This is a genomic window from Nocardia higoensis, assembly GCF_015477835.1.
In the GTDB taxonomy this organism is placed as follows: Bacteria; Actinomycetota; Actinomycetes; order Mycobacteriales; family Mycobacteriaceae; genus Nocardia; species Nocardia higoensis_A.
In genome coordinates, this window is sequence record NZ_JADLQN010000005.1 from 55975 (window position 1) to 169819 (window position 113845).

General features: G+C 68.6%; 111 protein-coding genes, 4 pseudogenes and 1 riboswitch (2 of these 116 running past the window's edge). Of the genes and pseudogenes, 62 read left to right on the top strand and 53 right to left on the bottom strand.

Going from position 1 to position 113845, the window contains the following annotated elements; translation table 11 throughout:
- Positions 1-363, bottom strand: the start of a protein-coding gene (gene thiD / locus IU449_RS22860) for a bifunctional hydroxymethylpyrimidine kinase/phosphomethylpyrimidine kinase (RefSeq protein WP_195004202.1). 483 nt of this gene lie to the left of the window's left edge; 363 of the gene's 846 nt are visible here — the first part of the coding sequence; its start codon is at positions 361-363; its stop codon lies off the left edge, out of view.
- 90 nt (positions 364-453) lie between these two features.
- On the opposite strand from thiD, the gene IU449_RS22865 reads away from it, so the two are divergent.
- The 4 genes from IU449_RS22865 (at position 454) to IU449_RS22880 (ending at position 4178) form a co-directional block, all read left to right on the top strand.
- Complete coding sequence (locus tag IU449_RS22865) at positions 454-1602, top strand: GTP-binding protein (RefSeq protein ID WP_195004203.1); 1149 nt, start codon at positions 454-456, stop codon at positions 1600-1602.
- A 62-nt stretch (positions 1603-1664) separates the two neighbouring features.
- The gene (locus IU449_RS22870) at positions 1665-2876 is read left to right on the top strand and encodes a cytochrome P450 (protein ID WP_195004204.1); all 1212 of its coding nucleotides are present in this window, start codon (positions 1665-1667) and stop codon (positions 2874-2876) included.
- Positions 2873-3463, top strand: a complete 591-nt coding sequence (locus tag IU449_RS22875; RefSeq protein WP_195004205.1) for a TetR/AcrR family transcriptional regulator — start codon at positions 2873-2875, stop codon at positions 3461-3463. Before IU449_RS22870 ends, IU449_RS22875 begins: the two co-directional genes overlap by 4 nt.
- Before the next feature lie 214 nt (positions 3464-3677).
- The gene (locus tag IU449_RS22880) at positions 3678-4178 is read left to right on the top strand and encodes a cupin domain-containing protein (RefSeq protein ID WP_195004206.1); all 501 of its coding nucleotides are present in this window, start codon (positions 3678-3680) and stop codon (positions 4176-4178) included.
- A gap of 134 nt (positions 4179-4312) precedes the next feature.
- Here IU449_RS22880 and IU449_RS22885 read toward each other — a convergent pair whose 3' ends face one another.
- Both IU449_RS22885 and IU449_RS22890 read right to left on the bottom strand, forming a co-directional pair.
- Positions 4313-5116 (bottom strand): thioesterase family protein, encoded by an 804-nt coding sequence (locus IU449_RS22885; RefSeq protein WP_195004207.1) that lies wholly within the window; start codon positions 5114-5116, stop codon positions 4313-4315.
- A gap of 143 nt (positions 5117-5259) precedes the next feature.
- Positions 5260-6507 (bottom strand): KasA/KasB family beta-ketoacyl-ACP synthase, encoded by a 1248-nt coding sequence (locus IU449_RS22890; protein ID WP_324188393.1) that lies wholly within the window; start codon positions 6505-6507, stop codon positions 5260-5262.
- Between the two features lie 39 nt (positions 6508-6546).
- Between IU449_RS22890 and IU449_RS22895 the strand changes: the two genes are divergently transcribed.
- Entirely contained in the window at positions 6547-7104 is a 558-nt protein-coding gene (locus IU449_RS22895; RefSeq protein WP_195004208.1) for a TetR/AcrR family transcriptional regulator, read from the top strand.
- A gap of 12 nt (positions 7105-7116) precedes the next feature.
- Here IU449_RS22895 and IU449_RS22900 read toward each other — a convergent pair whose 3' ends face one another.
- A complete protein-coding gene (locus IU449_RS22900) occupies positions 7117-7548 on the bottom strand; it encodes a MarR family winged helix-turn-helix transcriptional regulator (RefSeq protein ID WP_228805570.1) in 432 nt (143 codons plus the stop codon).
- A 54-nt stretch (positions 7549-7602) separates the two neighbouring features.
- On the opposite strand from IU449_RS22900, the gene IU449_RS22905 reads away from it, so the two are divergent.
- Positions 7603-7992, top strand: a complete 390-nt coding sequence (locus IU449_RS22905) for a PPOX class F420-dependent oxidoreductase (protein WP_195004209.1) — start codon at positions 7603-7605, stop codon at positions 7990-7992.
- 63 nt (positions 7993-8055) lie between these two features.
- On the opposite strand, the gene thiC is transcribed toward IU449_RS22905, so the two are convergent.
- Both thiC and IU449_RS22915 read right to left on the bottom strand, forming a co-directional pair.
- The gene (gene thiC / locus IU449_RS22910; RefSeq protein ID WP_195004210.1) at positions 8056-9699 is read right to left on the bottom strand and encodes a phosphomethylpyrimidine synthase ThiC; all 1644 of its coding nucleotides are present in this window, start codon (positions 9697-9699) and stop codon (positions 8056-8058) included.
- Positions 9692-9819: riboswitch (TPP riboswitch) on the bottom strand. (Overlaps the previous gene by 8 nt.)
- A 100-nt stretch (positions 9820-9919) precedes the next feature.
- Positions 9920-10390: a VOC family protein gene (locus IU449_RS22915; RefSeq protein ID WP_195004211.1), complete on the bottom strand. Its 471-nt coding sequence runs from the start codon at positions 10388-10390 to the stop codon at positions 9920-9922.
- Between the two features lie 98 nt (positions 10391-10488).
- Here IU449_RS22915 and IU449_RS22920 point away from each other — a divergent pair, with 98 nt between their 5' ends.
- Positions 10489-11235: a TetR/AcrR family transcriptional regulator gene (locus IU449_RS22920; RefSeq protein WP_195004212.1), complete on the top strand. Its 747-nt coding sequence runs from the start codon at positions 10489-10491 to the stop codon at positions 11233-11235.
- A gap of 276 nt (positions 11236-11511) precedes the next feature.
- Here IU449_RS22920 and IU449_RS22925 read toward each other — a convergent pair whose 3' ends face one another.
- The 11 genes from IU449_RS22925 to IU449_RS22975 form a co-directional block, all read right to left on the bottom strand.
- On the bottom strand, positions 11512-13770 hold the full coding sequence (locus IU449_RS22925) for an MMPL family transporter (RefSeq protein WP_195004213.1): 2259 nt from the start codon (positions 13768-13770) through the stop codon (positions 11512-11514).
- A gap of 138 nt (positions 13771-13908) precedes the next feature.
- The gene (locus IU449_RS22930) at positions 13909-14439 is read right to left on the bottom strand and encodes an OsmC family protein (protein ID WP_195004214.1); all 531 of its coding nucleotides are present in this window, start codon (positions 14437-14439) and stop codon (positions 13909-13911) included.
- A 187-nt stretch (positions 14440-14626) separates the two neighbouring features.
- Entirely contained in the window at positions 14627-15901 is a 1275-nt protein-coding gene (locus IU449_RS22935; protein ID WP_324188394.1) for a cytochrome P450, read from the bottom strand.
- Positions 15902-17173, bottom strand: a complete 1272-nt coding sequence (locus IU449_RS22940) for a cytochrome P450 (RefSeq protein WP_195004215.1) — start codon at positions 17171-17173, stop codon at positions 15902-15904.
- A complete protein-coding gene (locus IU449_RS22945; protein ID WP_416382234.1) occupies positions 17170-17715 on the bottom strand; it encodes a GTP-binding protein in 546 nt (181 codons plus the stop codon). Before IU449_RS22945 ends, IU449_RS22940 begins: the two co-directional genes overlap by 4 nt.
- Positions 17716-17782: 67 nt before the next feature.
- Complete coding sequence (locus IU449_RS22950) at positions 17783-18148, bottom strand: DUF742 domain-containing protein (RefSeq protein ID WP_067852123.1); 366 nt, start codon at positions 18146-18148, stop codon at positions 17783-17785.
- Positions 18145-18594: a roadblock/LC7 domain-containing protein gene (locus IU449_RS22955; protein WP_195004217.1), complete on the bottom strand. Its 450-nt coding sequence runs from the start codon at positions 18592-18594 to the stop codon at positions 18145-18147. The genes IU449_RS22950 and IU449_RS22955 overlap by 4 nt, the downstream gene beginning before the upstream one ends.
- Positions 18591-20009, bottom strand: coding sequence for an ATP-binding protein (locus tag IU449_RS22960; protein ID WP_324188395.1), 1419 nt, complete (start codon positions 20007-20009; stop codon positions 18591-18593). The genes IU449_RS22955 and IU449_RS22960 overlap by 4 nt, the downstream gene beginning before the upstream one ends.
- Positions 20010-20215: 206 nt before the next feature.
- Positions 20216-21067 carry an exodeoxyribonuclease III gene (locus IU449_RS22965; RefSeq protein ID WP_195004218.1) on the bottom strand — a complete coding sequence of 284 codons (852 nt, stop codon included), beginning with the start codon at positions 21065-21067 and terminating at the stop codon, positions 20216-20218.
- Positions 21068-21099: 32 nt separating this feature from the next.
- The gene (locus tag IU449_RS22970; protein WP_195004219.1) at positions 21100-22074 is read right to left on the bottom strand and encodes a GNAT family N-acetyltransferase; all 975 of its coding nucleotides are present in this window, start codon (positions 22072-22074) and stop codon (positions 21100-21102) included.
- Positions 22064-22654 (bottom strand): peptide deformylase, encoded by a 591-nt coding sequence (locus IU449_RS22975; RefSeq protein WP_195004220.1) that lies wholly within the window; start codon positions 22652-22654, stop codon positions 22064-22066. The genes IU449_RS22970 and IU449_RS22975 overlap by 11 nt, the downstream gene beginning before the upstream one ends.
- 187 nt (positions 22655-22841) lie before the next feature.
- Here IU449_RS22975 and IU449_RS22980 point away from each other — a divergent pair, with 187 nt between their 5' ends.
- The 5 genes from IU449_RS22980 to IU449_RS23000 all read left to right on the top strand — a co-directional run bounded on the left by IU449_RS22980 (position 22842) and on the right by IU449_RS23000 (position 27289).
- Positions 22842-23177 carry a DUF3263 domain-containing protein gene (locus tag IU449_RS22980; protein ID WP_195004221.1) on the top strand — a complete coding sequence of 112 codons (336 nt, stop codon included), beginning with the start codon at positions 22842-22844 and terminating at the stop codon, positions 23175-23177.
- An 88-nt stretch (positions 23178-23265) separates the two neighbouring features.
- Complete coding sequence (locus IU449_RS22985; RefSeq protein WP_195004222.1) at positions 23266-23853, top strand: LytR C-terminal domain-containing protein; 588 nt, start codon at positions 23266-23268, stop codon at positions 23851-23853.
- Positions 23854-23990: 137 nt separating this feature from the next.
- On the top strand, positions 23991-24680 hold the full coding sequence (gene sodC, locus IU449_RS22990) for a superoxide dismutase[Cu-Zn] (protein ID WP_195004223.1): 690 nt from the start codon (positions 23991-23993) through the stop codon (positions 24678-24680).
- A 16-nt stretch (positions 24681-24696) separates the two neighbouring features.
- Positions 24697-25842 carry a glutamate--cysteine ligase gene (locus IU449_RS22995; protein WP_195004224.1) on the top strand — a complete coding sequence of 382 codons (1146 nt, stop codon included), beginning with the start codon at positions 24697-24699 and terminating at the stop codon, positions 25840-25842.
- A 166-nt stretch (positions 25843-26008) separates the two neighbouring features.
- Positions 26009-27289 (top strand): phosphatase PAP2 family protein, encoded by a 1281-nt coding sequence (locus IU449_RS23000; protein ID WP_195004398.1) that lies wholly within the window; start codon positions 26009-26011, stop codon positions 27287-27289.
- A gap of 12 nt (positions 27290-27301) precedes the next feature.
- On the opposite strand, the gene mnhG is transcribed toward IU449_RS23000, so the two are convergent.
- The 9 genes from mnhG to IU449_RS23045 form a co-directional block, all read right to left on the bottom strand.
- Positions 27302-27652, bottom strand: a complete 351-nt coding sequence (gene mnhG / locus IU449_RS23005; protein WP_195004225.1) for a monovalent cation/H(+) antiporter subunit G — start codon at positions 27650-27652, stop codon at positions 27302-27304.
- The gene (locus IU449_RS23010; RefSeq protein ID WP_195004226.1) at positions 27649-27909 is read right to left on the bottom strand and encodes a monovalent cation/H+ antiporter complex subunit F; all 261 of its coding nucleotides are present in this window, start codon (positions 27907-27909) and stop codon (positions 27649-27651) included. Before IU449_RS23010 ends, mnhG begins: the two co-directional genes overlap by 4 nt.
- Before the next feature lie 10 nt (positions 27910-27919).
- Positions 27920-28501: a Na+/H+ antiporter subunit E gene (locus IU449_RS23015; protein WP_195004227.1), complete on the bottom strand. Its 582-nt coding sequence runs from the start codon at positions 28499-28501 to the stop codon at positions 27920-27922.
- Positions 28498-30099 carry a Na+/H+ antiporter subunit D gene (locus tag IU449_RS23020; RefSeq protein ID WP_195004228.1) on the bottom strand — a complete coding sequence of 534 codons (1602 nt, stop codon included), beginning with the start codon at positions 30097-30099 and terminating at the stop codon, positions 28498-28500. The genes IU449_RS23015 and IU449_RS23020 overlap by 4 nt, the downstream gene beginning before the upstream one ends.
- Positions 30096-30476, bottom strand: a complete 381-nt coding sequence (locus IU449_RS23025; RefSeq protein WP_195004229.1) for a Na(+)/H(+) antiporter subunit C — start codon at positions 30474-30476, stop codon at positions 30096-30098. The genes IU449_RS23020 and IU449_RS23025 overlap by 4 nt, the downstream gene beginning before the upstream one ends.
- Positions 30473-33523, bottom strand: coding sequence for a Na+/H+ antiporter subunit A (locus IU449_RS23030; RefSeq protein WP_195004230.1), 3051 nt, complete (start codon positions 33521-33523; stop codon positions 30473-30475). The genes IU449_RS23025 and IU449_RS23030 overlap by 4 nt, the downstream gene beginning before the upstream one ends.
- Before the next feature lie 212 nt (positions 33524-33735).
- Positions 33736-36009 carry an AAA family ATPase gene (locus IU449_RS23035; protein WP_195004231.1) on the bottom strand — a complete coding sequence of 758 codons (2274 nt, stop codon included), beginning with the start codon at positions 36007-36009 and terminating at the stop codon, positions 33736-33738.
- A gap of 119 nt (positions 36010-36128) precedes the next feature.
- A complete protein-coding gene (locus tag IU449_RS23040) occupies positions 36129-36443 on the bottom strand; it encodes a hypothetical protein (protein ID WP_195004232.1) in 315 nt (104 codons plus the stop codon).
- A gap of 97 nt (positions 36444-36540) precedes the next feature.
- Entirely contained in the window at positions 36541-36801 is a 261-nt protein-coding gene (locus tag IU449_RS23045; protein WP_195004233.1) for a hypothetical protein, read from the bottom strand.
- A gap of 198 nt (positions 36802-36999) precedes the next feature.
- Here IU449_RS23045 and IU449_RS23050 point away from each other — a divergent pair, with 198 nt between their 5' ends.
- A complete protein-coding gene (locus IU449_RS23050; protein WP_195004234.1) occupies positions 37000-37452 on the top strand; it encodes an SRPBCC family protein in 453 nt (150 codons plus the stop codon).
- A gap of 36 nt (positions 37453-37488) precedes the next feature.
- Here IU449_RS23050 and IU449_RS23055 read toward each other — a convergent pair whose 3' ends face one another.
- Positions 37489-38526: a beta-ketoacyl-ACP synthase III gene (locus IU449_RS23055; protein WP_195004235.1), complete on the bottom strand. Its 1038-nt coding sequence runs from the start codon at positions 38524-38526 to the stop codon at positions 37489-37491.
- Between the two features lie 236 nt (positions 38527-38762).
- On the opposite strand from IU449_RS23055, the gene IU449_RS23060 reads away from it, so the two are divergent.
- The 6 genes and pseudogenes from IU449_RS23060 (at position 38763) to IU449_RS23085 (ending at position 44038) form a co-directional block, all read left to right on the top strand.
- On the top strand, positions 38763-39476 hold the full coding sequence (locus IU449_RS23060; protein ID WP_195004236.1) for a phosphatidylserine decarboxylase: 714 nt from the start codon (positions 38763-38765) through the stop codon (positions 39474-39476).
- Between the two features lie 13 nt (positions 39477-39489).
- Complete coding sequence (locus IU449_RS23065) at positions 39490-40380, top strand: CDP-alcohol phosphatidyltransferase family protein (RefSeq protein WP_195004237.1); 891 nt, start codon at positions 39490-39492, stop codon at positions 40378-40380.
- 50 nt (positions 40381-40430) lie between these two features.
- A complete protein-coding gene (locus IU449_RS23070; RefSeq protein WP_195004238.1) occupies positions 40431-41315 on the top strand; it encodes an RNA polymerase sigma-70 factor in 885 nt (294 codons plus the stop codon).
- Positions 41316-41396: 81 nt separating this feature from the next.
- Positions 41397-41909: a nitroreductase/quinone reductase family protein gene (locus tag IU449_RS23075; protein WP_195004239.1), complete on the top strand. Its 513-nt coding sequence runs from the start codon at positions 41397-41399 to the stop codon at positions 41907-41909.
- A 227-nt stretch (positions 41910-42136) separates the two neighbouring features.
- Positions 42137-43249 (top strand): annotated as a pseudogene (locus tag IU449_RS23080) (NAD(P)/FAD-dependent oxidoreductase); the annotation flags it as partial.
- A 54-nt stretch (positions 43250-43303) separates the two neighbouring features.
- Complete coding sequence (locus tag IU449_RS23085) at positions 43304-44038, top strand: Clp protease N-terminal domain-containing protein (protein WP_195004241.1); 735 nt, start codon at positions 43304-43306, stop codon at positions 44036-44038.
- Positions 44039-44083: 45 nt separating this feature from the next.
- Here IU449_RS23085 and IU449_RS23090 read toward each other — a convergent pair whose 3' ends face one another.
- Positions 44084-44758 carry a suppressor of fused domain protein gene (locus tag IU449_RS23090; RefSeq protein ID WP_195004242.1) on the bottom strand — a complete coding sequence of 225 codons (675 nt, stop codon included), beginning with the start codon at positions 44756-44758 and terminating at the stop codon, positions 44084-44086.
- A 56-nt stretch (positions 44759-44814) separates the two neighbouring features.
- On the opposite strand from IU449_RS23090, the gene IU449_RS23095 reads away from it, so the two are divergent.
- From IU449_RS23095 to IU449_RS23105, 3 genes are all read left to right on the top strand, one after another.
- Positions 44815-45114 (top strand): hypothetical protein, encoded by a 300-nt coding sequence (locus IU449_RS23095; RefSeq protein ID WP_195004243.1) that lies wholly within the window; start codon positions 44815-44817, stop codon positions 45112-45114.
- Positions 45115-45331: 217 nt separating this feature from the next.
- The gene (gene groL, locus IU449_RS23100; RefSeq protein WP_195004244.1) at positions 45332-46957 is read left to right on the top strand and encodes a chaperonin GroEL; all 1626 of its coding nucleotides are present in this window, start codon (positions 45332-45334) and stop codon (positions 46955-46957) included.
- A gap of 218 nt (positions 46958-47175) precedes the next feature.
- Entirely contained in the window at positions 47176-47718 is a 543-nt protein-coding gene (locus IU449_RS23105) for a DUF5134 domain-containing protein (protein WP_195004245.1), read from the top strand.
- An 80-nt stretch (positions 47719-47798) separates the two neighbouring features.
- Here the strand turns inward: IU449_RS23105 and IU449_RS23110 are convergent, their stop codons facing one another.
- Genes IU449_RS23110 through IU449_RS23120 form a run of 3 tightly spaced genes read right to left on the bottom strand, consistent with a single transcriptional unit; the run spans position 47799 to position 50091 of the window.
- On the bottom strand, positions 47799-48137 hold the full coding sequence (locus tag IU449_RS23110; protein ID WP_195004246.1) for a hypothetical protein: 339 nt from the start codon (positions 48135-48137) through the stop codon (positions 47799-47801).
- Positions 48134-48706 (bottom strand): class IV adenylate cyclase, encoded by a 573-nt coding sequence (gene cyaB, locus IU449_RS23115; RefSeq protein WP_228805571.1) that lies wholly within the window; start codon positions 48704-48706, stop codon positions 48134-48136. Before cyaB ends, IU449_RS23110 begins: the two co-directional genes overlap by 4 nt.
- A gap of 8 nt (positions 48707-48714) precedes the next feature.
- On the bottom strand, positions 48715-50091 hold the full coding sequence (locus IU449_RS23120) for a class I SAM-dependent methyltransferase (RefSeq protein WP_195004248.1): 1377 nt from the start codon (positions 50089-50091) through the stop codon (positions 48715-48717).
- A 409-nt stretch (positions 50092-50500) separates the two neighbouring features.
- Here IU449_RS23120 and IU449_RS23125 point away from each other — a divergent pair, with 409 nt between their 5' ends.
- The 6 genes from IU449_RS23125 (at position 50501) to IU449_RS23150 (ending at position 59763) form a co-directional block, all read left to right on the top strand.
- Positions 50501-51778 (top strand): helix-turn-helix domain-containing protein, encoded by a 1278-nt coding sequence (locus IU449_RS23125; RefSeq protein WP_195004249.1) that lies wholly within the window; start codon positions 50501-50503, stop codon positions 51776-51778.
- A gap of 13 nt (positions 51779-51791) precedes the next feature.
- Positions 51792-52262, top strand: coding sequence for an SAM-dependent methyltransferase (locus IU449_RS23130; protein WP_195004250.1), 471 nt, complete (start codon positions 51792-51794; stop codon positions 52260-52262).
- A gap of 41 nt (positions 52263-52303) precedes the next feature.
- Positions 52304-55867, top strand: a complete 3564-nt coding sequence (locus IU449_RS23135) for a DEAD/DEAH box helicase family protein (protein ID WP_195004251.1) — start codon at positions 52304-52306, stop codon at positions 55865-55867.
- A 104-nt stretch (positions 55868-55971) separates the two neighbouring features.
- Complete coding sequence (locus IU449_RS23140; RefSeq protein ID WP_195004252.1) at positions 55972-57234, top strand: restriction endonuclease subunit S; 1263 nt, start codon at positions 55972-55974, stop codon at positions 57232-57234.
- Positions 57235-57348: 114 nt separating this feature from the next.
- Positions 57349-58863 carry a type I restriction-modification system subunit M gene (locus IU449_RS23145; protein WP_195004253.1) on the top strand — a complete coding sequence of 505 codons (1515 nt, stop codon included), beginning with the start codon at positions 57349-57351 and terminating at the stop codon, positions 58861-58863.
- A 378-nt stretch (positions 58864-59241) separates the two neighbouring features.
- Entirely contained in the window at positions 59242-59763 is a 522-nt protein-coding gene (locus IU449_RS23150; protein WP_195004254.1) for a 3'-5' exonuclease, read from the top strand.
- 207 nt (positions 59764-59970) lie between these two features.
- Here the strand turns inward: IU449_RS23150 and IU449_RS23155 are convergent, their stop codons facing one another.
- The gene (locus IU449_RS23155) at positions 59971-60771 is read right to left on the bottom strand and encodes a hypothetical protein (RefSeq protein WP_195004255.1); all 801 of its coding nucleotides are present in this window, start codon (positions 60769-60771) and stop codon (positions 59971-59973) included.
- Positions 60772-60776: 5 nt separating this feature from the next.
- Positions 60777-61703, bottom strand: a complete 927-nt coding sequence (locus IU449_RS23160) for a sigma-70 family RNA polymerase sigma factor (protein WP_195004256.1) — start codon at positions 61701-61703, stop codon at positions 60777-60779.
- A gap of 496 nt (positions 61704-62199) precedes the next feature.
- On the opposite strand from IU449_RS23160, the gene IU449_RS23165 reads away from it, so the two are divergent.
- From IU449_RS23165 to IU449_RS23180, 4 genes are read left to right on the top strand one after another with little or no spacing between them, the layout of a single operon-like run.
- Positions 62200-63333, top strand: a complete 1134-nt coding sequence (locus IU449_RS23165; protein WP_228805572.1) for a cytochrome P450 — start codon at positions 62200-62202, stop codon at positions 63331-63333.
- A gap of 17 nt (positions 63334-63350) precedes the next feature.
- Complete coding sequence (locus tag IU449_RS23170; RefSeq protein WP_195004257.1) at positions 63351-64625, top strand: cytochrome P450 family protein; 1275 nt, start codon at positions 63351-63353, stop codon at positions 64623-64625.
- Positions 64615-64908, top strand: a complete 294-nt coding sequence (locus IU449_RS23175; RefSeq protein WP_195004258.1) for a hypothetical protein — start codon at positions 64615-64617, stop codon at positions 64906-64908. Before IU449_RS23170 ends, IU449_RS23175 begins: the two co-directional genes overlap by 11 nt.
- The gene (locus IU449_RS23180) at positions 64881-65189 is read left to right on the top strand and encodes a hypothetical protein (protein WP_195004259.1); all 309 of its coding nucleotides are present in this window, start codon (positions 64881-64883) and stop codon (positions 65187-65189) included. The genes IU449_RS23175 and IU449_RS23180 overlap by 28 nt, the downstream gene beginning before the upstream one ends.
- Before the next feature lie 88 nt (positions 65190-65277).
- Here the strand turns inward: IU449_RS23180 and IU449_RS23185 are convergent, their stop codons facing one another.
- Positions 65278-66087: a DUF6585 family protein gene (locus IU449_RS23185; RefSeq protein ID WP_228805573.1), complete on the bottom strand. Its 810-nt coding sequence runs from the start codon at positions 66085-66087 to the stop codon at positions 65278-65280.
- Between the two features lie 95 nt (positions 66088-66182).
- The gene (locus IU449_RS23190) at positions 66183-66872 is read right to left on the bottom strand and encodes a ZIP family metal transporter (RefSeq protein WP_195004261.1); all 690 of its coding nucleotides are present in this window, start codon (positions 66870-66872) and stop codon (positions 66183-66185) included.
- A gap of 388 nt (positions 66873-67260) precedes the next feature.
- Between IU449_RS23190 and IU449_RS23195 the strand changes: the two genes are divergently transcribed.
- The gene (locus IU449_RS23195) at positions 67261-67893 is read left to right on the top strand and encodes a TetR/AcrR family transcriptional regulator (RefSeq protein ID WP_228805574.1); all 633 of its coding nucleotides are present in this window, start codon (positions 67261-67263) and stop codon (positions 67891-67893) included.
- Between the two features lie 46 nt (positions 67894-67939).
- The gene (locus IU449_RS23200; RefSeq protein WP_195004262.1) at positions 67940-68800 is read left to right on the top strand and encodes an alpha/beta fold hydrolase; all 861 of its coding nucleotides are present in this window, start codon (positions 67940-67942) and stop codon (positions 68798-68800) included.
- 19 nt (positions 68801-68819) lie between these two features.
- On the opposite strand, the gene IU449_RS23205 is transcribed toward IU449_RS23200, so the two are convergent.
- Positions 68820-70865, bottom strand: coding sequence for a prolyl oligopeptidase family serine peptidase (locus tag IU449_RS23205; protein WP_195004263.1), 2046 nt, complete (start codon positions 70863-70865; stop codon positions 68820-68822).
- 162 nt (positions 70866-71027) lie between these two features.
- On the opposite strand from IU449_RS23205, the gene IU449_RS23210 reads away from it, so the two are divergent.
- From IU449_RS23210 to IU449_RS23235, 6 genes are all read left to right on the top strand, one after another.
- Positions 71028-72032, top strand: coding sequence for a dipeptidase (locus IU449_RS23210; protein ID WP_195004264.1), 1005 nt, complete (start codon positions 71028-71030; stop codon positions 72030-72032).
- Between the two features lie 134 nt (positions 72033-72166).
- On the top strand, positions 72167-73570 hold the full coding sequence (lpdA, locus tag IU449_RS23215) for a dihydrolipoyl dehydrogenase (protein WP_195004265.1): 1404 nt from the start codon (positions 72167-72169) through the stop codon (positions 73568-73570).
- Between the two features lie 328 nt (positions 73571-73898).
- The gene (locus tag IU449_RS23220) at positions 73899-74207 is read left to right on the top strand and encodes a hypothetical protein (RefSeq protein ID WP_195004266.1); all 309 of its coding nucleotides are present in this window, start codon (positions 73899-73901) and stop codon (positions 74205-74207) included.
- Positions 74208-74234: 27 nt separating this feature from the next.
- A complete protein-coding gene (locus IU449_RS23225) occupies positions 74235-76550 on the top strand; it encodes an N-6 DNA methylase (RefSeq protein ID WP_195004267.1) in 2316 nt (771 codons plus the stop codon).
- A 61-nt stretch (positions 76551-76611) separates the two neighbouring features.
- The gene (locus IU449_RS23230) at positions 76612-77316 is read left to right on the top strand and encodes a polysaccharide deacetylase family protein (protein ID WP_195004268.1); all 705 of its coding nucleotides are present in this window, start codon (positions 76612-76614) and stop codon (positions 77314-77316) included.
- 205 nt (positions 77317-77521) lie between these two features.
- Positions 77522-77734, top strand: a complete 213-nt coding sequence (locus tag IU449_RS23235) for a hypothetical protein (RefSeq protein WP_195004269.1) — start codon at positions 77522-77524, stop codon at positions 77732-77734.
- A 94-nt stretch (positions 77735-77828) separates the two neighbouring features.
- Here the strand turns inward: IU449_RS23235 and IU449_RS23240 are convergent, their stop codons facing one another.
- The 5 genes from IU449_RS23240 to IU449_RS23260 form a co-directional block, all read right to left on the bottom strand.
- Positions 77829-78173 (bottom strand): hypothetical protein, encoded by a 345-nt coding sequence (locus IU449_RS23240; RefSeq protein WP_195004270.1) that lies wholly within the window; start codon positions 78171-78173, stop codon positions 77829-77831.
- Positions 78145-78363: a hypothetical protein gene (locus IU449_RS23245; protein WP_195004271.1), complete on the bottom strand. Its 219-nt coding sequence runs from the start codon at positions 78361-78363 to the stop codon at positions 78145-78147. Before IU449_RS23245 ends, IU449_RS23240 begins: the two co-directional genes overlap by 29 nt.
- A 10-nt stretch (positions 78364-78373) precedes the next feature.
- Positions 78374-78706 carry a hypothetical protein gene (locus IU449_RS23250; RefSeq protein ID WP_195004272.1) on the bottom strand — a complete coding sequence of 111 codons (333 nt, stop codon included), beginning with the start codon at positions 78704-78706 and terminating at the stop codon, positions 78374-78376.
- Between the two features lie 394 nt (positions 78707-79100).
- A complete protein-coding gene (locus IU449_RS23255) occupies positions 79101-79475 on the bottom strand; it encodes a VOC family protein (RefSeq protein ID WP_195004273.1) in 375 nt (124 codons plus the stop codon).
- A gap of 101 nt (positions 79476-79576) precedes the next feature.
- Positions 79577-80140: a carboxymuconolactone decarboxylase family protein gene (locus tag IU449_RS23260; RefSeq protein ID WP_195004274.1), complete on the bottom strand. Its 564-nt coding sequence runs from the start codon at positions 80138-80140 to the stop codon at positions 79577-79579.
- 192 nt (positions 80141-80332) lie between these two features.
- Here IU449_RS23260 and IU449_RS23265 point away from each other — a divergent pair, with 192 nt between their 5' ends.
- The 5 genes from IU449_RS23265 (at position 80333) to IU449_RS23285 (ending at position 84479) form a co-directional block, all read left to right on the top strand.
- A complete protein-coding gene (locus IU449_RS23265; protein WP_195004422.1) occupies positions 80333-82078 on the top strand; it encodes an NERD domain-containing protein in 1746 nt (581 codons plus the stop codon).
- Between the two features lie 163 nt (positions 82079-82241).
- Positions 82242-83321, top strand: a complete 1080-nt coding sequence (locus IU449_RS23270) for a TetR/AcrR family transcriptional regulator (RefSeq protein WP_195004275.1) — start codon at positions 82242-82244, stop codon at positions 83319-83321.
- A 5-nt stretch (positions 83322-83326) separates the two neighbouring features.
- Positions 83327-83569, top strand: a complete 243-nt coding sequence (locus IU449_RS23275) for a hypothetical protein (protein WP_195004276.1) — start codon at positions 83327-83329, stop codon at positions 83567-83569.
- An 83-nt stretch (positions 83570-83652) separates the two neighbouring features.
- Entirely contained in the window at positions 83653-84129 is a 477-nt protein-coding gene (locus tag IU449_RS23280) for a hypothetical protein (RefSeq protein ID WP_195004277.1), read from the top strand.
- Entirely contained in the window at positions 84126-84479 is a 354-nt protein-coding gene (locus IU449_RS23285) for a hypothetical protein (RefSeq protein WP_195004278.1), read from the top strand. Before IU449_RS23280 ends, IU449_RS23285 begins: the two co-directional genes overlap by 4 nt.
- 57 nt (positions 84480-84536) lie before the next feature.
- On the opposite strand, the gene IU449_RS23290 is transcribed toward IU449_RS23285, so the two are convergent.
- Entirely contained in the window at positions 84537-84827 is a 291-nt protein-coding gene (locus tag IU449_RS23290; protein ID WP_195004279.1) for an antibiotic biosynthesis monooxygenase family protein, read from the bottom strand.
- A gap of 68 nt (positions 84828-84895) precedes the next feature.
- On the opposite strand from IU449_RS23290, the gene IU449_RS23295 reads away from it, so the two are divergent.
- The gene (locus IU449_RS23295) at positions 84896-85804 is read left to right on the top strand and encodes a DUF1353 domain-containing protein (RefSeq protein ID WP_195004280.1); all 909 of its coding nucleotides are present in this window, start codon (positions 84896-84898) and stop codon (positions 85802-85804) included.
- A 67-nt stretch (positions 85805-85871) separates the two neighbouring features.
- Here the strand turns inward: IU449_RS23295 and IU449_RS23300 are convergent, their stop codons facing one another.
- From IU449_RS23300 to ramB, 7 genes and pseudogenes are all read right to left on the bottom strand, one after another.
- Entirely contained in the window at positions 85872-86582 is a 711-nt protein-coding gene (locus IU449_RS23300) for a GntR family transcriptional regulator (RefSeq protein ID WP_195004281.1), read from the bottom strand.
- Positions 86583-86589: 7 nt separating this feature from the next.
- Positions 86590-87282: an urea ABC transporter ATP-binding subunit UrtE gene (gene urtE, locus IU449_RS23305; RefSeq protein WP_195004282.1), complete on the bottom strand. Its 693-nt coding sequence runs from the start codon at positions 87280-87282 to the stop codon at positions 86590-86592.
- Between the two features lie 94 nt (positions 87283-87376).
- Positions 87377-88195: pseudogene (gene urtD / locus IU449_RS23310) on the bottom strand (urea ABC transporter ATP-binding protein UrtD); the annotation flags it as partial.
- A 241-nt stretch (positions 88196-88436) separates the two neighbouring features.
- Positions 88437-89442, bottom strand: a pseudogene (gene urtC / locus IU449_RS23315) (urea ABC transporter permease subunit UrtC); the annotation flags it as partial.
- Positions 89443-89471: 29 nt separating this feature from the next.
- Positions 89472-90356 carry an urea ABC transporter permease subunit UrtB gene (urtB, locus tag IU449_RS23320; RefSeq protein ID WP_195004283.1) on the bottom strand — a complete coding sequence of 295 codons (885 nt, stop codon included), beginning with the start codon at positions 90354-90356 and terminating at the stop codon, positions 89472-89474.
- 20 nt (positions 90357-90376) lie between these two features.
- Positions 90377-91651, bottom strand: coding sequence for an urea ABC transporter substrate-binding protein (urtA, locus tag IU449_RS23325; RefSeq protein WP_195004284.1), 1275 nt, complete (start codon positions 91649-91651; stop codon positions 90377-90379).
- Positions 91652-91823: 172 nt separating this feature from the next.
- Positions 91824-93230 (bottom strand): acetate metabolism transcriptional regulator RamB, encoded by a 1407-nt coding sequence (ramB, locus tag IU449_RS23330; protein ID WP_195004285.1) that lies wholly within the window; start codon positions 93228-93230, stop codon positions 91824-91826.
- A gap of 94 nt (positions 93231-93324) precedes the next feature.
- On the opposite strand from ramB, the gene IU449_RS23335 reads away from it, so the two are divergent.
- The 4 genes from IU449_RS23335 to IU449_RS23350 all read left to right on the top strand — a co-directional run bounded on the left by IU449_RS23335 (position 93325) and on the right by IU449_RS23350 (position 97206).
- Entirely contained in the window at positions 93325-95016 is a 1692-nt protein-coding gene (locus tag IU449_RS23335; protein WP_195004286.1) for an ATP-dependent DNA ligase, read from the top strand.
- A 139-nt stretch (positions 95017-95155) separates the two neighbouring features.
- On the top strand, positions 95156-96430 hold the full coding sequence (locus tag IU449_RS23340; protein ID WP_195004287.1) for an inorganic phosphate transporter: 1275 nt from the start codon (positions 95156-95158) through the stop codon (positions 96428-96430).
- A gap of 13 nt (positions 96431-96443) precedes the next feature.
- A complete protein-coding gene (locus tag IU449_RS23345) occupies positions 96444-96722 on the top strand; it encodes a hypothetical protein (RefSeq protein WP_195004288.1) in 279 nt (92 codons plus the stop codon).
- Between the two features lie 13 nt (positions 96723-96735).
- A complete protein-coding gene (locus tag IU449_RS23350; RefSeq protein ID WP_228805578.1) occupies positions 96736-97206 on the top strand; it encodes a DUF3349 domain-containing protein in 471 nt (156 codons plus the stop codon).
- Here the strand turns inward: IU449_RS23350 and IU449_RS23355 are convergent.
- The 3 genes from IU449_RS23355 to IU449_RS23365 form a co-directional block, all read right to left on the bottom strand.
- Positions 97203-98135 carry a hexose kinase gene (locus tag IU449_RS23355; protein WP_324188396.1) on the bottom strand — a complete coding sequence of 311 codons (933 nt, stop codon included), beginning with the start codon at positions 98133-98135 and terminating at the stop codon, positions 97203-97205. The two genes, IU449_RS23350 and IU449_RS23355, sit on opposite strands and share 4 nt — an antisense overlap.
- Positions 98136-98220: 85 nt before the next feature.
- The gene (locus tag IU449_RS23360; protein WP_195004289.1) at positions 98221-99261 is read right to left on the bottom strand and encodes an XdhC family protein; all 1041 of its coding nucleotides are present in this window, start codon (positions 99259-99261) and stop codon (positions 98221-98223) included.
- Between the two features lie 6 nt (positions 99262-99267).
- Entirely contained in the window at positions 99268-99846 is a 579-nt protein-coding gene (locus IU449_RS23365) for a nucleotidyltransferase family protein (protein WP_195004290.1), read from the bottom strand.
- A 145-nt stretch (positions 99847-99991) separates the two neighbouring features.
- On the opposite strand from IU449_RS23365, the pseudogene uraD reads away from it, so the two are divergent.
- The 4 genes and pseudogenes from uraD to IU449_RS23380 form a co-directional block, all read left to right on the top strand.
- Positions 99992-100525, top strand: a pseudogene (gene uraD / locus IU449_RS29215) (2-oxo-4-hydroxy-4-carboxy-5-ureidoimidazoline decarboxylase); the annotation flags it as partial.
- 12 nt (positions 100526-100537) lie between these two features.
- Complete coding sequence (uraH, locus tag IU449_RS29220) at positions 100538-100876, top strand: hydroxyisourate hydrolase (protein ID WP_267468390.1); 339 nt, start codon at positions 100538-100540, stop codon at positions 100874-100876.
- A 6-nt stretch (positions 100877-100882) separates the two neighbouring features.
- Positions 100883-101776, top strand: coding sequence for a factor-independent urate hydroxylase (gene pucL / locus IU449_RS23375; RefSeq protein WP_195004292.1), 894 nt, complete (start codon positions 100883-100885; stop codon positions 101774-101776).
- Entirely contained in the window at positions 101764-103125 is a 1362-nt protein-coding gene (locus IU449_RS23380; RefSeq protein WP_195004293.1) for an 8-oxoguanine deaminase, read from the top strand. The genes pucL and IU449_RS23380 overlap by 13 nt, the downstream gene beginning before the upstream one ends.
- A gap of 124 nt (positions 103126-103249) precedes the next feature.
- Here the strand turns inward: IU449_RS23380 and IU449_RS23385 are convergent, their stop codons facing one another.
- Positions 103250-103606 carry a hypothetical protein gene (locus IU449_RS23385; RefSeq protein ID WP_195004294.1) on the bottom strand — a complete coding sequence of 119 codons (357 nt, stop codon included), beginning with the start codon at positions 103604-103606 and terminating at the stop codon, positions 103250-103252.
- 117 nt (positions 103607-103723) lie between these two features.
- Here IU449_RS23385 and IU449_RS23390 point away from each other — a divergent pair, with 117 nt between their 5' ends.
- From IU449_RS23390 to IU449_RS23425, 8 genes are all read left to right on the top strand, one after another.
- The gene (locus IU449_RS23390) at positions 103724-105166 is read left to right on the top strand and encodes an MFS transporter (RefSeq protein ID WP_195004295.1); all 1443 of its coding nucleotides are present in this window, start codon (positions 103724-103726) and stop codon (positions 105164-105166) included.
- 13 nt (positions 105167-105179) lie between these two features.
- Entirely contained in the window at positions 105180-106052 is an 873-nt protein-coding gene (locus tag IU449_RS23395) for a DUF2236 domain-containing protein (protein ID WP_195004296.1), read from the top strand.
- Positions 106053-106299: 247 nt separating this feature from the next.
- Positions 106300-106893 carry an NADPH-dependent FMN reductase gene (locus tag IU449_RS23400; RefSeq protein ID WP_195004297.1) on the top strand — a complete coding sequence of 198 codons (594 nt, stop codon included), beginning with the start codon at positions 106300-106302 and terminating at the stop codon, positions 106891-106893.
- A gap of 5 nt (positions 106894-106898) precedes the next feature.
- Positions 106899-108356, top strand: coding sequence for a DHA2 family efflux MFS transporter permease subunit (locus IU449_RS23405; RefSeq protein ID WP_195004298.1), 1458 nt, complete (start codon positions 106899-106901; stop codon positions 108354-108356).
- A gap of 353 nt (positions 108357-108709) precedes the next feature.
- Entirely contained in the window at positions 108710-109567 is an 858-nt protein-coding gene (locus IU449_RS23410) for an FAD binding domain-containing protein (RefSeq protein WP_195004299.1), read from the top strand.
- Complete coding sequence (locus IU449_RS23415; protein ID WP_195004300.1) at positions 109564-112596, top strand: molybdopterin cofactor-binding domain-containing protein; 3033 nt, start codon at positions 109564-109566, stop codon at positions 112594-112596. Before IU449_RS23410 ends, IU449_RS23415 begins: the two co-directional genes overlap by 4 nt.
- Positions 112593-113828 (top strand): DUF6986 family protein, encoded by a 1236-nt coding sequence (locus IU449_RS23420; RefSeq protein WP_195004301.1) that lies wholly within the window; start codon positions 112593-112595, stop codon positions 113826-113828. The genes IU449_RS23415 and IU449_RS23420 overlap by 4 nt, the downstream gene beginning before the upstream one ends.
- A 9-nt stretch (positions 113829-113837) precedes the next feature.
- Positions 113838-113845, top strand: the beginning of a protein-coding gene (locus tag IU449_RS23425; RefSeq protein WP_195004302.1) for an AAA family ATPase. The gene runs 604 nt beyond the window's last position; only the first 8 of its 612 coding nucleotides appear in the window; it begins with the start codon at positions 113838-113840; its stop codon lies beyond the right edge, outside the window.

The window sequence follows — 113845 nt, forward strand, 5'->3', positions numbered from 1 at the left end:
CGGATCGACCACCAGCGGGGTCGGACCGTCGCCGCCGATGCCGACCTCCTGGCACACCTCGGCGACCGCCTCGATGATCGACGAGGACGCGAGCATCCCGGTTTTGGCGGCCTGGACGCCGATGTCCCCGGCCACCGAACGCACCTGGTCGGCCACCACGTGAGGCGGGATCTCGTGGAAACCGCTGACGCCCACCGAGTTCTGCACGGTCACGGCGGCCACCGCGACGAGCGCGTGCACGCCGCACAGCGCCATGGTCCTGGAATCGGCCTGGATGCCTGCACCACCGCCGGAGTCGGTGCCTGCGATGGTGAGGACGCGGACCGGGGTCTGTCCTTCGGCGGGGAGGGGCAGCAGTTTCACAACACGCACACTACGGTCTCGCCGACGGCTCGGGGGCAGCCGGTCGGACCCGAGATGCGGCCGTAAATGAAAACGATTATCGTTTATGTCATGACCGAATCCGCGAGTCTCGCGCCGCTCCCCGTCACCGTTCTCTCCGGCTTCCTCGGAGCGGGCAAGACCACGCTGCTCAATCACATCCTGGCCAATCGGGAAGGCCGCCGCGTCGCGGTGATCGTCAACGACATGAGCGAGGTGAACATCGACGCCGCCCTGGTCGCGGGCCAAGGCCACCTCGATCGCACCGAGGAGAAGCTGGTGGAGCTGACCAACGGCTGCATCTGCTGCACCTTGCGCGAGGATCTCGTCGAATCGGTCGGCAGGCTGGCGCGCGAGGGGCGCTTCGATCAACTCGTCATCGAGTCGACCGGCATCTCCGAGCCGATGCCGGTGGCGGCGAGCTTCGAGTGGGAGTTCGAGGACGGGTTCCGGCTCGGCGATATCGCCCGGCTGGACACGATGGTCACCGTGGTGGACGCCTCCACCTTCCTGGCCGAGGTGGTGCGCGGTCAGGCGTTGGCAGAGCGTGACCTGCAGGCGGGCGAGGGCGACGAGCGCACTATCGCCGATCTGCTCGTCGATCAGGTGGAGTTCGCCGATGTGCTGTTGATCAACAAGACCGACCTGGTGAGCGAGTCCGCGGCGGGGACCGTGGAGGCGACCGTGCGCCGAATGAATCCGCGCGCCCGGGTGCTGCGCACCGAACGCGGCCTGGTCGAACTGTCCGAGGTGCTGGGCACCGGCCGCTACAGTCCGCTGCTCGCGGCCGAAAGCGAAGGGTGGGACGAGGAATTGGCGGGCGGTCACGTTCCCGAGACCGAGGAATACGGAATCCGCAGCGTCACCTACACCGCCGCGCGCCCCTTCCATCCGGCGCGGCTCGCCGAAGCGCTGGAGCAGATGCGGGGGATGTTGCGCAGCAAGGGATTCTGCTGGATCGCCAGTCGCGGTGAGTTCGCGGCAGTGTGGTCGCAGGCCGGGCCGAACCTCACCTTCGAACCGGCCGCCTGGTGGTCGCAACTGGATGGGGCGCCGGGGCAGGAGATCGTCTTCATCGGGGTGCGGCTCGACGGGGAACGGGTGCGCGCACTCTTGGACGCCGCATTGCTCGGCGACGACGAGTTCGCGGCGGGGCCTGCCGAATGGGCGGACTACGAGGATCCGTTTCCGGCCTGGGGTGAGTTGCACGAGCACGCGTGAGGGGGCACCGACTCGAGGGGCCGATGCTAGACAGATCGTGATATCTGTCTTACCGTCGAAACATGTTGCCTCAGCAGTCTCGCACCTTTCGGTTGTGCACCAGCGCCACCTGGGCCGCCCCGTGGTCCATGTACGCGGCCTTGCGTGAGCACGACCCGGTGCACCACGTGGTTCCCGAGGACAGACCCGAGAACGACTACTGGGTGCTCACCCGGCACGCGCACGTCGTCGCCGCGGCCCGCGACACCGCGACGTTCTCCTCCCGCGACGGCCTCACCGTCGAATACGGCGAACTGGAGCAGATCGGGCTCACCGCGAATCCGCCGCTGGTCATGCAGGACCCGCCACAACACACCGAGTTCCGCACGCTGGTGGCGCGCGGGTTCACGCCGCGCCGGGTGGAGACGCTCGAGCCGATGGTGCGCGCTTTCGTCCGCGAGCGGCTGGACCTGCTCGCCGACGGCGGCGACATCGTCGAGACCCTGTTCAAACCACTGCCGAGCATGGTCGTCGCGCACTATCTCGGTGTGCCGGAGGAGGATCGGGCCAGGTTCGACGGGTGGACCGACGCCGTGGTCGCGGGCGGCGTCGACAGGACGAACGAGCACGCCAGAGCGGCGTCGATGGAGATGGTCGGCTACTTCGCCGAGTTGATCCGGCGCAGGCGCACCGAGCCCGGCGACGATACCGTCTCGCTTCTCGTCCGAGCGGGTCTGGGCGCCACCGACGAGGACGTGAACGGCTTGGTCCAATTGCTCGCCTACACCTGGACCATGGTCGCCGGCGGCAACGACACCACCACCGGCCTGCTCGGCGGGGCGGTCCAGCTGCTGCACGCGAATTCGCGCCAACGTGACGCGCTGACCGCCGACCCCGGCCTGATCCGCCCCGCGATCGAGGAGTTCGCCCGGCTCACCTCTCCGGTGCAGGGGCTGGCGCGCACCACCACGCGCGAGGTGGAGATCGAGGGCGTCACGATCCCCACGGGCCGTAAGGTGCTGCTGGTGTACGGCTCCGCGAACCGCGACGAACGGGTGTTCGGCCCCGATGCCGCCGACCTCGACCTCACTCGCAATCCGCAGCACATCCTCACCTTCGGTCACGGCCCGCACCACTGCCTCGGCGCGGCCGCCGCCCGGATGCAGGCTCGGGTCGCGATGGAAGAACTGCTCGCCCGCTACCCCCGCTTCACCGTGGACGTCGACGCCGTCGAATACGCCGACGGCCCCTACGTGCGCCGACCCACCCGAGTGCCGTTCCGGAGCGCGGCATGAGCGGCGACTGGCTCGCCGGTCAGCGCACCGAACTCGCCGCCGACCGCATTCTCGACGCGGTGCGCGGGCTGTTCCTGGAACGTGGCGTCGAGGGGGTGACCGGGATCGGCATGGCCGAGGTGGCGGCCGCCGCCGGGTGCTCCCGTGCCACGCTCTACCGGTACTTCCCGAACCGGCAGGAGCTCTTCGTCGCCTTCGCCGGGCGGGAGGCGCGGCGCGTCGTCGCCCGGGTGTGGCGGGATCGCGCCACGGCGACCGACCCTGCCACCGCCCTGCTCGACACCCTCACCGCGATCCTGGCCGAAGTGCGCGACACCCCGCATCTGGCTGTCTGGTTCCGGCCGGTGAACGCCGGTGTCGTCGCCCAGTTGGCCGACTCGTCGACCGTCGTCGAGGAACTGGCCCGCGACTTCGTCGCCGCGCTGCGGCCCGATCTCGACGCGCCCGCCGCGCGCAGGCTCGGCCGATGGACCGTGCGGGCGGTGGTCTCGCTGCTCACCATGCCCGCACCGGACGCCGATGAAGAGCGGGAGATGCTGCGCGCCTTCGTTGTTCCGTTTCTGGTGGACGAACACATCGCTGTGTGAGCGTGGCTGACGCGAGAACGGTGAGTCGCGCTGTGCGTTGGCGCGGCGGGCAGGAGGACGACTACCGTCCGTCCCTCGTCGCACGAGCGGATTCGACTTCCGAACGGTGGGGCCTGCGACCGCGCCTGTCTGTCACACCTGGAGTGCATGCGTCGTCATCTCGGCGACCCACCATGATCCGGCGCGAACGGCGCTCTGAAAACAGGAGTCACCGATGACCAGCACCACGCAGCACCCGGCCCCCGTTCTCGTCCGGTCCGAGAACGCGGCGACGCTTCAGGACGGCGCGCTCAGCCTCATCACGCTGCTCGCCGACGCAGGGCAGACCGGCGGAGCGCTCACCGCCAACAAGGCGACATTGGCGAAGGGCTCGCCCGGAGCGCCCGCGCACTTCCACACCAAGGCCACCGAGATGTTCCTGGTGCTCGAGGGTTCCGCGCGGTTCCTGCTCGGAGACGAGGTGATCCGGCTCGGCCGGGGCGACTTCCTGACCGTGCCGCCCTCCGTGGCACACGCCTTCGCTCCGGCGCCCGACGCCGAAGCCGAACTGCTCGTGGTCTTCACCCCCGGCATACACCGCTTCGACTACTACCGGTTGTTGGAGCGGGTCTACCGCGGCGAGGCGACGGTGCAGGAGATCCGCGACAGCTCGGAGCTGTACGACAACCATTACGTGGACAGTCCGCTGTGGCGGGACGAACTCGCGGACAGGTGATCTCGCGCGCGTCGATCGTCCGCGGCTCAGCGCCGAGGACGTACTTTCCGTGCGCGCCGGAACTACCGGAGTTCGCCTGGCGGTGGACGCCGGGGGCGTGCGCCGGCGACCGGCCTGCGTGCTGAATTCCCCGGTCAGCGCGGGCCGAGGAAGAGGGTTTGGGTGCTGCGGCCGAGTGGTCCGTGTTCGTCGAAAAGCGCCGACTCGGCCAAGCCGATCCCACCGGGCTGCGGGTGGGTAACCGCGTCGAGGCAGACCCATTCGCCGACCGGCTGGCGGTGCAGAGTCACCGTGAGGTCGGTGTTGATGAACAGGTACTTCGACCAGTCGAGCACGGCGCTGACGCCGTTGCCCGAGTCGGCGGCGGCGAGGGTGCGTTCCAGCGGGCTGGGGGTGGTGCCCGCGACGATCGGGTACTTCAGCCTGACCCAGCACACCGCGGGGCCCGGTTCGGCGAAAGATCCTCGGTGGAAACGGTATTCGATGCCGGTGTGGAATCCGATCGCTTGCAGGGAGGGGAATGGGGTCGGCGGCGGCGTGGTCTCGGGCCGGGGACGGCTGCCGGTGGGCCGGAACTCCTCGGGCACGTCGAGGTCGGGATCGGCCCGACGGAAACGCCACGCGTTGGCCTTCATCACCGGGCCACGATCGGCGGACAGCCTCGCCTCGAGCAGTTCCACGCTGCGGCCAGGCCTGGTGACCCTGGTCTCGACGGTGAGCGGAGCCAGCGGCACCGGGCCGAGGATCTCCACCGCGACCCGGCCGATCCGGAAGTCCTCGCGGGGTTGGCAGCGCTCGAGCGCGTGGCCGATCAGGGCCGACGGCGGGCCCGCGTGCTGGGCGTCGGGGGACCACGGCCCCCGGGTGAGCTCGGTGGACAGGAAACGTCCCGGCTGGTCGGGGTCGGGCAGGTAGAAGGCCTCGGGTGTCTCGCTCATGGTCGTTTCCGTCCATCGGGCCGACGGAGACCGCCGGTCACGGATAGTTCGTTCGGCAAACGATTCTGCCACCACCCATCCGGACCGGCTGGTGGCAGCGCCCGTGTGCTCGACGGCTCGATGATATGGCCGGGATGAGGTGGTCAGCCGCGGCCGAAGACCAAGGCGACGTTGTGGCCGCCGAATCCGAAAGAGTTGTTGACGGCGTAGTCGATCCGTTGCTCGCGTGGCTTGTCGGCGACGATGTCGAGATCGATCGCCGGGTCCGGGTGATCGAAGTTGAGAGTAGGCGGGACGATCTGTTCGCGCAGTGTGAGGACGGTGAGGGCGGATTCGAGGGCGCCTGCCGCGCCGATGGAGTGGCCGAGCGCGGATTTCGGGGCGTAGACCGAGGCATGCGGGAGGACGGCGGTCAGAGCCGCGGCTTCGGAGGCGTCGCCGAGAGGGGTGGAGGTGGCGTGGGCGTTCGCGTGGGTGATGTCGGCGGGGGTCAGGCCTGACGCGCGGATGGCCTGGCGCATGGCGCGCGCCGCGCCGTCGCCGGTCGGATCGGAGGCCACGATGTGGTGGGCATCGGAGGTGATGCCCACGCCGAGGAGCCTGGCGTGGATCTTCGCTCCGCGGGACCGCGCGTGTGCTTCCGATTCGAGGAGGAGCAGGGCGCCTGCCTCGCCGAAGACGAAACCGTCGCGATCGGCGTCGAAGGGGCGCGATGCCCGTTCGGGTTCGTCGTTGCGGGTGCTGAGTGCGCGCATCATGGCGAAACTCGCGATCGGGACGGGATGCAGGTGGCCCTCGACACCGCCGGCGACCACCAGGTCGGCCGCGCCGTCGCGGATCAGCCGCCAGCCCTGCGCTATCGCCTCCGAGCCCGAGGAGCACGCCGACACGGGGGCGAAAACACCCGCTTTCGCGCCTGTCGCGAGACCGACGGTCGCGGCGGGACCGTTGGGCATGATCATCGGCACCGCCAGCGGCGAGACCTTCCGGTAGCCACCCGCCCGCATGGCGTCCACGGCGTCGACGAGCGCGTCGCCGCCACCGAGGCCGGTGCCGATCGCCACCGCGAGGCGCTCGCCGTCGACCTGCGGTGCGCCGGCGGCCGCCCAGACGCGCCTGCTCAATACCAGTGCCAGTTGTTCGACATAGGAGAGCCTGCGCTGTTCCAGCCGGGTGAGTCCCTCAGTGGGCCGCCGCGCGAGCCGGCCGCCGATCCGCACCGGCATGTCGTGTCCGGCGGTGAAATCGGCGTCCAACGGCCCGATGCCGCTGCGGCTTTCGAGCAGCGCCGACCAGGTCGCGTCCATGTCGTCGGCCAGGGCGGTGGTGGCCGCGTAGCCGGTGACGACGACGGATGCGCCGGGAGTTTGTGAAGCGATCGCTACAGTCACGATCACATGAATACCTGTAGCGATCGGTACAGTCAATGCATGGCTCGTCCTCTCGACCACGTGCGTCGTGCTGAACTGCTCGCAGGCGTCGTCGGCTATATCGCCGAACACGGACTCGCCGAACTGTCGCTGCGTCCGCTCGCCGCGCGACTCGGGACCAGTTCGCGCATGTTGATCCACTACTTCGGCACGAAGGAGGAATTGCTGGTGCAGGCGCTGGCCACCCAGCGGCCGGATCTGTCCGCAGTCTTCGCCGACGTCGCCGACGCGGCGGACTTGCGCGATCGGCTGTGGAAATTCTGGCGGTCCAATGCCGATGGTGCGGAATCCACGAGCGTTCGGGTGATGCTGCAGGTGCTCGGCGCGGCCTGCGCCACCGACGGGCCGTTCCGCGACTATGCCACCGAGGCCATCGCGGCGTTCATCGGAGCCCTCGCGGCGGCATTGTGTCGGATCGAGTCCGTGGACGATCCGGAAGTCGTTGCCACGCTGCTTGTTTCCGGCTTGCGGGGTGTTCTGCAGGATCGCTTCGTCACCGGGGAGGTGGAGCGCACCGATCGTGCTGCTCTCCGGCTGATCGAGACCGTTCTCGGCTGACTCGCGGTTGGTTCAGTCGACGTCGCCTCGGACGGCGGTCGCGAATCGGGCCAGCAGTTCGCGTAGGGTCTCGCGTTCGGCGGCGGTGAACGCGTCGGCGATGCGGCGTTCGATCGCGGCCGCTCGGCGGTCCGCGGCGTCGAAAGCCGCGCGCCCGGCTTCGGTCAGGCGGGTTTCGAGGACGCCGCGGTGCCAGGGGTGCGGGGTGCGTTCGACGAAGCCGCGGTCTCGGAGGTTGCGCAGGACCACGGTCATGGCCTGAGGGGTGACCAGGCAGGCGCGCGCGAGAGCCGCCGCGGAGATGCCGGGGTTGTCGGCGAGGGCGAACAGCGCGGCGTACTGCGGGACGGTGAGCGGTTTGACCGCCTCGTGCTTGGCGGCCATCAGTTCCTGCTCGGCTCGCTTGAGGTCGAGGCCGAGTCGTTCGTGCGCGGGCATGCCCATGACAGTCAAGAGTAGGGCTGATATAAAAGCTTTGATGGTTATCAAGGCTTGGAGATGTGCATGATTCCCGACAGTCACGCCGATCTGTTGACCCGCCCGCTGTTCGCGCACATGGGCACGCTCAACCCCGACGGCACGCCGCAGGTCACGCCGGTCTGGCAGGTATGGGACGGTGAGTTCCTGCGGTTGACCACGACCACCGACCGCGCCAAACACCGCAATGTCGACCGGAATCCGGTGGTCGCGCTCAGCATCAACGACCCCGAGCAGCCCTACCGGTACCTGGAGGTGCGCGGTGTGGTGGAACGGGTCGAGCCCGACCCGGAGGGTGAGTTCTTCGATGTGCTCGCCCGCCGCTACGGGCTCGACTACGACAAGCCGGTCGGCGATCACCCGCGGCGGGTGGTCATCGTCGTCCGGCCGGTACACACCACATACCAGTAGATCCGGCCGGGATGCGCGGCCCGGGCTCGGTGCGATGGCCGAAACCCGAGGCCGCGCAGTCGATTACGATACGACCGGGAGGTAGACCTGCCCGCCCGCGTCGGCGAACTCCGCGGACTTCTCGGCCATGCCCGCTTCGATCGCCGCCACGTCGGTGAGGTTATGGGTCTCGGCGTATTCACGGACGTCGGCGGAGATGCGCATCGAGCAGAACTTCGGGCCGCACATGGAGCAGAAGTGCGCGGTCTTGGCGGGCTCGGCGGGCATCGTCTCGTCGTGGTACTCCCGGGCGGTGTCGGGGTCCAGCGACAGGGCGAACTGGTCGCGCCAGCGGAACTCGAAGCGCGCCTTGGACAGTGCGTCGTCGCGTTGCTGGGCGTGTGGGTGGCCCTTGGCGAGGTCGGCGGCGTGGGCGGCGATCTTGTAGGTGATGACGCCGGTCTTCACATCGTCGCGGTTGGGCAGGCCCAGGTGCTCCTTGGGGGTGACGTAACAGAGCATCGCGGTGCCCGCCTGGGCGATGATGGCCGCGCCGATGGCCGAGGTGATGTGGTCGTAGGCGGGCGCGATGTCGGTGGCCAGCGGGCCGAGGGTGTAGAAGGGGGCCTCCTCGCAGAGTTCTTCCTCGAGGCGGACGTTCTCCACGATCTTGTGCATGGGCACATGGCCCGGACCCTCGATCATCACCTGCACGCCATGGGATTTCGCGATCTTCGTGAGCTCGCCGAGGGTGCGCAGCTCGGCGAACTGGGCCTCGTCGTTGGCGTCGGCGATGGAGCCGGGGCGCAGACCGTCGCCGAGGGAGAAGGTCACGTCGTAGCGGGCCAGGATCTCGCAGAGTTCCTCGAAGTGGGTGTAGAGGAACGATTCCTGATGATGGGCCAGGCACCAGGCGGCCATGATGGAGCCGCCGCGCGAGACGATGCCGGTGACGCGCTTGGCGGTCAGCGGCACGTAGCGCAGCAGCACGCCCGCGTGCACGGTCATGTAGTCGACGCCCTGCTCGGCCTGCTCGATGACCGTGTCGCGGTAGATCTCCCAGGTGAGAGCGGCCGGATCACCGTTGACCTTCTCCAGCGCCTGGTAGATCGGCACCGTGCCGACCGGGACCGGGGAGTTGCGCAGGATCCATTCGCGGGTCTCGTGGATGTTCTTGCCGGTGGACAGGTCCATGATGGTGTCAGCGCCCCAGCGGGTGGCCCACACCATCTTCTCGACTTCCTCGGCGATCGAGGAGGAGACCGCCGAGTTGCCGATATTGGCGTTGATCTTCACCAGGAACTTCTTGCCGATGATGGTCGGCTCGAGTTCGGGGTGGTTGTGGTTGGCGGGGATGACCGCGCGGCCCGCGGCGACCTCCTCGCGCACGAGCTCCGGCGTGACACCCTCGCGGGCGGCGATGTACCGCATCTCATCGGTGACGATGCCCGCGCGGGCCCAGGCCAGCTGGGTCCGGGGTCCCTCGACGGACGGCTTGGCCCAGCCGTCGCGCAACTTCGGGAGTCCGGCCTCCAGGTCGATGACGGCGTCGTCGTCGGTGTACGGGCCGGAGGTGTCGTAGACGTCGAAGGTCTCGCCGTTGCTGAGGTTGACGCGGCGCACCGGGATCCGGAGATCGTCGACCTCGAGGTAGTGCTTGACGCTGCCCTCGATCGGGCCGGTGGTGACGGTGTCGACGGGCGCGTTCGTGCGATCGGCCGATGCCATGGTTGTTCCTCCCTACGCCGGCATTACCCGGTCAGGTTCATACGGTCGACGGCCCTGACCGCCCGCGATCGGGCTAGCCGTCCTCTCAGCCCGCTGGTGCGAGCCCCCGTTGGTGATGAAATTGTGGTGACGAGTTCGTCCGGGCACGACCATACCCGTCGTCGTGCCCGGCCTGCCCGGCGAACCGGCAAATTCGCCGGAAGGAACAACCGATGTGTGATCAGCCGTTATAGGCTTCCTGGAGGGTCTTCAGGTCGATCTTCTTCATGGCGAGCATGGCCTTGGTGGCGCGGTCGACGGCGGCCGGATCGCCGGTCATCAGGGCGTCGGCCGCGGCGGGCCAGATCTGCCAGTGCACCCCGTAGCGGTCGGTGAGCCAACCGCACTGGATCTCCTTGCCGCCGTCGGCGAGCAGTGCCTCCCACAGGTGGTCCACCTCCTGCTGGTCGGCGCAGTTGATCAGCAGGGACATGGCGTGGGTGTACTGGAATTCGCCGCCGCCGTTGATGGCGGTGAAGCGCTGGCCGTCGAGTTCGAAATCCACCGTCATCACCGCACCCGGTTCGCCCATGCCGGATTCGCTGTAGCGGGTGATGCCGGTGATGCGGGAGTTGGGGAGGAGCGAACAATAGAAGTTCGCGGCCTCTTCGGCGTTGCCGTCGTACCAGAGGTTCGTGACGATCTTCTGCATGCGGGGAACTCCTGTCCGTGTTGAGAGGGCCTTTCCAGTACCGACGAGTCGCGGCGACGGAATTCATCGTCTCGGCGCCGACGCTATTGTTGATCTTCGTGTCCTGCGACGATTCCGCCGCGCGGCCCGGCGGCCCGGCGGCAGACGACCTGCGTCGAGCGCTGCTCGACGCCGCCCTGGAAGTGCTCGCCGAACAGGGATTCTCGCGGACCACGCGGGAGCAGGTCTGTGCGCAGGCGGGGCTGGCGCCATCGGATTTCGACGCCAGGTTCGACGGGGTGACCCAGTGCTACGAGGCGCTGCTCGACGAGTTCGCGGTGCGGGTCAGGGGCCGGGTGAGCACGACGGCCCTGCGGCAGGCCGACCGGCCGTTCGGCGAGCGCGGACCGGCGATCGTGGCGGCGTTCGTGCATACGCTCGCCGAGGATCCCCGCCTGGCGCGGGTGGCGTTCGGGGAGGTCGCCGAGGTGCCCTCGTCGGTGCGGCGGCAGCGGCGGACGCATCGGCGCTGGGCGGCGGCGTTCCTGGACACGCAGTGGCCTGCCGAACCCGAGGCGGGCGAACGCGCGAGCCGCCGCAGGTTCGCGGTCGCGATGGCGACCATCGGCGGGATGTTCGAACTGGTCGCCGACTGGTCGCGGCATCAGGCGGAAGAGAATTTCGGTCCGGCCGCCGACTGGCCTGTCGAACTGGGCGGTGGCGCCGGGACGGCGCTCTCCCACGGAGGACGAGGCGACGAGCGCGGCGGAGGCGGCGGAAACAGCTGGGCCGCGCAGGCATTGATCGATGACCTGACCGAGTTCGTCGGCGTGGTCTATGCGGGGCGGGTCGCGGCCCGGAGGTGAACCCGAGCGCTCGCCCACGGCCTGCGGCCATACCCGGGGCGCGTCGGTCGAGGATCAGTACCAGGTAGTCCGCGCGCTCGGTGCGTCCGGGTCAGCGAGCGCGCACCGTGCCGCCGGACAGGCACCGCCTTGCGCTCCGGTGCGCGAGCTTCCGCCGCGCACCGGCCTCGGCGGTCCGGCCGCGGGTGCGGTCTCACCGGCCGCGTCCGGCGAGCGTGTCGCTGGGGCCGCGGCAGGGGTCACCTCGGCGAGCGTGTCGCCGACGCCGCGGCGGGGTCACTTGCTCAGCGAGACGGCTTCCGGCTCGGTCACCTCGTTCGGGGCAGGAGGCTCCTCGGCTTCGTGCAGGCCGAAACGGGCGTGCAAGGCGGCCAGCGGCTTCGGCGCCCACCAATTGGCGGTGCCGAGCAGACGCATGAGGGCGGGCGCGAGCAGGCCGCGGATCACCGTGGCGTCGCTGAGCACGGCCAGTGCGCAGCCGATGCCGAACAACTTCATGGCTGTCACGCCGGAGGTGGCGACCGCGAAGAAGACGATGCTCATGAGCAGGGCGGCGGCGGTGAAGATGCGGCCGGTGCGGGCCACGCCCATGGCGACGGCGTGGGTGTTGCCCTCGGCGGTCTTCGGCCCGGCCAGCCATTCCTCCCTGATGCGGGAGAGCAGGAACACCTCGTAGTCCATCGAGGCGCCGAAGGCGATGCTGAACATCAGGATCGGCATGGACAGGTCGAGGTTGCCGGTCGGGGTGAAGTCGAGCAGACCGGACAGGTGGCCTTCCTGGAAGACCCACACCATCGCGCCGAAGGTGGCGGCCAGCGACAGCATGTTCAGGGCCAGCGCCTTGATCGGCAGCAGGAGGCTGCCGGTGAACAGGAACAGCAGCACCAGCGTGGTGAGGGCGATCAGGACGGCGGCCAGCGGCAGGCGTTCGCCGATGGCGGTGAGGGAGTCCTGGTTCAGGGCGCCGGGGCCGCCGAAGAGGGTCTGGCCGGGAGCGGGGATCTCGCGCAACTGGGCGAGTTGGTCCTTGCCCGCGCCGGAGTAGGGGTCGATGCGGGTGCCGACGGAGACGAACGCGCCGTCGCCGGAGATCATGCCGGGCAGGGGCGCGGCCACTTTCATGCCGTTGAGGTACACGCCCGCGCCGGAGAGCACGGCGGGCACGTCCGGGACCTTGGACAGAGCCGCGGCGTAGTCGCCGATCTCCGCTACCTCGCCCGCGAACCCCGGCAGCGCGATGAGGACGCTGGTGGCCATGTCGGCCTGGAAGTTCGCGCGCAGTTCGTCGCCGACCTCCCGGCTCGGCGCGGCGGACAGCGCGCGATCGTCCGGATAGCCGAACTGCGCGCCGAGGAACGGGGAGCCGACCAACAGCAGCAGCACGGTGGTCAGCAACGCGATGGGGATCGCGCGGCGCATCACCGCGATCACCCAGCGGTACCAGAAGCTGCGGTCGGCGGGGACTGGAACGGGTTCTTCCCTGCCGAGCAGTCTGCGGACGCCCGCGCGCAGATCCCAGGCGTTGACCCGGTCGCCGAGCAGTACCAGCATGGCGGGCAGCACGATCACCGCCGCGGCGGCGGCCGCGCAGACCACGGCGACACCCGCGTAAGCGAAGGACTTGAAGAAGTACTGCGGGAACACCGCCAGCGCCGCCAGCGAGAGCGCCACGACCAGGGCGGAGTAGACGACCGTGCGCCCGGCGGTCTGCACCGAACGCACCACGGCGGCAGCCGGATCCAGGCCGCGGGCCAGTTCCTCGCGGTAGCGGCTCACGATGAACAGGCTGTAGTCGATGGCCAGGGCGAGACCGAGCGCGGTGGTCATGTTCAGCGCGTAGATCGAGACGTCGGTGACCACTGTCAGCGTGCGCAGGATGCCGAGTGCGGCGACGACCGCGAACAGGCCGATGGCCACCGGCATGGCGGCCGCGACGACACTGCCGAACACCAGTACCAGCAGCAGCGCGGTCAGCGGGACGGCGATGGCCTCGGCGACGATCAGGTCCTTGCTGATCTGGGTGTTCATGTCGGCGAAGGCCGCGCCGAGGCCGCCCGCGCGGACGGTGACGCCGTTCTCGCTGGTCTGCACCTGCTCGCTGATGCGGTCGGCGCGTTCGGTGAGTTCGGAGTCGTCGCCCGCGATATAGGCGATCACCAGGGCGCTCTTGCCGTCCTTGCTGCGCAGGGCGGGGGCCAGGTCGGCGCGCGTCGTCCAGTACGACTGCACGCCGCTGACCTCGTCGAACTGCGCGAGCCGGGCGACGGCCTGCTCACCCGCGACTCTGGCAGCGGGGGAGTCGGCGCCGTCGGGAGCGGTGACCAGCAGGATGTAATTGGTTGCGCCACCGGGGAAGTGGTCGCTGAGGAAATCGCCCGCGCGGACCGACTCCAGCTCTGCGGTGACGAATCCGCCCGCCTTCATGTGGCTCGCCGCGCTCGCGCCGAAGGCACCGCAGGCCAGCATCACCAACAGCGCGGCCGCGAGTACGACGCGCGGTCGCGTGGTGGCGAACCGAGCGAGAGTGGTCAGCATCGACGCGAACTCCCCATCCGAAGAAACGTTTCCTCGCACGGTAAACCGTACGGTCGTCCGAGCAGAATCCGGTTACTCCGTGATGCTGACCACGTTGCTCACCGAGGGTGAGATCGGTCACCTGTCGACCGATGGTGTTCAGACCCCGACGGTGACCAGGGTCGTAACCACAGGGGTCACATTGCGGGTGAGATCGAGCACGGGGCAGTGCGCGTCCACAGCCTGCTGGAGTTCGAGGTATCGCTCCCGCGACTCCGGGCCGGTGATCTCGACCCGCACCCGCACCGCACCGAAGCCGGGGCGCACCGCGTCGTCGAAACCGAAGAAGCCGCGCACGTCCAGATCCCCCTCGGCGGTCGCGCGGATATCCTCGACCGCGATGCCGAGCTTGTCCGCCCACACTCGCCAGGTGACCACCTGGCAGGACAGCAGCGAGGCCAGGTAGTACTCGACCGGGTTGGCCGCGGTGTCGGCGCCGCCGAGCGCAGGCGGCTCGTCCACCTCGATCTGGAAGCGGCGCGCGGTCACGGTGCTGGCCACGGCGTCGTGCGCGGTGGCGGATGCCTTGAAGACGACGGCGGCCTGGGACGCGTCGGCGGTCACCGCGTCGTGGTTGGCGGCGGTCACCGCGCCGAGCGCGGAGGTGGACGTGCTGGTGGAGGCGGTCATGCGCGAACTCCCTCGAAGACGCGGGGACCGGTGCGAGGCACCGGGACTGACGCGTCGACAGTAGGTTCGCACCCGCCGCCCGCTGGGCGCGCGGAGCCGCGGGAGAGCCGCTGACCTGCGCGGAGGGGTTGTGTTCCGGCTGAGCGAAACGTCATCGTCCGCCCGGCCGGAAACGAACCGCGGTGGGTCAGGCGCTCAGGTGCACCGGGAACTGAGCGAGATCGTTCTGGGTGAGCACCGGCATGTTCACGATCTGCTCCACCGGCACCGCCAGGCGCAGGCCGGGGAACCGCTCGAACAGCGCGGGCAGCGCGATACCGGCTTCCAGCCTGGCCAGGGCCGCGCCGGGGCAGATATGCGGGCCGTGGCCGAAGGAGATGTGCCTGGTGGCGGTGGCGCGGGTGATGTCGAAGGCGTCCGCGTCCTCGCCGTGCACCTCGGTGTCGCGGCCGATCGCGCGGTAGGAGATGACCACGCCGGAGCCCTGCGGGATCACCGCGTCGCCGAGGTCGATGTCCTCGGTGGCGAAGCGCATGAGCAGGTGGATGACCGGGCCGTCGAAGCGCAGCGTCTCCTCGATGGCGGTCTCCCAGGACATCTCGCCCGAGCGCACGAGCGCCAGCTGATCCGGGTGGGTGAGCAGCGCGCGCACCGCGGCCAGGATCAGGTTGACGGTGGTCTCGTGACCGGCGGCGACCAGCGCCTTGAGGTTGCCGATCACCTCCTCCTCGGTGAGCGGGGTCTCCTCGTCGGTGGAGTAGATCAGCGCGGAGGTGAGATCGTCGCCCGGCTCGGCGGTCTTGCGGCGCACCATCGCGGTGAAGTACTCGTCCATCAGGTCGATCACCTTCAGGCGCTCGTCCTGCGGGGTCATGATCGAGAAGAACGCCTTGTACCAGTCGAGCAGCATCTTCTGGTCGGCGCCCGGAACGCCCATCAGCTCGCCGATCACCCGCATGGGCAGCGGGTAGGCGAAGATCTCCTTCAGGTCGACGGCCTCGCCCTCGGCGGCGGCGCGCTCGAGGTCGTCGAGCAGTTCGGCGACGTACTGCTCGATGCGGGGCTTCAGCGCGTCGAGGCGACGGCGGGTCAGCGCCTGGGTGGTCTTGATCCGCAGCCTGCGGTGCTCGGCGCCGTCCACGGTGAACATGGAGCGGTCCACGTCGATCATGCCGATCAGCGGCCACTGCCTGGTGACCGCGCCGGAGGTCCACAGCGACCAGGAGTTGATGTCCTTGACGAGCCTGGGATCGGTGAGCAGTTGCCGGGCCAACGTGTGCCGGGTGACGGTGTAGGCGGGCACGCCGAGCAGGTCGATCTTCGCCAGCGGGCCCGACTCGCGCAGCAAGCTGGTCTCGCCCGCCAGATTCGAGATCATCGGATCGATGACGATGGTGTCCGTGTCGTGCGGGCCGCCGGAGCTGTCACCGGCGTGATCTGGGTCTGTGTGCGGGCAACTCACTTAGAAACCTCCGACAACGGGAACCGGTGTGTAGCGGACGGGCACACTGCTCAGACCGCGCAGCCACGGGTTGGGCTTGCGGACGAGCTCGTGCTCGGGGACGGCGAGATCGATGTCGGGCAGGCGGTCGAGCAGCACTTCGATGCCGGTCCGCGAGATGACCTCGGCGATCTGCTGCGCGGGGAACGGGCAGCGGAATTCCCCGTGGCTGAAGGCGAAGTGCGCGCTGTTGCCCGCCTGCGCCGGTTCGGGCCCGTCGCCGAGCTGCTGGCGCACGTGCGGATCGGAGTTCGCGGCCCCGAGTCCGAGCAGCAGCATGTCGCCCGCCCGGATCACCTGGTTGCCGAGCCTGGTGTCGCGGGTGGCCCAGCGGCCGGCCAGGATCTGGGTCGGCGCTTCCTCCCACAGCACTTCGTTCATGGCCTGGCCGATGCTGTGCCTGCCGCCGCCGAGCGCCGCGGCGAACCGGTCGTCGACGAGCATCAGCCGCACCGAGTTCACCAGCCAGTCGGAGGTGGGCAGGTAGCCCGCCGCCGTGATGGCCATCAGGTTGTGGATGTACTCCTCGTCGGTGAACGGCGCGGGGTAGTTCAGCATGCGGGTGACGATGTCGTCACCGCCGCGGGTCTTGGCCTGTGCGAGCAGCCGCGCCATCAGCTCGTAGAACCGCACGTGCGCGGCCTGGGCGTCCGCCCCGCCCATGGACAGCGCGCGCATGGTCCACGCCAGCAGCGAGCCGTCCTCGGCGGCGAAGCCGAGCGTCGAGGCCAGCGCGAGCAGCGGCAGGGGCTCGGCGTACTCGGCGACGAGGTCGGCCCGGCCGCGTCCGCAGAACGAGTCGATCAAGCGGTCGGCGATGTCCTCGACGGTGCGACGCAGGGCGAACGGATCCACCCCGTCCAACGCGGCTTCCACCATCTCGGAATGGCGGCGGTGCTCGGCGCCGACGGTGTAGTAGATCGAGGGCACCGGCATGCCGACCATCGGGCGCAGCGGCCAGTCCTCGGGGACGTTCGGCCACTGGTTCCAGCTGTCGGACTTGCGGTTGAACAGCTCGGAATCGCTGGTCACCTGGTGCAATTCGCGGTAGCCGATCACCAGCCAGGCCGGGAAACCGCCGTAGAGCTCCACCGGAACCACCGGGCCGCACTCGCGACGGACGCGGGCGTAGAGACCGTAGGGGTCGGAGAGGAACTCGGGGCCGTCCAACGGCACCGCACCGGGATGAGCGGGGCAGCCTGACCAGGCGGTGGCCTGTTCGGCGGAATTCACGATCGAACTCCGTTCGCCTGCGCCCGGGTGTAGAGCTGCTCGACCAGCGTCACCAGCACCTGCTTGGACGACTCGCGCGAGCGGGCATCGCAGTCCAGCAACGGCACGTCCGGATCCAGATCGAGCGCGTCGCGCACGTCGTCGAGTTGGTGGGGGCCGCCGCCGAAGTTGTTGCAGGCCACCACGAAGGCGGTGCCCTGGCTCTCCAGCCGGTCGATGGCATACCAGGAGTCGGAGATCCGGCGGCGATCCACCAGCACGATCGCGCCGAGCGCGCCGCTGAACAGCCGGTCCCACAGGAACCAGAAGCGCTGCTGGCCCGGCGCGCCGAACAGGTAGAGCACGTTCTCGGAGTCGATGGTGATGCGGCCGAAGTCGAAGGCGACGGTGGTCGTCGATTTGCCGGGCGCGCCGGTGAGATCGTCGATGCCCACGCCCGCGTCGGTCATGGTCGCCTCGGTGTCCAGCGGGCGGATCTCGCTGACCGAACGGACCATGGTGGTCTTGCCCACGCCGAACCCGCCGACGATGACGATCTTCAGGCCCTGGCTCGCGGTGCCGAGCAGTGGTGCGTCGGAACGCAGGGGCGCGGCCGTCGCGATCGATGTGTTAGAGACTGCGGAGTCCAACAAGCACCTTCTCGAGGGTGGTGGAGTCGAGAACCAGGTGGTCGCCGAAGCGCCCGGCTCGTGGATGACGCACGGTGATCTTGCCCGCCGCCAGCAGGTCGGAGAGCAGCACCGTGGTGATGCCGACCGGCAGCCGCAGCTCGGCCGCGATCTCCACCACCGAGGTGGGGGATCGGCAGATGCGCAGGATCGCCGCGTGCTCGGAGGGCATACCCGGCGCGGGCTCGGATTCGCTGACCACCAGGGTCACCAGATCGAAAGCGTCCGTGTCGGGTTGGCTGCGGCCACCGGTGAGCGTGTACAGCCGGTCGGGGCTGTCGTCGCGTCCCGGTCTGGGTCTGCTCACGACCGCGACGCCCCGGCCGCCCGCGGTGCGGCCACTCGTGGGGCGGCCACTCGCGGGGCGGCGGTGAGCTGATCACCGAGCTGCTCGACGAGTTCGCGCATGTTGTGCCCGATCAGGCCCGCGTCGGCGTCCTCGTCGGCGAGCACGGCCAGATGCGCGCCGAGACCGGCTTCGACGATGAACAGGATGCCGCCGTAGAACTCGGTCATCGACTGGCGCACACCGCTTCTGCCGTCGCCGAACTCGGCCGAGGCGCCGTGCGCGAGTGACTGGATGCCCGCGGCGATGGCGGCCAGCTGATCGGCCTTGTCGATGGTCAGTTCCGGGGTGTGGCAGATCTTCAGGCCGTCACCGGACAGCAGCAGCGCGTGCCGGGTCTGCGGGGTCCGCTGTAGCAACTGCTCGAGCAGCCATCCGAGCTCGGCGGGGGTGGTCGAAGAGGTCATCGATCGTTCTCCAGGGCGACGGGCGGGGACGGGGGGACGTGGTCCTGGGCGTCACGCCCGGTGAACGCCCGTTGGAAGGCTCCCAGTGCGGCGGGCCGCGTGGGTGGCGACGTCGGCTCCTGGGCGGCCCGCAGGGTGGCCGAACCCGGGGAGCGTTTCTCGACGAGCCCCTCGGGATGGGCCGCGGCCAAGGTCTGACCGCGTTTGCGCTTGGGCAGCGGCGCGTCGTCGCCGATCAGCCGCACGGTCGTGGACTCCTGGCGGGTGTCCGGCGCGGGCGCGACGGCGATGGGCGGGGCGACCGGAGCCCGCACCACGGCGGGGGTGTGGGCGCTGTCGAGCTGGGCGATGAGTTCGCGCGGGACCACCACGACCACCGCGGTGCCGCCGATGGCCGAGGGGCGGTAGGAGACGGTGAGGCCGTGCTTGCGGGCGAGGTGACCGACGACGGCCAGGCCGAGGCGGGTGCCGGTGAGGGCGGCGAGGTCGGCTTCGGCCTGGGTGTTGCCGTCGCGACCGCTCGACACCGCGAGTTCGGCCCGGCGCAGCGCGGATTCGCCCATCACCAGGCCGCTGTCCTCGATGGTGACGATCACGCCCGCGGGCACCTCGGCGGCGTAGACGTGCACCTCGGTGGTGGGCGGGGAGAAGTTGCAGGCGTTGTCGAGCAGCTCGGCCAGCGTGTGCATCACGCCCTCGGCGGCGTGCCCGGCGACCGCGATCTCGGCGATCGCCCGCAGCCGCACCCGCTGGTAGCCGGCGACCCGGCCCATCGCGCCGCGCAGGATCGACTCCATGCTGATCGGCTTGGCCCAGCGCCTGCCCGAGCGCGCGCCGCTGAGCACCGCGATGGAGTCGGCGAGGCGCCCGGCCTGCGCGGTGCGGTGGTCGAGCAGCAACAGGTCGGCCAGCACCTTGGGGTCGTCGTGGCGATGTTCCATCTCGCGCAGTTCGGCCAGCATGCTCGTGGTCATCGCCTGGATACGGCCCGCGGCGCCCGCGAAGGCGGCCAGCGCGGCGGTCCTGCGATTCTCGTCGCGGCGGGCCACGTCGATCGCCCGGGAGGTGGCGGCGCGCTCGTCGGCCACCATGGACTCCATTGCGGCGCAACGGTTCTCGGCATCGTTGCGCCGGTGCTCGGCCTCGGCGGCCCTGGCCTCGGCCGCGGTGACGGCGCGCGCGTTCACGGCGGCCTTGCGGCGGAACCACAGGGCGGCGAACACCGCGATCGTCAGCAGCGCGCCGACGACGGCGATGCCGATGGTGAGCGGTAGGCGCGCCGACCCCCCGGTGAGCAGGTAGGCCGCGACGGCCGATCCGGCGGTGACGGCGATACCCAGTACCGGAACCACTGCGAGGGCCGCTCGCCCGGGAACCGTCTGTTCGTCTGCCGACGGATTCGATGAATCTGACACGCCCTGCACTTTCACGCTCACGGGGATCCGACCACCCGGCCGCAGCTCCCCTTCTGCGTCGCCGAGTCGATCGAAATACGCGCCCCGACAAGCATCAATCGGGCAAGAGCATAGCCAGCCGCATGGGCGTTGGCTACCCGGAGACAAACGCCCTGGCAGGCGGTGCACGGGTTCGGCGGCAGGCGATCTCGGTGTGCGCGCCCCGATCAGGGGGCGGTATCGCCCGTGCTGTCGGTATCGCCCGGGATGTCGAACTCGGCGAATACCGGCGCGTGGTCGCTGGCGCCCTTGCCCTTCCTGGCTTCGCGGTCGACACCGGCGTCGACGACCGTCGCGGCCAGCGTGGGTGAGGCCAGCAGGAAATCGATGCGCATGCCCTCCTTACGAGGGAAGCGCAGCTGGGTGTAATCCCAGTAGGTGTAGACGCCGGGCCCGGGTGCGAACGGGCGCATCACGTCGGTGAATCCGGTGTCCAGGATGGCGGTGAAGGCCTCGCGCTCGGGACCGGAGGTGTGCGTCTTGCCCTCGAAGAACTCCGGCGACCACACGTCGTCGTCGGTGGGCGCGATGTTCCAGTCGCCGACCAGCGCGATCCTGGCCTGCGGATGCTCGGTCAGCCAGCGCTGCGCGTTGTCGCGCAGCACCGACAGCCACTCCAGCTTGTAGGTGTAGTGCGGATCGCCGAGGGCGCGGCCGTTGGGTACGTACAGGCTCCACACCCGGACCCCGCCGCAGGTGGCCGCCAGCGCGCGCGACTCCACCACCGGGCTGGGCAGCAAGGAGTTCCCGGCTTCCTTGTCGAAACCGGGCTGTCCGGGGAAGGCGGTCGCCACGTCGTCGAGGCCGACGCGGGACGCGATGGCCACGCCGTTCCACTGGTTGACACCGAGATGGGCGACCTCGTAACCGAGCGCCTCGAAGCGCTCGAACGGGAACTGATCGTCGCGGCACTTGGTTTCCTGCATGGCCAGCACGTCGATGTCGTGCTCGTCGAGCCAGGCGGTCACCCGGTCCACGCGGGAACGGATCGAGTTGACGTTCCAGGTCGCCAGTCGCACGAGATGGGCCTTCCTCACCGCCGGAGCCGGGGTCACGACGCCGGAGCGGCGTAGCGGTAGTAGTGGTGGTCGACGAAACCGAGGTCGCGGTAGAGCGCGAGCGCTCCCGCGTTGTTCGCGGCGACCTGGACGTAGGCGTGGGTCGCGCCGCGGTCGCGGCCCCAGCGGATCAGTTCCGCGTTCACCAGGACGGCCAGGCCATGCCTTCGATGCTCGGCGGCGACCGACACACAGGTCAGTCCGACCCAGCGCCGGCCGTCGGGGGCGGTGGTCAGCGCGCCGCGGGCGATCGCGATGGGGCGGGGCAGCCCCAGCGAGGCGAAGCCGAGCGTGCCCTCGCGGACCGCGGTGAGCACATCGCGATCCGGCGGGGCGACCGGCTGCTCGGACGGCGCCTCCCCGCGCAGCGCGTGCATCTGCAGCCAGGCCTCGTCGGGTTCGGGTGCGGTGCGCACCATCGACGGGCCCTGCGGCAGCACGAAATTGTCGATGTCCAGGCCGAGCACCAGGGTCTCACCCCAGGTGTGCCAGCCCGGCGGCGCGGGAGCCAGCCGGTCGGGCAGCACCAGGCGCGGCGGCAGCTCGCGGGCGGCGAACCATTCGCTCAGCCGGTGCAGCACATCTCGGCCCAGCCGCGCGGGCTGGCCGGGAAGGCCCAGCGGCACAGCCGAATTCGCGCGATCGGTGTAGCCGTGACCGGCGCGCGCCAGCCAGCCGTCGATCATCTCGCATTCCAGGCCCGGCCAGGCGTCGGCTGCCGCGGCTTCCAGCGCCCGGATCTCGCCGGTGCGCACGGGGCGGGGGCCCACCACGCGGACCGCGACGATCTGGTCGGCGGTGACAGTGACGGTGCCGCCCGCGCTGTCGCGCACGGTCAGCGGATCCAGCGTGACCACCTCACCGATCACGTCGGTCAGCGGCGGTGAACTGCCCGCGGGCAGCCGGTAGCGCAGCACCACCCGGCGGCCGGGTGCTATCGCGGGCGAGGGCGCCGGGTCAGTCGTCATGGCCGAACGGATCGGGCACCTCGCCGGGCACCCAGCTCAACCCGGGCGTGCCCCAGCCGTTGCGTTTGATGGTCTTCTTCGCCGAGCGGGCGTGGCGGCCGATCAGCTTGTCCACGTACAGGTAGCCGTCGAGGTGGCCGACCTCGTGCTGGAGCATCCTGGCGAAGAAGCCCTCGCCGCTGATGTCGACCGGTTCGCCGTTCTCGTCGGTGCCGGTGACCCTGGCCCAGTTCGCCCGTCCGGTCGGGAACTGCTCGCCCGGTACCGACAGGCAGCCTTCCACGTCGTCGTCCGGGTCGGGCATGGTCTCGGGAATCTCCGAGGTCTCCAGGACCGGGTTGATCACCGCGCCGCGTCTGCGCACCGGTTCGCCGTCCGCGCCGACATCGGGGCAGTCGTAGACGAACAGGCGCAGCGACACTCCCACCTGATTGGCGGCCAGACCCACGCCGTTGGCGACGTCCATCGTCTCGTACATGTCCGCGACCAGCTCCGCCAACTCCGCCGGGGACTGGGTGACCGGTTGGGTCGGATTGTGCAGCACCGGGTCGCCGACGATCACGATGGGGAGAATTGCCATGACCGGAAAGCCTACCCGGCGCGCCGGGTTGACCAGCGCCGGACCGCAAGCCCCGGAGCGGGGGCTACCGGCCGTTAGGCAACACGCCGACGTTCGGCCCCGGAGCGTCCCCGGCCACCGTGGTTCAATGAACCGCGACGGACGAGCACCCATTTTTCGTCTGGAGATCACTCGGCGAGGGAGCGAGATGGACGGCGCAGCGGCTCGGAATCCTTCCGCGATCGGCAACGACCTACCCACCGGCGACAGTGGTGCGGAAGGCGACGACCCCAGTGGTCTGTCCCGCCGCGAACTCGACATCCTGGCCTTCGAGCGGCAGTGGTGGAAGTACGCCGGGGCCAAGGAAGAGGCCATCCGCGAACTGTTCGGCATGTCCCCGACCCGCTACTACCAGGTGCTCAACGCCGTGGTGGACCGGCCGGAGGCACTGGTCGCCGACCCGATGCTGGTGAAGCGGTTGCGCAGGCTGCGCGCCAGCAGGCAGAAGGCGCGGGCGGCGCGCCGTCTCGGTTTCCAGGTATGAGCTCGGCGGGTATGAGCTCGGCGGCGCTCGTGCGTTTCGCGGGCCCGATGCGGGCGCGTCCTGGCTTCGAGCGACTAGGGTCGGCACGGTGAGCTACCCCAATCCCACCTCCGGCGGGCCGCCGTTGCGCGCGCTGGCGATGGTGTTGATCGCGTTGGCCATCGTGTTCGCCGGCCTGGGCGCGATGTCGATGTCGAGTTCGGATTCCGACGGCGAGGAATCCGCTGCACCGGCGACCTCCGCAGAGTCCTCGGCGCCGGCCACCGCGGCGCCGAGGACGACCGCGGCGCCGGCCACCGAGGGCACGAGCCCGACGGCCACCACTGTGGTGAGCAGCACCACCGCGGTGCCCGAGACCCCGCTGGCCGCGCCGCCCGCGTCTCCCGCGCCGTCGATCGACCGCTCGGTGCCGGTGCAGGTGCTCAACAACAGCTTGGTCGTGGGACTGGCAGGCCGCACGGCGGAGCAGTTGACGGCCGCCGGCTGGACCAACGTCAGGGCGGACAACTACGCGGCCGACACCATCGCGGAAACCACTGTGTACTACGGGAATTCGCCGGGCGAGAAGGCGGCGGCCGAAGCCGTCGCCGCCGAGCTCGGCGCCGCGGTCGCGCCGAAGCCCCCGGGTCTCGGCAACGGTGCGGCCGGCGTGGTCGTCATTCTGACGGGCAGCTGATCCGGCGGACGACCGAGCGGGCGGGCGTGCGGCCCCGCAACCGGACGGCCTGGCGGGCGTGGCATCATCGTGATCGGTAACGACATGTGTCCACCCAGCTTTACTCGTAAACTCGGTACTCGTAAAGGAGTTCCCCGATGGCCTCGTCCACAACTCGTCGCCCGTCCTGGCGGACTGTGACCCCGGTGCTTGCGGTCGCGGTCTTCGGCCTCGCCGCCTGCTCCAACAGCCAGGAGTCCAGCGACGTCAAGGGAACGACGCCGCCGGTGTGGACCGGTGCTCCTGGGCCCGCGGGCACGGGTGCCGATCACGGCCAGGGCGCGGACGCCGGTGCGCACGAGTCCGGCGCGACCGCCGAGCTGAAGGACGCCTCCGGCTCGGCGGTGGGCACCGCGACCTTCACCGAGGAGGGCGGCCACCTCGTGGTCACCGTCGAGGCCCGCGGCCTGACGCCCGGCTTCCACGGCATGCACCTGCACCAGGTCGGCAAGTGCGAGGCCAATTCGGTGGCCCCGACCGGCGGACCGGCGGGAGACTTCCTCTCCGCGGGCGGGCATCTGCAGGTCGGCGGCAACAACGCGCACCCGGCCAGTGGCGACCTGACCTCGCTGCAGGTCCGCGCCGACGGCTCGGCCGAGCTCGTCACCACCACCAGCTCGGTGACCCTGGACGAGATCAAGGACAAGGCCCTGATCATCCACTCCGGCGCCGACAACTTCGGTAATATCCCTGATCGATACCAGCGTGAAGGGGGCGCCGGTCCGGATGCCACCACGCTGGCCACCGGCGACGCGGGCGGAAGGGTCGCCTGCGGCGTCGTCCAATAACCGGACGGGGATCGAGATGGCCGGGTCGACAGTCCAGAACATCGAGTTCGGGGGTTCGCCCCGGCCGACCATCGGGATCGAGTGGGAAATCGCCCTGGTCGACAAGGTCACCAGGGATCTGTCCAACACCGCGTCGGCGGTCTTCGACGCGGTTGGTGACCTGCGGGCCTGGGACGGCACGCCACAGATCACCAAGGAACTGCTGCGCAACACCGTCGAGCTGGTCACCGGCGTGCACGAGACGGTGGGCGGCGCGGTCGAGGATCTCAGCGCGACGATGAACAAGGTCCGTCGCGCCGCCGACGGGCTCGGCGTCGACCTGTTCTGCGCGGGCACCCACCCCTTCGCCCAATGGTCCACCCAGCAGCTCACCCGCTCGCCGCACTACGACGAGCTGATCGAGCGCACCCAGTGGTGGGGCAGGCAGATGATGATCTGGGGCGTGCACGTGCACGTCGGGGTCTCGCATCGGGAAAAGGTGTTCCCGATCCTGAACGCGCTGCTGACCTCCTACCCGCATCTGCTGGCGCTGTCGGCGTCCTCGCCGATGTGGGCGGGAGCCGACACCGGCTACGCCAGCAATCGCACCCTCATGTTCCAGCAGCTGCCCACGGCCGGTCTGCCCTTCCAGTTCGAGAACTGGGGGCAGTTCGAGCATTTCGTGCACGACGCGACGAAGACCGGAGTCTTCGACCACCTCGGCGGGCTGCACTGGGACATCCGGCCCGCCCCGAAGTGGGGCACCATCGAGATCCGCATCTGCGACGGCATCCCCTCGCGCGCCGAACTGGCCGCGCTGGCGGCGCTCATCCACTGCCTGGTGGTCGATCTGGACGCACGGGTGGACAACGGTGAGCAGTTGATCAACCTGCCGCCGTGGCATGTCCAGGAGAACAAATGGCGGGCCGCGCGTTACGGGCTGGACGCCATCGTGATCACCGACGCCGACAGCAACGAGCGGCTGGTGACCGACGATCTGATGGATCTGCTGAACCGGCTGGAGCCGACCGCCGAGAAGCTCGGCTGCGCCGACGAATTGGCCGCGGTGGCCGAGATCCCGAAACGCGGTGCGTCCTATCAACGTCAGCGCAAGGTCGCCGCGGCCGCGCAGGGTGATCTGGTGGCGGTCGTGGACGCGCTGGTGAAGGAACTCGATCGGTGACAGATCCATGACCGGCCGCTGATCAGCGCACCCGTCGGTGGCCGGTTGTTCAGTCGCCCATCGGTACGCCGTTCACCGCCCGTTTACTATGGGCGACGTGTTACTCGAGAACCCCAAGGCCACGGACGAACACGCGGTGCGGAAAGTACTGCCGCCTCGTCTCGGGATGTGGATCGTTCTCGGCGGTGTGCCACTGCTGTTGACCGCTTTGCAGGTCGTCGCGATGCGCGGCGGTTTCGAGGGGCCGCTGGAGAGCCTGTGGAAGGACTACGCGGGCACCCCGAAGTCGATGTCGGTGCCGTGGGCCGGGCTGCTGCTGGCGCTGGTCGGAATCTCCATGCGGCGCAGGCTGATCGCGGTGGGCGCGGCGGTCGCCATCGACCTGGTGGCGGCGGGGGCGCGACTGGCGGTCGGTGAGCCGCCCACGATCGGCAACGGCCCGGTCCTCGTGCTCACCGCTCTCGCGCTGATCGCCTGGCTGCGCTGGAGCGGCATCGAACGGCGCAATGCCTTGCACGCGGCCGCGCTCGGCGCGCTGCTCATCCTGGCGACCAAGGTCGGTGACGTGTGGTTGAGCCTCACGATCGCGGCCTCGCCCGAGGTCCTCGACGAATACGTGGTGCTGGCCGACCACGCGCTCGGCGACCCCTCCTGGGTGATGGGCCGCGTGCTCGACACCCTCGGGCCGGTGGTCTACGCGGTGCTGCACTGGGTCTACATCGAACTGCCGGTGGCCGCGATCGTGGTGGCGGCGTGGCAGTTGCGACGGGTGGTCGATTCGGGTCGCTGGCCTACCCACTATCTGGTCCGGACCTTCCTGGTGCTCGGTCTGGTCGGCCCGTTGATCTACATGCTCTTCCCGGTCGTCGGGCCGATGTTCGCCTTCGGCGCGGACGGGCAGGGATTCCAGGTCGGCAACTACTGGCCGGACATGGTGCCGCCGATCGATCGCAGTCCGGAGGCCATGCCCTTCGACGAGGCGACCCCGCGCAACTGCGTGCCGTCGATGCACACGGCCTGGGCGCTGGCGGTGTTCCTGCACAGCCGTCGAGACGCCGACGGCTCGCCGGCACCGCGCGTGCTGCGCTGGGGCGGCACGTTCTGGCTGGTGGCCACGCTGGCCGCGACTCTGGGCTTCGGCTACCACTACGGCGTCGACCTGGTGGCGGGCGCGGTGCTGTGCCTGACCGTGGATTCGGCATTGCGCGATCCCGAGCGCGGCTGGGGATCGTTCCGGGTGCGGCTGGTCGCGGGCGGGGCCGCGCTACTCGTCGCGCAACTGCTGGCCTACCGCTACCTGGCGGTGCAGATGGCCGACCATCCGGTCCTGGCGGGCGGCATCGTGCTGGCGCTGCTGGCGGGGATGATCGCGGCATACCACGCCACCTGGTTCGCCAAGGCACAGCGCGGGGACGTTCACGCCGAATCGATCACGGCCGCGCGCTGAGCCGGGGTTCGTTCAGGGGAGTTCGGGGCCGTCGAGGGCGTTGCCGAGTTCGTTGACGCGCAGCAGGCCGTCACGGTGACGTTGCTCGCGATAGGCGGTGCGGCCGAGCAGATGGGCGATGACCGGGGCGGTCAGCAGCGTGAACATGCCGACGAGGGCGAGCAGCCAGATGTTGCCGCGGCCATAGAGGTTGATCGCCGCGCCGAAGAGCACCATGACCAGGCCGACGATCTGCGGTTTGGTGGCCGCGTGCATCCGGGTCAACGAGTCGGGGAAACGGGCGATGGCGATGGCGGCGGTGAAGGACAGACCGGAACCGCCGAGGATCAGCAGGCCCGCCAGCGCGTCGCGGACGATGCTCATCGGTCGTCTCTCACTCGGAATCGGGTGACGGCGGCCGAGCCGAGGAAGCCGACCAGCGCCAGCGCTATGGCCGCCGGCAGCACCGTGGTCGTTCCGGTGTAGGCGGCCCACACCGCCAGGCCGGAGGCGAAGATCGCGGTCAGCGAGTCCATGCCGACCATCCGGTCCAGTGTGCTGGGCCCGGCGAGTATGCGGTAACTGGTGATCACGGCGGCGGCCGACAGCAGCACGGCCGCGATGGTCATGACGACGGTCATGCTCACCTCCTCATCGTTTGCGTAGGGGCGGTTTCGGGACCGACCGCTCGAAGGCGGTGATCAGCAACCGCTCGAGGGTGCGGGTCTGCCGGTAGAACTTCTCCACGGCCTTCTCGCTGCCCACGTCGAGCACGTGCACGTAGACCAGGCAACGGGCCCGGTCGATCTCGAGCACCATGGTGCCCGGGATCAGGTTGAGCAGATCGGTGGCGAGGACGAGCACCAGGTCCGAGCGGGTGCTCAGGCCGACCCGCAGCACACCGGAGACCGGCGGCGGCCCGGGCCGCAGCGCGAACCAGGCGATCTGCAGGCTCGATTCGATGGCGTAATAGGTGCCGATGACGATCGCCTGCGCGATCGCGACCGGACGGAAGCGGCCGGTGACCGGCATCCTCGGCAGCGGCAACGCGATCATGACGATCGTGCCGACGGCGAGTCCGGCCAGCACGTTGGCCACGCTCAGATCGCCCCACAGGGCGGTGTAGACCATGGCCAGCCACAGCAACACGCCGACGCGGACCAGCCGCTCCCGGGTAGGCTGCCACCACGGTCCGGAGGACTGGTCGGTGCTCGTGGCTTCGACTTCGGTCATCGGTACTCCTGCGGGTCGCCCAGCACGGCGCCGGTGTACACACCCGGATCACGTAGTTCGATGGCGGCTCGATCGGCGATGCCGAGGATGGGGCCCGCCAGCACCGTCATGGCGACACCGACGGCGATCAGTCCGGCGGTGGACAGCAGCATCAGCGCGGGCATCCGGCCGGGGTCGACGCGCTCGTCGTAGAGCACGTCGGTGGAGTCCTCCACCAGCGTGGGCGGTCGCGCCGCCGTGAGGTGGCCCTCGGGGGCCTCGGCGCGCGGACGCCAGAACGCCTTCGCCCACAGCAGCGCCACCACGTAGAGGGTGAGCAGGCTGGTAACGACCGAGCCGGCGACCAGTACCCAGGCCAACACGCTGCCGTCGTCCGTACCCGCCTGCAACAGCGCCACCTTGCCGATGAATCCGGAGAACGGTGGGATGCCGCCCAGATTCAGCGCGGGCACCAGATACAGCATGCCGAGCAACGGACTCGCCGCCGCCAGGCCGCCGAGCCTGCGCAGCGAGGTGGACCCGGCCTGGCGCTCGATGAGACCGGCGACCAGGAACAGCGCGGTCTGCACGAGGATGTGGTGAGCGACGTAGTACACCGCGCCCGCCATACCCGCGGTGCTCGACAGCGCGACGCCGAAGATCATGTAGCCGATGTGGCTGACGAGGGTGAACGACAGCACACGGCGGATGTCGCTCTGCGCGATCGCGCCGAGGATGCCGACCAGCATGGTCAGCAGACCGCAGACCATCAGGATGTCGTCGAAGGCGCCGTCGGGGAAGAACAGGCTGTTGGTGCGGATGATCGCGTAGACGCCGACTTTGGTGAGCAAACCGGCGAACACGGCGGTCACCGGGGCGGGCGCGCTCGGATAGGAGTCCGGCAGCCAGTTCGACAGCGGGAACATGGCGGCTTTGATGCCGAAGGCCACCAGCAGCACCGCGTACGACGCGGTCCGCACGCCCTCGGGGATCGCGTCGAGCCGCACCGCCAGCTGGGCCAGGTTGATCGTGCCGGTGGCGGCGTAGACCAGGGCGATGCCGATCAGGAAGATCATCGACGAGAGCATCGAGACCATCACGTAGGCGATGCCCGCGCGGATACGTTCGGTGGTCGCGCCCACGGTGAGCAGTACGAACGAGGCGGCCAGCAGGATTTCGAACCCGACGAACAGGTTGAACAGGTCACCGGCGAGGAAGGCGACCGCGATGCCCGCGGTCAGCACGAGATAGCTCGGGCGGTAGATGGAGGTGGGCTGGCGGTCGTCGCCGTCGCGGATGTTCTGGCCCGCACCGTAGATCGCCACGGCGAGCAGGACGATGGCCGAGACCAGCAGCATGCCCGCGGAGAGCCGGTCGACCACCAGGGTGATGCCGATCGGGGTGTCCCAGTTGCCCACCTGCAGGGCGGTCGTGCCGTCGCGGTCGGCCAGGTACAGCAGCAGGCCGGAGATGACCACGATCGCGGTGAGGGCGACGATCATGACCGTGCCCTGGACACGTGGGCTGCGGCCGAAGATCAGGCACAGCGCGGCCGCCAGCATCGGAACCAGGACCGGTAGCGGCGCGAGGACGGTGATGAGGTCGGCGGAGAGGGTCACTGGTCGGGCTCCTCGCCGTCGCGGCGCGCGGCGATCTCCGCGTCGTCCTGGTCGGTCTGCACGTCGTCGGTGGTGGTCAGCCGGTAGGAGCGATAGGCCAGCGCCAGCACGAACGCGGCCAGGCCCATCGTGATGACGATGGCGGTGAGCACCATCGCCTGCGCCAACGGGTCGGCCATCTCCTCGGTGTCGGCCCCGGAGCCGAGGAACGGCGCGGCGCCGCTCGGGCCGCCGACGGTGAGGATGAGCAGATTGACGGCGTTGCCGAACAGCAGCATCCCCAGCAGCATGCGCGAGGCCGCCCGTTCCAGGATGAGATATACGCCGCACGCGGTGAGCACGCCGATGATGATCAGAATCGTCAGGTTGGCACTCATCTGTGGGCGCCCTTCGTGTCGCTGCCGGTGCCTGCGATGCCGTTGTTCGCGCGACCGTTCGCGGCGGTGCCGTTGCCCGCTGTGTCGTTGCCCGCGGTGCCGTTCTCCGTCGTGCTGTTGCCTGGCGTGCTGACGTCTGGCGTGCTGTCGTCCGCTGTGCCGAGGTCCGATGTGGCGGGACCGGTCGTGCCGTTCGCGGCTGTCCCGGTGGCGCCGACGGAACGACGACTCGCGGGAACGGCCGCGGCGTTGGACAGCATGTCCGGCAGCTCGAGGTCCAGGCGGGCACCGAGGCTGCGCAGCACGTCCAGGACCAGGCCGACCACGATGAGATACACGCCGAGATCGAAGAACAGCGCGGTGACCAGCTTGATGTGGCCGAGGACCGGCAGGGTCACCTCGATGATCGCCGAGGACAGCGGCGGGGCGCCGAGCAACATCGAACTCACCGCCGTGCCCGCGGCCAAGGTCAGGCCGGCGCCGAGCACGTGCCCGGCGTCGACCGGCAGCGCCTCGCCGAGTTCGTATCGGCCACCGGCGAGATAGCGCAGAGTCAGCGCCAAGCCCGCGGTGAGACCGCCCGCGAAGCCGCCACCGGGGGCGTTGTGCCCGGCGAAGAAGAAGTAGATCGACAACACCATGATGGTCGGGAAGACCAACCGGGTGGTGATCTGCAGAACCATCGAGCGATCGCGGCGGTCGACCAACCGTCCGGCGGGCAGCCAGCTCACCGCGTCGGGATCGTAGTGCGGGGAGTCGGCCGCGCGGGGCGCGCTGCCGAACCTCCTGGTACGGAACACCAGCGAGGCCACGCCGGTCGCGGCGACGATCAGCACCGTGATCTCGCCGAGGGTGTCCCACGCCCTGATGTCCACCAGCAGCACGTTCACCGCGTTCTTGCCGCCGCCGAATTCGTAGGCGGCCTCGGGAATCAGCTTCCAGATCGGCTCGGCCGAGCGGGCGGCGACCGCGAATCCGGTCAGCACCGCCACCGTCACGCCGACCAGCACGGCCAGGATCGCGCGGCGTGCTTTGAAGGCGACCTCGCGACCTGCCTCGATCTCGGCCGGGAAGCCGCGCAGCACCAGCACGAAGATCACCAGCGTGATGGTCTCCACCAGGAACTGGGTGAGCGCCAGATCGGGCGCGCCGTGCAGGGCGAAGATCACGCCGCAGCCGTAGCCGGTGGCGCCGACGACGATGACCGCCGCCAGCCTGTTGCGCAGCACCGTCGCCGCCAGCGCCATCATCACCATGATCGCGCCGATGACCACCTGCAGCGGGTTGTCCCACAACCGCAGCTCGACGCCCGCGCGGGTGCCGAAGGCGAGCAGGATCGCGGGCAGCAGCACCAGCGTGACCAGGATGGTCGCCTGACTCAGCGGCAGCGAACCGCGCTGCACGGCGCCGGTCATCCGCAACGACAGGGTGGTCATGCCGCGCAATGTCGCGTCGTAGGCGCGGTCGGCGTTGCCGAGGATGTGGTGCTCGGTGTCGACGATGCGCCCACGCGCCAGGAACAGCGCGGCACCGGCGGCCACCACGATCACCGTGAGCCCGAGCGCGAGCGTGACACCGTGCCACAGCGCCAGATGGTCGTGCAGCTCGCCGGGCAGGGTGCGGGCGTAGGGCGAGAGCAGTTCGTCCATCCAGGGGGCGGCGAGACCGGCGGCTAGGCTCGCGACCGCCAGCAGGGCGGGCGGAACCACCATCGACAGACCGGGGCGATGCCAGTCCGCCACGTCCGGCACCTCCGCCTTGCGGGCGAACGCGCCCCACACGAAGCGGGCGCTGTACCCGACGGTCAGCGCGGAACCGGCCACCAGCGCGGCCGTCAGCGCGATCCGCGCCGGGTCGCTGAGAATGCCCGCCTCGGCGGCGGCGGTGAGCGCGGCTTCTTTACCGACGAAGCCGAACATCGGCGGGATGCCCGCCATGCTCGACGCGGCCAGCACGGAGATCCACAGCAGCCGGGGTTCGCGTCCCCCGAGTCCGGTCAGTTGGCGCAGGTCACGGGTGCCCGCGCCGTGGTCGATGATGCCGACCACCATGAACAGGGCGGCTTTGAACAGCGCGTGCGCGACGATCATGGCGACGCCGGCCAGCGCGGCCGCGGGCGTGCCGATGCCGACCAACACGACGATGAAGCCCAGCTGGGAGACGGTGCCGAAGGCGAGCACCAGTTTCAGGTCGGTCACCTGCAGCGCGCGCCACCCGGCCAGGATCATCGTCGCCGCGCCGAGGGTGAGCACGATCGGATGCCACAGCGGGTAGTCCGCGAACGCGGGCGCCAGTCGGGCGATCAGGTACACGCCTGCTTTGACCATCGCCGCCGCGTGCAGGTAGGCGCTGACCGGGGTGGGCGCGGCCATCGCGCCGGGCAGCCAGAAGTGCAGTGGCACGATCGCGGACTTGCTCAGCGCGCCGACCAACAGCAGCACCACCGCCACCGTGACCGCCGTCCCGCTGGGCGGTTCCGGCATGGCGATGATCTCCGAGAGCCGGTAGGTGCCCGCGGTCTGGCCGAGGATGATGATGCCGACCAGCATCGCCAGGCCACCGGAGCCGGTGACCAGCAGCGCCTGCAGTGCCGCGCGCCTGCTCGGCCGGGCGGTGTTGTGCCCGACCAGCAGGAACGACAGCACCGTGGTGATCTCCCAGAAGACGAACAGCAGCAGCATGTTGTCGCTGGTGACCAGGCCGAACATGGCGCCCGCGAAGGCGACCAGATAGGCGGCGAACTGCCCGAGCGCGGGTTCGTCGTCCTCGAAGTAGCGCGTGCAGTACAGCAGTACCAGCGCGCCGATACCGAGCACGAGTCCGGCCATCACCGCGGCGAGCGAATCGAATCGGAGGTCGAAGTTCATCGAGATGCTGGGCGCCCACTCCAGCTGGACCTCGCTGGTAGTACCCCATTCGGCAACCACCCAGCCGAGTGACAGGAACGGCACGAGAGCGAGCACAGCGAAGGCTCGGCGACCCCACATCCGCACGCAGACGGGCGCGACAAGCGCGGCACAGGCGTGTGCGAGCAGAATTATGAGCAAAACTGCACTCCGTCGGGTAGTAGCGGCGGGGTGTTTGTGTACTCATCCTATGTGTCGCGGCCGGTGGGAATACTGCCGGGTCGAAATTTCCCGGTGTATCGGCTGGTCAATCGGGGTACTCGAACCGCCGCCGTCGCACCGCCCGCACCCCTGGTTCGGTACGCCCGTGCTGGACTCCGCGGGCCGCCGTCACGCGACCCGGAGCAGTTCGCTCAGCCGCGTGCGTCGGCGTAGCGACGCAGCGACTCCACCTGAGCCGGATCCAGGGACGGATTGACGGCTCGGCGGGCCGTTTCGACGTCGGCGGCGGTCACGTCGGCGGCGTTCACATCGCGGCGCATGGCGGCCAACGCGGCCTCTCGCAACAATGCAGCACAGTCCGCTGCGGAGTAGCCGGTGAGGTCCTCGGCCAGTTCGGCGAGATCCACATCGGCGGCCAGCGGCACCGACTTGCCCGCGGTGCGCAGGATCGCCAGCCGGGCCTGCGCGTCCGGCGGCGGCACGAACACCAGCCGTTCCAGGCGACCCGGCCGCAGCAGCGCGGGGTCGATGAGTTCGGGGCGGTTGGTCGCGCCGAGCACGACCACGTCGCGCAAGGGCTCCACACCGTCGAGTTCGGTGAGCAGGGCGGCCACCACCCGATCGCCGACGCCGGAGTCGCCGGTCTGGCCGCGTCGTGGCGCGAGCGCGTCGACTTCGTCGAGGAAGATCAGCGACGGCGCGGAGTCACGGGCCCGCTGGAACAGTTCGCGCACCGCGCGCTCGGAGGAACCGACCCACTTGTCCATGAGTTCGGCGCCCTTGACCGAATGCACGCTGAGCTGCCCGGAGCCGGCGAGCGCACGCACCAGGAAGGTCTTGCCGCAGCCGGGCGGACCGTAGAGCAGCACGCCGCGCGGCGGCTCCACACCGAGGCGGGCGAAGGAGTCGGGGTGGCGCAGCGGCCACAGCACCGTCTCGGTCAGCGACTGCTTGGTCTCCACCATGTCACCCACGTCGTCGAGGCCGAGGCTGCCGACCGCCAGTTCCTCGGTCCCCGAGCGCGACAGCGGCCGGATCACCTCGAGCGCGCCGAGCAGGTCCTCCTGGATCAGCTTGGGTGGGCTGCCCTCCCTGCTGGCCCGTGAGGCCGCCCGCAGACCGGCCTCACGGGCCAGTGCGGCCAGGTCGGCGACCACGAAACCGGGCGTGCGCGCCGCGACCGCGTCCAGCGCGAGCTCACCGGTGGGCACCTTGCGGAGCACTTGTTCCAGCAGCGCCCGCCGCACCGGCGCGGTCGGCAGCGGCAGCGCGAGTTCCCGATCGCACAGATCGGGGCCGCGCAGCCGTGCGTCGACCCGGCTGGGGTGCGCGGTGGTGGCGAGGAAGGCCACGCCGGGGCCGGACATGGCCGCGCGCAGTTGATCGAGGATCAACGTGGCGACCGGCTCGGGCTGCTCGGGTAGCAGGGCGTCGACATCACTGATCAACAGGACGCCGCCCTGTCCGGAACCCACCTCGGCCACCGCGGCCGCGACTTCGCGCAATCGGGTGCCGCTCTCGGCCGCGCCCACGGTCGGGCCGTCGAGTTCGATCAGTCTGCGCGGAGCCGCCACCGCGCGCGCCAGCGTCGCCTTGCCGACGCCCGCCGGACCGGTGATCAACACGCCCAGATGCGCGGGCGCGCCGAGGGCTCTGAGCAGTTCGGGTTCGTCCAGCGCCAGGCTCAGCCATTCGGACAGCTTGGCCGCCTGGGCGTGGCCTCCGGTCAGATCCTCCACCGGAACCGGTGCCTCGCCGGAACTCCAGCGGCGGATCGCGGTCGCCGATCCCGCGGCGGTGGCGTCGAGTGCTTGTGTGTGGAGTACCGCGCCGTCGGCCGCCCCGCGCGCGCCCGCCCGTCCCGGGCCGCTCGTCGCCGCTCGTTCGGCGGCCTCGCGCGCGGCGACCGCGCCCGCCGTCCAGGAAACCGCCGTATTCGGCTGCACGCTGACCGGGCCCGGCGCGGGATCGACGGCGGTCACCGTCAACAGTTCGGTGGTCCAGGCGATGCCGAAGGTACGCGAGAGTGCCTGGCTGGCCGCCGAGGTGGGCATGTCAGGACCGAGGTCGCGCGGCAGCAACGACACCGTGTCGCCGACGGTCACCACCTTGCCCAGCAGGGCCTGGCGCAGTGTCGCCGCGGGAATGCTGCGGGTGGCGTGTACCGAGCCGCTCAACACGACCTGGCGCGCGCCGTGCACGACGGCGGGCGCGACCACGACGGTCTGGTTCTCCTTGATGCCCGCGTTGGACAGCGTCACATCATCGAGCAGAACCACCCCGGCGGGCGTGCCCGCGGGCGCCAGCGCGGCGACGGCAGCGGTATGCCTGGCGCCCGACAACGCGATCCCGTCCCACTCGCGCAGCCCGAGGGCGGTCAGCGCTTCCGGGTGCAGCCGCACCACCCCGCGTCTGGCGTCGGCGGCGGACGGATTCAAGCGAGCGGTGAGCGCCAGTTCTGCCACTGTGCCATTCTGCCCGCTTCCCTGGAGTCCGCCATCGCGCCTGCTCCGGCCACACAGCCCCCGCGAACGGTCGCCGCTGGGCTGCCGGGCGCCGGCGCGCTTGCGCGGCTCGGCGATCGCTAGGCGGCCGGTTTCGTCAGCCCCGCCGCCTCGGCGACGGTCTTGTTCGCATTGGCCTCCGACAGGCACACCAGCTTGGCGGTGCCGAGCGCGACGTTCGGGCTGCCCGCGTACTGGCTGTCGGGGTGCTCGGCGAGGATCGCCTCGACCACGGCCTTCTCCGCCTCGGTATCGAGGTTCTTGAACTCCGCGCAGGTGGTCTGCGTGGTCTTGTCCGCCGAGTCGGCTGCCTCGCCGGAATCCGAACCGCCACAACCGGAAAGGGCCAGGGTCAGCGCCGCTGCGGTGGACAGGACGACGGAAAATCGCTTCATGCTCGTTCTTCCCGGGGGTGCCATCAGGCGCCGGAGCCTCCGGCGCGATCGCAGAGCCTACCGGCGAGTACCGCGGGAAGGGGCACGGGTGGCGATGTCAGGGGACGGCGCTGTCCTGCGGGCGCGCCGATGCGGATTCGGGGTCCAGGCTCATACGGTGCTCGAGGACCAATGCGAGTTCGGTGGGGGTGAGCAGGCGTTCGAGGCGCTCTTCGTCGGTGAGCGGGGTCGTCCGAGGCGGGGCGGCGGTGGGCGGCGCGGCGGCGGGGTCCACGCCGCGGCGGTCGTCGGGTTCGATCATCGGCAGCGGCGGGACGCGGTCCGGACGACGGCGGTGGAGCAGCGAGCGCAGATTCACGGCCTGATCACCTCACTCGAGTAGGTGGGACGCTGAGGGTTGTCTCGTTTCGGGGTTGTCTCGATCGCTGTCGGGATGCCCGTTGTGACAACACCTCTGCCGTGTCGTGCCGATTCGTGACGCAAATGTCTTCGGGACGTGGCGTGCGGCATGCGGTCTAGGATGGCCGGGACAGAGTCGTCGATCACGGAGGTACTCATGGCCGAAAACCTCGAAGCAACAGTCGACATCGTCGCCCCGCCCGAGCGGGTGTGGCGGGTGCTCTCCGACCTGGACCGGATGCCGGAGTTCAGCCCGATGACTCGGCGCATGAAGGCGCTCGGCACGCCGAAGGCGGGGGCCTGGACGGTCAACTGGAACAAGCAGGGTTGGAAGGTCTGGCCGTCGACGTCGCGCATCGTCTCCTACGAACCCGAGCGCGAACTCGCCTTCCGGATGAACGAGAACGGCACCACCTGGAGCTTCACACTCGAGCCGACCGCGACCGGCACCCGGCTCACCCAGCGCCGCGACGCCTCGGCAGGGGTGCCCTGGCCGATCCGCAAGGCCTTCGACGTCTTCTTCGGCGGCGAAGCCGCTTTCGAGAAGGACCTGGTCGGTGGCATGACCACCACGCTGGCCCGGATCAAGGCCGCCGCCGAGACGGCCTGATCCGGTCGGTCACGCAGCTGCTGCCCGCGCGGTGGGCTACTTCCAGCGCGGCAGGGTGACCACCTGCGCGGCGTAGGAGAGCCCGGCGCCGAAGGCGATCAGCAGCGCGGTGTCACCGGGGCGCGCCTCGCCCTTGCGGAGCAGCGCTTCCATCGCCAGCGGGATCGAGGCGGCCGAGGTGTTGCCGGTCTCCTCGATGTCGTTGGCCAGCGCGCAGTCCTCCGGCAGTTTCAGCACTCGCGCCATGATCTCGATGATCCGGCCGTTGGCCTGGTGCGGGATCATGGCTTGCAGGTCGTCGGTGGTCAGGCCGGCCCGGTCGATCGCGTCGCGGCAGACCTTCTCCAGTGAATGCGCCGCCCAGCGGAAGACCGCGGTGCCCTCCATCGCCAGGTAGGGGCGGACCGCGTCGAGTCCCTTCTCCTCGATCTCGGCGAAGAACTCCAGCCAGTCCTTGGTCTGGCGGATGGCGTGGTGCTGGGTGCCGTCCGACCCCCACACCGTCGGTCCGATGCCCGCCTCCCCCGGCTTCTCGGAGGGGCCGACCACCACCGCGCCCGCGCCGTCGGCGAACAGGAACGCGGTCGAGCGGTCGGTCATGTCGACGGTGTCGGTCAGCTTCTCCACGCCGATGACCAGCACCTTCTTCGAGGTGCCCGCGCGGACCAGGTCCGAGGCCATGGCGAGGGCGTGGCAGAAGCCCGCGCAGCCCGCGGAGATGTCGAAGGCGGCCGCGCCGTTCATGCCGAGTTCGGTGGCGATACGCGGAGCGGCGGCGGGGGTGAGCAGCAGATGCGTGGAGGTGGCGACGATGACGCAGTCCATCTCGTCGGCGGAGATCTCGGCGGCGTCCATCGCGTCGCGCGCGGCGGCCACACTCATCGAGTGGACGGTCTCGGAGGCGTCGGCGAATCGCCTGGTCCTGATTCCGGATCGGGTGCGGATCCACTCGTCGCTGGAATCGATCGGACCCGCGATCTCGTCGTTGGTGACGATCCGGGCCGGGCGATAGACGCCGAGTCCGAGGATCGCGGTGCTGTCGACGCCGGTCGTCTGGGCGATTCGTACGGACATGTGCGGCTCCTGGTTACCTGCGGAATTAGCGTGGAACTCCCTTAGACATGAGGCACCCTCATATTAGCCCCGCGGTTGCGGATACGTGGCCGGATCGCCACATCGGTATGAACGACCGGTCGCCGGGGGTCGGACCGGGACGAGATCGGCGCCCGAGTGGACCTTCGGCGTACTGTGTGGTGGCTTGCAGTTGAGCGCGTCGACCACGATGCGCATCGAGCACGAAAGAGGAGTCTGTGGCACGCCGTCCCACCCCGCCCGGCACACCCGAGACCACCGGGGTCGGCCATGTCGTCGATCTGGTGCGATCCACGATCCCACCGCTGCACCCCGCCGGGCTGCCCTTCGTGGCCGTCCCACTCGCGGTCGCGGTCGCGGCAGGTAAACGCAGGTGGCTGCGCCGGGCCGGTCTGGTGACCGCCGCCGCCTGCGCGGGTTTCTTCCGCCACCCCAACCGGGTGCCGCCGAACCGGGCGGGCGTGGTCGTCGCCCCGGCCGACGGTGAGATCGCCTTGGTCGACACCGCCGCCCCGCCCGCCGAACTCGGCCTCGGCGATCAGCCGCTGCCCCGCGTGAGCATCTTCCTCTCGGTGCTCGACGTGCATGTGCAGCGCACCCCGGTCTCCGGTGTCGTCCGCGAGGTCCGGCACCAGAGCGGCCAGTTCAAGTCCGCCGATCTGCCCGAGGCCAGCGCGGTCAACGAGCGCAACAGCATGGTGCTCGAGACGGCGAAGGGCGCCACGGTGGTGGTCGTGCAGATCGCCGGTCTGCTGGCGCGCCGCATCGTGTGCGACGCCCAGGTCGGCGACGTACTGACCATCGGCGACACCTACGGCCTGATCCGCTTCGGCTCCCGGGTGGACACCTACTTCCCGGCAGGCACCGAGCTGCTCGTGCAGCCGGGCCAACGCACCATCGGCGGCGAGACCGTCCTCGCCCAGCTGACGTAAGGGAGTTGCCGTGATGGAGGCGGCCACGCCGGCCCCCAGGCGCCGCCGTCGCAGCATCCGCCTGCTGCCGAGCGTCGTGACGATCCTGGCGCTGTGCTCGGGGCTGTCCTCGGTGAAGTTCGCCCTCGACGGTGAGCTCGCCGTTGCCCTGGCGATGATCGGCGCCGCGGCGGTGTTCGACATGCTCGATGGCAGGCTGGCGCGGATGCTCGACGCCACGACCAAGATCGGCGCGGAACTCGATTCGCTGTCCGACGCGATCTCCTTCGGCGTCGCGCCCGCCCTGGTGCTGTACGTGGCGTTGCTGGACGAGAACAGCGTCGGCTGGATCATGGCGCTGCTGTTCGCGGTCAGCATCGTGTTGCGGCTGGCGAGATTCAACACCCTGCTCGACGACGACAACCGACCGGACTGGGCGCGCGAGTACTTCGTCGGCGTGCCCGCCCCCGCGGCGGCGCTGATCGCGCTGGTGCCCATCGCGCTGCTCGTGCAGTTCGGGGACGGCTGGTGGGTCGGCTTCTACGAGGTCGCGGCGTGGACCGTGCTGGCGGCCGCACTCGCGGTGAGCACCATCCCGACGCTGGCGCTGAAGTCGGTGTCGGTGGCGCCGCAGGCCGCGGCCGGGCTGCTCGTGCTGGTGGCGCTGGCCGCCGCGTTGCTGGTGACCTACCCGCTGATCCTGCTGCTGGTGCTGGTCGCGGTCTATCTGGCGCACATCCCGTTCGCCTGGCATTCGCAGCGCTGGGTGGCCGCGCGGCCGGAGACCTGGCAGCACAAGCCTGCCGAGCGCCGGGCGCAGCGGCGAGCACAGCGGCGCATCCCCCGGCCCGCGATCCGAGGTTCCAGCGCCAGGCTGCGGCTGCGCAGGCCGGAGGCCGAGCCGGTGGAGACACACGAAGGCTGATCCGGGCCGCCAGCCGGCTGCGAGGACGAGCGATCCGGGAGGAAACGGCGATGGACCAGGACGGGCTGCGCACCTTCGAGGCGCATCGTCGGCGACTGTTCGCGCTCGCCTACCGGATGCTCGGCTCGGCGACCGAGGCCGAGGACGCGGTGCAGGAGACCTACCTGCGCTGGGACGGCGCCGACCGGGCCGGCATCCGCTCCGCCGAGGCCTGGCTGACCACTGCCGTGGTCAACCTGTGCCGCACGTGGCTGGTCTCGGCCCGCGCCCGCCGGGAGAGTTATGTCGGGCCTTGGCTGCCCGAGCCGGTGCCCACCTCGCAACTCGGTCCGCTCGAGACCGTCGAACAGCGTGAATCGGTGTCCCTCGCGCTGCTCACCGCGCTGGAGCGGTTGAACCCGCTCGAACGCGCGGTGTTCGTGCTGCGCGAGGCCTTCGGCTATCCGCATCGGGAGATCGCGGAGATGCTGGAGGTCTCGGAGGCGGCCTCCCAGCAGGCACTGCACCGTGCGACCGAACGGGTCAGGCGCGGCCGCCCCCGGTTCACACCGTCCGACGCGGACACGCGGGCGCTGCTGGAACGCTTCCTCGAAGCCGCGAGCACCGGGGATGTCGAGCGGCTGCGGTCGGTGCTGTCGGCGGACGCCACCGCCGTCGCGGACGGCGGCGGCGTGATCAACGCCGCCCGGCGGCCGGTCGTCGGTGCGGACCGGGTGGCCCGCTACCTGGCCGGTCTGGCGCGGTACGGCCTGCCTGGCATGGTCCTCGGCCTCGAAGAGGTCAATGCCGCGCAGGCACTGGTGGTTCGGGTGGAGGGAATGCCCATGCTGGTGATGAGCCTCGAGGTGCGCGACGGCGCGATCGAGGCGTTCCGGCTGTCGGTGAACCCTGAGAAACTGACCTACTACGCCCGCGTGACCTCGTCTGCGCTGTGATCGGTCGCGCCGGGTAACGGCCGTCCAACAGTTTCGCGTCGAGCCCGCGCCCGCGGTGCGAAAGGGCGCAGAATCGACCACATGGCCGAAGGGGCGTTTCCCGACGTTCGCTGGGGGCGCGAACCGAGTCCGATGATCGGCAAGACGATCACCGCGCTGGCGTCCTCGCGCGTGGGCGCCCGGACTCTCGGCAAGCTGAAGGGGCTCGACCAACGGCTCCTGGAACGAAGCCACGGCAAGTACACGATCTTCGGCCCGATCGGCCTGCCACTGCTGTTGCTGACCACCATCGGCCAGAAGTCGGGCGCTCGCCGGACCACGCCGTTGGTGTACGTGCGAGAAGACGATCGGCTCTTTCTCATCGGCAGTAATTACGGGCAGGCGTGGCATCCGGCCTGGACGGGGAACCTGCTGGCGAATCCGCAGGCCTGGGTGCGCATCGGCGACCAGGAGATCCCGGTGACCGCCACCCTTGTCACCGGGGCCGAGTACGACCGCATCTTCGCGATGTTCTCCGATCTCGCCGGCGTCTACGACGCCTATCGGCGGCGCACCGACCGGAAACTGCGCATCTTCTCGGTGTCTCGCCGCTGATCCGAGCCGAAGCGCGCGGCCTTTCCTGCGGGGAGTTCGTATGGGTGGGCCGATCCTCGGCAACGGTCGCGCGTTCCGGCCTACCGCTACCCCGTCGCGCCGCGCGTGGGCGCCCGGCCGTGCCTCGTTGCCGAGCAGGCTGTGACGCAGCTCATCGCGGCGGTGCGGTATGCCCGGTCAGATTCGGCGGGGCTGTCCGGTCTAGCTGAGGAAGGCGGACGGAAGGAGCCCTCATCATGACCGGAGAAGTGCATCGGATCATCGTGCTCGGCGCGGGATACGCGGGTCTGGCCGCGGCGCGGGCACTGCGGCGGGCGCGCGGCGCGCGGGTGACCGTGGTGGACGCCAGGGCGGAGTTCACCGAGCGGGTGCGGCTGCATCAGCGGGTCGCCGGGCAGAAGCTGCGCCGGTGGGATCTGGCCCGGGCGCTCGAGCGGCACGGGGCCGAGTTCGTGCGAGCCCGCGTGACAGATCTGGACCCGACAGCGCGCACGGTGCGCCTGGACACCGGCGACACGCTCGAATACGACACGCTCGTGTACGCGCTCGGCAGCATCGCGCCGAATCACGTTCCCGGCGTGGCCGAGTACGCCAGGTCGGTCGCCACTCCCGAGGACGCGCGGTGGCCTGTCGGAGGAGGAGAGGCGATGGCCGCCGGGCCGATCGCCGTGGTGGGCGCGGGTGCGACGGGCATCGAGCTGGCGGCCGAATTGGCCGAGTCGCACCCGGGGACGCCGGTGCTGCTGCTCGGCGCCGAGGAGCCCGCCGCCTGGCTCGGCGGCCGGGCGGTCGCGCACGTGCGCGGGGTGCTCGAGCGGCTGGGCGTCGAGGTGCGCGCGGGTGCGAAGGTCGTGGAGGTGACCGAAGACGGTCCGCGCCTGGCCGACGGCAGCGTCGTGCCCGCGGCGACCACGGTCTGGACGACGGGTTTCGCGGTGCCTGATCTGGCGGCGCGGGCGGGTCTGGATGTCGACGCGGCCGGACGGATCCGCACCGACGCTCAGCTGCGCTCGACCTCGCACCCGGACATCTACGCCGTGGGCGACAGCGCGGTGGTGGCGGGCCCGGGTGGCCGGGAACTGCGCATGGCGTGCGCGACCGCGCTCCCGGCAGGCGCGCACGCGGGCAAATCGATCGTGGCTGTGTCGCGGGGAGGTCGGCCGAAGCCGCTGAGTTTCCGCTATCACCTCCAGTGCCTGAGCCTGGGCCGCCGGAACGGATTGGTCCACGGCCTGCGGGCCGACGATCGCCCGGCCGGATGGATGCTGCGTGGCAGGCCCGCTGCTGTGGTGAAAGAGCTGGTGGTACGCAGCACGATCCCGATGGCGGGATTGCGCTGACAGGATCGTCAACCATAGGTTGACGTAGGTCATTCGTCAACCTATGGTTGACGAATGACCTCGCAAATTCGCCTCGACGACCTGATCGACGGCATCAAGACCGCCCGTCCCGACAATGTGCTCGAACAACTCTCCGACGCCGTGGTCGTCGGGGATCACCTCGGCGAAGTGGCCGACCACCTGATCGGTCACTTCGTCGACCAGGCCCGCCGCTCCGGCGCCTCTTGGACCGAGATCGGCGCCAGCATGGGTGTCTCGAAGCAGGCCGCGCAGAAGCGCTTCGTCCCGAAGGGGCCGTCCGCCGCGATGGACCCGAAGGACGGCTTCGCGCGCTTCACCCCCCGCGCCCGCAAGGTCGTGGTGGCCGCGCAGGAGGCCGCGCGGGTGAGCGGGCACGCCGAGATCGGCGCTCCCCATCTGATCCTCGGCCTGATCGCCGAGCCCGACGGGCTGGCGATGCGCGAGCTCGCCGGTCGCGGCGTCACCGAGGACGCGCTGCGGGCCGCCGCCACTGCCGCCCTGCCACCTGCCCCGGCCGAACATCCCGAACACGAGACCGGTCTGATCCCGTTCGCCGCCGACGCCAAGAAGGTGCTCGAGCTGACCTTCCGGGAAGCGCTGCGACTCGGGCACAACTACATCGGCACCGAACACGTGCTGCTCGCGCTGCTCGAGGAGGAGCACGGCACCGGGCCGATCAGCGGCCTCGGCGTCGAGAAGGGGGCGGTCGAGGAGCATCTGGTGGAGCTGCTCTCGCAGCTGATCCCCCCTGGCCCCGCGGCCCCCTGAGCGGTCGCGCCTCGGGTGCGCCGACCGGGCGCCCGCGAGCCGGTGTCAGCCCCGCCCGCGCAGTCCGCCGCCCCAGCGCGGCCACTGCGCGCGCGGGGCGGGCGGCGGCAGCAGCGATGCGCGGTCGATGTCGGTGACCAGTAGCGGCAACCGCTCGCGCAACGCGTCCAGGACGCCGAGCAGCTTGCCGCCCCGCGCCGCCTGGTACTCGGTTTCGGCCAGCCCGACGATCTGCAGGAATTCGACCCGCCCGTTGACCGTCTCGATGATGCCCAGCTCCGGGTCGGTCGCGAATCCCACCGCCCGGATCGGTGATTCGGCGTGATCGGCCGCGATCGGCCCGTTGGCCTTGATGGTCTGCCCGGCGGCGAAGCGCTTGCCCGAGGTGAACACGTAACGGGCCAGGTTCTGCATGAACTGCGCCGGCCACACCGGCGCCGGGTCGACATCGATGTCACCGAGCAGCCGGAAGGTGAATTCGAATCCCCAGCCCGACACCGAGGGCTCGCCCCAGGCCTTCTCGTCCAGCTCCGACATGCCGTAGGTGATGTAGTGCCAGTGCGGGACCGGGTCGGTCCGGGCATAGGCCGAGATGCCTTCCAGGGGGTCGGCGCTGCCTACGGTCCAGTGGTGCGAGACCGTCCAGTGTTCGGGTTCGGTCGTTCCGTACAGCTGTGCCAGGACGCCGTCGATCGCGTCCCGGCCGGGTCTCACACTCACGCGGCAACTGTAAGTCGCGCCGGGGATAACGCCGGACGGCCGGTTAAGCTATAGCGATGCCGGATGAAACGGCCGAAGATTCCGACCTGGTCGCTGGGGAACGCCGTATCGACCTGCTGCGCGCGCTGTCCTATGTGGAGACCGAGTCCGGTCCGGACGGCGAATTCGTCATCCACGGTGATCTGCCCCCCGAGGTGGCGCCGCCGTTCATCCGGGCGGTCATGCGCGTGGAGGCGGAGTTGCTGCTCGGCGACGCGGAGATGGTGACCGTCGGCAACGAAGAGCCCCGTACGCCGGAGGAGCGGCGCACCGACGCGTTCGTGGCATTGCTGTTGCGCATCGACGACGGCTTGTAGCGAGGCTGATCCAAACCTTGCACTCTCATCGGGGGAGTGCTAAAAATGGGTTTGGCACTCTCCACGTGTGAGTGCCAGGTCGGGACGGTGAGACCGGGTTTCATCGACACCCTCGGTCGTCCGTCGCGGGCACCGAACCTGGCCAGCGTAAATGGGGCGGCCCAACCGGCGGTCGTCCTGTGTGTCAGCCATACACATGGAGGATCTCAACAACGCCATGGCCAAGACAATTGCGTATGACGAAGAGGCCCGCCGCGGCCTCGAGCGGGGCCTGAACGCCCTCGCCGACGCGGTGAAGGTGACGCTGGGCCCGAAGGGTCGCAACGTCGTCCTCGAGAAGAAGTGGGGCGCCCCCACGATCACCAACGATGGCGTGTCCATCGCCAAGGAGATCGAGCTGGAGGACCCGTACGAGAAGATCGGCGCCGAGCTGGTCAAGGAAGTCGCCAAGAAGACCGACGACGTCGCCGGCGACGGCACCACCACCGCCACCGTTCTGGCCCAGGCGCTGGTGCGCGAGGGTCTGCGCAACGTCGCGGCCGGCGCGAACCCGCTGGGTCTCAAGCGCGGCATCGAGAAGGCCGTCGAGGCCGTCACCGCCCGCCTGCTCGAGACCGCCAAGGAGGTCGAGACCAAGGAGCAGATCGCCGCTACCGCCGGTATCTCGGCCGGCGACGCGTCCATCGGTGAGCTGATCGCCGAGGCCATGGACAAGGTCGGCAAGGAAGGCGTCATCACCGTCGAGGAGAGCAACACCTTCGGTCTCCAGCTGGAGCTCACCGAGGGCATGCGCTTCGACAAGGGCTACATCTCCGGTTACTTCGTGACCGATCCCGAGCGTCAGGAAGCGGTCCTCGAGGATCCGTACATCCTGCTCGTCGGCTCGAAGGTTTCGACCGTCAAGGATCTGCTGCCGCTGCTGGAGAAGGTCATCCAGGCCGGCAAGCCGCTGCTGATCATCGCCGAGGACGTCGAGGGCGAGGCCCTGTCGACCCTGGTCGTGAACAAGATCCGCGGCACCTTCAAGTCCGTCGCCGTCAAGGCTCCGGGCTTCGGCGACCGCCGCAAGGCGCAGCTGGCCGACATCGCCATCCTGACCGGCGGCGAGGTCGTCAGCGAAGAGGTCGGCCTCTCCCTGGAGACCGCCGGCGTCGAGCTGCTGGGCCAGGCCCGCAAGGTCGTCGTCACCAAGGACGAGACCACCATCGTCGAGGGTGCGGGCGACGCGGAGGCCATCAAGGGCCGGGTCGCGCAGATCCGGGCCGAGATCGAGAACTCCGACTCGGACTACGACCGTGAGAAGCTGCAGGAGCGCCTGGCCAAGCTGGCCGGCGGCGTCGCGGTGATCAAGGCGGGCGCGGCTACCGAGGTCGAGCTCAAGGAGCGCAAGCACCGCATCGAAGATGCCGTGCGCAACGCCAAGGCCGCCGTCGAAGAGGGCATCGTCGCCGGTGGCGGCGTGGCCCTGCTGCAGTCCGCTCCGGCGCTGGACGAGCTGAAGCTCACCGGCGACGAGGCGACCGGCGCCAACATCGTGCGCGTCGCGCTGTCGGCCCCGCTGAAGCAGATCGCCTTCAACGCCGGCCTCGAGCCCGGCGTGGTCGCGGAGAAGGTCTCCAACCTCCCCGCGGGCAGCGGCCTGAACGCCGACTCGGGCGAGTACGAGGACCTGCTGGCCGCCGGCGTCGCCGACCCGGTCAAGGTCACCCGCTCGGCTCTGCAGAACGCGGCCTCCATCGCGGCCCTGTTCCTGACCACCGAGGCCGTCGTCGCCGACAAGCCGGAGAAGGCCGCCGCTCCCGCCGGCGACCCGACCGGTGGCATGGGTGGCATGGACTTCTGAGTCCTGCCGCACGGCAACCTTTTTCGACCGGAGGCCGGTCCATCCGCAAGGGTGGGCCGGCCTTTCGGCCGTTTTCGGCGTGGCCGTCGACTCAGCTGAATCGTTTCCGCTCCGACCGCGGCCGCCCCGGCTAACGTTGGCTTGTGGGACGGACCCGCCACAGTCCGGCCCGCTTTCCGATCCGCTGGCGTGCAGGACCGCGCTGCTGGAGGTAGCCGATGCGGCAACCGCAGGACCCGATCGCGGTGGTGACGGCCGCCCTGGTGGCGATTTCGGCGCTCGCGCTGGTGTGCCCGCATCCGTGCGCCACCCGAGGCAGGATCGGGCACGCGGTGATGTGCGTGGCGATGGCCGCCATGCTGGCGCCCGCCTACGACCCGCTCGGCCCACTGGTGTGGGCGCTGCTGCTGGGCGGGCTCGGCTGCTGGCTGGCCGACACCCCCGTCCCCCTCGCCCGCCGCCTGCCACTGATCGCCGACCTGACCCTCATGGTGGTACTGCTGCTGTCGAACTCGCCGGCGCCCGGCACGGATTCACCCGCCGCCACCGCTGCCGCACACCATCACGCCCCCACGGCAGGACCGGATTGGATCTCCCTACCGATCCTGGCGGTGACCGCGTGGGCGCTGCTGCGGGTGCATCTGTGGCGAGCCGGACGCGGCACTCTCACCCACGACCGTTCCACGACGAGCCTCGTCGCGGGCGTATCCATGACAGCGGCCATGACCATCATGGGCGTCACTCACGCCCTGCACCTCTGATGATCGGCAGCCCGGCAGGATCGTCGCAGGCGCCCGCCTGCGCGCCGACCGGTGACACGGAGTTCTGAGGTGCGTACCCATCACCTCGGCACGGGCCGGAAACCGGTCTCGCCGATCATGATCACGCATGGCTGATTCAATACACCGGCCTTGTAGACGGCTTCGTCGAGGTGGGTCGACATCAAGAGCATCCACGTCTGCCACGGGGTGCCCGCGCCCACCGGCCCTCCCGTATTCGCCGCGAGCCGCAGGTAGTAGTCGTGGAATTCCTGGTCGGTTACCACAAAGGTCAGCGGGGGCTCCACCGGTGATTCGCCGATATCCGTGATCTGCAACCGACCCGCGTCATCGCGGCTTATCCGATATCCGGAATCGGCACCGGCACGAATAACCGAATCGGCGCAGGCTGTGCCGATCAAGAGACCGCTCGTGTCGCCATCACCATGTCGCGGTAGGGCAGACGAACAATCGGGTGGTCGGCGATCCCGAGCTGCTCCTCGATGCGGTTGAGCTGGAGGCTTGCGGCATCTGCGTCAGTTGCGGTGATCTCCGTTTCGACGAAAGTGCCTGCGTGGACGACGGTGTCGATGCTGACAACGGCGGCACCGTGATCGGCATGCTTGTAGGTGGTGCGCGACTTCTCGACTCGAACGAGTTCGATCATGCCGATCGCGGTGAGTAGCTGGTTGGCGGCTGCGGCTTGATCGGCGTCGCTGAGCGCCACGTTGGTTTCCTGCTTGGAAATGATGTCGTCTGCGCTGTGCGTCGAGACGTCGGACGGCGGCTTGTAGGTGATCTCGGCGAAGCCATTGCGTTGCCGAACTCGCAGGCATTCGACAGTTTCCATGTAGTCGACATCAGGCCGGCTGTAGTAGGTATCGACTTCGGTGAGCTGTCCGGCTTCATGGAAGCCGAGTTCGAGGAGCCGCCGACGAAGGCGGTCGGGATCGTGGAGCTCGCGTTTGCGCTCGACCTCGATGAGGTGCATGGGCTGGTTCATCCTCTCGTGTGGATAGCAGTGTGGACGCGGGCGAGGTTGGGTTTGGAGCAGTGGTGGCGGATTGTCCCGAGGGCTTGTTGTAGTGCTTCGGAGTCGGTGACGGGGAGATTCTGGAACAAGACCATCTGCTTGGCGTCGCTGAGCGGGTTCGGCAGGCTGTTGCTCAGGAACCTGTTGTAGTACTTGCGCTCTCGGGAGAAGACATCGGTGGGTTGTACCGGCATCAGCACTGTAGGGGTTTCGGACCCGCTGTCGACGGACCGGACGGCGAACGCCGTCAGAAGATCATCGGCGGTCAGGTACGCATAGGTCTCCCGGCCCTCGCGCTCGAGCCAGTTGTCCCAGACCTGTGCGCACGCGGCATCGCGGTCGACCGAAGCGAGGAAGACCTGGAGTGCGACATCGGTGACGGCGTCGAAGATGTCGCCGTCGATGACGTGATGGTCCCCGTACGACTCGCTGACCGCCTGGATGTTCGCACGGTCGATGGCGGAGATTCCTCCGCTCTCGGTGAACTCGAAATGCACTCGCTTGTGACCGGTACGGAAGTCGATCCAGTCGCCTGCGAGCTGACCGTCGAGCACGGGAGTGAATCCCAATATGCCGGAGCGCCATACGTGATCGCGAAGGGTTATGTAGTGACGTTGGGTCTCACGAAACACTCCGATCGGCGCGTGGACAACAGCACATACCTGCGGGTCGAGTTCGGTAGCAGGGACTATCCGCGAGTTCTGGCGGATGATGATCTCATCATCGTGATGGTGGTAGGGATGGGTGCCGTGCCGGAGGTAGTGCGGCAAGAACAGCCGGAGGAACCGCAGCCACGACGGTGCGTTGTAGGACTGCACGGCCTGCTCGTGCAGTGATCGGGCGGCCACCGCGTACACGTCTCGATAGACGAAGAACCCGTACGGCTTCAACACTCGGGGAAAGGTGCGGATCAGGCTGTGCAGGCCGCTGTAGGCCCCGCCGTAGGAGTAGACCTCGTGTAGGAGGGCCGAAGCGCTGACTACGTCGACCGGTTCGCTGATCAATGCGGCGATATCCTGCGCCCAACCATGGACCAGCGTGCATGTGCCGACTGCGCGGAAACGATCGATGGCCCGGTTGAGCGAGTGCGAACTGACTTCCGGTGCTTCGACGAGGGTCAGGCGGATATCACGCGGCTGTGTCTCCAACTGGGATGCCAGAAAGTCGACAGCTGCCCCGCCGCCGGGGCCGATCTCGACGACATGCGGATTCGGATCGGCCACGCGGTCGAGGGCGCGTTGAACGAGGAGGCCCTTCTCTTGTCCGTGGTCGTTCGTGGCTACGTCGAGGTAAGTCGACTCGGACTTGTGTTGATGAGCAAACAGATTCGGTGGTCCGATCATTGTGTCTCGAGGAGTCCGGGTAGTGGCGGGCAACCGGCCCGCGCGGTGGTGTCGGGCATCTGTGGGGGTGGTTGCGGCATGCCCGCCCGCTGTTGCGTTCTTCATCGACGGCTCCACGAGGTGCCGAGTTTCACGGGGGTCTTCGATCCTCGTGCGCAGGCGCGGCCGCAACCCTGGTGCCTGGATGTGACTGCGGTCTTCGTTTCCGCCGCAGCGCATTTCGCTGATCTCTCATGATGACGGTGCGACTCGGACAGGGATGCCGCCCTGTGGTCGTGGTTCATCTTCCCCATGCTTGTCAGCCCCCGGTCGACTACTTCGTGTGGTGAGTTCAGGGAACCATCGGCCGCGCCTGAGAAACACTGATTCTCGTCCACAGCACGTCCACAATGGGGTTACATTCGACCGCATGGACAGTCACGCCGCGATCGTCGGTGCGCAGCTCCGAGCGGCCCGGGAAGCTGCTGGTATGTCACTGGCAGCGCTGGCCGGCCAGATCCACTACAGCAAGTCGATGCTCTCCTATTTCGAGACCGGGCAGCGCACGCCGACGCCAGATGTCATAGCGTGGTACGAACAGCGGTTCGGCGGCATGCAAGACGCGGTTGCCACCCTGCTCAACCTTGGAAAGGCTGACGTGGAACGGCGCTCATTTCTTCGGGTCGGCTACTCCACAGCACTCAGCTCATCCGTCCTGCTACCCGGATGGCTCGATCCGGCCGTCGCCACACCGGCGAGGAAAGCAATCGGGATCCGCCACGTCGGTGAGGCCGACGTAGCCGCAGTCCGAGACGTCATGCTCGTGTTCTCCCAGATGGACCAGCGGTTGGGCGGCGGGCACGGGCGCACGGCTGTCGTTCAGTACCTGACCAACGAGGTAACCGGGTACCTCAACGGCGCGTACGCGAGCGATCAGGTTCGTCGTGACATGTTCTCCGCAGCAGCAGAATTGACGTATCTGGCGGGTTGGATGGCGTTCGACAACGACGAGCATCCGGCTGCCCAGCGCTACTTCACGACATCGACCAAGCTCGCCGCCGAAGCAGATGACGCACCATTGACCGGGCATATCCTGCGCGCCATGGCACACCAGGCTATCGATCTCGGGCACCCTCTGGAAGGGCTGCAACTGGCCGAAGCGTCGGTGGCTGGCGCTCGCTACCGAACTGCTTGTCCGCGCGAGCGAGCGCTGCTGAAGGTCGTGCACGCCAAAGCGTTGAGCGCGGCAGGTCGCCCCGCCGAATCGGCGAGAGCGCTTCTCCAGGCCGAGAAGGACTTGGCGGATGCATCCACTCGCGATCGAGAGCCGACACGGGTGTTCTTCTTCTCCGAAGCGAGCCTCGCGCACGAAACGGCCTGCGCACTGCGTGACGCGGGCGATCTGAGCGGAGCCGCTGAACAGTTCGAGCGCAGTGTTCGCAAACGTCAAGCTACCGCGTTCACGCGTACACATGCGGTGACCCTCGGGTACCTCGGAACAGTGCAAGCGCGCGCTGGGAGTATCGAACAAGCTTGTGCCACTTGGTCTTCTGCGCTGGCTGCGATGAGCGGGGTGCAGTCGGGGCGCACACGCAACATCGCACGCGACATCCGCGCGACTGTGGCACCGCACCTCAACCGACATATCGCCGGTGTGCGTGAGATCGACGACCAGGCAACGGAGTACCTGACCGTGAGTAGCAGATAGGGCAGAAGGACGCATGACAGACGAAGTGTTCGAGGTTGTTCCCGTCGCGCACGTGGTGGGTGGTCGCCGCGAACCGACCGATGATCACTGGGGCGGAGCCGAGGCGATCATTCGCATCGATGACAGCAGGTTCACCGAAGAGTCGGTGCAGGGTCTCGAAGAGTTCAGCCACCTCGAAATCGTGTTCCGATTCCACCTCACCGATCCCGCTGACCTGCACTTCGGTGCTCGTAGTGCGCGCGACAATCCGGACTGGCCGAAGGTGGGGATTTTCGGGCATCGGAACATGCGGCGGCTGAACTGGCTCGGTGTCTCGCGCACGCGACTCGTGCGGGTGGACGGTCTGGATCTGCACGTCGCCGAGCTGGATGCAGTCGACGGAACGCCGGTACTGGACATCAAGCCGTGGTTCGCGGAGTTCGGACCGCGTGGCGAGTGTCGTCAGGCGGCCTGGTCCACCGAGATGCTGAAGGACTACTTTTAGCTAAAATCTCTCTGCGAGCGACACCGCGGGGGAGGAACTGGATGCCGATCATAGATTCGAGACTGCTCGACGCTGCCCGGAAGTCGGTGAACTTCGGCTCGTTGGCCGCGATCGAGCCGCTGCTGACTATCTATGGAGCGGGCGCCGAGTCAAGTGTCTACACCGACCCGAACGGTGCGCTGATCAAGTGCCGCCAGTTCGGTGAGGTGCTCGCCGAGCAGCTGATCCGGCGCAGCGGCACCCGCTTCAACGGATCCAAGCAGATCGAGCGTATTCAAACCCTCGAGCGCGCGGGGGTGCTGACCCGATTCGCCGCCGATGCGCTGCACGACATCCGTCGGACTGGCAACGAGGCTACTCACAGTCATCTGTTCAACGTACGCGCAGCACTGCGGACAGTGGAGCAGTGCTGGCAGCTCGGCGACCTGCTACGGCTGGCGCTGTCCCCGGACGATCAGAAGCCCTGCAGCTTCATCGCGCCGCAGCCTCCGGCGCCGCCGCAGGTCGTCGAGGCCGACGATCAGGCCCAGCTTGACGAGATCAACGCGAGGCTCGCCGCCTCGCAGACCAAGCTGACCGAGACGTTGACCGTGCTCGACGCCGCTACGACCGTGCAAGCGGCCGAAGCCGACGCACGTCGAGCCGCCGAGCAAGAGCTTGCGAACGCGCGGCAGCGCGAGCAGGAGGTTGCCGCGCGTCTGGCCGCCCTCGAGAAGCAGCTCGCCGCGCTGCAGGATTCGGGTGCACTGGCCTCCGCCGAGCCGGCGAAGGTGTCGGCCGCCAGCGGCAGCTCCTTCTCCAAGGCATTCCGTCGCCGTCCCCCACTCAACGAGGTGCAGGCGCGTCGCGCCATCGACGCTCAACTCGTCGCGACGGGCTGGGTCGTTCAGGACTATGTCGATGTCAATCCGGCAGCGGGGGTCGGGGTGGCGGTGCGCGAGTTCCGTCTCGCTACCGGCTATGCCGACTACGTGCTGTATGTGGATAGCAAGATCGTCGGCGTCATCGAAGCCAAGCGGGAGGGCACCGCCCTCATCGGTGTTGAGCACCAGACCGCTAAGTATGCAAGAGGATTGAGGAAGTCGGACCAGCTCGCGGCCTGGCGGCAGGACGAGCCACTACCGTTCTGCTACGAATCCACCGGTGTGGAGACCCGGTTTACCAACCGGCTCGATCCGAGGCCGCGGTCGCGTGAGGTGTTCACCTTCGCAAGACCGCAGACGATCAGGGCGTGGATGCACCAGGCCGCCGCCCGCCCAGAGGCGCCGACCTTCCGTGCTCGACTGCAGCACCTTCCACCGCTCGATCCGAAAGGGTTGCGCCCGAATCAGATCCAGGCCATCAACGGAATAGAGAGGTCCCTCGCGACCAGTCGCCCTCGCGGCCTGGTGCAAATGGCCACCGGGGCGGGCAAGACCTTCACTGCTGTCACGGCGAGCTACCGGCTCATCAAGCATGCGGATGCCTCGAAGATCCTGTTTCTCGTCGATCGCAACAATCTGGGTGAGCAGGCCCAGTCCGAGTTCGACAACTACGTACCGATCGATGACGGCCGCCGTTTCGGCGACATCTACAACGTACAGCGCCTGGCCGGCCGCGTCGTGCTCGGTTCGACGAACGTCGCGATCTCCACCATTCAGCGCCTATTTCTGCTGCTACAGGGCAAAGACTTGCCCGACGCCGATGTCGACGACGATGTGGATGGCGATACCTCCGAGCCGGAAGCGCCGGTGGATGCCGTTTACAACCCGAACGTGCCGCCGGAGACGTTCGACCTGATCATCGTCGATGAGTGCCACCGTTCCATCTATGGGCGCTGGCGTGCGGTGCTCGACTACTTCGATGCCCCGATCATCGGGCTGACCGCAACCCCGACGAAACAGACCTTGGGTTTCTTCGATCAGAATCTGGTCAGTGAGTACACCTACGAGGAGTCGGTGATCGACGGGGTCAATGTCCCCTTCGACGTCTACCGGATCCGCACGGCGATCACCGAGTCGGGCGCCACGATCGAGGCGAAGACCGTTGTCCCTGTCCGTGATCGCCGGACCCGGGCCCAGCGCTACCTCGAACTCGACGACGACTTCTCCTACACCGGCGAGGCGATCGGCCGGGACGTGATCGCCGAGGACCAGATCCGCAGTGTGCTCGCTACCTTCCGGGACCGCCTTTACACCGAGATCTTCCCTGGCCGATGGGCAGTGCCCAAAACACTGATTTTCGCCAAGACCGACGCCCACGCCGACGTGATCGTCGAGCAGGTGCGCGAGGTGTTCGACGAGGGCGCCGACTTCGCCGCCAAGATCACCTACAAGTCGAAGGGGGAAGGCAGGGATCCCAAGCGGTTACTGCAGGATTTCCGCAACAGCCCCTCGCTGCGGATAGCGGTGACGGTGGACATGATCGCCACTGGCACCGACGTGCGCGCCATCGAGTGTGTCCTTTTCCTGCGGGCAGTACGCTCAGCGGTGTACTTCGAGCAGATGAAGGGACGCGGCTCCCGGATCATCGGAGCCGACGACTATGCCGCGCTCACCCCGGACGTCGCCAAGGGGCGCACGAAGGATCGGTTCGTCATCATTGATGCGGTCGGCGTCACCGAGTCACCCCTGGTGGACGCGACCCCGATGGAGCGAGTGCCGTCAGTTTCGCTTAAGAAGCTGCTGCAGAAGGCGGGCGCCCTCACGATCACTCCCGACGAGGCCTCCAGCCTGGCGGTGCGGCTGGCGAAGTTGGCCTCGCAGCTCGACCCGGTCGAGTCTGCGGAGCTGGCCGAGGCAGCCGACGGTATCGGGCTGCGTGAGATCGTCAAGCGGATCGCTGCCGCCAGCGACACCGACGCCGTGCTGGCAGCGGAGCAGCGGGGCGGGCAGACGGAGGTGGCTGAGCAGCTGCACAAGGGTCTGGCCCCGCTTTCCGGCAATCCGGGACTGCGGCAGGCCATCCTCGACATCCGCAGGAAGAAGGACCTGATCTTCGACCAGGTCAATGCGGACACTCTGCTCGGCACCGAGCGCATCGCGTATGGGGGCGGCACCCACGAGCCGATCCGCTCGTTCCGGGAATACCTCGCCGAGCACCGCGACGAGATCACAGTGCTCCAGGTATTGCACGGCAGTGCGCCGGGGCGCCCCACCTACGCCGAGCTTGAGGCCCTCGCAGAGCAGGTGGCGCGGGTACCCGCGATCGGCAGTATCGAGACCCTGTGGCGCGCATACGCCGACCTCGGCGAACTGGCCGATCCGGAGCACCGCGTCGAGGTCCCTGACCTGGTGTCCATCCTGCGCTTCGAGCTTGCCAAAGATGTTGGTGCACCGGATCATTTGAAGATTCAGCCATTCGCCTCCTTAGTGGAGGACCGGCTCGCTGCCTGGCTGGCCGAGCAGCAGCGGCGGGGCGTCGAGTTCACCGATCGGCAGCACCGATGGCTAGGAACCATCGTGGACGTGGTGAAGACGAATATGGTGGTCGAGGTCGCGGACCTCGACCGGATCCCGTTCAGCGACCTCGGCGGCAGCCAGCGGTTCGCGGCCGACTTCGAGATCACGAGCAGAGAGGCGGCCTTGCAGTTGCTGGATGAGTTGAACACGGAGCTGATTGCGTGAGGGAGCGTACGTTGCCCACAGGATGGGTGTGGACGACACTTGGGGAGGCGACGATTGTCTCTCCAAGGGATCCCGCCCTCGATCCCGCCGCACCATTCGTCACGATGAGCGCGGTCGAAGTAGGGCAGCGCTATCCGCTTTCGTATGAGCAACGCGGGAGCCGCTCCGGGGTTCGCGCTCGCGGCAATGATGTGCTTTTCGCGCGAATCACACCCTGTCTTGAGAACGGCAAGGTTGCTCTGTTGCCGGACGGTGTTGAGCGTGTCGGCGGCAGCACCGAATTTATCGTCGTTCGCCCAACGTCCGTAGTCGATCCCGTATTTCTCTACTATTGGTGTTTGCACCCGGATGTACGGGATGACGCCCAGCATCAGATGTCCGGTGCCACGGGACGTATGCGACTTGCTGGGGGTGATCTGGCTAAGTTCAATTTCCCTCTCCCTCCGCTCGCCGAACAGCGCCGCATCGTCGAGTCCCTCGAAGACCATCTTTCCCGCCTGGAAGCAGCAGAGCTGACGCTGCGAAAGGCGAAGGCGAGGGTCGCTAACCTAAGTGGAAAGACGATCAACTTCTCGTACGGAATCGCAACGTCTGCCACTGACATCGCCTCGCCACCTACGCTGGCTGATGTCGTCGACGGAGCGCTTCCGCATCTTCCGGCATCGTGGAAGTGGTGCCGCCTCGGCGAACTCGCCGAAGTCGTCGGTGGAATAACCAAGGATGCGAAGAAGCAGAGCGACGAGTCCCATCCGCTTCATCCGTACTTGCGTGTCGCGAATGTTCAGGCAGGCCACCTAGTTCTCGACCACCTCACAGAGATCCGGGCAACGCCGAAGCAGATCGAGAAATTGACCCTCCGCCATGGTGATGTTCTCCTGAACGAAGGCGGCGACCGTGACAAGCTGGGGCGTGGGTGGATCTGGGAGGACCAGATCCCGAACTGCCTGCACCAGAATCACGTTTTTCGGGCGCGGGCCAACCGTAAAGAGATCGACCCGCGACTGATCGCATGGCACGCGAACTCGTTCGGCCGGTCCTGGTTCATGCGTAACGGAAAACAGAGCGTGAACCTGGCGTCTGTCAGTTTGACGACGGTCAAGGCTTTTCCTGTTCCGGTACCTCCGCCAGAGGAACAGGAATCAATCGTTGAACGTATTACCGCGGCCTTGGACGCGCAGTCGCGACTTCAGTCGGCAATCGATGTCGCGCTGGCTCGTTCCAACGCTCTCCGCCGCTCCCTCTTGCGCGCCGCCTTCAACGGCGAGCTCGTCGATCAGGATCCCACCGACGAACCCGCCGATATCGCGCTCACGAGCAGCGGTCGGCCAGCGCCGCCTCGTCGTAGGAAGCCGGTGGCCGCGAGATAACCCGTTGCGAGAATCGTCGTGTGTGAAGCCTGTCAGGTGCGCGATCTTCGCCCCAGCTGGTCGGGAATGAGGTCCGCACGGGTGGCCTGGGAGCGCACCGGCTAACCTCGACCGGTGAACAATGCCGCTGAACTTCGCCGCCTTGTCGACAAGCTCTGGAGCTACTGTGATGTCCTGCGGGATGCCGGAGTTTCCGCCATCGACTATGTCGAACAGCTCAGCTACCTGTTGTTTCTGAAGATGGCGGACGAGCGTCAGCGGAACTCCATCAACCCGGTTCAGATCCTCCCCCCGCACCTGGACATCTCCTGGGAGCGGCTCATAGAGCTCGATGGTGTCGAACTGGAGCAGGAGTACCGCCGAGTCCTGAATGAGCTTGGCAAGGAGACCACCAATCTCGGCGTCATCTTCCGTAAAGCGCAGAACCGGATCCAGGAACCCGCGCTGCTGCGCAAGCTCGTGGTGGACCTGATCGGGTCGGAGAATTGGTCGAGCATCGGTGGCGATCTCAACGGCGACGCCTACGAGGGGCTGTTGCAGAAGTCCGCGTCCGACGTCAAGTCGGGTGCGGGCCAGTACTTCACGCCGCGCACCTTGATCCACGCCATGGTCGAGGTGATGCGTCCGACGCCGGCGGACACCATCGTCGATCCTGCCTGCGGAACGGGCGGCTTCCTCCTCGCCGCGGTCGAGTACCTGAGTGCTCACTATGGCGACTCCATCTCCCCTGCCCAGAGGGTCGCGCTGAGCGAGGGCCGAACCGTCCGTGGTGTCGAACTCGTCGATGCCACCGCCCGGCTCGCGACGATGAACATGTTCCTGCACGGTATCGGGCAAGCTACCGGGGAACCGGTGATCGACGTGCACGACGCGCTGGCGACCAAGCCCGCCCGTCCGGCATCTATGGTGCTGGCCAATCCGCCATTCGGGAAGAAATCGTCGATCACCATCGTCGGCGACGACGGCCGGGCCGAACGCGAAGACGTCGCCTACAACCGTCAGGACTTTTGGGTCACGACCACCAACAAGCAGCTCAACTTCATCCAGCACATCGCGTCGTTGCTCACGATCGACGGGCGTGCCGCGGTAGTCGTGCCGGACAACGTGCTGTTCGAGGGCGGTGTGGGTGAACAGATCCGACGGCGGCTACTCAAGGAATACGACGTCCACACGCTGCTGCGACTGCCCACCGGGATCTTCTACGCAGGCGGGGTCAAAGCAAACGTATTGTTCTTCGACCGGAAACAGGCTCGCCCGAGTCGACCATGGACGGACAAGCTGTGGGTGTACGACTTCCGCACCGGTGAACACTTCACCCTCAAACAGCGGCCGCTGCGCGAGGAGCATCTCGCCCCGTTCATCGAGGCGTTCAACGCCGATGATCGATCCGCTCGCGTGGAATCCGAACGGTTCAAGCCCTACACCTATGACGAGCTGGTCGCCCGCGACAAGGCGAACCTCGACATCACCTGGCTCAAAGATCCCGCACTGACCGACACCGATGATGGGGTGCCGCCGGAGATCATCGCCCAGGAGATCGTCGATGACCTGAGCGCCGCTCTCGCCGAGTTCTCGGCCGTCGCCGATGCGTTGGCGGCCCGCGCTGCCGAGATCGCCGACCGCGACTGATCCAGCGCGGCCAGCGGTGTCACGGCGTCATGTAGTCGGCTGGTCTTCGGTCTCGGGAACGGCTGGATTCATTGGGACTGCGCCATCGATCTCAACCGCCACACCGGCTCCCTACCCCCTGAACAGGGCGCCGAACCGATCGTGCACCTGCCGACCCTGCCCGCTGATGGCCAGACCGGACATCATGGGTCGGGCGACTCGGCGGGGAGATGCTGGAGATCACCGACCGGGCAGTACTCGTGAAAGGCTGCCGGAAGGCCGACGAAATTTCCTCCAGCACAACCTCGGGTATCAGGTCAACGACATCATGCGTCCGCATCACATCGGCAGGCATGGGCGCGCGGACATCGGCTGGGCCGATTCTCAGGAGGCAACACGATGATCGTTCCCGTCCCACTGCGAGGCAGAGAATTCGCCGTCGTCGATGTCGAAGGCAACGGTCAGACGCCACCAGAGATCATCGAAATTGCGATCCTGCCCGTGTCCCGCGACGACGTGGTTGTCCAGGAGATGCGGTCCTGGCTCATTCGCCCTGTCCGTCCGATCACCCCCGTCGTCACCCGCACGGTCCACGGCATCACCAACGGTGATGTCGATGGCAAGCCGACCTGGGCGGAGGTATCCGAACAGATCAGTGGCGCGCTGACCGATCGAATTCTCGTCGCCCACAACGCGAACGTGGAGCGGCGGGTGCTCTCGGAGCACTTGCCCGGATGGGCGCCGCCGATGGTGCTGGACACCCTGCGTCTGGCCAAGGCGGTATGGCCCGGCCTGGCGGTGGCTACGCGCTGGAGAGGCTGGTCACCCACGCATGTCTCGACGGAAACGGTGTCGCGGACCAGGGGCCTCATCGCGCCGGATGGGACACGTGGGCGACCTGGCAATTGCTGGTTCGCTTGACCGAGGAGAGCGGACTGAACTGGGACCAACTCGTGCAAGCCGCTGCGCCGGCCGAGTTCATCCCGCCGAGAGAACCAGAAGGGCGATTGTGGTGAGGGCCGCTTTCGTGCGTCCCGTCACGATCGCGGTCACCGGGACGCACTCGACGGGCAAGAGCACGTTTCTCCAGAACTCGTCGACTGCTGCTTTCGACAGCGTCTCCGATCTTCAGCGGCTGAGAAGTCGGATGACTGCCAGCGTCTTGTCGTCGTGCTGTTTGGAGCGCGGGAGTAACCGCCCGTGCGGGTCGATGTCGGCTTCCCAGGCGTGGCATCGGTCCAGAAGTTCACGCAGACCGGCAGAGGATTCCTTGCATACGGCGGGCCATTCGATGCCGAGGGCTTCCAGGGGGTCGCGAGCGCCGTCGGTGGCGACGATCACCCAGGCGACCGAATCGCGCGGGTAGTCGAATCTGAGTGCGTGGTCCGCTGCCGTTGGGTCGGCTTCGGCGATCCAGTAGCCTCCGGTGCGGTTTCGATGGACACGTTGGTGCTGCTGAAGCTTGTGCAGAAACTCGTGATGAGTACGGTCGTAGCCTGATCCGGCGGCCAGTCGGCGCCGGTACTGGTCCGACAGCGGTGTGCTGAGCTCATGCAGCCTGTTATCGGAGCGGATTTCATAGTTCCCGTCCCGGGTACCGACGATTACCGAGCTGTCGCCGAGGAGTAGCGCGGTCACGGTGTCCGGGCCGACATGAACCACGGCGACCGTGCTGGACGGAGAGGCGCCGGGCTGTAGGTGGAGCTTCGCGGCGGTGGCGCGAATTGTCTCTCTCACAGCGGCTCTGGGGTCGATGCCGTAGTCGAGTCGGCAGGTGAGCTCGGGGCCGAAGGTACCGACGTAGCCGGACGCTGTAGGTATGCCGGGGTGGTGTGTGGTTGCTCCGTCGAGCACAGTGACACCGTTCGCGAATACGAGCGCACGGTCCTCGCCGTTGCCGTCCGGCCGCTCGGCGATGGCGATCTCCATGTCGGTCAGACCTCGGTGACGAACGGGCCGGCGAGTATGCGGCTGTCGGTGATCGCGAATTCGGAATCGAAGTCGGATTCGATCACTGCAGCGCTGAAGTGGTTGCCTGGGCTGTAAACCGTGGTCAGGTGCGTATCCAGCCACTGTGCAACGCCGAGTGACCCGATGCTGGTTACTCCCGCGATGTGGACGATCACGCGCCCGTTGTCGACGCGTCGTGCGAGATAGCCGATATCTGTGTGTTCGGAGCTGTCTCGCAGGTACGGGGAGCTGTAGCGCTTCCCGGTGGCCTTCTCGGTGACGTACCAAGTGCCGTCGTCGCTGTCCAAGGTCAGGTGCTCGTCGCTGTCGAGCAGCCGACCGGCCACCGGTGCCGATTTGGGGCCGCAGATGACCACGGTGTCCCCGGCGGGAAGTTCGTCGGTATCGGGATCGATCGAAAATCGGTTCGAGGACAGCGAAAGTCGAAGCAACGTGGCTTCAACCTGCTCTTGCGTGGCTTGGTCGTTCGCGTCGAAATACGGGCGCTCGCGGCCGTCCTCCCTGCCGAATCTGCGCGGTATCCCGACAGCGACCGGACCGACGCCGAAATAGGCCCGCTCCGCAGGCGGCGCGCTGGTCTTGATCTGGCTGATCCGGCTCTTGGTGATCCCCAGCCGCTCAGCGATCTCGGTGTAGCTCAGGCCGCCGAGGTGTGCTTCCTCGATCGCCTCCTTGCGCAACCGCGCGAGTTCGATGGCGCGCTGCTGATACTGCGTGATCAGGTCGGTTGCCCGTTGTCCACGACGAATCGGGTCCGGGTCTGCTCGGACGTGCTCGAACTCATCTGGGGCCACGAGATCGAGTTTAGACGGCCTTGACGGTGCAGAGCGGGCGACGTACGCTCGCAGTTGATACCCCCTAAACCCAACTTCGGCGGACTTGCCTTTCATGTTTAGGGGGGATTAACAGCTCTGGTGCGATTTCGGGGACGCGTCTTGTCGTCGGATATCGCGCCTGGTCATCGACCGTCCATTCCGCTTGTCTGCGAGAGGATCTGAGATGAATGTCCACGATGCCTGGATCGTTCTGGCGGTGTCGCCGCTATGGGCGCTCTGCACGGTCCTGCCGTTCTTGATCAGGTCCAGGCGGTCACTCATGTCTGTCTCTGCGTCAGTCGGCGGAGTCACGACTTGCCCACGTGAGCGCGTTGGCTCCGACGGCCCAACCGGTGCCCGAGCAGTAGGCGTCGAGCATGCCGACCGCTCGGGCGCTGCCCGATACGGCAGGAAAGCGCCGACAACCTCCGCGCCAGCCAGGCGATTCGACGCCACTGCTCCCAGCGGTTGCCCCGTCGGTCGCGGCTCGCCACCTGGTGTCGACAACGCGTCGCGTGTCCCGATCTTCACCGAACAATTCGCATCCGACCCGCACGCCGCATACGCCCGGATGCGAGCACAGTTCGGGCCACTGGTGCCGGTCTGGCTGGCTCCCGGAGTTCCGGCGACGTTGGTGATCGGCTACTGGACCGCGCTGAAGATCCTCAACGATCCCGAACACTTCCCCGCCGATCCCAGTGCCTGGCAGCGCGGCATTCCCCAGCGCTGCCCGATTTTGCCGATGATGCAGAGGCGTCCGAATGCCTTGCGCAGCAGCGGGGTCGAACACACTCGGTATCGCGCGGCCAATGTCGACGCCCTGGGTCGCGTGGATCTGACCGCGCTACGCGCCGTGGTCGAGCGCAGCGCCGTGCGGTTGATCGACGGGTTCAGCACCACCGGCCGGGCCGATCTGCTCGGCGACTACGCGCGCCCGCTGGTCTTCGAGGTGATCGGCGAGCTGATCGGGTGTGACCCCGATATCAGTGAGCGGGTCGCTGCCGGGATGGCGACGATGTTCGACACCACCACTGATGCGGTGAGGGGTAACCGGCTGGCGGTAGCGGCGTTGGGCGAGCTCGTAGCCCGCAAGCGTGTCGAGCCGGGGGAGGACATCACGTCCTGTTTGCTCGCGCATCCTGCCGGTCTGGACGATGCGGAACTGGTCCACCAGCTGTTCACCCTGTATGCGGCGGCGAGCGAGCCGTTGACGAATCTGATCGTCAACACGGTGTCGTTGATGACGAGCCGCCCGGACTTCGGGGGCCGGGTCGTCGCGGGCGAGGTCTCAACCCGTGACGCGCTGAACCATGTGTTGTTCCGTGATCCGCCGTTGGCGAACTTCTGCATGTCCTACCCGCGCCAACCGCAACTCGTCGGCGGCACCTGGCTGCCGGCGCATCAGCCGATCGTGATCAGCCTGGCCGCGGCCAACAACGACCCGGCCGTGATGGGCGGCAACATCTTCGGCAACGAGTCCCATCTGGGCTTCGGTGCGGGTCCGCACCGCTGCCCCGCACGGGCGCTGGCCGAGCTGATCGCCGGTGACGCGATCGATCAACTCCTCGACGTCCTGCCCGAGATCGAACTGGCAGTCCCCGCCGACCGGCTGAGCTGGCGGCCGGGCCCGTTCCATCGGTCCTTGGAAGCGCTTCCCGTCATTTTCACTCCCGTTGCGTCACTGTCCGTTCCGGCCGCCCGCTGAAAGTCAGGCAATCCCTCATGACCGATATACATTCCGCCCCCGCCTCTTCTCCCGCTGCTGCACCGGTCGTGCTGGATGTCACCGGCACCGACATCCCCGGCGAGGCCATCGCCCTGCGTGACCGAGGGCCGTTGGTCCGGGTGGTGCTGCCCGGCGATATCCACGCCTGGGCGGTCACCGACCCCGAGGTGCTCAGGCAACTGTTCACCGACTGGCGAGTCTCCAAAGACGCCCACCGGCATTGGCCCGCATTCCGCTCCGGTGAGGTGCCCCCGGACTGGCCGTTGATCACGTGGGTGTCGGTGCGCAACATGTTCACCGCCCACGGCAAAGACCACCAGCGTCTGCGCAGACTCGTCGGTCCCGCCTTCACCGCCCGCCGCGTCTCCGCCTTGCGCCCGCAGATCAAGATGATCATCCGCAGGCTGCTCGACGATCTCGCTGCCCGACCCGACGGGACGGTGATCGACCTGCGCGAGGACTACGCCGCACAAGTGCCTTTGCGGGTGATCACCGCCCTGATGGGCGTGCCCGCCGACCTCCAGCCACGACTGCGGGTGTGTGTCGACGAGATCTTCTCCACCACTCCGCAGCGTGACCCGCAGGCCACCTTCACCGAACTGGTCGGCCTCCTGACCACGCTGGTAGCGTGCCGTCGCGCCGAGCCGGGGCAGGACATGACCAGCCTGCTCGTCGGCCGCCGCGACACCGGTGACCGTCTCACCGAGGAAGAACTCGTCCATACCTTGCTGCTGGTGATCACTGCCGGCTACGAGACCACCGTCAACCTCATCGACCAAGCCGTTCACCAGATGCTGACCCGGCCCGAACTGCTGGGGCAGCTGCGGGCCGGCACCGTCGGGTGGTCGCAGCTGATCGAGGAAACGTTGCGGTACGCGCCGCCGGTGGCGAACCTGCCGCTGCGCTACGCGGTCACCGATATCGACATCGCGGGCGAGCGGATCGAGGCCGGCGAGGCGATCATCGCCGCGCTCGCCGCCGCCAACCGCAACCCACGCCACCACGATCCCGACACCTTCGACCCCGCCCGCCCGGACACCGAACATCTGTCCTTCGGGTACGGGCCGCACTACTGCCTCGGCGCACCCCTGGCCCGTCTGGAGGCGATCGAAGCGCTGCCCGCCCTGTTCGGGCGCTTTCCCGATCTGACCCTCGCTGTCGATGCGAGCGAGTTGAAACCGTTGCCCAGCTTCATTTCCCACGGCCACCAGGCCCTGCCCGTCTACCTGGACCGGCCACACGGCATCGGTGGGGGACACCGTGGTCACTGACACTCCGCCGTCGTCGCACGCCGGCACGGTCATCCCGCTCGAGCATGCACCCAGTGTGCGCAAACGCCCGGCCCTCACCGACGAGAGCCGTCACGACAACCCGCACTGGCCCACACGATCACCCGAACACGCCGCGAACGCGCTACTGCTCCACGGCGGCTGTGCCTGGCACTGCTCGACCAAGGTCGCCGCCCTCCTGGTGAGCAGGAACGACTACCAGTACTTCCGCGATCGCGGATGGATGGAAGGAAACGCATGGGCACCATCGCTCTCGGATTGCTGAACCTCAGCGTCAGTTCCGCGCCCGAGGCCGACCGCCACACGCTCGTCGAACTCGCCGCGGCGCACGGCTGCACCATCACCCACGTTCTCGACATCGACGAGGACACCTTCATGCCCACCACGCTCATCATCGACAGCGCCCACAAGATCCGCGCTGCGACGATTCTGGCACCGAGCGTGGATCACTTCGGGGCGGCGACCAAAGCGCTCACCCTGGCATGCACATTGATCGTTCCCACGGCCACAATTCCACGTGTTCGCGGCTGGACACCCAACCTTTGACCGACAACCCCTGACCGAGCCTTCAGGTGTCGGCGGCGGAACGGCGGCGTGGACAGGACCCACTGGCTGGTCGGAGAGCGGACGGTGCTCAGGCTGTCGCGGGCAGTCGCAGGCGTTCGGCGAGCTCGTTGAAGATATAGAAATTGGGAATCGTGCCGACCGGGGCGAGCGAAACCCACACGCCGTCGACTTTGATGCGGACCAGTCCGCTGCGCGCGTCGATGAGCTGGATGTGGTCCCAGGAGTAGGACTTTCCCGCGTGGATCAAGGCGTCGAGATTCAGGGCCACGTCGCCGAAATGGGCGGTGTCGCCTTCGTCGATGGTGGTGACGGCGGCGGGCAATTGGGTGGCGGTGATCGCGGATTGGATGGCGCGGGCCCATTCCCGGCCTTCGGCGAATTGGGTTTCGTCGAAGCGGGCCAGGGAGCCGTCGGGGCCGGACATCTCGAGGGAGTATTCGACGTGCGCGGTGTTCTGGAAGGGAATGACCTGCTGGCGCACCTCGGCGGTGTCCCAGCGGAATCCGGCCACCCGTTCGCCTTTTCGGTAGACGGTCATGCCGTGATCGAAAAGGTCGAGGCGGGCGGCGCGGTTTCGATTGTTGAGGTGCCCGCGGTAGAGCGCGAGACCCGCAGGGACCATGGCGACCACGCCGACTACCGCCCCGCCTCCCACCGCGCCGACGGCGGCGGTCATGACGGCGACCGCGCCGAGGCAGGCGGCGACGATTCCGCAACCGCGCACGAACGTGTCACTGACGGGCGCGGCCTGAAATGTCTGCCGGTGTGCGCCGAGATTCAGGTATTCGGCCATCAGGTGCACAAGTTGCGTCAGAGACACCGTGCGCCGAACATCGGTTCCGTCCGCACCGTCCTCCGGCTTTCTCGGAGTGGTCAATCTTTCCTCCATGCGGCGGTCTGCTCCGCGCGAAAGCGTATTCCACGGGCGTCGATACCGCCACCCACGGGGGAACCGCGCATCCGCGTGTCCACTCAATCCGCCAACACGAAGGAGAGTAGAAATCCGGCCGCGGTGGCCATTCCGATCCACCAACCGCCTTCCCGATAGGCCTCCGGCATCAGCGAATCGGCCAGCACCGCGATGGTCGCGCCGCCGGCGAAAGCCTGAACGGTGCCGACGTGGGTTCCGGTGATCGATTCGGAGAGCGCGTGTCCCAGCACCGTCACAGCGACCAGCGCGGCGGTGATGGCGGCCCAGAACCACAGAACGGTGGCGGTGGAAGTCTGCGAGCGCTCGCGCATCAGCGCCGCGCCGCCGATCGCCTCGGGCACATTGCCGACGGCGATGGCGACCAGCAGTGCGATTCCGGTACCGGGGCCGAGGGAGACGCCCAGCGCGGTGCTCTCCGGTATGCCGTCGAGCACTGCGCCGAGCAACAGCGCCCAGCCGATGGTCGCCGGGCCGAGTCTCGTCTCGATCAGCCGATCGGCCACCACGTAGAAGGCGGCGCCCAGCAACAACGCGGCACCCGAGATCCACACGCCGGTCCGCCGGAAAGCGGGTTCGAACAGCTCCATGGAGACCGCGGCGATCATGGTGCCCGCGCCGAACGCCATGAGCGCGCCCAGTCCCGCTTTCGGCAGTGTCCAACGCAGTCCGACAGCCGCTCCGATCAGCAGCGGCACCGCGGCACCGAGTCCGTACAGGAGCGCGGTCAGCATCGGAGGGCCCTCATGGGTCGACAGTAGGACTCGGCTGCCCGATTTGCCCGCCGCCCATGCCGATGACGCGCGGATGGCCGCGGAGGAAAAAATTCTAGAAAACTCCGGCTAAGTCTTTCCCGGTCGCGGGGCAGTCGGTATCGTCCCCCTCGGCAAACAGGTGGTGACGATTCGTCGCACCGCTCGGTCGCCGCCGCTTGGTCGGGAAGTCTGCTGCCCGCCCCGGATCGTGCGGCGGCAACTGTCCATCCTTGCCGGCCGAGAAGTCACCCGACGACCGATCAGCCGGTGCGAGACAACTTTCGGCTAACGCGCGGTGAGTCGGACGTTGGAACGAAGGGCCCGATCCATGACGAGGGGATCGGGCCCTTCGGTATTGTCTGGCCCAATGTCACAGGATGCGAATACGGGACGAATGTATGCCGGGCAACCCGTAGAGGACCGGCAACGCCAGCGGCGTGCGCGTTTTCTGGAATCAGGACTGACGGTCTTCTCGCGCGACGGCTACGCCAACAGTTCGGTGGGCGCCATCTGCAAGGACGCCGGGCTGTCCTCGCGGCAGTTCTACGAGGAGTTCACCGGCCGCGAATCCCTGCTGCTCGAGCTGTACGAGCAGATCGACAAGGAGTCGCGCGACGCCGTGACCGCCGCCCTGGAGGGCAACGCTTCCGCGACCGCGCTGCAGCGGCTGGACGCGGCGGTGCGCGCCTACATCGAGACCATCGGGTCCGATCCGCGCAAGGCGCGTGTCGCGCTGGTCGAAGTGGTCGGTGCCGGACCGAAGGTGGAGAAGTTCCGTCTCGACCTACGTCGCATGTGGGGCGCGCTGCTGGCGAGCGCGACCGAGGACGCCGCCCTGCAGGGAGAGATCCCGCCCGGCGACTACGAGATGCGGGTGCTGGCGATCATCGGCGCGGTCAACTATGTGGTCGATTCGTGGAGCGGGGCCGATCCCCGCCCGCCACTCGACGATGTGATCCGGGTGCTCGGCCGGGTCATCATGGGGGCTGTGCGCGCCTGAGCCGCAACGCGCCCCGGCACGGCGGGCACGGGAGTACCCTGCGCGAATGCGGACCGTTCCCATCCAGATGCCGGACGGCAGCAGCATTCCGGTGCGGCTGATCCCGGCCGAGGGCAGTCATCGGCATCCGGTCACCCTCGACACGCCCCGCCCGGTGATCGTGATCATGCCGGGCCTCGGCGTGCCCGGCGCCTACTACGAATACTTCGCCCGTCAACTCGCGGCGCGCGGGTTCGACGTCGCCATCGGCGAACTCCGCGGCAACGGCGACAGCACGCCCCGCCCCGGCCCCGCGAGCACCTACGGCTACCACGAACTCGTCTCGATCGATTTCCCGGCGATCTTCGGCGTGGTGCGGGAGGAATTCCCCGACAGCACGCCGTATCTGCTCGGTCACAGCATGGGCGGGCAGCTGTCGGTGATGTACGCGGCGCGGGTGCGCGGCAGGCTCGGCGGGCTCATCCTCATCGCCTCCGGCACCCCCTACTACCGCGGCTACCGCGGACTGGCCGGTCCCGGCCTGCTGTTCGGCGCGACCGCCGCCACCCTGACCGCGAGCCTGGTCGGCTTCTGGCCGGGACACAAGATCGACGTGGGCGGTTTCGGCCCGCAGTCGAAGGTGCTGATCTCGGACTGGGCGCGGCTGTCACGCACCGGCCGGTTCGTTCCGGTCGGCGCCGATATCGACTACGAGGAGCGCATTTCCCGGCTGAAACTGCCGATCCTGTCGGTGACCATGGAGGGCGACGAGCTGACCCCGCCGACCTCGGCGCGGCACCTGCTGGCCAAGATGCCAGACGCCGAGGTCACCACCTGGCACGAGCCGAAGCGGCTGGGGCACAACGGCTGGATCCCCGACCCGGCCGGCACCGTCGACCGGATCGAGAAATGGCTGCGGGACCGCTGAGCAGACGGTCCCGCGCCGCTCAGGCCCCCATCAGCATCTGGGTGAAGAACTCGTAGATCAGCGCGGCCTGGAACGCCATCTGCTTATTGTCGGCCGCGCCGCCGTGACCACCCTCGATGTTCTCGTGGTACCAGAAGGTGTGGCCCTGCTCCTCGAGCAGCGCGGCCATCTTGCGGGCGTGGCCGGGGTGCACGCGGTCGTCGCGGGTGGAGGTGGTGAGCAGGATCGGCGGGTACTCGGCGTCGGCGCGCACATTCTGATACGGCGAGTACTCGCTGATGTAGGCCCATTCCTCCGGCTTGTCCGGGTCGCCGTACTCGGCCATCCAGGACGCGCCCGCCAGCAGCAGGTGGTAGCGCTTCATGTCCAGCAGCGGCACCTGGCAGACGATGGCGCCGAACAGTTCCGGGTAGCGGGTGAGCATGACGCCCATGAGCAGGCCGCCGTTGCTGCCGCCGACCGCGCCGAGCAGGTCGGGGGTGGTGATGCCGCGCGCCACCAGATCCCGTGCCACGGACGCGAAATCCTCGTAGACGCGATGCCGGTGCTCCTTCTGCGCGGAAGTGTGCCACTCGGGGCCGTACTCGCCGCCGCCGCGGATATTGGTCATCACCCAGGTGCCGCCGCGCTCGAGCCAGCCCATGCCGGACGCGCCGCTGTAGGCGGGGGTGCGGGACACCTCGAAGCCGCCGTAGCCGGACATGACGGTGGGGCCGGGGGTGCCGCGGCGGTCCCGGTGGCGGATCACGAAGTAGGGAACCTGCGTGCCGTCGTCGGAGGTGGCGAAGAACTGCTCGGTCTCGACGCCCTCGGCGTCGAAGAACTGCGGCTCCTGCTTCAGCATGGTGGTCGGACCGCCCACCGAGCCGGCCAGCAGGGTCGCCGGGGTGGTGAAACCGCTCGTCGTGAGCATGAACTCGTCGCCGCCCTCGAGCGGGTCGAGGTTGATGACGCTGGTGGTGGCCATCGGCGGGGCGTCGGCCAGCGGTTCGATCGTCCAGTCGCCCGGGGTGAGCACGTGCAGCTTGGTCTGTACGTCCTGCAGGGTGATCAGCAACAGGTGGTTCTCGGTCCAGCCGTAGCCGTGCAGGGAGGTGTGGGCGTCGGGGGTGAACAGCACCTGGAATTCGCGTTCCCCGGCGAGGAAGCGCTCGAAGTCGGTGGCCAGCAGCGCGCCGGTCGGGTACGTCCGCCCGCCGACCTCCCACGGTGAGCGCAAGCGCACCAGCAGCCAGTCCTTGTACCAGGATTCGCTGGCATCGGTCGGCACGTCCAGCAGTCGCGGGGTGCCGTCGGGGTCGATCAGGTAGACCTCTTCGTTGAAGAAGTCGGTGGCGCGGCCGACGAAATGCCGCTCGTAGCCGGGGGTGCGGTCGTAGCCCGCCGACACCGCGACATCGCCCGGCTCGCCTTCGAAGACGACGTCGGCCCGCGCCAGGTCGGTGCCGCGCGTCCAGCGCTTGGCGACGCGCGGGTAACCCGAGTCCGTCAGCGACCCCGGCCCGAAGTCGGTCCCGACGTACACCTGGTCGATGTCGATCCAGCGGATCTCCGACTTGGCCTCCGGCAGGACGTAACCGCCTTCCTCGGCCGGGATGAACCGCCGGGTCTCGATGTCGAATTCACGCACCACCTTGGCGTCCGCGCCGCCGCGCGACAGGCTGATCAGCGCGCGATGTTGCTGGGGGCGCAGCACGGCCGCCCCGCCCCACACCCAGTTCTCGTCCTCGGCATCGGCCAGTGCGTCCAGATCGATGAGCACATCCCACTGGGGTGTGGGACGCGCGTACTCCTCGAAGGTGGTGCGCCGCCACAGTCCGCGAGGGTGGTCGGCATCGCGCCAGAAGTTGTACAGCCACCGGCCGCGCCGGCCGGGGTAGGCGATCTTGGTATCGGTGTCGAGCATGTCGAGAATGCGCTGTTCGAGCCTGCCGAACCGGTCGGTGGCCGCGAAGCGCTGCGCGACCACCTCGTTGTGGGCTCTGGCCCAGTCCAAAGCGCGCTCGTCGGTCACTTCCTCGAGCCACAAATACGGGTCGGTTACGTTGTGCTCCACGCCGCTCATGCCCACATTGTCTCCGAGCCGATCGGCGGGTGCGTGCGCGGTCGGCCGATGCGGGCCGCGCGCCGGGCGCGACGGATGCCCGGTGTTCGCCCGTGCCCGCGCGGGACAACAGCTGCGGCTCAATAGGATCGAACTCCACACGAGCGAACAGGAGCCCAGGCGTTGGCGCCCTTTCTCTGGGAACAGCACTGCTGCCTGCCGTTGTCGCCGCGCGCCGACCTCGCCGAACTGGCTCGTTATCCGCTCGGCTCGTACCTGTCGGTCAATGTCGGCTACTCCCGGCAGTCGACCGCCGACACGCTCGAACTGCTGCACGCCTTCCGCGGCGCGGCGCGCGAGGACGGCCGGTTCCGGCTGGTGCACGGTCTCGACGATGTGGCCGCGGTCGCCGATATCGAGCGACCGGACCGCATCGCGCTGGCCTTCGACCTCGAGGACGCCGGCCCGCTCGGTGGCGATCTGGACAATGTCGCGCGCTTCCGCGACTTGGGCGTGCGTTCCCTGCTGCCCGCCTACAACCACGCCAACGCCGCGGGTGGCGGCTGCCTCGACGCCGTCGACACCGGACTCACGAAGTATGGGGTCGACCTGGTGCGCGCGCTCAACGAGGCGGGGGTCTTCGCCGACGGCTCGCACTGCTCCCGCCGCACCGGCCTCGAGTTGGCCGAGCACACGCGCGTCCCGATGATCTACAGCCATTCGAATTTTGCCGCGCTGTGGGAGCATCCGCGCAACATCACCGACGAGCAGGCCCGCGCATGCGCCCGAACCGGTGGTGTCGTCGGCGTCAACGGCGTGGGCATCTTCCTCGGCGTGAACGGGCCGAAGCAGCGCGCCGAACGGATCGAGGCGATGGCGGATCAGATCGAGTACGGCGCCGAATTGCTCGGCATCGAGCACATCGGCGTCGGCTCGGACCACTCCTTCGACGCCGAGGACTTCAATGCCGAGCTGTTCGGCAATCCCGGTGCGTTCTCCGAGGTCTATACCCGTTGGGGCCCGCTGCAGTGGGTCGCGCCGGAGGACCTGATCGGCTCGGGGCACGGGCCGGGGCTGCATGAGGTACTGGCCGGGCGCGGCTTCGATTCCGATGACCTCGACGCGGTCTTCGGCGGCAACTTCCGCCGCGTCGCCGAAGAGGTCTGGCCCGGTTGCCCCGCGCAGTGATAGCCGAGCTGCATAACTGACGTCGTGTGCTGTCGTTCGGGGCGTGCTCGTCCGTGGCGCGCGCTGTGTCCGGTATCTCACCGATGCGGGGGCGCGGTGGGTGAACTCCGGGCGGCGGAGTTAGGCTCGATGCCGTGACTTCCCACTACGATGTCGTCGTTCTCGGTGCTGGTCCCGGCGGGTACGTCGCCGCGATCCGCGCCGCTCAACTCGGCCTGCGAACAGCGATTGTCGAGCAGAAATACTGGGGTGGTGTGTGCCTGAACGTGGGCTGCATCCCGTCGAAGGCGCTGCTGCGCAATGCGGAGCTGGCCCATATCTTCCACAAGGAAGCCAAGACGTTCGGAATCTCCGGCGACGTCGGCTTCGACTTCGGCGCGGCGTTCGACCGCAGCCGTAAGGTCGCCGACGGCCGGGTCAAGGGCGTCCACTTCCTGATGAAGAAGAACAAGATCGACGAATACGACGGAAGGGGCAGTTTCACCGACGCGAACACCCTCTCGGTCGAGCTGACCAAGGGCGGGACGGAGTCGATCACCTTCGACAACGCCATCATCGCCACCGGCGCCGTCACCAAGCTGCTGCCCGGCACCTCGCTGAGCAAGAACGTGGTCACCTACGAGGAGCAGATCCTCACCCGTGACCTGCCCGGCTCCATCCTCATCGTCGGCGCGGGCGCGATCGGCATGGAGTTCGGCTACGTCCTGAAGAACTACGGCGTGGACGTGCGGATCGTGGAATTCCTCGACCGCGCGCTGCCCAACGAGGACGCCGACATCTCCAAGGAGATCACCAAGGCATACAAGAAGCTCGGCATCACCATCACCACCGGTGCGGCCGTGCAGTCCATCGACGACGACGGCGCCAAGGTCACCGTCGCCATCAAGGACAACAAGTCCGGTGCGGTCGAGACCGTCACCGTGGACAAGGTGCTGCAGGCGGTCGGCTTCGCCCCACGTGTGGAGGGCTTCGGCCTGGAGAACACCGGTGTGGCGCTGACCGAGCGCGGCGCCATCGCCATCGACGACTACATGCGCACCAATGTGGGGCACATCTACGCCATCGGCGACGTCACCGCGAAGTTGCAGCTCGCGCACGTGGCCGAGGCGATGGGCGTGGTCGCCGCCGAGACCATCGCCGGCGCGGAGACGATGGCTTTCGGCGACTACCGGATGATGCCGCGCGCCACCTTCTGTCAGCCGCAGGTGGCCAGCTTCGGCCTCACCGAGGAGCAGGCCCGCGCCGAGGGCTACGAGGTGAAGGTCGCGACCTTCCCGTTCACCGCCAACGGCAAGGCGCACGGCCTCGGCGATACCACCGGCTTCGTCAAGCTGATCGCCGACAATCGCTACGGCGAGCTGCTCGGCGGCCACCTCATCGGCCCCGACGCCTCCGAGTTGCTGCCGGAGCTGACGCTGGCCCAGAAGTGGGACCTCACCGTCAACGAACTCGCCCGCAACGTGCACACCCACCCGACGCTGAGCGAGGCGCTGCAGGAGGCCATCCACGGCCTGGCCGGGCACATGATCAACTTCTGAGTTCACCACAGGAGGTAGGCGCCCTGTCCCGTAGCGGACAGGGCGCCTTTGTCGTTCCTGAGTCGAGGACGCTTCTCGCGATCGGTGCCGGAGCGTGTCGACACAAGGAAATGCGCACTGTTTGTGCGCGATTTCCAGACTGCAGCCGCGGGCATCTTTGGGGGTGCGTCCATGGCTGGATCTACCAGCCATTATGTCGATCAAGCGTCGTGCTGTCGATGTAAACCTTAGTCCACTCCGACAGTTGGATGACAACTGACAACTAGCTGTAAGGGGAGTGTGCTGCTAGCCTTCGTGGGGTCAGAAGCGCTGTAACGCAGGAGATTTGATGACTATGGGGCCAAAGAACAGCGATCCCCGCGATCCGAACAACGACCACGAGTCGGGCACCGAGGACTGCCGCGCGCATCCGATCTGCGGATGTGGCGCGGAGTTCTGCCTGGCCGGCATTCGCCATGCCACGCCGCCGGTGGACAACCGCGACCTGTTCGATCGCTGGCACGCCCGGTTGAGCAGTCCGCACTGGTCGTGGCGCGAAACCTTGCAACTCACCGTGACAGTCGCAGCTCTGGTTGCGGCCGTGGTGGTGACATCGGTTGTGGTGACATCGATCTCGGTGGCGCAGCTGGTTCTGTAGCGCTTCGACGCCGAGCCTTTCAACGAGATGAAGATTGGTGAACCGATGAACCACCCCGAACGTACCGCCGAGGCGTTTCCGGACCGCCATGTACGGCTGTCCGACATCGCCAAGGCGATCGGCGTACCGAAGCCCACCTGTAGCAACTGGAAGAAGCGTCATGCCGACTTCCCGTCTCCGGTGGAGCATGCTGACGGGCGCGAACTCTATGCCGCCTCTGAAATGGCCAGATGGCTCGATAATCGGCCAGTCCGCTCGGCGCAGCGTCGGTCCGGCGAGCCGCTCGAGACCACCTATGGAGATCGCTTCCGGCAGGCGCTGCGGGCACGCAGGCAGATTGTCGACGACTACGAGAACGGCACGGACCACGCAGCATCTGTCCGTGACCTGCTCGGGCCGCTGTGTCGCAAGTTCGCAGCGTCGGGCGTTTCGGAGCTGGACTATCTCGACGCCGCCCTCTTGCTCGTATTCGCGAGGCTGTGTGCGTCGGACAGTTGGAAAAGCCGCGTCTCGGGACGCTGGCGGCACTCCACCGCCGAACTGGTGAGCGCGGTAGTGGGGACTGCGAACGAGGCGCTGCGCTCCTATGGGCTCGCGTTCGGCGCCGAGAGCAGCCTCGGACGTCTGCGCTCGGCACGTGCTGCCGATGTCGCGGCATTGGTGGCCGACTGCGACAAGCTCGGGGTGCGCGGCTTCGAGGCGATCCTGGACCGGACCTTGGATATTGCCGCAACCGACAGCAGTGACTACGGCACTCCCGCGGAAGTGGCCAGGCTGATGGCCGAATGCGCCGCCCCGCGTCCTGAGGAGGTGACCGCGATAGTCGATCTGTTTGTCCGGGCCGGGGAGCTTCCGCTCGCGGTACTGCGCGGTCACCCGGCACCGCAGTCGGTGTCCGTACAAGGTGCCGGGCGTGACACGAACTCCCTGCGCCGGGCAGGACTGAATCTTGCTGTGCACGGGACCGTGCCGCAGTTCGATGTCGATGGTCGCAGGCCGTGGCACCGGAAGATCGATGCGGCATTCGACGCCGTACTGGTGAACCCGCCGTTCAATCAGCCGTTCTCCGACAGCGGTGTTCCTGGCGGGTGGATGTTCGGCACGCCGCCTGTTCACAACCACAATATGGCCTGGGTGCAGACTGCTGTCGCGGCGCTGACCGAAGCCGGACGCGCGGCCGTCTTGATGCCTGCCTCGGCCGGAGTCAGCCCGAACCCGGCGGAAGCCGAGATTCGCCGTCGCCTGGTGGAGTCCGGTGCCGTCGTCGCGATAGTCGGGCTGCCCGGGCAGATCTTCCCGAAATCAGCGGTGGACACCGCACTGTGGATCCTCCGCCGTCCGGCCGAGCCGAGACCGGTCGTCTTCGTCGATGCCCGGAAGATGATGCAGCGGCCGACCGAGAAATCGCGACCTCGCTTGGTCGGCGTCGAGCAGATTGCACATATGATTCGCGATGCGGACGAGTTCGACAGCGGTTCTGCGCGATCGCTGCCCTCCGGCGGTCAGGCGGTGTCAGTGCACATCGGTGCCATCCGCCGACAGGAGTTCTTCTTGCTGCCACAGCACTACTTGACGTCGGTGGAAAGACAGGCCGACGAGCAGTGGAACACGGTGTGCAAAGTCGAGGAGGCCTTTGCGGCGGCCGAGCGCCAGGTAGTGGATATCGGGCAGGAGATGTCGCGCCATCAGGTCAGCCGTCTTGACCGCGAGGAGCAGCCGCAGTGGAGCGAGCGCCCACTCGGCGAGCTTTGCGAGATCCAGTCGGGGCCGTCGAGCACCTTGAAATTCGAGTACGACCCTCGCGGGCCGATGCGCGTCCTGCATCCCAAAAATGTTCGGCCCAGGGCACTTTCCTCTGTGGGCGAAGACGCACATGCGTACGGACACAGCACGCGGGGGCGGCTGGACAAATACACGGTCCGTGCCGGCGACCTGGTCCTGGTTCGGGTGGCCTCGATCGGCAGATGCGCGATTGTCGGTCATGATCACGATGGATCGGTGATCTCCACCAACCTCACTCGGCTGCGCATTCGCGATCCGCGCCTCATCACCGCAGATTATCTATTGGAGTGGCTGCTGCGGCCCGATGTCATCGAATGGATGTGGTCGCACGCCTCGGTCAATTCGGTCCCCTCCTTGAGCGCAAGAGTTCTCGGAAAAACCACTGTGCGGTTCCCCGCGGTCGAGCAGCAGAACGTCATGGCAGCGGCGCTGGCGACCTTCAACAGGCAGGTGGATGCCTATCGGGCGGCCGCCGAAGCGGCCGATCGCCGTCGCGACGAGATCGCTGACGCGCTGTTCAGGGGTGTGGCTACGGTCGAGGGCGATACCGTCCGACCCTGATCCGATCGTGCCTGCTCGACATCTGGTGATGTGGTGCTCTGGCGATGTGATGGAATCGGTTATGCGACAGAGGATGTGGCTGGTTGTGGCCAGCGTCGTCAGTATACTGCTCGTGGTGGGGATCGGGGGGTACCAATTGGTGAGTGCGCGGTCGTTCCAGCTCGCCGGTGAACTGGTGGACCGGGCGGAGACAGACGAGAGGGTCATCGCGCTGACCCTCGACGATGGCCCCAGCAATCGAACCCCCGAGGTCTTGCGGGTACTCGACGACCTCGACGTGCCCGCCACCTTCTATCTCAACGGCCGCGATGTCGACGCCGGTCCCGAGCACACCCGCGCCATCATGGCGGCCGGTCACGAACTCGGCAACCACACCTATACCCACCGCCGCATGCTCTTCGTCTCGCCCGGCACCGTGCGCGAGGAGGTCGAGAAGACCGACGCAGCCCTGCGCGGCATCGGTTACCAGGGCCCGATCACCTTCCGCCCGCCCTACGGCAAGAAGCTCTGGACTCTGCCCCGCTATCTGGCCGAGCACAACCGCACTACTGTCATGTGGGACGTGGAACCGGATTCCGGCGTCACCGCCACCGCCGACGCCATCGCTGATCAGGCCGTCCGGGAAGCGGGCCCCGGTTCGATCATCCTGCTGCATGTCATGTACGGCAACGCCGTCGAATCCCTGGCCGCTATCCCCCGCATCGTCGAGGATCTGCGCGCCCAGGGGTACCGCTTCGTCACGGTCTCGGGATTGCTGAACAGCTGAACCCGCCCGTCGAGGACAGCTTGGCGACCGTCTGACGAGCCACCATGGTCTCCCTCTGCCAGTGGCCAGCACGAGGAGAATCCGCTTCTGCTCTGCCACCATGGCCGCGAGGGTACGGGCTACCGCGACGCGCTGGTAGTAGCGGGGCCGCTTGACAGTATTGTCCGAATTTCGCAGCGTGTGATCGCAGAGCGCCGGCGTACCGATGAGCCTGCTCCACGCCGTCGTTGACATCGACACAGTAGCGCTTGGCCGCGACAACTCCGATCGGGACGTCCGGGGCTACTGCTCGGCATGTCTCAACGCGCCGAGCGCCGTCGTCACCGCGGCGTCGTCGCTGACGTTGTTCGACCTGCCCGTCACCGCCGAGCAGACGCTGCCGGGTGGTCCGTCGGCCCAGTTCGATCTCGCCAGCTGACCCGGCAGCCAGGAGCTACGGCCCGGCCAGCACATGGAGCACACGCGACGGCAGGGGCCACTCGAGGTGAGTGGCCCCTGCCGTTGTCGTCGGGTCAGGCAGGTGGGTCGACGTCCCGCAGTCGTGTGTCGAGCTTGTCGATGCGGCGCTGGTAGTCGTCATGGCTGATCTCGTTGACCTCGAACCCGGGTGTGGTCTCCAGCCCGTCGCGGTGGCGTTGGGTGCGTTCCCAGTGCGCCGCGACGTAGGCGGGGTCCTGCATGCGTCGGTCGAACTCGGCGTGCAGGAGGCTGATCGCGTGGGCCCGGTTGGTGCCGGTGACGTGCCAGTCGTCGCCGGGGTAGTAGGCGCGCACGGTGCCGTCGGCCTGGTTCACGAACTGCGGGCGTTGCAGGACGTGGACGACCGGGTCAGGGTCGGGCTGAGGGTCCGGGTGCATAGAAGACCTCCGTCGAGCCGTCGTCGTGGTGGACATAGCAGATGTACTGCATTCCAGGGTGGCCCACGACCGGGCCTGAGTACATGCAGTTCATCGTCGTAGCCGCCGCGGCCGGCGCGGCCACGACCGTGATCGGTACGGCGGCCAGCATCCCGGCCACCGCGATCATCAGCGCAATCCGTATTCGCATCGCTTCCCCCTCAGGTGTCATCGGTGGTGACATTTGGTTGGACGCGTCCGATCGCGTTGTGGTTCCCTCTTCGGTCAATCCCGCTCCACGGTGTGCTGCCGGTTCGGGGTGAACCGAGGTGATCGTCACTGCCACACGTCGCGGCCACGATCCCGATCCGGCCCGCGGCGAGGAACTGCGCGAGGAGCTCGATCGCCTCGACCTCGAGCTGCGGAGCTCCGTCACACACGATGAGCGCCGCGCGGTAATCACCCTGGCCGGCCAGGAAGCAGCGGCGCCGCTGTCCAAGACCGCCACTCAGGTTCGCATCGAGCGTGACGTCGCGGCGGCCGCGCACGCTCACGAGGTGCACGAGGCCCGGTGTTCGACCGCTGAGCCAAGCACAATTCCCTGGCCGCTCATCGTCCGGCGAGCTGCGCTGAGCCGGGCGGCGCGCGACCGGGACCGTGGGAGGGAGCGGCAGCACTCGGCTCCGGTCGAGCACGGCCTTGTGTTCCGCGAGCGGTCACCGCTGCGTGATCGTGGAAGGGAGGCGGGCTGTCGGTGGTGACGTGCAGAGCCGTGTGGTACTCAGCCCGGTCGGCGGTGATGGAGACGATGGCGAGGCCGGGGTCGTCGTCGCAGCGTAGTCAGACCGTAATCTCTGGTGGTGTGGGCGATTCGATCGCGTGGCTGAGTTCCATGGTCGGTGCAACCACTCCCGTGTCGGATGCGATTCCCGGTGGGCCGCCGGCCGGTCAGACCCATTGCACCAGCTGGAAGATGATGCCGTTCGGGTCGCGCATCTGGGAGTAGCGCTCGCCCCACTCCTCGGTCTCGATCGGCGTGACGATCGGGACGCCTTCGCCGCGCAGCCGCTCGTACTCCGCGTCGATGTCCTCGACCACGAAGACGACGAGCAAGCCCTCGCCGGCGCTGCCCGCGATCTCGGCGGGCTTGAAGGTGGGCAGCCCGGTGCGCAGGAAGATCAGGTTTCCCGCGTCCGGGCGGGCGAGCGAGATGAAGCCGTCGGCGGACATCTGCTCGGTGAAGCCGAAGTGTTCGGTGACGAAGCGGGCCGACGCGGCGGGGTCCGCGACGTTCAGGGACAGGGCGGTAGCGGTGATCTGCAAATCTGCTCCAAGGTGCCGATGACGGGAACTCCGTACATAGTACACCGTACATCGTACGGTTATTCCCGGCGCGCGGAGATCACCTCCGGACACCGGACGGGTCAGAACTGGTCGCGCTGGATGCGCAGTGCGGTGATGGTCGAGGCCAGGCCCTCGTACTGGTTGGCCAGGAGCACGATCTCGATGAGCCTGCGCTCGTCGTAGTGCGTGGACAGCTCGGCCCAGGCGGCATCGTCGATGTCGCGGGTGGTCACCAGCTGGTCGACCGCGGTCAGCAGGGCTCGGCGCTTGTCCGACCACGCCGGGTCGGCGGGGCCGATGCGCACCTGCTCGAGGATCGCCGGGGTGACGCCCGCGCGCTTGCCCAGGCGGATGTGGTGGTCGGTCTCGTAATCGCAGGAGCGTAGGTGCGCGACGCGGAGGATGACGAGTTCGGACTCGTGGCGCGAGAGCTTGCCGCCGGGCATGAGCTTGCCCGAGAAATGCAGCCAGCCGCGGAACAGGCCCCTGGTGCGACCCAGGGTGCTGAACAGCTGGGCGTCCCTGGTGCCCGCGGCGCGTGAAAGAACCTGCCAGACAAGCCAGTTGACCGGGCCCAGCTCGCGAAACCGGCCCGGAGCGATGCGGGCCCGTGATGCGGATGTCGCCGGTGTTCTCCAGGTCATTGCTGCTGCCTCCCGCCGTCGGATCGTCCGGACGGTGCCGCCGGACCGTGCGCCGAGGCTACCCGCCTGGCACCTCCTCGGGAGTTGAATACTCCTGCGGTGGTTTTCGACGGCCGAGCCCGGCAATATCAGTACCGGTGGGGGGAGTCGGTGCGCCCCACAAGGCGACAAACAGGGGCTGAGGTCGACGCGATGTTGGTGAGTATCAGGCCGGAGGCGGAATTGTCCGCGGCCGAAAGAGAATTCGTGGACTGCCTCCGTGCGTTGCGGACCACCTGTCTGACGCTTGTCGACGTGCGGGTGGATCGCGGCAACCGACGGGTCGACGCCGTGCTCATCACCCCGCGCGGCATCACGGTCGCCGAGGTGAGGGGGTTCCGGCGTCGCCAGAGCGGCATCCTGAGCGCGCGTGCGGGCGGACCGTGGAAGATCAGCGGGGAACCGGTGGATCTCGACGACGAATCCTCGCCGTCGGAGGAGCTCGAACACGGCGTCTACGCGGTGCGCACCACGCTGGAACGCGCGTTGCTCGACCCCGGCCACGTCTGTGGATTCGTCGCGCTGCTGCCCTACCGCGGTGTCGTGGTCCGGCCCGCGCGCACGAACCTTCGGCCCGGGCTCGACGTGGTCGTCGCCAATGCCACCGACACCGCGGAATTCCGTTCCTACATCGAGAACTTCGGCGACGAACCGACGGTCTGGGATGTCGACCGGGTACTCGGCGCGGTCGACGCGCTCGACGTGGGGGAGGGGCTCTCGCGCGCGGATCTGCGAGCCGACGGATTCGACGATCGCAACCCCGGCGGGCGCGAGCCACGTCGGCGAACCGCCGCCCCGGCGGCCGTCGCGCCGCCTCCAGCTGCCTCGGGCCCCGTCGTGTCGTCCGAGTCGGAGCCCGTGGTGCCGTCTGAGTCGGAGCCCGTGGTGCCGTCCGACCCCGAACCCGTCGTGCCGTCCGACCCCGAACCCGTCGTGCCGTCCGACCCGGAACCCTCTGAGCCGATGCCGATCCCCTCGGCTTCGTCCTTCCCGGGCTCGTCCGCAGCTGATGCGACCTTCGCGACCGAGCCGGAGCGGACAGCTTCAGGGGCCATCCCGATGCCCGCACCGCCCGAGGCGACGCCGAGCGCAGCTGCGATGCCGCCGCCACCGCCCTCCGAGCCCGCGGCGGCATCCCGACTATCGGACTCCCCGGCGCCGGAGGCGGAGCCCGCGCCGGAGGATCGGACGGCCTCCGGCGCTATCCCGATGGCGGCGGCACCCGTATCCCCCCATGCCTCCGCATCCGAGCCTGCCGAGGATGTTCCCGATGCTGTCGACCCGGGAGCGCATGCCCGCCAGGTGTTCTCGCCCGCCGATTCGCCAACGGCTCCGGAGTCCGGGCCGTCACCGGAATCGACACAGCCGCCGGTGTACGTGCCCCCGCCCACCCCCGGTGCCCCTCCGCCTCCGCCGCCGGGTGGGACCACGGCCGTGGCGGCGCCTCCGCCTCCGCCGCCAGGCTCCGGGCCCACGGCCGCGGCAGCCCCACCGCCTCCGCCGCCGGGCTCCGGGCCCACCGGCGCCTCCGCCCCACCGCCCCCGGGATTCGAGGAGGTGCCCACGGATCCGATGCCCGCAGGCCCGGGGACGACCTCCCGTCCCGGACGGTTGAATCCGCTGCCGCCGGAATCCTTGGCTCCGCCGTTTCCCGTGCAACAACCCCCGGCCCCGAATCCGCAGTCGCGTCTGCGGAGTTCCCTCGCCTGGGTGGTGCTGGCGGTCGCCGGGCTCGGCCTGCTCGCGGTGCTCGTCGTCATCGTGACCGCGCAGACGACCGACGACGGCGTGTCGGAACCGGGCACGAGTTCCACGCGCATCCCGGGCACGGTCACCGTGGAGCCGACCACGACCCCGCCCGGGCCGAACGCCTGCTTCCCCTTCCAGACCGACTGCTGAACAGTCCGCCGTCCGCCTCTCGGGTCCGTGCCCGAGAAGGGTGGGGTGGGCTGCCGCTGCCGGGAGTCGTCGGAGCCGCTGCGGACTGCCTTCGGGACAAAATGTGCCCTTGGACCACGAAGTATCTTTCGGGCGATGCGATCGGTGATACTGTCACCGAACTATGAGTCTCAAGCCGGTGCGTTCGCTGCTGATCGATGCACTGGTCTCGTCGCCTGACGAAGGGGATACCACCGACGCGGCCATCCTTCAGGCGTCCATCGACTGCCTCAGCAGGCACGGCATCGAGAGGATGACCGTCGCCGATGTCGCCGCGGACGCCGGAGTGGGGCGGGCGACGGTGCTCCGGCGCTTCGTCTCGAAAGAGGAACTCGTGCGCCGTGCGCTGGCCTGGGAACTCGCGCGCGTCGTCGACCGGTTCCACGAGGCCATCGATGCGATCGAGGACCCGCTGGAGCGGGCGATCGAGTGGATCGTGCAGGCCGTTCGCGTGGCGCGCGCCCATCCGGTGGCGCGCAGACTGGTCGAGGACAACGCCGCGCTGCCGGTGATGCGCGATCCCGCGGTGGCCGCCATGCTGGTCGGCTCGGTGCGACACGAACTCGACGGCCTGGCCAGGCGCGCGGGCGTCGATATCGACACCGCGGTGGCAGCGGAGCTGGTCGCCCGATTCTTCGCCTGGGTGCGTGAACTGTCCACAGCCATGCACACCCGCTTCGTCTCCGCCAATATCTTCGGCTCGACTGCCCTGGAATTGATCCCGATGCCGGGCGGCGAGGCAATCGGCCCGAGCATGGTGCTCGATCTCGGCGATGTCGGCGACTACACCGTCACCACGGTCCTGCGCGACTCGGGCCGCCTGCTTCGCCCGCGCCGTCGTGCGCGCCACCAGCAGTGCCGAGGCGAGCAACGGCGCCATCTGCTCGGTGAGGGCGACCGAGCTGTCAATCGAATCCGACAGCTGCGTGGTCACCGGGTCCAGCAAGTACCGCATCCCGGTCGAGGGCGAGATGCGCGTGGAAAACCTCTCCGCGCTGGGCGAACCGGTCTTCGCGCTCCGGAGCTCGATCCGAGGGAACCGGGCGCCTGGACACCGAGGCCGCGGCCTCGGAATACGCGCTGCGCGTCTCGGCAGTCGACTTCCGTGACCTCGACGCCTGGCGCAAGGCACTCACCGACGGCGTCAGCCAGCAACTCGCCCCCAAGCTCGAAGCCGCTGTCGACGTGGTGGGCCCCTGGCTGAGCCAGATGGAGTACACCGCGACCGCGCGCCTGCTGGCCGCCGACGGCTCCGAGACCGACGGCGACCGGTTCGTGGTCCAGGTCTTCGTCGACATGACCTCCAAGAGCAAGCAGACCCCCGACGGCGTGGCCGCCACAGCCACCTACACGGTCACCATGGACCGTGCCTCGAACTGGACGATCACCGACGTCGGCGGCGTGGGCGGGGGCCTGCCCGGAGCAGGCTCGCCCGGCACCGGAGGCCGCTGACAATTCGGTACCCGGATGTCGGCGCCGACGGCTCCGACGCCAGAGCTGTCGACACGGGGACACCTTTAAAGTACTTTATAAGTATGACTGTTCAAGAGGTGCCGTTCTCGGAGTTGCAGTTGCACGGCAAGGCGACGGTCGAGCGACTGCGCCGCACCCCTGAACAGTCCCTCTTGGTCCGCCGAAGGGACGCCGAAGACCTGGTACTGACCACCGCCGCGCGCGCGGAACTCGAGCGCACCGCCGCTTCGGTGACCACGCAGATGTTCGTCGCCATGATGCAGCGCGACTCTGAAGCGCGACGGCTGGTCACCGACGTCCTACCCGAGGTATTTCCGTGGGTCGCGTTCCTATCTCGTTCCGAGGTACAGGAGTTCGTCCTGGAACTGGTCTCGACGATGCGGGCGGCGGACTCGCTGCACAATCCCGCGCCTGTTGTTCAGGTGATCGAGAGTTGGCGGCACACGGCCGAAGTCTTAGCTGATCCCGAACTGGCCGCGATCCTGAGCCGGGAATCCGACGAGGATTTGGGGCCGGTCCCGAAGCCGGATGAGTCATGAGCCCGAAGCGGGGGGACCGTGTTGCGCCGCCGGCATGCGGCGAACACTGGGAGTTGCGGTTCGCGACGGGTGAGGCGGCGAAGGGCTGGGAAGACTTCTGTCAGCAAGCACCAGGAAACACCCTGGCCGCGTGGGAAGCGTTGCGTTCGCGGCAGGATGCTCCGGTGCCGACGCCACGGCACCACCGGTTGAAGGGCAGGCTCGCGACATCGCGGCACCGCGGTGTCGACATGGAGCAATGGCAGGTGGAGGTGACCGGCAGCGGGCGGATCTTCTACCTGGTCGATGTCGAGAAGCGCACCCTGTGGCTGCAAGCTGCGTCGGTCGGGCATCCGAAGGTCACCGACTGATCGAGGCTGTTGTACTCGCTGCCCCTGACAGCGACTCGGCGGGGACCGCTCCTCGGGTCAGGCGATCTGGTGGAAGTGCTCGACAGTGGGGAACGGGTCGTAGAAGTGGTGGAGGAGTTCCTTCCAGCGCTGGAATTCAGGGGAGAGGCGGAAGCCTTCGGTGTGGTCTTCGAGGCGTTCCCAGTCGACCAGAAGCAAGTAGTTGCTGGGGGATTCGATGGAGCGCGAGAGGGTCAGGCGCAGGAAGCCGGGCATGGATTCGATGATGGTGCGGGCCTGGGCGAAGGCGGCCTCGAAATCCTCTTCGCGGCCGGGGACGACAGGCAGCACTACGTGTTCGGTGATCACGCGTCCCATTTTCGTCGCGGGCGGCGTGGGCGTGTGGGGAAGGAGTGATCCGCTGTCAGGCTGTGGCGATGGAGATCACGGTCGAGGAAGAGGGCGGGCCGTTCTACAGCGTCGTCGGTGACGACCTCGACCATGCGAGGTGGACGACGGATCTCACCATCCAGATGGTCCGAGACCTCGATGAAAACGGGCGCGAGCGGTTCCGGTTGTCGCGCCGGATCGGCTATGTCGACCCGGAGATCGGCCGGATCGTGGTGCCGAAGGACCTGACGTGGACCACCGATCTCACGTCGGTCCCGTCCTTCCTGACCTGGCTGGTGCCGAAGACCGGATCGCACCTTCCCGCGGCGATCCTGCATGACGGCCTGGTCATGGCGAAGAACGAGCCGGACAGCTATCACGCCGGGCGCAAAATCTACCGGGACGAGGCCGACCGCGTCTTCCGTGACGCGATGATCGCCACCGGCACACCGACCATCCGCGCCTGGCTGGTCTGGGCCGCGGTCACCGCCGCCACCATGTTCCACGGCACTCAGGTCGACTGGAGTGCGCCGCGCAGGTGGTACTACTTCGGCGCGCTGTGCGTCACGGCGGGACTGATCGTCGTGCTCGGCGTGCTTTCGACGCTGGACGTGCTGGGTGTCGCGAACATTCGGCTGAGCGGTCTCGTGATCGGCGTGCCGAAGGTGCCGTGGATCGGTGACGGCTGGCCGGGGCTGCTGGGCGGATTCGCGGGCAGCGTCGTGATCCCGCTCGTGTTGGGCACCCTGTGGGGAAGATTCCGCGTCGCGGGGTGGATTCTCGGCCCGATCACGGCGATCCTGCTGCTCGCCGTGTTGCCGATCGTGTTCCTGGCCGCCCTGTACTGGGCCGCCGAGATGCTCTATCGCCTCCATCCCTTGCTGGTTCGGGTGGCGACAGGTGCCGGGGTGCTCGTCGTGTTCATGGGGTTCGTCTTCGCTCTGATCGCTTGGTGACGAGCGCGATTCGCAGCGAGCCATGGTATCGAATTCGACTGATAGTGAGCGACCGGTCGCGCAGCGCTCAATCCCGTACGGCCCGGCCGAGTTCGGCCATTTCGAGTGCGTGGCCGGTGCGGGTCAGCACGTGCGATCGCGACGATTCGATATGGGAGATCAGCACGGACAGGGCGATCTCGGGTTCACCGGCCAGCACGTGCTCGGCGATGGTGATGTGCTCGGCGATCATCTGGGTGATGCGTTCCGGGGTGGGCAGATCCAGGATGCGGACCGGGCGCAGGCGGACGTGCACGGAGGCCAGAGCATCGGCCAGTGCGATGTTGCCCGCGGCGGCGAGCAGGGCGGTGTGGAAGCGTTCGTCCTCGGTGAGCAGGCTCAGGCTCGGCACGGGCGGAGACTCGCGCATGCGGCGCCAGTGCCGCAGCTGGGCACGGACCTCGTCGAGGTCGTGGGCGCGGGGTGCGCCGGACACCGCACGGGGCCCGGTGACGCGCTCGATACCCCTGGCCTCCAGCGTGACTCGCAGTTCGAAGAGGTCGTCGAGATCCTCCAGGCGCGGGCGGTAGGGGTACAGGCCGTCCGGGTGGCGCTCGATCAGGCCGTCGGCCTGCAAGCGGGTCAGTGCCTCGCGCACGGGTGTGCGGGAGACGCCGTAGGCCCCGGCGAGGCGTTCCTCGCTGAGCCGTTCGGTGGGCACGACGGCACCGGTGGCCAGATCGTGGCGCAGCTGGTGATAGACCTGTTCCCCCAGCGGCACCCGGCGCCGGCGCGTCATGGTGCGCTCAGATCGCCATCGCGGCGCGCACCGCGGTTTCCGCGCCCTTGCCGCCTTCGCCACTCGACGTCACTCTGCCCGATTCCAGCACGTAGTAGCGCTGCGCGGCCTGCAGGGCGAAGCCGATGTGCTGTTCGACGAGCAGCACGCTGAGCCCACCGCGACGGGTGAGATCGATGATGGTGCGTTCGATCTCGGCCACCACCGACGGCTGGATGCCCTCGGTCGGCTCGTCCAGGATCAGCAGCTTCGGCTCGGTGATCAGCGCGCGCGCGATCGCCAGCTGCTGGCGCTGGCCGCCGGAGAGCAGACCGGCCTTGCGGGTGAGCAGTTCGCGCAGCGCGGGGAACAGGTCGAGGGATTGCTCGATCAGCGCCTTGCCGCGCTTGCGACCGTCGGCGACCACCTGCAGGTTCTCGGCTGTGGTCAGCTGGGGAAAACTCTGCTGCCCCTGCGGGACGTAGGCGATGCCGCGCTTGACCCGCTTGGAGGGGGAGTACCTGGTGATGTTCTCCCCGTCGAACCGGATCTCGCCGGATGTGGCGCCGATCAGCCCGACGGCGGTGCGCAGCAGGGTGGTCTTGCCCGCGCCGTTGTGGCCCATGACGGCGACCACGCTGTCGTCGGGGACGGTCAGCGAGACGCCGTGGACGACCTCGGTGCGTCCGTAGCCGGACCTGATGTCAACGAGTTCGAGCATCGTCGGACTCCTTCTCGTTCTCGGACTTACCGCCCTCGGCCGCGTCGCCGGAGTTCTCCGCCACGACGGCCTCCGAGGCGGTGGGGGTGTCGGTCGCGGGCGCGCTGTCCTCGTTCTCGAGGTCGGTGCCGATCGCCGCCGCGGTGCCGAGGTAGACCTCCTGCACCTTCGGGTCGGCCTGCACCTGCTCGACGGTGCCCTCGCTGAGCACCTTGCCGCCCGCCAGCACCGTCACCGAGGTGGCGAACCGGCGCATGAACTCCATGTCGTGCTCCACGACCACGACCACCCGCTCGGCCCCGATGCGCCGCAACAGGTTTCCGGTCTCCTCGCGTTCCTCGGCGCTCATGCCCGCCACCGGCTCGTCGAGCAGCAGCACCGAGGCGTTCTGCACCAGCAGCATGCCGATCTCGAGCCACTGCTTCTGGCCGTGGGCGAGCACACCGGCGGGCTTGTCGCGCAGCGCGGTGAGCCCGGTGGTCTCGAGCGCTTCCTCGATGGCGGGCAGCACCGCCTTGCGTCTGCGCAGCATGGTCAGAAAGGAGCGGCCCGCGCCCGCGGCGATGTCGAGGTTCTGCAATACCGACAGTTCCTCGAAGACGCTGGCCGTCTGGAAGGTTCGCCCGACCCCGAGGCGGGCGATCTGGTGCACTTTCTTGCCGAGCAGTTCGGCGCCGGATTTCTGGGCCGACCCGGTGGCGGGCACCAGGCCGGTGATGGCGTCGATCAGGGTGGTCTTGCCCGCGCCGTTGGGGCCGATGAGGAACCGCAGGTCGCCCTGCAGCACCGTCAGATCGACCTCGGTCACGGCCTTGAAGCCGTCGAAACTGACCGACAAGCCACGGATTTCGAGGTACTCGCTGTCCATACCGGCGTTACCGCCGAGCTTGGGCTCGTGTGTGGGGGCGGTCATCGCGATTCCACTTTCTGCTCTTCGCCCGGCGTGGCCTCGTCCGATCGGGCCTTCTCCGAGACGCCTTCTTCGGAAGCGGCCTTGTCCGGTGTGGCGAGCGTCTTCGGGTCGGCGACCGCGGGCACGGCGTCACTCGAGGGCGTGGCCGCACCCGAGGGCACCGCCTCGACCGACGGGGGTATGTCCGGGGTGGTGGGCCGGCCGAAGCGGGACTGCCAGAACCCCTTCGCCATCGGCCACACACCGGCCAGACCGGCGGGGATGAAGCCGACCACGACGATGAACAGGATGCCCTGCAGGTAGGTCCAGCCCGAGGGGAACTGCTCGGACAGGGTGGTCTGCGCCCAGGCCACGCCGATCGCGCCGAGCACCGGGCCGAGCAGGGTGGTCCGGCCGCCGATGGCGACGCCGATCAGGAAGGCGATCGAGGGCACCACGCCGATGTCGGCGGGGGAGATGATGCCGACGATCGGGGTGAACAGCGCGCCCGCGATACCGGCGAAGAAGGCCGCCACCACATAGGCGAGGATCTTGACGTCAGCCGGGTCGTAGCCGAGGAAGCGGACCCGTTCCTCCTGATCGCGCACGGCGACCAGCAGTTCGCCGTAGCGGCTGTGCATCAACTGGCGCACGATGGCGACCACCACGAGCAGCGTGCCCGAGGCGATGAAGAACAACATCTGGCGGTTGGCCGGGTCGGAGAGCTTGAAGCCGAAGAAGGCGCGGAAGTCCGACAGGCCGGTGAAACCGCCGAGCATCTGCTGACCGGTGAGCAGGATGGCCATCGCCGCCGCGAGCGCCTGGCTCAGGATGGCGAAGTAGGCGCCCTTGACCCGGCGTTTGAACACCCCGTAGCCGAGCACCGCCGCGACCAGACCGGGCACCACCAGGATGGCGATGAGCGCGACCGGCGCCGAGGCGAACGGCTGCCACAGCGTCGGCAGCTCACGGATACCGGCGATCTGCATGAAGCCGGGCACGTCCTGACCGAGTCGGGCGGCATCGGCCATCTGCATGTGCATGGCCATGATGTAGGCGCCGAGGCCGAAGAACACGCCCTGGCCGAGGGTCAGCATGCCGCCGCGCCCCCAAGCCAGGCCGATGCCCGCCGCCACGATCGCGAAACACAGGAACTTCGCCAGCAGGTTCAACCGGAAATCGCTGAGCACCGCGGGCGCCACCGCGAACAACAGGATCGCGGCGACGGCGAAGCCCGCGAGGGCGGTGAGCGAGGAGCGTCGCCGCAGTGATTGTTGCCAGGAAGACACGAGTGAGGTCACGCCAGGCTCCTTGTCCGGACCGTGAACAGACCCTGCGGGCGGACCTGCAGCACGATCACGATGATCACGAAGACGATCACCTTCGCGATCGAGGCGGTGGTCGAGTACTCGATGAAGGAATTGAGCAGGCCGAGGGCGAAGGCCGCGATGACCGTGCCCTTGATCTGCCCGAGGCCACCGATCACGACCACCAGGAAGGCGTCGATCAGATAGCTCTGTCCGATGGTCGGGCTGGTCGAGCCGATCAATGTCAGCGCCACACCGGCCACACCGGCGAGGCCGGAACCGATGAAGAAGGTGCCGATATCGGTGAAACGGCTGGACACGCCGCTGGTCTCGGCCAGGCCGCGGTTCTGCACCACGGCCCTGATCCGCCTGCCCAGCGGCGTCGCCTTCAGCATCGTCGCGAGCACCGTCACCGCGACGATCGCCAGCACCAGGATGAAGATTCGCGTCTTCGGAACGACGGCGCCCATGATCTCGACGCCGCCGCTGAGGAATTCGGGCACCAGCACGTTCTTGGCGGGTGCGCCGAAGATGTCGCGGGCCAGCTGCTGCAGAACCAGGCCCACACCGAATGTCACCAGCAGCGTGTCCAGCGGCCGGTCGTACATCCAGCGGATCAACCCCATCTCCAGCACCGCGCCCAGCGCGCCGCCGACGAGGAATCCGATGATCAGCGCCACGAACAGCGACACCCCCGCGGAGGTGAACACTTTCTGCACGACGTAGGTCGTGTAGCAACCGGCCATGATGAATTCCCCGTGGGCCATGTTGATCACGCCCATCTGACCGAAGGTCAGCGACAGACCGAGTGCGGCGAGCAGCAGAATCGAGCCGAGGCTCAATCCGGTGAAGAGTTGTCCGACAAGTACATCCACGTGAGGTCAGCGCTCCCCGGTCAGAGTCCGCCGGCCCACGGGTAGGACTTCAGGTACGGATCCGGCTGGATCGGCTGACCCGAATCCCAGACCGTGTAGATCAGGCCGTCGGGCCGGATCTCACCGATGCGGGCGGTCTTGGTGATGTGGTGGTTGGAGCCGTCGATGGTGACCAGGCCCTCCGGCGCGTCGAAGGTGACGCCGTCGGCATTGGCCTGGATGTCGGCCACGGCGAAGGAGTTCGCCTTCTCGACGGTGTTCTTCCACAGGTAGACCGAGGTGTAGGCGGCTTCCATCGGGTCGGAGGTGGGCTTGTCGGCGCCGAAGGCGGCCTTGTAGGCGTCGACGAAGGCCTTGTTCTGCGGGGTGTCGACGGTCTGGTAGTAGTTCCAGGCGGTCAGCTGACCCGCGATGTTCGCCGCGCCGATGCCGGCGACCTCCTCCTCGGCGATGGACACCGAAACCACCGGCATGTCGGCGGCTTTCAGGCCGGCGTTGGTGTACTCGCGGAAGAACGCGACGTTGGAGTCGCCGTTGAGGGTGTTGAACACGGCGTCGGCGTCGGCGGTACGGACCTTGTTGACGATGGTGGAGAAGTCGGTCGAGCCCAGTGGGGTGTAGTCCTCGCCCTTGATCTCGATGCCGTTGGCCTCGGCGTAGGCCTTGATCTCCCGGTTGGCGGTCTGCGGGAAGACGTAGTCCGAACCCACCAGATAGAGCGACTTCACGCCCTTCTGCTTCAGATAGTCCAGCGCCGGGATGATCTGCTGGTTGGTGGTCGCACCGGTGTAGAAGATGTTCTTGCTGTCCTCCAGGCCCTCGTACTGCACCGGGTAGTACAGCAGCGAGTTCAGGCTCTCGAACTTGGGCAGCATGGCCTTTCGGCTCGACGAGGTCCAGCCGCCGAACACCGCCGCGACACAGTCGGAGCTGATGAGTTTCTCGGCCTTCTCGGCGAAGGTCTTCGGGTCGGACGCGCCGTCCTCGAGCACCAGTTCGATCTGCTTGCCGAGCACGCCGCCCGCGGCGTTGATCTGGTCGACGGCCAGCTTGGTGGAGTTGGCGACGGTGACCTCGGAGATGGCCATCGTGCCCGAGAGCGAGTGCAGCGAACCGACTTTGATGCTCGAGCCCGAGGTGTCGACGCAGGAGGCGGCGGCGACGTCGGTACCTGCTTCGTCCTTGGCGCCACAGGCGGTCAGCAGCAGGCCGGTGAGCGCGAGCGTGGTCGGGACGACCAGCGCTCTGCGCACTCGACGTGATCTCTGCCGACGGGTGGAACGTGGATCAGACATGTGGCGAACCCTTCTGGCGCGTATACAGCGGCTGTATTCGTGCCGCGAACGTTAGCCAGCGGTTGTTGCGCCGGAATATCTGTCGATGACAAGTGGATTGCTGATGTTTCGGTTCTGTGAACGAAACGTCCTGTCTGTCCGGTTCTGTGCTGATTCTTCAGGAAAAGGGCTGCTATTTCAGCACATACGGCGACACCGAGCTGCGGTGTTCGCTGATGTCGAGGGTCTTGCCCAGCGGGGGGAACGCCCGTTGCGGGCAGTTGGCTCGCTCGCACACCCGGCAGCCCGCGCCGATCGGCGTGGCCTTGACCTGATCGAGGTCGATGCCGTCGGCATAGACCACCCGGCCCGCATGGCGCACTTCGCATCCCAGGCCGATCGCGAAGGTCTTGCTGGGCTGACCGTAGCGCGTCGCGCGTCGCTCCACGGTGCGCGCGACCCACAGGTATTTGCGGCCGTCGGGCATCTGCGCGATCTGGGTCATGATCTTGCCGGGATAGGCGAAGGTCTCGTAGACGTTCCACAGCGGGCAGGTGCCGCCGCTGGAGGAGAAGTGGAAACCGGTCGCGGACTGCCGTTTGGACATGTTGCCCGCCCGGTCCACCCGGACGAAGGAGAACGGCACTCCGCGCGCGGACGGGCGCTGCATGGTCGAAAGCCGGTGACAGATGGTCTCGTAGCTCTGTGAGAAGAAGGCCGAGAGCCGTTCGATGTCGTAGCGGAAGTCCTCGGCCACCTCGAGGAAGTGGGTATAGGGCAGTACGGTGGCCGCCGCGAAGTAGTTGGCCAGGCCGAGCATCGCCAGCTTGCGGGTGTCCTCGGAAGCGAAATTGCCCTCGTCGACCAGTTTTTCGAGCAGATCGCCGCATTCGAAGTAGGCCAGCTCGGCGGCCAGCTTGAAGGTGCGCTGCCCGCCGGACAGATGCGGGGAGATCTCCAGGCGCAGTGCCTCGGGGTCGTATCGGTGCAGCACGCCCTCGCCGAGATCGATGCGTTCGATGATGCGCACACCGTGTTCACGCAGGATCCGGGCGATGCCGGTGTTGACGTCGCCGCCGTGCAACCGGATGCGCGAATTGAGTTCCTCGGCGGCGGTGTCGAGTTCGTGGATGTAGTTCTGGTGCTGATAGAAGTAGTCGCGCACTTCCTCGTGCGGTTTGGAGATGGTGGCGCTGCCCGCGCCGTCGGCGAATCGGTCCTCGGTGGCGGCGGCCAGTTGGGCGCTGGTGTTGCGGTAGCGGCGGTGCATGGCCACCATGGCGCGCGCCATGCTCGGGTGTGTGGAGACCATCTCGGCGATCTCCTGGGTGTCGGCCTCGATGCCGAGTTCCTGATCCATCACGACCTCCTGGAGCTCGGCGATGAGCCGGGTGTCGTCCTGGGAGGAGAAGAAGGTCGCGTCCACGCCGAACACGTCGCTGATCTTGAGCAGGACCGGCACCGTCAGCGGGCGTACGTCGTGTTCGATCTGGTTCAGGTAGCTGGCCGAGATCTCGAGCTGCTGGGCGAGCACGACCTGACTCAGGCCGCGCTCGGTGCGCAGCTGGCGCAGTCGTGCGCCCACATAAGTCTTGGCCATTCGTCCAGTTTAGAGCGGTTTTCGCAGCACTGCCAATGCGAAATTAGCAGTGCGGTCACAGCCGTTGCCGAAACCCACGGTTACCGTGAGAGATGTGTTGTTCGCCGATGTCGTACGAACTTCGGCCGCCGTGCGGTCCACGCGGTCCAGGAAAGCCAAGGTTGCCGCACTGGCGGAGCTGCTGCGCGCGGCCGCGCCGGAGGAAGTCGCGCCGGTCGTCGCGTGGCTGTCCGGCGACCTGAGCCAGGGGCGTCTCGGCGCGGGCTGGCGCACGCTGGCCGGGCTCGACGCCGTGCCGCCTGCCGCACTGCCCACCGTGACCGTGACCGCCGTGGAAGCCATCCTCGACCAGGTGGCCGCGCAATCCGGTCCCGGTTCGGGCACGCGGCGCAAGGAACTGCTGACCGAGCTGTGGACGGCGGCGACCACGGCCGAACAGGAGTACCTGCCTCGCCTGCTGACCGGGGAACTTCGCCAGGGCGCGCTCACCGCGCTGGTCGCCGAGGCCGTGGCCGAGGCGGCCGGAGTGCCGCTGCCCGTGGTACGCCGCGCCTACATGCTGTCCGGGCGGCTGCCGGTGACCGCCGTGGCGGCGCTGCGTGGTGGCGCCGAGGAACTCGCGGCGTTCCGGTTGGAGGTGGGCAGGCCCATTCAGCCCATGCTGGCCTCGCCGGGCTCCTCGCTGGACGAGGCCACCGCCGAGTTCGGTGGCGAGGTCAGCATCGAGCACAAGCTCGACGGCGCTCGCATCCAGGTGCACCGGCACGGCGCCCAGGTCCGGGTGTTCACCCGCACGCTGCGGGAGATCACCGACGGCGTGCCCGAACTCGTCGCTCTGGTGCGCGGGTTGGAGTGCGAGAGCGTGGTGCTCGACGGGGAGACGCTGGCGCTCACCGAGGACGGTCGTCCGCGGCCGTTCCAGGAGACGATGAGCCGCTTCGCCACGCTCCTCCCTCCGACAGCCGACGATGCCGGTGGTGCGGACGGCGAGGGCCCGGACGGCGAGGGTGCCGACGGCGAGGGGTCGGATGGGGAGGACCCGGTCGTCGCGGGTTCGGTCGCCCCGGAGTTCGACGCCGCGACGGCGCGGCACCTGCCGCCCGGGGCGCTGTTGCTGCCGCCGGTCAACTCCTCGCGCGAACTGCTGCTGCATCCGTACTTCTTCGACTGCCTGCACCTGAACGGGCGGGATCTGCTGGACGCGCCGCTGTCGCAGCGGCGCGACGCGCTGCTGTCGGTCGCGGGCTCGCACACCATTCCGGCGCTCATCAGCCCCGATGGCGAGACCGCCGCCGAATACCTCGACGGCGCGCTGGCGGCCGGACACGAGGGTCTGATGGTCAAGTCGCTGAGCGCGCCGTACGCGGCGGGCAGGCGCGGGCGGTCCTGGTTGAAGATCAAACCGGTGCATTCGCTGGATCTGATCGTGCTCGGGGCGGAATGGGGGTACGGCAGGCGCACCGGGTACCTGTCCAATCTGCATCTCGGCGCACGCGATCCGCGCACCGGCGAGCCGGTCATGGTCGGCAAGACGTTCAAAGGCCTCACCGACGCGCTGCTGGCCTGGCAGACCGCCGAGTTCCCCCGCCACGAACGCGCCCGCGACGAACACACCGTGTATCTGTGGCCGGAACTGGTGGTGGAGATCGCCCTCGACGGCGTGCAGGTGAGCCCGCGCTATCCCGGCGGCGTCGCGCTGCGTTTCGCGCGGGTGGTCCGGTACCGGCCGGACAAGACCCCCGATCAGGTCGACACCATCGACACCGTGCGCGGTCTGCTGCCCTGAGCCGCGGGTTCAGGCCGCCGAGCTGGGCGGAAGCGCCGCCGCCCGGGGGTGGGGTCCGGCATTATAGGGCGCCGATGCGTCGCGCCGTCGGATGGCAACTGCATGGCAATCGAACTTTCGGTTACCGCACACTGGACGGGTGACCGCCGAATTACTGGTGCTGCTGATCGTCATCGCGACGGCCCTCGCATTCGACTTCACCAACGGCTTCCACGACACCGCCAACGCCATGGCGACCTCCATCGCCACCGGCGCGCTCAAGCCTCGTGTCGCGGTGGCGCTCTCGGCGGTGCTCAACCTCGTCGGTGCCTTCCTCTCGGTCGAGGTGGCCGCGACGGTGGCCAAGGGAATCGTGCAGCTCGACGCCGTCGACGGGCAGGACCTGTTGCTCATCGTCTTCGCCGGACTGGTCGGCGGCATCCTGTGGAACGTCGCCACCTGGCTGTTCGGACTGCCGTCCAGCTCCTCGCACGCGCTGTTCGGCGGCTTGATCGGCACCACCATCGCCGCACTCGGCTGGAACGGGGTCATCTGGGCGTCGGGCTCCTCGGGGGTGCTCACCAAGATCGTGCTGCCCGCGCTGCTCGCCCCCGTGGTCGCGGCGCTGGTCGCCTCGATCGGCACCTGGGCGGTCTACCGCATCACCGCCCCCGCCGACGCGGAGACCAGACGCAAGGGATTCCGCTGGGGACAGGTCGGCTCGGCCTCGCTGGTCTCGCTCGCGCACGGCACCAACGACGCGCAGAAGACGATGGGCGTGATCTTCCTGGCGCTGGTCGCCTACGGCACGGTGACCAAGGACGACGAACTGCCGCTGTGGGTGATGGCTTCCTGCGCGGTCGCCATCGCCGCGGGCACCTACCTCGGTGGCTGGCGCATCATCCGCACCCTGGGCAAGGGATTGGTGGACATCGAATCGCCTCAGGGCCTGGCGGCGGAGACGTCCTCGGCGGCCATCATCCTGAGTTCGGCGCACTTCGGCCTGCCGCTGTCGACCACGCAGACCGCGACCGGCTCGATCCTGGGCAGCGGCATCGGCAAGGGCGCGGAGGTGCGCTGGTCGGTGATGGGCCGAATGGCGGTGGCCTGGCTGCTGACGCTGCCGATGGCCGGTCTGGTCGGCGCGATCTGCTGGGCGGTGGCGCACGCGATCGGCGGGCTGCCCGGCGTGCTGGTGGTGTTCGCTCTGCTGATCGGACTGTGCGGGTTCATGTGGTTGCGTTCGCGCCGGGACCGGGTCGACACCACCAATGTCAACGTGTGGCCCGGTGACACACCCCCGGCAGCCGCCTCGGCGAAGCCGCAGCCCGCCGCAGCGCAGCTCGCTGAAGCACAGCCCGCCGAAGCACAGTCCGTCGCGCCGGTCGAGGCCGACCGGAATGCGCCGTTCCCGACCCGCCCCACGCGGCCGTAGAAGGAGCCAGCCCGTGCAGACACTGCTCACCAATCTGAGTTCGCTGTGGCATGTCGTCGTGGCCGCGTTGGTCCTCGGCGCCGGCCTGCCCGCGGTGTTCGCGCTCGGCGTGCGCTGGTGGTCGGCGGCCGATACGGTCGACGAAGGCGGCGTCGCCGAGCGCAACCATGTCGCGATGGCCGGTGCCTACGCCTGTTTCGGCCTGATCATCGTGGCGGTGCTCACCGGCATCCTCTACACCGCCAAGGCATTCCTGGCCGCCCGGCTGGGGATCCACCTGTTCGGAGAGTAGGAGGCGTCGTCCCATGACCGAGCCAGAGTCGAATCCGGCGGCGTCCGAGCCCGAGACCGCGTCCCCGGCGGTGCCGACGCCCGCGTCGGCCGAGCCGACCGCGACATCCGAGCGCGAAGCGGCCTCGTCCGCCGATCGGCCGGGGATGCTCGCGCGCATCCTGGACTGGCTGCGCGCCGGATATCCGCAGGGCGTGCCCACCTCGGATTACATCGCGCTGTTCGCGGTGCTGCACCGGCATCTGACCGACTACGAAGTCGTGATGGTCGCCGAGGAGTTGGTGCGCGACAACCCGGAGACGGAGATCACCCGCGAGGCCATCGTGAACGCCATCGCGCGCCTCGCCATGGAGGAACCCGATCCGGTCGATGTGGCCAGGGTCGCCGAGCAGCTGGCCGAGGGCGGCTGGCCGCTGGAGGACAGGCTCGCGGATCCTGCCGCGACCGAGGCGGCGGAGCCGAACCAGGTCGGGCGCGAAGGCTAGGGCAGCGGTAGTTCGTCGATCCGGACGGTCGGCGCGAGCTGGGTGCGCAGACTCCGGTCGATCTCGCCCGCCACCGGGATGACCACCGCGGCGGCGGCGGTGGCGACGGCGTCGGTGAGGATGGCGGGCCAGTCCGGCGCGCCGGGTGAGGCCAGGGCGGCGATGACCGCGGCGGCCGCGGAGTCGCCCGCTCCGGTCGGGTTGCCCGCCAGCGGCCGCGGCAGGCTCGCGTCCCACGCGCCCTGCGCGGTGACCGCGACCATGCCGTGCGCACCCCTGGTCACGACCACTGCCCGCACCCCGGATTCCACCAGCGGCCGCGCGCACCGGGCGACCTCGCGCGGCGTGGCGGGTTCCTGCCCGGTCAGGGTGCGCAGTTCGGCGCGGTTGGGCATGAGCACCACGCCGGGCACCTTGGCCACCAGCCGCAGCGCCTCGTCCTCGACATCGCAGATGGTGGGCACCCCGGCCGCGATGGCGGTGTCGGCGATCGCTGCCGGGAGGCTCGCATCGATACCCCCTGGCAGCGACCCAGAGATCACCAGGCCGCCGATGTCGGGCAGCAGTCCGGCCACCCGCACCGCCAGCTGATCGCCCGCGTGCGGGTTGGTCACCCGGGCTCCCGGCTCGGCCAGGGCGGTGGCGGTGCCGTCGTCGGATTCGCTGATCACCACGGTGCGCCGGACCCACGGCAGCGCGTGCACGAAGTCCACCGGCAGTTCCAGCTCGGCGGCGGCCGCGAAGGCGTGATCGGAGAATCCCGTCGCGCGCGCGTAGCGGCCGAGCTGATTGAGCACCCGCGTCACATTGATGCCCTCGCCGCCGATGCGCTGCTCGACCGAACGGACCCGATGCGGGCGTCCACGTTCGAATCGCTCGACCCGGTAGGTCATGTCGTAGGCGGGATTCATTGTCACAGTGAGGATCACGTCAACCACTGTCCCCCATCGGGCACCGGGTGCAACTGTGGTTCGTCCTTGTCGCCCGGTGCGAGTCGGCTCCCCCTCGGGGGAATTACAGTCCCACCGTGGCCCGTCCGTCGAAAATGCCGGTCGCGGGCAGCGCCGCACCGTGCTGGGACAGCGAGCCGCCGTCGCGGCCGGCGCGCACCGCCAGCAGCTCGGCGATGATGGACACCGCGGTCTCGGCCGGGGTGTGCGCGCCCACGTCGAGACCGGCGGGCGAGTGTAGCCGCGACAGCGCCGCCTCGTCGAAGCCGCCCGCGCGCAGATCCTCCATCCGGCGCAGGTGCGCGGTGTAGGAGCCCGCCGCGCCCAGGTAGCCCAGGTCGGTCAGCCGAAGGGCGACGGTGAGCAGCGGGATCTCGAACTTCGGATCGTGGGCGAAGGCGACGATGGCGGTGCTCGCGTCGACCTCACCCGCGCCTGCCAGGCTGTTCAGATAGCGGTGCGGCCAGTCGACGACGACCTCCGCGCCGGGGAAGGCCTCGGGGGCGGCGAACTCCTCGCGGGAATCGCAGATGGTGACGCGGTAGCCCAGCAGCCGGGCCTGCACGGTGAGCGCGGCGGCGTAGGAGTTGGCGCCGAAGATGATCATCCGCGGCGCGGGTGCGAACGAGGCGACGAAGACGTCCGATTCGGGCAGTGCGACCAGTTCGGTGTTGTGCCGCTTGTCGGTGATGAGGTGCTGGCCGATCAGATCGGTGTCCGGGTTCCACACCACGGTGAACACCGTCACCCGCCGGTGTGCGGCGATCTCCGCCGCGACCGTGGGGAACTCGGAGAAATCGTGTCGGGAGAACGGTTCGGCGAAGACGTCGATGGTGGCGCCCGCCGCCACGCCGTGCTCGCTGGAAGGAACGGGCAGCCGGTGCATGGCGCGCCTGCCGGTGCGCGCGGCGTTGGCCGCCGCGTCCCGGATGGCGTCGTCGACCGAGCCGCCGAGGCCCGCGCCGTGCACCACGCCGTCGGGATCCACCAGCAGCGCGCTGCCGACCGGCCACCGGCCGTCCCCGACGCTGCGCACGACGGTCGCCAGTCCACCTGTCCGACCCGAGTACCACACCTGTAAGAGGTCGTCGACGATGTCGCGCATCAGTTCTCAACTCCGCTCACGTGCGGTAGTGGCCGGGAAGTCCTGGTCGATACCCGTCGCCAGATCGTCGCACGTGACGCACACCATATCGTCCCTGGCGCTGATATAGGCGGCAGCGCCCTGATCCGCTGTAGCAGCCGCGACCACTCCCACCCAGTGACTGTGGCCGATCACAACGGGATGGCCCGGACGACCCGCGAAAACGGCGCGCGCCAGCCCGCTCGGGGCGTGTAAGGCGGCCTTGATGACACGGGCCACCACGGCCGCGCCCACATCCGGGGTGTCCACCGGCATGATCACCGCGTAGTCGCCGCCCGCGGCCGCCCGCAGCCCGGCGCGAAGCGACGCCGACAGCCCTCGCGCCCAGTCGTGCGCCCACACCGTCCGCACGTCCGCCGGTATGCCGAGCCCGTCGTGATGCGGTCCGGTCGCCCCGAGCACGACGACCACCCGCTCGCACCCGCCCTCCCGCAACGCGGCGATCGCCGCGCGCAACCACGCGCCGCCCTCGGCCAGCGCCTTGGGACGGCCGTAACGGGTCCCGGCGCCCGCGGCGAGCACGATTCCGACGGCGACGGCAGGCATGGCGGTCACCGTAACCAGCTCAGGTTGCGGCCGTGTGACGATTGCGAGCCGGGTGGCGCGGGAGGCGGTAACCATTTCGGACACGCCGGAGGTGATCTTGTCGCTTCGGCTGGCGAGACCGCGCACGGTCGCCGATGCTGGACCGATGAGGCGCGACTCGGGAGAGCCGGTGGGCGCGGAGGCAGGTGCCGGGCCCGCGGGCGCGGCGCCGGAGACGGCGGCAGCGTTCGACGCGCTGAGCGAGGACCACGCAGCGGCCGCGCTGAGCGCGTGCTGTTCCTCGCCGGAGTGGGTGCGTGGTGTGCTGGCGGGCCGACCGTACGTGACCGCCGAGCGACTCTTCGCCGCCGCAGACGCGGTGCTCGCCGGCCTCGACGATCGCCGGATCGACGCGGCGCTGGCCGGGCATCCGCGCATCGGCGACCGGCCGGTGGACGCGGAATCGGCGCGTGATCAAGCCGGGATCGGCGGCGCGGATCGCGCGGTGCTCGACGCGCTGGCCGAGGGCAATCGCGCCTACGAACAGCGCTTCGGCCACATCTACCTGGTGTGTGCCGCCGGACGCACCGGCGGGGAATTGCTCGAAGTGCTGCGTTCGCGGCTGGACAACGACCCGGCGACCGAGCGGGAAGTGATGCGGGTGGAGTTGGCGAAGATCAACCGCGTCCGGCTGGGGCGCCTGCTGGATGAGCTGGACGAGGCCGGTGGTTCCGAAGGCACCGTGAGCACGCACGTCCTCGACGCCGTGCGAGGGATGCCCGCCGTCGGTGTGGCCGTGGCCCTGTACCGGGACGGCGACCGGATCGCGGTGGGGACCACGAACGACGACGGCCGGGTGCCCAGGCTGGCCGCGGGACTGCGTCCGGGGACCTATCGCCTGGTGTTCGACACCGGGGACTACTTCGCGGCGCGCGGCGAGGCGACCTTCTATCCGGAGGTGACGGTGACCTTCGCGGTCACCGGCCCCGGACATCATCACGTGCCGCTGCTGTTGTCGCCGTTCGCCTATTCCACCTATCGAGGGAGTTGAGCGCCCATGCCGCTGACCGGGCCGATCGAACTGTCGGACAACCGCTACGGCAAGTCCGAGAACCGCATCGTGCGCATCCGCCGGGACGGCCCGCGCCACGAGATCCGCGACGTGAACGTCTCCACCACGCTGCGCGGCGATTTCGCCGACGCCTACATCAGCGGCGATCAGTCCGCGGTGCTGCCGACCGACACCCAGAAGCAGACCGCCTATGCCTTCGCCAAACAGCCGGGCCTGAGCCCGATCGAGGAGTACGGGCTCGCGCTGGCCCGGCATTTCGTCGACGACATCGCGCCCGTGCACTCCGCGCGCATCGATATCGAGGACTACGCGTGGCAGCGGGCGCGGGTCGGTGCGGGCGAACACGCATTCACCTGGGTCAGGCAGGGACCGCAAGTGCGCACGGCGGCGGTGACGGCCGGGCACGCCGGCTCCTGGGTGGTCGGCGGGGTGCGCGATCTGGTGCTGCTGAAATCGACCGGCTCGGAGTTCGCCGGATTCCTGCGTGACGAGTTCACCGTGCTCGAACCCACCGACGACCGCATGCTCGCGACCTCCCTGACCGCCCAGTGGCGCTTCGCCGAGATCGAGGACGTCGACTGGGAGGCCACGTACGCGGGCGTGGTCGCCCGGATGATCGAAGTGTTCGCCACCCACCATTCGAAAGCGTTGCAACAGACCCTGTTCGAGATGGGCTCGGCGGCGCTCGCCGATTTCCCGGTACTGGCCGAGATCCGCCTGGCGGCGCCCAACAAACATCACTTCGACTACGACCTGGGCCGGTTCGGCATCGCCAACCACGGCGAGGTCTACCACGCCGACGACCGGCCCTACGGACTGATCGAGGCCACACTGCGCCGCGCCGACGCACCGGAAGCGGGGCAGGCATGGCAGTTGTGAGCACGATGGTGATCGACGGCTGTGCCGTGGCGACGGTCGACGCGGCCGGAACCGAGTATCGCGCCGGCCATGTCGTGCTGCACGGTAACCGGATCGGCGCGGTCGGCCCCGGCCCCGCGCCCACCGTCGACGCGCCGCGCATCGACGGTCGCGGCTGCCTGCTCACCCCCGGCCTGGTGAACACCCACAACCACCTCTACCAGTGGATCACCCGCGGCCTGGCCGCCGACCACACCTTGTTCGAGTGGTTGCGCACCCTCTACCCGATCTGGGCGGGCATCGACGAGGACGCCGTGCGGATCGCCGCCACCGGCGCGCTGGCCACCCTGGCCCGCACCGGCTGCACCACCGCCGCCGACCACCACTACGTGTTCCCGCGCGAGGGTGGCGACCCGCTCAGGGCCGAGATCGCCGCCGCCGCCGAGGTAGGGCTGCGTTTCCAGCCCTGTCGCGGGTCGATGGATCTCGGCGTGAGCGCCGGTGGGCTGCCGCCGGACTCGATCGTCGAATCGCTCGACGACATCCTGACGGCGAGCGCCGAAGCCATCGCCTGCTGGCACGACCCGTCCTTCGACTCCATGCTGCGGATCGCCCTCGCCCCGTGTTCCCCGTTCTCGGTCACCCCCGACCTGCTGCGCGAATCCGCGACGCTGGCCAGGGTGAGCGGCGTGCGCCTGCACACCCACCTGGCCGAGACCGTCGACGAACTCGACTACTGCCGCGAGCATTTCGGCGCAACCCCGACGCAGTACCTCGAAAGCCTCGACTGGGTCGGTCCCGACGTGTGGTTCGCGCACGCGATCCACCTCGACGATCCGGCGATCTCCACGCTGGCCCGGCACGGCGCGGGCGTCGCGCACTGCCCGACATCCAACGGCCGCCTCGGCGCCGGCATCGCCAGGGTGCCGGACCTGCTGCGAGCTGGGGTCGCGGTCGGGCTCGGCGTGGACGGCGCCGCGAGCAGCGAGTCCGGCGCCATGCTCGACGAGTCGCGTACCGCCCTGCTCTACGCCCGCGCGGTCGGCGGTCCCACCGCGATGAGTGTGCGCACTGCACTGGAACTGGCGACGATGGGTGGGGCGAGAGTACTGGGCCGCGAGACCGAGATCGGTTCCATCGAACCCGGCAAGCTCGCCGACCTGGCCCTGTGGCGGCTGGACACCCCCGCGCACGCCGGAATCGACGACCCGGTCGTCGCGCTGATCCTCGGTGACCGCCCGCCGCTGGCCGCCTTGCTCGTGAACGGGCGAATCATCGTGCGGGACGGGCAGGTGCGCACGGTCGACGAGGCCGAAACCGGCCGCGCGGTCGCTCGCGCCCAGGCCGCACTGATCACCCGGGCGCACTGATCGCGGACCCACTCGCCTGCCGCGCTCGAAGAAGGCATGCCACCGAGTGCCGGGATTCCTTGCGCGCGTGGCAATCTCACCAGGTGAGTTCCGACGGCTCCGTATCCGCCCAGGTCCGGCACGCTCATCGAGCCCCCTCCGGAGCGGGCGTATCCATGGCTTCCGCATCGGATCGCCCTGGTGGCAGCAATTGCAGGGTGAGGGCTTCGGTGGCCCAGGATGCCCAGTCGGCCTCGGTCCAGCCGCATTCGTGGACGAGGAGCCGGTAGCTCTCGGGAGCCAGTACGGCGAGCGCGATGTCGGCGGCGCGGGCGGCGGCGATGCCTGCGCGCAGCGGCGTCTTGGCGGCCAAGGCCTCGGCAAGGCGGAGCTGAATCAGGTGACGCTGGGCGATGTTGGTTTCCCAGAGCTCGGCGAGTTCGGGATCGGTCGCGGCGGCCGATCGGACCACCTCGAGCAGCGTGCTGACGCGAGCGTACATCGTTGCCGCCGCGGCAACTTGCAGCCGGATCTGCTCAGCGGGCGCGGCCGCTACTTGACTAGAGCGAGTCTCTAGTGAAATCTGACTGTAGCAATGCTCTAGCGAGAGGATGGGTTCATGGCGAGCAGAGGGACACCAGGGGCGAAGGACCGGCTGATCCTGCTGTTGATCACGGCAGTCGAGCTGGTCGTTTTCCTGGACACGACCGTGCTGAATGTGGCGCTGCCCAGCATCGGCGCCGACCTCGGACTCGACGAAGCGGGACTGGGTTGGGTGACCAATGCCTATCTGCTCGCCTTCGGCGGGTTCATGCTGCTGGGCGGGCGCGCCGCCGACCTCCTCGGGCCACGTCGGGTATTCGTGGGCGGACTCACGGTGTTCACGGTGGCGTCCGGGCTGGCCGGATTCGCGTCGACCTCGGCGGTCCTCATCGGCGCCCGGGCATTGCAAGGCCTCGGTGCGGCCGTGGTCATCCCCGCTCAGCTGGCGCTGCTCACCATGACGTTCACCGAACCCGCCGCACGCAACCGCGCCTTCGGGGCATGGAGTGCGATGGGCGCGGCGGGCGCGGCCATCGGCACCGCGGTCGGGGGGCCACTCACCGACCTGTTCGGCTGGCCGTCGATCTTCCTGATCAACCTGCCCGTCGGTGTGCTGGCACTGGCTTTGGTCCGAGTGCTCCCACCAGATCAGGCACTGTCCGTCCGGGCCGTGCGTCGGCTCGACGTGCCTGGGGCAATCACCGGCACGGCAGCGCTGTTGGTCATCGGCTATGCGATCGGTGCGCTCGGCGACGAGTCGATGCGCGGTCTGGCGTGGGGCCTGTTGGTAACCGGTCTCGCGCTCCTTGCCTGCTTCGTGCTTCTCGAGGCTCGCAGCTCACATCCACTGATGCCGTTGCGGCTGTTCGCCATTCACCAGGTGAGCGGGTCGGCTGTGGTCAACGCGCTGGTCGGCGCGGCGCACGTGCCCACCTTCGCCCTGCTGGCGCTGTATCTGCAGAACACCCAGCACTACAGTCCGACCGCGTCCGGCCTCGCGGTGCTACCGGTAGCCGTGGTGAACATCGCCGTCTCCCGCGCGCTGATCCCGTATGCGCTGGATCGGCTGGGCGCCTGGCGGGTGCTGGCCGCGGGCCTCGGGCTGCAAGCGCTGGCTATGGCCTGGTTCGCTCGCCTGCCCGAGCACGGCAACTACCTGATCGACGTGCTGCCCGGTGCGGTACTGCTCGGCGTCGGCCTGCCCGCCGCCTTCGTCGGCGTCACCGTTCCCGCGGTCACCTCCGTCGACAAGGCCGACGCCGGGATCGCGGCGGGCATCGTCAACACCGCACAGCGTGTCGGATCGGGGATCGGAGTTACGGCCGTTCTGCTGCTCGCCGATGTGGTGGCCCGGCAATCCGCGGCAGTCGACGCCTACCGGACCGGACTGAACGTCGCCTTCGCGGTCGCCGCCGCACTTGCCGCGACAGGCGCCGTGCTGACCGTCGCCTTGCTGCGGACGCGTCCGGTACCGGACGCGGAGCCGACGTCCGAAACCCCAGCCGTAGTGAACGATTGACAGGAGAACCCCGATGGCAACCGAGAAGCGTGGCTTCAAGTGGATTCGCACCGAGATCGAAGGACTCGATCCGAAGGTGGACAGTGCACGGATCGTGAGATTGACCAGCTGCCAGCTCCTCCCGAAGAGCCTGCTCGTCGTGCACCTGTTCTACACCGTCGGATTCGTCCGCTTCGCCGGTCCACCCGTCTCGGCGGACTCGGTGGACCGCAACGGCACCGGGATGCTCTACGACCGCGGAATCCGACGCGCCGACGAAACCATGCTCCACCTCTTCTCCTGGGTCGACGACGGGGTATCCAGCCCCACCAGCATCGAAAGTCTCGACTACGTCCGGAACTGGCACTCCGGTGTCGCCCGCACCTGGCCGATGCCCAGGCACACCTTCCAGCACAGCGCCGCCGTCTTCACCCTCATCTACGACCGGCTCCTGCGACATGTCGCGGGGGCGCCCGGACTGAGCGAGAACGAGCGCCGCGCCCAACTCATCCACTGGCGCACCGTGTCCGAACACCTGGGCGTCACCGACATCCCGCACACCTGGCAGGGCATGGAACAACTCCTCGAATCCTACGAACACGGCGCAGACTTCGCGTACTCGCCGGCCGGACAACGACTGGCGAACGCGCTCATCGACCAGTTCGCGACCCGCTGGTTCCCGCGGCCACTGCGCTGGTTCGGTCGCTGGCTGGCGTTGGCATTCTCCGAAGAACACGTCCTCGACACTCTCCGCATACCGCGGCCCCCAAGTGCGTTCAGTCACGCGGTGCGCCGGCTGGCCCGAGTCGCAGTGTTCGCCAGACGTCACCTGCTGCCGGATCCGCGTGAGGTGTTCCGGCTCAGCGACATCATCACCGAGCACAAGGACTCAGCACTGGCGCGATGAAGACCATGCCGACGACCGGCCATGCGAGGCGGGTCGTATCCCCCTTCGGCAGTCAGCCGGACCCGTGCATCGAATCCATGCCCCGGACTGTGTCACGGAAATGCGCCACACGCCGGCGATCTTCGGCGCGTGAATACTCGCCCGTCGCGGAATCGGGAAGTGGAGCTTGACCTCAACAATAGTTGAGGAAGGAAGGTGGTGTGCGCGCGACCGACGGGGTCGCCGAACGCACGAGTGGGAGATCTCGATGACGCACACATCGACCGGCACAACCGTCGCACCGCCGCTGCGGCTGGCCGTGGTGATCGGTAGCAGCAGACAGGGCCGCTACGCACCGGTCGTGGCCGAGTGGTTCCTGAAGCGGGCCGATGCCCGGCCGGATCTGTTGGTCACGTCCATCGATGTGGGCGCACTCGACCTGCCGCACACCTTCGGGGCGCCCGCGCCGGGGGGCACCGATACCCGAGCCGCACTCGCCGACGCGGACGCGTTCGTGATCGTCACACCCGAGTACAACCACAGTTACCCGGCGGCGCTGAAGAATCTCATCGACGCACACGGCCGGGAATGGCAGGCGAAACCCGTGGGGTTCGTCAGCTACGGCGGAATGTCGGGTGGGCTGCGGGCGGTAGAGCACCTGCGGGGCGTCTTCGCCGAACTCCACGCGGTTACCGTGCGCGACACCGTCAGCTTCCACAACCCGTGGCGGTCCGAGGGGGCACCGGGCGGATCGGCGGCGGGCGGGGAGGCCGATTCCGCCGCGACAACCTTGCTGGACCAGCTGGTGTGGTGGGGCGAGGCGCTCCGCGCGGCGCGGGCAGTCCGCCCGTACGGACGGTGAGGGATATGCGACACAGCATGCGGGCGGTCGCGTCCGAGTCCCGGCCGGAGCAGGCCGCCCGCAACCCGATGACGGTGGCCCTCGTCCTGGTGGTCGGCTCGATCATGGCCACCCTGGACCACACGATCGTCAATGTGGCGATCAACCGGCTCTCGGCCGAGTTCGCGGCGCCGCTGACCACCATCCAATGGGTGTCGACCGGATACGCGCTCGCGGTCGCCGGGGTGGTCCCGGTCGCGGCGTGGGCGATGGGCAGGTTCGGGGCCAAACGCATGTACCTGGTGGCCGTGACGATCTTCGCGGTCGGTTCGGTGCTGGCGGGCACGGCATGGAATATCGAATCGCTGATCGCCTTCCGCGTCCTCCAGGGGTTCGGCGGTGGGCTGCTCATGCCGGTGGGGATGACAGTGCTGCTGCGCGCGGCGGACCCGGAGCGGCTGGGGCGAGCCATGAGCACGATGGGGCTGGCGATCCTGGTCGGTCCGCTCGCGGGGCCGGTGCTCGGCGGTTATCTGATCGACGAGATGTCCTGGCGCTGGATGTTCTTCGTCAACGTGCCCGTCGCCGCGGTCGTGTTGCTCCTCGCCGTGCGGGTCTTCCCGCACGATGATCCGCAACCGCGTCGCCGCATCGACACGATCGGGCTCGCGCTGATGTCGCCCGGTCTGGCTCTGCTGATCTACGGGCTCAGCGCCGCGGGCGAACACGGCGGGCTGCCGATCGGTCAGGTCGTGCTGCCGTTGCTGGCAGGCGCGACGCTGGTGGCGATCTTCGTGCACCGCGGATTCACCGCCCCGCAGCCGCTGCTGGACCTGCGGATCCTGCGTCGGCGCGAGGTCGGGGCCGCTTCCGCCCTGGTCGGCCTGTTCGCGGCGGGCTATTTCGGCGCGATGCTGTTGCAGCCGCTGTACTTCCAGGTGGTGCGCGGTGAATCCGCCTTGGTCGCCGGGGCTCTCGGTATCCCGTTCGCGCTGGCGTCTGGTGTCACGATGCAGGTCGCGGGCAGGCTCATCGACCGCTTCCCACCGGGCCGCTACCTGCCCGCCTCGATCGCGGTCGGCATCGTCGGCTTCCTGCTGTTCCGCGCCCAAGTGGACACCGACAGCTCCTACTGGGGACTCTGCGCGGCCATGCTGCTCATGGGCGCGGGCGGTGGCGGCACGCTGATGCCCGCCATCACCACCGCGACCCGCGCGCTCACCCCCGAACAGCAGGCGGGCGGCAGCACGACCGTGAACCTGATCAGCACCACGGCCATGGCGGTCGGCACCGCGGTGGTCGTGGTGGTGCTGTCCACCCTGCTGCCGATCACCGGTGGTCTGCAGGCGTTGCACGGTCTGGATCCCGCCGCGCACGCCGCACTGGCGCCCGCCTTGGCGGCGGCGTTCCGGGACGCCTACCTGGTCGCGCCGATCCTCATGGCCCTTGCCACGATCCCCGCTCTGCTGCTACCGCGGCGCTGAATCCGGGCGGCCTTGTCTCGTCGAGCACTGCCGGGACAAGGTCGACCCGCGGCGGGTGGAGCGCGCTGATGCCCGTGCCCGGCGACAGTCGAGCTGCCTCGACCACCGGAGTGCATCGACCACCGGGCCTCGCCGCTCATCGGGCCTCGCCGCTCACCGGGCCGCGGCGATCACCGGAGTGCGCCGACTATCGGGCGCGTTGATCACTGATCGGCTGCCCGGTGGTGGATACCGTGGGGCATCGGCCGCGGCCGGGATCGGTGATCCGGTCGCAACACGGCCGTGCTCGTAGCGCAACAGCGTGGCAATCGCGCGCCCCTACCGTGGGCCGTCCGGGAGATGGGAGGTGCGAGATGGATCTGGACACGATCCGGGAAATCGTCGTGCCCCGTGACCGGGCCGAACTGGCCGCGGCGGGGTCGGCGCCCGGGACCGCGATTCTGGCGGGCGGGACCTTTCTCTATTCCGAGCCGCAGAAGCGCCTGGATCGGCTCGTCGACATCACCGGGCTGGGCTGGCCCGCGCTGACCCTGCACGAGGGCGGTCTGGAGATCGCCGCGACGTGCACGCTGGCCGAGTTCGCCGGGGCGACACCGGGACGGGAACTCGGTCTGTCACCGCGCTGGTTCGGCCTGCCCGCCACCGCGTTGTTCGCCGCCTCCTGCCGGGCGTTGCTGGCCTCGCACAAGATCTGGCGCAGCGCGACCGTCGGCGGGAACGTCTGCCTCGCGCTGCCCGCGGGCGCGGTGCTGGCCGCCCTGGTGGCCTTGGACGCCGATGCGGTGATCTGGCCCGCCGAGGGCGGGGAACGCAGGATCGCCCTGCGCGACTTCGTGCTCGGCCCGGGGCGCACCGTGCTCGAACCCGGCGATGTGCTGCGCGCGCTGAAGGTGAACTCCCTGATCCTGATGTCGCGCATCGCGATACGCAAGGTCGCGCTGGCTCCGCTCGGCCGCTCGGGCGCCGTGGTGATGGGCCGTCGCGATCTCGACGGCACGGTCGCGCTCACCGTCTCGGCGGCCACCAGCAGGCCCGTCGTCCTCGGCTTCTACGGCGCGCCCACGCGCGGGGAGATCGACGCCGCCGTGGCGGGCATCGACCCGGAACTGTGGTTCGACGACCCGCACGGCGATCCCGCATGGCGCGCGCACGTCACCGGCCTGCTCGCCCACGAGGTGTGCGCCGAACTGGCGGGCGGAGCCCGGTCGTGAAATTCGAGATCGACGGACGCGCCGTGGAAACCGGCGCACGGCCCGGCCAGTGCCTGCGCACCCTGCTGCGCGAGCACGGCGCGCTCGCGGTGAAGAAGGGCTGCGATGCCGGGGACTGCGGCGCGTGCACCGTCCTGCTCGACGGGCTGCCGGTCCACTCCTGCATCACCCCAGCCCACCGCGTCGACGGCGCCGCCGTCACCACCGCGGCCGGGCTCGGCACGCCCGAGCAGCCGCATCCGATCCAGCGGCGCTTCCTCGAGGAATCGGCCTTCCAATGCGGCTTCTGCACCGCGGGCATGGTCATCACCGCGGCGGGTCTGGCCTGCGGGACGCCCGCCGCCCCCGCGGCCGAGGATCTCCCGGAGATGTTCAAGGGAAACCTCTGCCGTTGCACCGGCTACCGGCCGATCCTCGCCGCGCTCGGTCTCGCGCGCACGCGCGATCCCTTCGGCCATGCCGAGACCAGCGTGTCCACCGCGTTCGCCGAGGTGGTCCCAGCGGCTGGGCCGAGCGATCCTTACGGCTCCGCAGGGAGCGCCGGCCTCGCTGGATACGCCGCGCCCGCCGAGTCCACCGCGACGACAGGATCGGCCGTGTCCGCTGGATCTACCGCGACGACAGGATCGGCCGTGTCCGCTGGATCTACCGCGACGGCCGGACCGGCCGCGTCCGCTGGATCCACTGCGACGGCCGGACCGGCAGGGCGCGCCGATCCCGCCGAGGCGGTGGGCGAGCGCTATCCGTTCGGGACCGGATCCGTGCTCGGCGCCGATCTGCGCGCACCGGCGGGCCCGCGCATCGTGTGCGGGACCGAACCGTTCACCATGGATTTCCTTGCGGGCGAATCGGATCAGGCACCACCGACCGTGCCGCTGGAACTAGCGGTCCTGACCAGCCCGCACCCGCACGCGCGGATCGCGTCGATCGACACAGCCGAGGCCGAGGCGTTGCCCGGCGTGCGCGCGGTGCTCACCCACGCCGACGCGCCGGAGCGCGCCTTCTCCACCGCCAGGCACGAGGAGCGCTCCGACGACCCGGACGACACCTACGTGCTCGACAGCACGGTGCGGTTCGTGGGGCAGCGGGTCGCGGCCGTGGTGGCCGACGATCTCGGCACCGCGCTGGCGGCATGCCGGTTGCTGCGGGTCGAATACGAGGTGTTGCCCGCGGTGTTCGATCCGCAGGAGGCGCTGGCCGACGGGGCCCCGCTGGTTCATGGTGAGAAGACCGGTGCGGCACGGATCGCCGACCCGGCGCGCAATCTCGTCGCCGAGGTGCACGGGGAAGTCGGCTCGCTCGCGGACGGTCTGGCGCGGGCGGCGAAGGTGGTGCGCGGGGTGTGGCACAGCCCGCGCGCGCAGCACGTGCATCTGGAGACCCACGGCGGGGTCGGCTGGCTGGACGCGGACGGGCGGCTGGTGGTGCGGTCGAGCACGCAGGTGCCGTTCCTGGTGCGGGCGGAGCTGTGTGAGCTCTTCGGACTCGAGCGGGACCGGGTGCGGGTGTTCGCGGCCAGGGTCGGCGGCGGGTTCGGGGCCAAGCAGGAGATGCTGGTCGAGGATCTGATCGCGCTGGCCGTGCTGCGGACGGGCAGGCCGGTGCGCTACGAGTTCACGCGGACGGCGGAGTTCGTGTCCGCGACCAGCAGGCATCCGATGCGGGTCGAGGTCACCGCGGGCGCGGACACGGCGGGCACCCTGACCGCGCTGGCGGTGGACGTGCTCACCGACGCGGGCGCGTACGGCAATCACAGTCCCGGCGTGATGTTCCACGGCGTGAGCGAGTCGGTGGAGGTCTACCGCTGCCCGAACAAGCGGGTCGACGCCCGGTCGGCTTACACCAACAATGTGCCCTCCGGTGCGTTCCGCGGGTACGGGCTCGGGCAGGTCGTCTTCGGCATCGAGTGCGCGCTCGACGAGCTGGCCAGGGAACTGGGCATGGACCCGTTCGAGTTCCGCGCCCGCAATGTGGTGGTTCCCGGCGACCTGTTCGTCGGCGTCGATGTCGAGCCGGGCGATCTGATGTTCGGCAGCTACGGCCTGGACCAGTGTCTGGCGAAGGCGCGGGCGGCGCTGCGGCGCGGCAACGGCGTCACCGCGCCCGGCCCGGACTGGCTGGTGGGGGAGGGGATGGCGCTGGCGATGATCGCGACCATCCCACCGCGCGGGCACCGCGCGGATGCCTCGCTCACCCTGCGCCGTGACGGGCGCTACGAATTGCGTTTCGGCACAGCGGAGTTCGGCAACGGTACGACGACAGTGCACCTCGGTCTCGCCGCCGCCGCGCTCGGGGTGCCCGCGGGGCTGATCGACATCCGTCAGGCCGACACCGATCTGGTCGGCTACGACACCGGCGCGTTCGGCTCGACCGGCATCGTGGTCGCGGGCAAGGCCACCCATCTGGCCGCCGTCGCGCTGCGGCGACAGATCCTGGCCAGGGCCGCCGAGCTGACAGGTTCCGCGCCGGACGAGCTCGGCCCCGACGGTGTGCGCTGTGGTTCCCGGCTGGTCACTCCGGCCGAACTCACCGCCGACGGGGAGTTGCTCGCCCGGGCCTCGCACGCGGGCACGCCGCGTTCGGTCAGCTTCAATGTGCAGGCTTTCCGGGTGGCGGTGCATCCGCCCACCGGCCAGGTGCGCATCCTGCAGTCGTTCCAGGCCGCCGACGCGGGCACGGTGCTGCATCCGGCGCAGTGCCGCGGACAGGTGGAAGGCGGTGCCGCCCAGGCCATCGGCACCGCGCTGTACGAGGACATGCGCAGTGAGCGGGGAGTCGTCACCACCGACGTCTTGCGCCACTATCACATTCCGCAGGCCGCCGACCTGCCCGTCACCGAGGTCGAATTCGCCGTCACCAGCGACGAACTCGGCCCGCTCGGCGCGAAATCCATGAGCGAGTCCCCGTTCGACCCGGTCGCGCCCGCACTGGCCAACGCCATACGCGACGCCACCGGCGTCCGGATGTACCGGCTGCCCATGACCGCCGACCGAATCTGGCGAGCCCTGCGAGAAGGAGAGCGACGATGACCGCGACGCGGTTGCCGGAGAACGTCCGTGCCCGGATCGAGGCCATGCTCGAGGCCGTCGACGCGGGGCTACGGGCGCACTATCCCGGACCGGGACAGCGGGGCCAGCCGATCCACACCGTGTACGTGCCCGCCGACCAGGTCACCGCCGAGACCCCGGCGAGCTGGGGCACGGCCGCCCTCGCCCTTCTCGACCGGCACCACGAGAACCTGACCGACCTCGACATCGCGGGGGTGCTGCCCGCCGTGCGCGAGCGGCTGCGCGCCGATCCGATCCAGGACCTGCGCATCGACTTCGAGGACGGCTACGGCCCGCGCTCGGCCGCCGAGGAGGACGCGGCGGCGCTGGCGGCGGGCGAGATCCTGGCGGGCTGGGCGAGCGCGGCGCACGGACCGCGCCGGTTCGGCATCCGCACCAGAGGACTCGGCGGACTGGAGCGGCGCCGTGCTCTGCGCACCCTGGAACTGGTCTTCGACGGGGCGGGCGGCGTGCCCGCGGGATTCGTGGTGACGGTGCCGAAACTGCGCGCCGCCGAGCAGGTCTCCGCACTGGTCGCGCTGTGTGAGGGACTCGAACGCGGCAGCGGATTCGCCACCGGGTCGCTGCGCTTCGAACTGCAGATCGAGAGCCCGCAGGCGATCATCGGCCCCGACGGCAACGCGCCGGTCGCGCGGATGATCAGCCTCGCCGAAGGCCGCTGCGAAGCCCTGCACTTCGGCACCTACGACTACACCGCCGACTGCGGCGTGGCCGCCCCGTATCAGGCGCTCGACCATCCCGCCGCCGACTACGCCAAAGCGGTCATGCAGGTCGCCGCGGCGCAGACCGGGGTGTGGGTGTGCGACGGCTCCACCCAGATCGTGCCCGAGGCCGATCCGCCCGCGGCGCTGCGCGAACACCACCGCCTGGTCACCCGCTCGCTGCGGCGCGGCTACTACCAGGGCTGGGACATGCACCCCGGTCACCTGATCACGCGCTGGGCGGCCACCTACGACTTCTTCCGGTCCGCCGTCGCGGTCGCCGTGCCCCGGCTCGGCGCGTACCTCGGCGCGCGCGGGGGCGGCGCGGACGTGGTCGACGAGCCCGCCACCGCGCAGGCGCTGGCCTCGACCGTGCTGCGCGCGGTGCAGTGCGGGGCGTACACCGAGGAGCAGTTGCGCGCCGACGCCCCCGGTCTCGGCCTCGACGTGGTGCGCGCGCTGGCCCTGCGACAGCCGGTGCCCACCGTCTAGAATCCGTCGGTGCTCTC

Coding starts and splice junctions, on each gene's coding strand:
- IU449_RS23085 (WP_195004241.1), top strand. CDS start 43,304: ATGACCTCGCAAATTCGCCTCGACGACCTGATCGACGGCATCAAGACC.
- IU449_RS23220 (WP_195004266.1), top strand. CDS start 73,899: ATGACTATGGGGCCAAAGAACAGCGATCCCCGCGATCCGAACAACGAC.
- IU449_RS23350 (WP_228805578.1), top strand. CDS start 96,736: ATGACCGAGCCAGAGTCGAATCCGGCGGCGTCCGAGCCCGAGACCGCG.
- IU449_RS22885 (WP_195004207.1), bottom strand. CDS start 5,116: ATGAGCGAGACACCCGAGGCCTTCTACCTGCCCGACCCCGACCAGCCG.
- IU449_RS23240 (WP_195004270.1), bottom strand. CDS start 78,173: ATGCACCCGGACCCTCAGCCCGACCCTGACCCGGTCGTCCACGTCCTG.
- IU449_RS23140 (WP_195004252.1), top strand. CDS start 55,972: ATGAGCGCGGTCGAAGTAGGGCAGCGCTATCCGCTTTCGTATGAGCAA.
- IU449_RS22880 (WP_195004206.1), top strand. CDS start 3,678: ATGACCAGCACCACGCAGCACCCGGCCCCCGTTCTCGTCCGGTCCGAG.
- IU449_RS23295 (WP_195004280.1), top strand. CDS start 84,896: ATGGAGATCACGGTCGAGGAAGAGGGCGGGCCGTTCTACAGCGTCGTC.
- IU449_RS23400 (WP_195004297.1), top strand. CDS start 106,300: ATGACGCACACATCGACCGGCACAACCGTCGCACCGCCGCTGCGGCTG.
- IU449_RS23360 (WP_195004289.1), bottom strand. CDS start 99,261: ATGCGCGACATCGTCGACGACCTCTTACAGGTGTGGTACTCGGGTCGG.
- IU449_RS22865 (WP_195004203.1), top strand. CDS start 454: ATGACCGAATCCGCGAGTCTCGCGCCGCTCCCCGTCACCGTTCTCTCC.
- IU449_RS23180 (WP_195004259.1), top strand. CDS start 64,881: ATGGGCACCATCGCTCTCGGATTGCTGAACCTCAGCGTCAGTTCCGCG.
- IU449_RS23390 (WP_195004295.1), top strand. CDS start 103,724: ATGGCGAGCAGAGGGACACCAGGGGCGAAGGACCGGCTGATCCTGCTG.
- IU449_RS22895 (WP_195004208.1), top strand. CDS start 6,547: ATGGCTCGTCCTCTCGACCACGTGCGTCGTGCTGAACTGCTCGCAGGC.
- IU449_RS23395 (WP_195004296.1), top strand. CDS start 105,180: ATGGCAACCGAGAAGCGTGGCTTCAAGTGGATTCGCACCGAGATCGAA.
- IU449_RS23135 (WP_195004251.1), top strand. CDS start 52,304: ATGCCGATCATAGATTCGAGACTGCTCGACGCTGCCCGGAAGTCGGTG.
- IU449_RS23165 (WP_228805572.1), top strand. CDS start 62,200: ATGCGAGCACAGTTCGGGCCACTGGTGCCGGTCTGGCTGGCTCCCGGA.
- IU449_RS23105 (WP_195004245.1), top strand. CDS start 47,176: ATGCGGCAACCGCAGGACCCGATCGCGGTGGTGACGGCCGCCCTGGTG.
- IU449_RS23270 (WP_195004275.1), top strand. CDS start 82,242: ATGAGTCTCAAGCCGGTGCGTTCGCTGCTGATCGATGCACTGGTCTCG.
- ramB (WP_195004285.1), bottom strand. CDS start 93,230: ATGGCCAAGACTTATGTGGGCGCACGACTGCGCCAGCTGCGCACCGAG.
- sodC (WP_195004223.1), top strand. CDS start 23,991: ATGGCCTCGTCCACAACTCGTCGCCCGTCCTGGCGGACTGTGACCCCG.
- IU449_RS23000 (WP_195004398.1), top strand. CDS start 26,009: ATGTGGATCGTTCTCGGCGGTGTGCCACTGCTGTTGACCGCTTTGCAG.
- cyaB (WP_228805571.1), bottom strand. CDS start 48,706: ATGCACCTCATCGAGGTCGAGCGCAAACGCGAGCTCCACGATCCCGAC.
- IU449_RS22925 (WP_195004213.1), bottom strand. CDS start 13,770: ATGCTGACCACTCTCGCTCGGTTCGCCACCACGCGACCGCGCGTCGTA.
- IU449_RS23205 (WP_195004263.1), bottom strand. CDS start 70,865: ATGAGCGGCGTGGAGCACAACGTAACCGACCCGTATTTGTGGCTCGAG.
- IU449_RS23230 (WP_195004268.1), top strand. CDS start 76,612: ATGCGACAGAGGATGTGGCTGGTTGTGGCCAGCGTCGTCAGTATACTG.
- IU449_RS23130 (WP_195004250.1), top strand. CDS start 51,792: ATGACAGACGAAGTGTTCGAGGTTGTTCCCGTCGCGCACGTGGTGGGT.
- IU449_RS22970 (WP_195004219.1), bottom strand. CDS start 22,074: ATGACGACTGACCCGGCGCCCTCGCCCGCGATAGCACCCGGCCGCCGG.
- IU449_RS22975 (WP_195004220.1), bottom strand. CDS start 22,654: ATGGCAATTCTCCCCATCGTGATCGTCGGCGACCCGGTGCTGCACAAT.
- IU449_RS23275 (WP_195004276.1), top strand. CDS start 83,327: ATGGAGTACACCGCGACCGCGCGCCTGCTGGCCGCCGACGGCTCCGAG.
- IU449_RS23385 (WP_195004294.1), bottom strand. CDS start 103,606: ATGTACGCTCGCGTCAGCACGCTGCTCGAGGTGGTCCGATCGGCCGCC.
- IU449_RS23285 (WP_195004278.1), top strand. CDS start 84,126: ATGAGCCCGAAGCGGGGGGACCGTGTTGCGCCGCCGGCATGCGGCGAA.
- IU449_RS22955 (WP_195004217.1), bottom strand. CDS start 18,594: ATGACCTCTTCGACCACCCCCGCCGAGCTCGGATGGCTGCTCGAGCAG.
- IU449_RS23405 (WP_195004298.1), top strand. CDS start 106,899: ATGCGACACAGCATGCGGGCGGTCGCGTCCGAGTCCCGGCCGGAGCAG.
- IU449_RS22915 (WP_195004211.1), bottom strand. CDS start 10,390: ATGCAGAAGATCGTCACGAACCTCTGGTACGACGGCAACGCCGAAGAG.
- IU449_RS23245 (WP_195004271.1), bottom strand. CDS start 78,363: ATGCGAATACGGATTGCGCTGATGATCGCGGTGGCCGGGATGCTGGCC.
- urtA (WP_195004284.1), bottom strand. CDS start 91,651: ATGTCTGATCCACGTTCCACCCGTCGGCAGAGATCACGTCGAGTGCGC.
- IU449_RS22875 (WP_195004205.1), top strand. CDS start 2,873: ATGAGCGGCGACTGGCTCGCCGGTCAGCGCACCGAACTCGCCGCCGAC.
- IU449_RS23410 (WP_195004299.1), top strand. CDS start 108,710: ATGGATCTGGACACGATCCGGGAAATCGTCGTGCCCCGTGACCGGGCC.
- IU449_RS23075 (WP_195004239.1), top strand. CDS start 41,397: ATGGCCGAAGGGGCGTTTCCCGACGTTCGCTGGGGGCGCGAACCGAGT.
- IU449_RS23260 (WP_195004274.1), bottom strand. CDS start 80,140: ATGACCTGGAGAACACCGGCGACATCCGCATCACGGGCCCGCATCGCT.
- pucL (WP_195004292.1), top strand. CDS start 100,883: ATGCCGCTGACCGGGCCGATCGAACTGTCGGACAACCGCTACGGCAAG.
- IU449_RS22995 (WP_195004224.1), top strand. CDS start 24,697: ATGGCCGGGTCGACAGTCCAGAACATCGAGTTCGGGGGTTCGCCCCGG.
- IU449_RS23200 (WP_195004262.1), top strand. CDS start 67,940: ATGCGGACCGTTCCCATCCAGATGCCGGACGGCAGCAGCATTCCGGTG.
- IU449_RS23065 (WP_195004237.1), top strand. CDS start 39,490: ATGGAGGCGGCCACGCCGGCCCCCAGGCGCCGCCGTCGCAGCATCCGC.
- IU449_RS23125 (WP_195004249.1), top strand. CDS start 50,501: ATGGACAGTCACGCCGCGATCGTCGGTGCGCAGCTCCGAGCGGCCCGG.
- IU449_RS23380 (WP_195004293.1), top strand. CDS start 101,764: ATGGCAGTTGTGAGCACGATGGTGATCGACGGCTGTGCCGTGGCGACG.
- IU449_RS22870 (WP_195004204.1), top strand. CDS start 1,665: ATGTTGCCTCAGCAGTCTCGCACCTTTCGGTTGTGCACCAGCGCCACC.
- IU449_RS23280 (WP_195004277.1), top strand. CDS start 83,653: ATGACTGTTCAAGAGGTGCCGTTCTCGGAGTTGCAGTTGCACGGCAAG.
- IU449_RS23420 (WP_195004301.1), top strand. CDS start 112,593: ATGACCGCGACGCGGTTGCCGGAGAACGTCCGTGCCCGGATCGAGGCC.
- IU449_RS23010 (WP_195004226.1), bottom strand. CDS start 27,909: ATGACCGTCGTCATGACCATCGCGGCCGTGCTGCTGTCGGCCGCCGCC.
- IU449_RS23170 (WP_195004257.1), top strand. CDS start 63,351: ATGACCGATATACATTCCGCCCCCGCCTCTTCTCCCGCTGCTGCACCG.
- IU449_RS23195 (WP_228805574.1), top strand. CDS start 67,261: ATGTCACAGGATGCGAATACGGGACGAATGTATGCCGGGCAACCCGTA.
- IU449_RS23050 (WP_195004234.1), top strand. CDS start 37,000: ATGGCCGAAAACCTCGAAGCAACAGTCGACATCGTCGCCCCGCCCGAG.
- IU449_RS23235 (WP_195004269.1), top strand. CDS start 77,522: ATGAGCCTGCTCCACGCCGTCGTTGACATCGACACAGTAGCGCTTGGC.
- IU449_RS22905 (WP_195004209.1), top strand. CDS start 7,603: ATGTGCATGATTCCCGACAGTCACGCCGATCTGTTGACCCGCCCGCTG.
- IU449_RS23120 (WP_195004248.1), bottom strand. CDS start 50,091: ATGATCGGACCACCGAATCTGTTTGCTCATCAACACAAGTCCGAGTCG.
- IU449_RS23300 (WP_195004281.1), bottom strand. CDS start 86,582: ATGACGCGCCGGCGCCGGGTGCCGCTGGGGGAACAGGTCTATCACCAG.
- IU449_RS23150 (WP_195004254.1), top strand. CDS start 59,242: ATGATCGTTCCCGTCCCACTGCGAGGCAGAGAATTCGCCGTCGTCGAT.
- urtE (WP_195004282.1), bottom strand. CDS start 87,282: ATGCTCGAACTCGTTGACATCAGGTCCGGCTACGGACGCACCGAGGTC.
- IU449_RS23365 (WP_195004290.1), bottom strand. CDS start 99,846: ATGCCTGCCGTCGCCGTCGGAATCGTGCTCGCCGCGGGCGCCGGGACC.
- IU449_RS23160 (WP_195004256.1), bottom strand. CDS start 61,703: ATGAAAGGCAAGTCCGCCGAAGTTGGGTTTAGGGGGTATCAACTGCGA.
- IU449_RS23095 (WP_195004243.1), top strand. CDS start 44,815: ATGCCGGATGAAACGGCCGAAGATTCCGACCTGGTCGCTGGGGAACGC.
- IU449_RS22900 (WP_228805570.1), bottom strand. CDS start 7,548: ATGGGCATGCCCGCGCACGAACGACTCGGCCTCGACCTCAAGCGAGCC.
- IU449_RS23070 (WP_195004238.1), top strand. CDS start 40,431: ATGGACCAGGACGGGCTGCGCACCTTCGAGGCGCATCGTCGGCGACTG.
- IU449_RS23040 (WP_195004232.1), bottom strand. CDS start 36,443: ATGAAGCGATTTTCCGTCGTCCTGTCCACCGCAGCGGCGCTGACCCTG.
- mnhG (WP_195004225.1), bottom strand. CDS start 27,652: ATGAGCATCGTCCGCGACGCGCTGGCGGGCCTGCTGATCCTCGGCGGT.
- IU449_RS23265 (WP_195004422.1), top strand. CDS start 80,333: ATGTTGGTGAGTATCAGGCCGGAGGCGGAATTGTCCGCGGCCGAAAGA.
- IU449_RS23055 (WP_195004235.1), bottom strand. CDS start 38,526: ATGTCCGTACGAATCGCCCAGACGACCGGCGTCGACAGCACCGCGATC.
- IU449_RS23190 (WP_195004261.1), bottom strand. CDS start 66,872: ATGCTGACCGCGCTCCTGTACGGACTCGGTGCCGCGGTGCCGCTGCTG.
- groL (WP_195004244.1), top strand. CDS start 45,332: ATGGCCAAGACAATTGCGTATGACGAAGAGGCCCGCCGCGGCCTCGAG.
- IU449_RS22980 (WP_195004221.1), top strand. CDS start 22,842: ATGGACGGCGCAGCGGCTCGGAATCCTTCCGCGATCGGCAACGACCTA.
- IU449_RS22930 (WP_195004214.1), bottom strand. CDS start 14,439: ATGACCGCCTCCACCAGCACGTCCACCTCCGCGCTCGGCGCGGTGACC.
- IU449_RS23015 (WP_195004227.1), bottom strand. CDS start 28,501: ATGACCGAAGTCGAAGCCACGAGCACCGACCAGTCCTCCGGACCGTGG.
- IU449_RS23025 (WP_195004229.1), bottom strand. CDS start 30,476: ATGAGTGCCAACCTGACGATTCTGATCATCATCGGCGTGCTCACCGCG.
- IU449_RS23225 (WP_195004267.1), top strand. CDS start 74,235: ATGAAGATTGGTGAACCGATGAACCACCCCGAACGTACCGCCGAGGCG.
- thiC (WP_195004210.1), bottom strand. CDS start 9,699: ATGGCATCGGCCGATCGCACGAACGCGCCCGTCGACACCGTCACCACC.
- IU449_RS23155 (WP_195004255.1), bottom strand. CDS start 60,771: ATGGAGATCGCCATCGCCGAGCGGCCGGACGGCAACGGCGAGGACCGT.